The organism is Francisella noatunensis subsp. noatunensis (assembly GCF_009823375.1).
GTDB classification, from domain to species: Bacteria; Pseudomonadota; Gammaproteobacteria; order Francisellales; family Francisellaceae; genus Francisella; species Francisella noatunensis.
Map to the genome: position 1 here is coordinate 1 of NZ_WBSX01000001.1, position 85657 is coordinate 85657.

Here is an 85657-nt window from a genome sequence, read left to right on the forward strand (position 1 = left end):
GTGCTATTGTAACAATGGTCGATAGAGCTAGCAGATTTACTATTTTAGCCAAGTCTATAGATAGAACAGCTAATTCAATCAATAGAATATTGTACAAAGTATCTAATGGTCATAAAATATTAACAGCTACATTTGATAATGGTAAAGAGTTTGCTAAACATAAGAAGCTAACTAGCAAGACTGGCATCAAAGTATTCTTTGCTGATCCATACAGTCCTTGGCAAAGAGGTACTAATGAAAACATGAATAGGTATATCAGACAATTTATACCTAAAGGTACTAACTTTAACAATATATCTCATCAATACATTAGAAGTTACAGATAGACTTGAATAATAGACCTAAGAAATGTTTAAATTACTTGACACCTAATGAAGTACATTTTGGTATCTCTATAAACATTGAGAATACAATCTAGCATTTATAAAAATGTTGACAATATAGCTCCATTTGAGAGAATTAAAACATATTTATGTTGAATCAAATAAATCATTGTATATAGTTGCTTCTTGTTTTTAGCCATATGTTTTTGTGTCTGATGTGTCGAGGGTGCTTATACATGTTTATCGAATAGGATAGTAAGATGATAAAAAGGTATGACGTAGCAGAAATCTCAAAGATTTGGGCAGATGAAAATAAATATGCAAAAATGCTTGAGGTTGAGTTAGCAATTCTTGAAGCTTTAGAGGACAAAATGGTTCCTAAGGGTACGGCAGCTGAGATTCGTGCTAAAGCAGAGATTAGACCTGATAGAGTTGATGAAATCGAGAAAGTTACCAAGCATGATATTATAGCTTTTTGTACTTCAATTGCTGAGCAATTCACTGCTGAAACTGGTAAGTTTTTTCATTTTGGTGTTACATCTTCAGATATTATCGATTCAGCTCTTAGCTTACAGATCCGTGAGTCAATGGAGTATGTTGTTAGAGACTTAGAGTCTTTATGTGATTCATTATTGGCAAAAGCTCAAGAAACAAAAGAAATTATCACAATGGGTAGAAGTCATGGTATGTTTGCAGAACCTATGAGTTTTGGTCAGAAGTTTTTAGGAGCGTATGTTGAATTTAAACGTAGGCTAAAAGATCTTAAAGAATTCCAAAAAGATGGTTTGACAGTACAGTTCTCAGGTGCGGTAGGTAACTACTGTATTTTAACTACAGAAGATGAGAAAAAAGCCGCTGATATTTTAGGTTTACCTGTTGAAGAGGTATCAACACAGGTTATCCCAAGAGATAGAATCGCTAAGTTAATATCTATTCATGGACTTATTGCTTCTGCTATTGAGAGATTAGCAGTAGAGATTAGACATTTACATAGAAGTGATGTTTTTGAAGTTTATGAAGGTTTTTCTAAGGGTCAAAAAGGTTCTTCAACTATGCCGCATAAGAAAAACCCAATTTCTACCGAGAATTTAACTGGTATGGCAAGAATGTTAAGATCTCATGTGTCTATAGCATTAGAAAATTGTGTACTATGGCATGAAAGAGATATTTCTCATTCTTCAGCAGAGCGTTTTTACTTACCAGATAACTTTGGTATTATGGTTTATGCTTTGCGTAGAATGAAAAATACAATCGATAACCTTGTAGTTCAAAAAGATATTATCGAAGATACAGTAAGAAGTACGAGTGCTTATTTATCAAGCTTCTATCTACATTTCTTAGTAGCAAATACACCATTTATGCGTGAGGATTGTTACAAAATTGTTCAGCAAGTTGCTTTTGATCTTAAGCAAGGTGAGTCATTCTCTAAGAACTTACAAAAAGTCATGCAAGATGAGCATAGTATTATTTTAGATGTTCCAGAAATGGATTTTGAGGGTATCAAGAAAACTTATCTAAAAGAAATTGATCATGTTTTTGCAAGGTCAATCAAAGTTTAGAAATGGTTTGTAACCGGTTTCAAATTATCTCTTCACTGTAAATATATATCTTTGCTGGATGTCGATGTAGTATCATTACATAAAATTAATATCCTAGTGTAGACATTATTTAAAACAATATTATACTAAAGTAGTATATTTATTATTGATATTGTCTTCTATTTATTATGCTGTATAAACAAATTAAAACGGTTTTGAAAATTCCTAAGCATACTGTATATACACTTGTTATATAGTTTGTTATTAGGTTTTTTATCACTCACAATTCCTGTTTCAGTTCAGACATTGGTTAATCTGGTCGGCGTTAGTTTGTCTATTAGGCCAGTTATATCGTTGATAACTATTTTGTTTATCCTGCTAACTGCGGCTTTTTTTGTGAGGATTTTTCAACTAAAGCTTGTTGAGGATATCCAAAGGAAAATCTTTGTAGATGAAGTGCTACGAGTAATAACTGCTATCTATCGAGTTGATTTTAATAAATTAGATAAGATAAATGTTCGCGAGAAAATTAACAGGGCTTTTGAACTTAAGTTTTTGCAAAAGTCGGTATCAGTTATTTTTATAATCCTTTTGGATATATTCTTATAGACTCTTTTTTGTGTAATTATTTTAGCGTTTTATCATCCATTATTTTTAGTCTTCGATATTTTATTGATTACTTGTATCATACTGTCAATATTTGTGCCGATGAACGCTGGGTATAAAGCAGGACTTAAAGAGTCGAGTAATATTTATGATATTGTTGACTCTCTTGAAGAGAAAACAGCGGAGTTTTTATCATTTAAACAACGACCTCTAAATAATTCTATGAAAAAGGTCGATACCAAACTATGTAACTATTTAGATGCTAGATCTAATTTCTTCGGTGTTGTCTTTAGACAACATGTTTACATAGGTTTGACATATATATTCATAAATATTCTATTATTAGGTATCGGTAGTTATCTTATCATAAATGGACAATTATCTATCGGACAGTTGATTGCTGCAGAGCTTTTGGTCAATATAGTTTTACTTGGATTACTGAAGTTTAGTCAATACTTATATGACTGTTATGGCTTTCTTGTTGCAGTGCGCAAGATTCTAGATTTATTGGAGATTTCTCAAGAAGATAAAGTGCGTGCAGAGCATAAAGAGGCTAAGCTGACTGATAATGTTGTATCATTGGATGTTGTATTGGCAGATGATGAGCAAAAGTACACTTTTGATTACACTCAAAATCAGTTTTATGAACTTTGTTTATCTATAAATAGCGCACAAAAGCTTCTAGATTCATTCTTTGATGATGATTCTCTTGGAGTAATAAAATTAAATGGAGTTTGTCTGACAAACTACTCGAAGCAAGAAATTAGTGACAAAATCCATATTGCTAGTGGTATAGAGGTCATTGCTGGTACTGTGCTTGATAACTTATGTGAGAGTGATTTTTCTCAAGAGAGACTTGGGTATCTAAGTGAATTATTAGATGTTTTCGGTGTTAATTTTCTTGAAAAGCATTTTGAAAAAGAAATTGACTCACAAACTATCAAATACAATTTAGAGTTTAATACGATGGTAGTATTAAAGATGAATTTGATAAGAGCTATTTTAAAACAACCTAAGCTATTAAAAGCTAGATTGTATTCTCAATGTTTATAGAGATACCAAAATGTACTTCATTAGGTGTCAAGTAATTTAAACATTTTTTAGATTATATTGTATTGAACCATTATATTGTAAATTATCAGAATAGAAGTTTATATCTATAGTTGAGTTATAATCTACAAATTTATCATTGGTATATTGTCCAACATTGGTATACTGATTTGCATCCAATACTTGGCTATTTATAGCTTTTCCAGTACTGTTTCCCGGAGATATACTGAATGATATTGGGACTGAACAGTTATTTATAATAATTTGTGATCTTGCATCAGCGTAACATAATTCAGTTAAGGACGAGCTTAACGTTAAAAAAACAGACTGAGCTTTTTCTTTTTCATGTCTATAAAAAATAAACTAAATAATAGTAATACTTTAGCTTAGTGTTAACTCAGTGACTATATGTATACAGCAATGTCTATAGTGAAAGTATTCATATGCTTGTTGTTGTATAATTTTTGATATGAATACTCTGGACCTATTAAGACATTGTTGTCAAAATATGCACGTTGAGTTGATAAAATTAGCTGGTTTTTGATTCCAGATGGAGATTGACCAAATAGCAGTGGAGATGCTGGTAATGACATCGGTATATTAGCAGAATTATATGTCTGCCCATATGATACACCAAAGTTTGTGTTTCTTCCGCCAAGTTCTAATGAATAGTTTGCTGCAGCATACCAGCCTCCAGCCAAGACATTTTGATTACTACCGTTAAAGTCTTTTCTATTTGTGGTACTTGCCCAACCTGTTCCTAGGTTTAAAAAATCGCCACCTATAGTGTAAGTTAGGTTACCATTAATATTGAAACTACCTATATTGTCACTTGAAGAATTTTGATTCTCCAGAAACTTACTAAAAGAAACATTACCAGCTCCTGCAATATTAAATACATAGCCTGTATTAAAGCCAACTGCCAGTGTCTCAGTCCAACTTTCTGCGTAGAATAATCCAGTTAAAATTTAGATGATTATCATCAGATCCAAAGACAGCTATATTAGCATTTAGAATGTCATTTTTATAGTTTAATGATATGTTGGTTGTTCTACCCGGTGCCAGAAATCCTGTTATACCACCAGTCCATGGTCCACCACCAAAAGCACCTACTGATAGTTTACTTCTTCCAGCAGTTACAAATAATGGTGATGTATCTAGATTACCAAATATAACAAAAGCATTGCCTAAGCCAAAGTTATTAAGCTCACTAGTGCTGATATCAAATTGAGCGGTCACGTAGTGTCCGACATTGGCTAGAAAATATAATGTAGAAGATGTTAGAAAAATATTTTGATAGAGTATAGCCATTTGAGATTCCCTCGCTACCAGACCATACTTGAGCATTGACTTCTATTTTTCCGCCTAAAAATATAGCATAGTCATCAAATTTGTTGCGTTGTCCGATTACCGTAGATGAGAATAAACTGCCTGATATCATTCCTATAGGTATACTATTATTACCTGAGTAGGTTCCTAAAATGTTACTTGTCCTCTGGTTGTAATGGCTGGGGCATTTCCGACATTAATAGCACCATCATGAGTAAAGATACCGCCTGCTAGGGTATTTCTTAAATCTATGATTGAATTATTTGTATTTATACTTGTGCTGATTTCGTAAGCATTTGTACTATTTTCAAATATTAGGCTTATATCATTAGGGTTTTGGTCGGTTATTTTTGAGTCATATGTTGTTAATCGATTGGAGTCTAGTGTGTTTTCTTCCATATCACTAATATCAGCTTGTAATTTACGTATCTGCTGCTGTAGTTCAATGATAGCTTCTTCATTTAAGCTAAGCTCTTGACCATTAGTGTTTGAAAAAGCTGTGCTGTAAGATAATAAAATAACTATACATATAATTATAGGCGCTGTAATTTTAGAACTCATAAGAATGTTATTGTATTAGAAGTAACAAATTAGAACTTATACAACATCATAATGATAATCAATATCATTTGTAGCAGATGAATAAATTAGATTATCTATTCAATAGAATAGGCTTAGTACTCTCGCCAGGGAATAGTTTTTGTAATAATAGTAATGCTATTAAATACCCTGGTATGGAAATAATACCACCTAGTGCGAAAAGCATTGAGTAACCAATATTCGCAGCTAAGAAACCACTAAGTGACATTCCTAGTATATAGATTAGAAGTTCAGCACATACTAAAACTGTAAAGTCAGTGCCTGCTTGATCTTTTGAGCTAAATTTCATGAATATAGTATATAGAACTATCATCTCCATAAGTCGAGAAGCCATATTCAATAATACAATACCAAAGATAAATATTTGATTATCAATGCCATAAAAACTTATAAATTCTAGAGAGAAATAGCAAGAGCCTCTGATTACTGCCAATATTGTCAAAAGAATAGTTTCTTTATAAAAGTTAAAGAGATAACTAATAACAGCTGCACCACAAACACCTATTAATGCACTACCAGTTCCCATAACTATGCCTATCGTTGTTAGCGGAATATGAGAATCTACCAAAAATGATGATTGCATTCTCATAACCAAACCTTCACAGGCTCTGTAGCTCAAACACATAAGTAACAATATTCTGGTTTCTTTTCTACTAAAGAAAGACTTTAGAGATGGTATGTGGTGCCGGTATTCTTCGTTTTGATGATTTTCATTTATAAGAAACATATAGGCACAAATGCATAAACTTATCAAAGTCATATATAGAGTAATTTGATGCCAGCCTAAAATTTTGTATAGCGCAATTAGAGATGCTCCACCAATCATGCTACCTAGAGTAGTGCCAATTACTCTACAAAAGTTGCTCCACTGTAAGCTTTTAGCTTTTGTTTGTTCTATTGAAAATCCATCAATTGCTATATCTTGAGTTGCTGCAATGGAGGATAGCAAAAAGGCAAATAAGAAAATATAGTTGGTATAGTCTTTTGGAGTGTAAATAGAGAATATTAAAAATAGACTTATGGTCAAAAATTGCATTACAATAAACCAGCTTTTTCTTCGGCCTATTTTTTTGATATATAACCTATCTACATAAGGAGCCCATAGGAATTTGATAACCCATGGTAATAGTAAAATACTAAAAAGGCCTATTTTTTCTAAAGAGACTCCTTCAGAACGTAGAATCGTTGGTAGTCCAAAAGTACAGAAATATAGTGATATAGCTTGTGCTAAATAAAGAATAGTTATATCAAGTTGTTTTTTCATATCAAGTTATCTTCTATTAGAATTTGTTGAGCTTTTTCCCATGCTGAGCATGTATTAAACTGCAATACAGCTAAAGGGCATACCCTTAGCCATTGCTGGAGCATTGATCTTTTTGATCATAATAGGATCATTTGTAACACGAATCATACCTAGACACCATTTAGCAAGTTCAGGTTTAGACTCTTTAAACCATTTTGCTTGTTTTAATCGTGCTTTATGCTCAAACTGATATTGTTCAGAAAAAGTACTAATTACTAAGAATTTTTGTTGTTTCTTTAGTATTTGAGAACATTTATCTAACCAGCTAAGTACATCTTTATAGCTTGGGGAGCTACCGAAATGCATTTTAACTATTGGCCATTTTGAAATATCGCAGTCTATCATAATGTTTCACCCTCTATAAAAGAGCTCTTTGAACACTAAATAGATATGCTTGTTTTTCAGGTAAGGCTATCTCACCAAGATTTGAATATCCAATTTTATGAGCTATTTTTTGAAAAGGGATCACTCTAACATCAGGTTCAAAGATAACTTTAGTAGCGTCAAGCATATCAAAGCAGTATTTGCTAAGAGCTTCTACAAGTAATTTAGAATATCCCTTACCTTATAGCTTCTTCAGGGCCAATTAGCAGGTGCCATCCATATTCATTATCATCAGTAGAGAAATAATTGGCGATACGATCAGTCTGTGTGTTATAAATTTCAGCATAGGCGATTTCTGAGTTATCTATCGATAATATAAGTAATTTTTGGTTAGGCTTTGAAAGCATATTGCAAAAATGTTTTTTTAGCTCGGACTTTGATTTATTCAGGCTCCAGAATTTTGCTACGTGAGGTTTATTCATCCATGAGTGAATAGTATCTAAATCATGTTCTAAGTCAAATGCTCTAAAAGACACTCTATTATGCTTGAATAAGTCCTTATCTATATTTTTGGTGCTTTGAGCAAGATAAAGAGGATTATCAAGTTGACCTGTAGATATTACCTTAGGTCTTGCTGAATAATCACTATATCCAACTTCAAAAATTCTTAGCCTATTTAGACATAGTTTTGTAAAAGTTGGTTTATATAGATCAAAACGTTCAAAACGAGATTTTAGCTCAGGATTGCTTGTCTGATATTTTTGTATACATTCATCTAATTTTTGATAGAAGTAAAGTTCGGGGTAGTTTAGTTTGTCTGCTAGTATCGAAGAGATATATCTATAATGAACAACAAATAATCCTGTATGAATAAATTGCAGAAGGTAATCATCTTCAACTTGAGGAATGGCATCTTTTACCTGTTGTGGAAGGGATCTTAGCTCATCAACAGGATTTTTGCATATATTTATATCATCGACAAAATCTTTCATCGCTAGACCAACAGGGAGATTGTCCTCTATGATTAATATACTATTTTCTCCATGAGGAGAGAAAACCATGCCATATTTGTATAAGAAATGTAGTAGAGCAGGGACAGTATTTTCAAAAAACATTTCTAGCCATTTATCAATATCTAAAGATGATTCTTTGATCATTTCACAAATAATACTTTTACCATTAGCATCAACATAAGTTAAAGCGGCCATTGTTATAGCCTGTTCACTACTTTTAAGTCTAGTGTGAATACTTTCTCTCCAGATTGCCCCTAACTGCTCTGTAAAGTAGTATGGTACCTGAGGAACTTCAGACTGATAAGGATGATGGCAGTAGGCACTAGCTAACTCTCCTAGAAGTATGAAATTTTTTTTAGCTAAAAACTCATCTTTTTGGACTATATTCTTAACCCATTGTGTAAGCATTGGAGCATTAATTGTTTGATCTTTAGGTAGGCTTCTATAAACCGCGGTATTTAGTATATTTAGAGGTAGCTTTATACTGTGTTTTTCAGGATGAGAAATATTAGACATAGTTCTTATTGACTGCATAGCTAAGTATTGATCGGTAGACTTACCAAGAAATATAATATCTTTATCAGCTATATATTTCGTGAACTGTTGCATTACAGCATTTTTCCACTGCCACGGATGAACAGGTAAAATGTAAAAATCACTAGGCTTTTTACCATTCATCTTTATAGTTTTATTGAAACTGAGTAAGGTTTCTGAGTTAATTTCTTTATTGGTAATTTGTAGATAATCAGTACTTGCTATAGATGAAAAAGTTAAGAAATTTTTGTTTACGGCAATCCACACTAAATTGATGATTTTTTGCATCTCTGGAGCGTAGTTTGCATAGTCTGATGCATTAAAGCCAATACGACCTTTATTAATCACAAACCAGGGATGACCAGTCATGTTCCCTTCTATGTAGGCATATGGAAGTTTGTAGATGTCTTTTGCTGAGATGTTATCTTTTTGTAAGATAGCTATATCAGCATATATTGTATTATTTAGCTCTTTTATGAGGTGTGCCATTGTGACAGAATCAATATTTGTTATAGGTAGTGTATCAATGATAAGTCTTATAGCATCATCAGCAGGTTTTGTACTATTACTCTCGTGTCTTGTTATGGAGTCCTTTTCAATAGTTAAGTTACCGTATATTCTTTGTATAGCCTTAAATTTGTAGCATAGATCTGAGTTTATCTCTAGGGTATATACTTCTTGATCTATATCTTTTTGTAGTGGCTTAAAAATTCCTTCATAGCTAAATTCTGAAATTATCTTTTCTAATAGTCTTGTGCTAGCTATCTTGTAATAGTTTATTTCATTTTTCATATAAATAGTCTCCTAATATTTTATGCGACTTTAATATTTGCTCTTTGTGTTAAGTATTTTTTTGGAACTCCAAAGGTTGAGAAAATCGTTCGAGAAGATACTTTGTATATCTCCTTGTTAAGAAGAGTATTTACTATCACAGCATTTCTATAACCTCCTAACCCTAAATCAGGAGTACCTACACCATGAGAGTTGATCTCAGTATTTTGGACAAAAATGTTTAAAGACGTATTTTGCGTGATTATTTTATAATCACGAGATATTTTGAGATTATTGCTATCATCTCGTTGAATTAGTGCTTCTATATTTTTGAGGGCATTATTTATATTTGCTTTATATCCGGTTGCTGCAATAACTCTATCTGTTGCGATTGAGAACTCTTGATTTTGCTGACTATGATAAAAAGAGCAGAGAAGTTTATCTTGTGAGTTATCAATATTTAGGCATTCACAGTTTGCAATCAATTCAGCATTGTTTTTATTTTCTATAGATTGTTCATAAAGGACATCATAGATATCTGATATTGTTTCAGCACTAATTCCTTTATAGAGTAAATCTTGTTCACTTAGAAGTTTAGGCTTTTCTAAATTAGGTAGGTTATAAAAATACTCAATATAATCAGGTGAGAAGTGTTCTAGACCAAGTTTAGAGTACTCCATTGGGAAAAAGCCTTTACTTCTAGTTAGCCAGCTAATTTTTGTAGAATCATCTTTTGACTTCATCAAATCTAAAAATATCTCTCCAGCACTTTGACCAGAACCTATCAGCGTTATGTGCTGATCTTTTAGAGCTTGGCTCTTTATATTCAGATATTCACTACTATGGTGAATGTTCGCTTTATTCTGAAGTTTACTTGGCAAATATGCAGATGTGCCTAACCCAAGTACAATGTTCTTTGTTAAGTATTGTTGCTCTAGATTATCTTTATCTTTTAGTGTGATGCACCAAGCCTCGTTCAGAGAGTCTGTTTGATGCTCTATATTTATAACTTCAAAGCCAAATTTACAAGAATTACACTTTTGTGATACCCACAAGCAATAGTCGTTATATTCTTGTCTAGGTATAAAGAAATTTTCTTTGAAGTAAAATTTATACATACGGTTTTTTTGATGTAAGTAATTTAGAAAAGTAAACTCACTAGTTGGATCAGCCATAGTTACTAAATCAGCCAGAAATGGTACTTGTAATGTTGTCCAGTTCATCATCAAACCAGGGTGCCAAGAGAAGTTTTCTTTTTTATCAAAGAAAAGGCAGTTGATAGGTTTATCGTTTAATAATGCTGCTAGTCCAAGATTAAAAGGACCAATTCCTATGCCAATGATGTCATAGATTTTTATATAACCTCCTTAAAAGGATTGTTTGTATTTACATAAATAGATTGATTAGTTAAAGGAGCTTGTAGTTCATCAAGTCCACTAAGTCTTGTGCGTAGATTAGCCTTTAGAGGTAATTGATCTATATTCAGAATCTTTTTGATAAATTTATCGCAGGTTTTATACTTTTCTAGGAAGCCCTCTAAGAAATCTATAGTTATTTTTATTAAATCTTGTTCGCTAATATAGCCAGTATTTGTAACGGCTTCTATTATTGAAAGAAGTTGATTCACAATGAAGTAGTAGCAAAAATGATGATCTATAAAGTCCTCAGATTCTCCACATAGACTACTGATATCTCCAAAATTAGCTTTTTTGAGCTCTGGATGATCTTTTATATAATAATATCCTTGGCTATCACGATAATAGCTTTCAACAGGTAGTCCATGCTCTAGTTTGACTAGCAAGTTTTGTTGATGAGCTTCTAGAGCAATACCATATTTTGAGTACAGCCAAAGTATAGGGGTAATAGCCACTGTTAAGTAAGTCTCAAACCAATAGATAGCAGCTTCGTAAGTAGAGATATTATTGTGTACGCTGAAGTATTGAATTAATGAACTAATACGCGTAGCTTCATTAAATGGGTTGGGTTCAGTTAGACTTGCAATACATGCAATATCATCTTGAGGATTAAAGTTAGCACTGCGTATAATGCAGATACTCGGATCAAAAATTTTATTATTGACTTTTATTGCACAATAAGCAGGATCTGTAATTAGCTTAAAGAATGGGAACTCATTATTTAAGATAATCTGTAAATGATTTGTATATAGTTTATGAACTGTCAAACTTCTGTTACATTCTTTGGCCAAATTCGTTCTTACTGAATTTATTATGGCGATATTTAGCGAGAATTTCAGCATAATGTTGGCTTGTGGAGAGTACACAGTTCTAACAGAGGTTGTTGGATAAAACCAAGGGCCTGTTATGCCAATATCTATTATCTTTTTTTGAGCTTTATACTTTTGGATTTCATTATGTTTTGTCAAGTATTTTGCTTGCCAAGGATGTACAGCAAATAATTGGTAATCTTTATCAGATTTATAGTATATACTCTCATTTTTCAGGAAGTCTGAAAAAATCTCATCTGTATTTTTTTCAAGTAATGATTGTGATTCTAAAATATCTTTACTTATATACATATAATAAAGCTGAAACTTGCCATTTGTTTCTGGAGAATATTGTACGAACTCTTCCTTAGAAAAGCCTTCTCTACTCTTAGGATCTAGTTGTAATCTATGACCTCTTATTAAGTTTTGCTCATTTGTGATAAATGAGTTTTCATATCCAAAGGCATCATCAATTTTGTGTTTTCTGTAATGTAATATCTGAGCAATATTTGTTGCGGAGTTGGTTATCCTCTCTAATAACTCATCGAAGGCGATTGCATTAGAGCTTTCTAACTCCTTGCTAATTAAAAATACAGCCTCAAGAGGGTCGAGCTTTATTTTTTCATCTTGTTTTACTAAATAGCATGGTAACTCCCATATTGGTGATTTTAATATTGGAGAAATTTTTACATTAGTTTCAAAACTAGAATCTATAGATTTCAAAAAGATATTAAACTTATAACCACCATCATTGTTTTGGGATAATTCATAATTGTTAAACTCACGGTAGTAACAATTTAAAAAATTTTTTAGAGTTATTCTATTTGCGTACTTATTCATTGTTGGCTTGCCTCTATTTGATTTTTGACTAAGTTGCCATAGTGTTTTATTTGCTTGAGACAGGCACTTATCAGTTCTGATGTTATCATTGGATTAACTAAGGTGATTTTTAAGTAAATATTCTTATTTATTTTTGTCTGAGCTATAGCAAATTTGCCACTATGAAATATAAGCTTATGAATCTCTCTATTAATTAAATTTAGAGTGTTAGAACTTAAATTTTTATCATAATACCTAAAAACAATTGTATTTAGATGATTGCTTAAATGTTGTTGCTCTTCAAAGGCTAGTTGTAGGCTATTGTCTTCTTCTACGGTTGTTATCGTTATATTTGTAATCTCAATTATATGATCGATCCATTTTGCAAATAACTCAGTACCACTATTTTGCAATGAGATAAATATTTTTAGAGCATCAAACCTACGAGTTGTTTGTATCGATTTATCTACTAAATTTATAGTATCAAAGCCATCTTCATCAGGGTTTAAGTAATCAGCATGGTAGCTCAGAAGCTTGAATGCTTGTTTATCTTTACAGAAAAAAGCCCCACAACTTACAGGCTGAAAAAATAGTTTATGAAAATCAATAGTTACAGAATCAACAAGTTCAAGACCTACTAGTCGATCTTTGTGTTTATTTGAAAGTATTAGAGCTCCGCCAACAGAGACATCTGCATGAACCCATATGTTATGTTTATTTGCTATTTCTGCTATTGACTTGATATTATCAATACAACCAAAGTCAGTATCTCCAATAGTTGTAACTATACATATCGGAATCAAGTCTTGTACTTTCAGAGAGTCTATTCTTGAGGCTAAATCTTTAACATCTAATTTAAGATTCTCATCTGTTTTTATTAGTTTGATTGAGTTTTTACCTAATCCTAATATTGATAGAGATTTGTGCACAGAGAAGTGCGTTTTTTCTGTGCATAAGATACGAAATTTATTAGCAATATTTGGCAAGCCTAAATCTGCTATTTTATGATTTAGAACATTTTCACAATAATGATCTCTTGCTAAAAGTAGTCCCATTAGGTTTGACTGAGTTCCACCACTTGTAAATATACCATCTGAGCATGGATTATCTTTGTAAATTAAAGAGCTAAACCAGTTAATAACAGCTTGTTCAATATATGTGGCAATAGGGCTTTGATCCCATGAATCCATAGATTGATTTAGAGCTGAGATAAATATTTCAGCAACTAATGAGGGTAACATTACAGGGCAATGTAAATGAGCCATAGAAGTTGGAGAATTAACATTCAGCGAATGTTTAAAAAACTCGCTAAGCTGATTCTGGATTATATTCTCTAATTTTTTAGGTTCTTTATCTATCTTATATTGAGCAGTTAATCCTTCTAGTTGCCTTGCCTCTTGCCCACTAAAAATATTAGAGCTCTTTAAGTTGGCTGTGATTATTTCTAAAGTATCTTTTATACTTTGTTTATATGCATTAGTACTTTCTATAGAGTTGTTTAGAAAGTAATTATCAAGATTTAAACTCATATATTCTCCTTAATTGAGTCTTCTAATATTTGAACTACTTCATTGATTTGTTCAATAGTTATTGTTAAAGGAGGTAATAGTCTAATAGTTCCTCCAAAGCGACCGCCTAACTCAACTATCAATCCCATGTCAAAACAAGTTTTTTTGATTGCTAGAGCTTTTTTTCCATCAGCAGGCAAGCTACCGATTGAGTCCGGCTTTGAAGGTATATCAACTATTTCCATACCAATCATCAAGCCCGAACCGCGAACATCACCAATAATGTTATATTTGTTTTTTAGGCTATGGAGTTTGTAGAGTAGATAATTACCTTTTTTACTTACTTGTTTTAGGAAGTCAGTATTGTTTACTCTTTTTAGAACAACGCTTCCTGCAACCATTGCAAGCACGTTACCACGAAATGTTCCTGTATGAGCACCAGGCTTCCAAGTATCTAAATAACTTTTGTATAGTATTACAGATATTGGCAATCCTCCACCAAGTGCTTTAGATAGAACAATTACATCTGGATCAATACCGGCTTTTTCAAAAGCATATAAGTATCCCGTTCTGCCAATACCACACTGAACTTCATCAACAATTAGAGGTATATCTAGCTCTTTAGTTAGCTCTCTTATTGCCTTTAACCATTTTACAGGAGCTGGGATTACACCTCCTTCACCTTGGACGGGTTCCAGTATGATTGCGGCTGGTTTTTTTATACCACTTTCAGGATCTTTTAATAAGCGAGAGATCATTTGAATATTTATGTCTATGCTTTGTTCATCTTTTAGACCAAAAGGGCAACGATATGAATAAGGGTAGGGTAGGAAATGTACATAGGGAGTAAGTCCGGCAATATCTTGTTTTGGTTCTAAATTACCCATAAGAGAAAGTGTTCCATGAGTCATACCATGATAGGCACCATGAAAAGCAATTATATTCTCTCTACCTGTTGCTGTTTTGCACAGTTTAATTGCTGCCTCAACTGCATCAGAACCACTTGGGCTACAAAAATGAATTTTTGTTTTGCCATGATAAGACTGGGGTAGAGTATTTAGTAGCTCTTCCATAAAGCTATGTTTTTCTTCTGTAAGCAAGTATAATGTATGTATCGGAACCCCGTTGTTTAGAGTTTGTGATATGGCATTTGTAATTTCAGGATCATTGTGTCCAAGAGCAATAGTTCCAGCTCCCGCTAAGCAATCTATATATTTTTTATTCTCAATGTCTGTTAAATAAACACCTTGAGCTTTTTTTATAACTAAAGGATTTTTTCTAGGATAGCTTCTAGCATTAGACTCCCAAGTTGCTTGATTTTCTAACATCGTTTGTTGTGATTGTAAATTCATATTTTATCTCTGCTTTTTATTTATTGATAATGATTATCATTTATATTATATTTAAATGCAACATGAATTAGCAAAAAAATTATGAAAAAACAAATCAGTGTAGCAAAATTTGGTGGAACTAGTGTCGCAACTATCGCAGCTATATATAAATGCGTTGACATAGTCAAAAACAATGAAGATATAAAAGTTGTTGTTGTCAGTGCGCAAGCTGGAGTTACTAATTTATTAGAGAGGCTTATAAAAAGCGATATTTATGGCTATAAAAAAATATTTAAAGACCTTCATCCTATCATAGATCCTATTGTTGAATCTGTTCTGCCAGCAGAGAGTTCTAATGTAGAGAGTCTATTTAGTGAGCTCGAGGAGCTTTGTCAGAGACTGTATGTAAGTGAAGAATTAGATTTACGATTACAGTCACAGATCTTATCTTTTGGAGAGAGGGTTTCAGCATATATTTTTAATCAGGTTTTGAAAGTGCAAGGCATAAATTCAGAGTATGTAGATGCTCGAAAAATTATTAAAGCCGATCGTAGCTATATTGAAGCTAAGCCTTTATTAGAAAACATAAAAAATCAGACGAGAAAATATCTTTCTGATCCGGAAAAGATATATGTCATGGGCGGCTTTATTGGTTCAAACTTAGATAATGAAACAATATTGTTAGGTCGAGGAGGGAGTGATTACTCAGCAGCATTGATTGCTGAGGCTATAAATGTAAATATGCTGTATATTTGGACAGATGTTGCAGGTATACATCAAGCTGATCCAAGATTGATACCTAAATCTCAAGTAATAAGGCAGATAAACTTTGAGGAGGCTATTGAATTGATAAGTTTTGGTGCTAAGGTTTTACATCCTGATACACTTTGGCCTGTAATAAGAAGTGGAACAAAAGTATTTGTCGGGCCAACATTTGATCCCAATAAAGGAGGAACTTATATCGTAGATAATCAAGAGTTAGTTAATAGAGATGGAGTGAGAGCTATTACAGAAAAGCATGAACAAATTCTGATGAAAATAAAACTTCAAGATAGAGATATATCAGATGTGGCTCCTGATATTTTTTTCCTGCTAAAAAAATATGGAGTAACGCCAGTTATAGTTAGTTTGAGTGACAAAGAATTCTCATTTGTTATTAATAGACTTGATAAATTTATAGAAAATTCTGTAATTAGTGATTTAACTACCTTACATCTTGATTGTTTTGAATTTGAGCGTAATTTATCTTTAACTGCCTTAATTGGAAGTGGTTTAGATAAGATACCTCAGTTGTTTAAGGACCTTTCAGATAGGCTGGGCATCTCAAGTACTAAGCTGGTTGGTTATGGAGCTAAAGGTAATAGCTTATATTTTCTAACAGAGAGCGATAATACTCTCTTGCAAAGAGTGTATGATGAAATTTTCAAAAATTAGAAGTCACTTTTTTAAGCAAGATTTACATTTAATATATATATTTAGACTGTGGTCAACCATTTCAGCTCCAAGAGATTCAACTATTTTTTTCTGCATGGCTTCGATTTCTTCACTATAAAATTCTTGTATTTTGTTACATGAGACACAGATGATATGATCATGGTGATCTCCTTGATTTAGCTCATACATAACTTGATCAGAGTTTAGCTTGAGTCGGCTTATTATTCCTGCTGATTCAAACTGATTAAGTACTCTATAAACTGTAGCTATGCCTGTACTACTTCCTTGAGATTTGAGCTTAGAAAAAACATCATCAGGACTAAGGTGCCTGTCGGTATTTTCTTCAAAAAGTTTAAGTATTTCAACTCGTGGTTGAGTAATCTTAAAGCCATATTGTTTTAGATCAAAGTTATTTGAGTTCATCTTATGTTGTTTATAAATTATGTATAAAATTCTAATATTAAAGATTATGTGAAAAGCTTGACTAAGTAAAGCCTTTAGAGGCTATAGTGTTTTACGATTTTAGGTTTTTGTAGTTCTAATAATTATTTTATAGTATCTATAAGCTTTTAAATTTCTTATGACTTTGTACTTAAACTCTAATTGTGCTATCATTAACGAACTAATTATTTTTATCAATCTTTTTCTATGAGCGCTAATGTTTATGCAGAATTTGCACCAATATTGATATTCCTTATCATAGCTTTTGGTTTGGGAGCAGCATTTGCAATGATCGGTAAAATTTTATCGATGATTGTTGGAGCTAATAACCCGAATGCAACAAAAGGTGAGACTTTTGAGTGTGGATTTCCAACCTTCGGAGATGCTAGAGAAAAGTTAGATGTCCGTTTTTACTTAATAGCGGTACTGTTTTTGGTATTTGATTTGGAGTTGGCGTTCATTATTCCTTGGGGTATAAATTTAAAGGCTGGTGCTGGAATGCCTGCTATTTCAAATCATGCTTTTTTTGCGATGATTATATTTTTGGTGGTACTATTCTTGGGCTTGATATATGCCTGGAAAAAAGGAGCTTTAGAGTGGGAATAGGTAACGAGAATAAAGGTTTTATAACTGCAAGTGCTGATGCACTTATAAATTGGGTGCGCACTGGTTCATTGTGGCCTGTAACTACAGGTTTGGCTTGTTGTGCGGTTGAGATGATGCATGCTGGTGCTGCTAGGTATGACTTAGATAGATTCGGTATTGTTTTTAGACCATCTCCTAGGCAATCAGATGTTCTTATCGTTGCTGGTACACTTTGTAATAAGATGGCTCCAGCGCTACGTCAAGTCTATGATCAGATGCCAGATCCTAAGTGGGTAATTTCTATGGGTTCGTGTGCAAATGGTGGTGGATACTATCACTACTCTTACTCTGTGGTGAGAGGGTGTGACAGAATTGTTCCTGTGGATATATATGTTCCAGGGTGTCCTCCGACTGCTGAAGCGTTGGTTTATGGGATAATACAGCTGCAGAATAAAATTATTAGAAAAGATACTATAGCGAGGAAGTGATCGTGAATACTAGATTACAAGATCATTTTTATAATGTAGAAAAAATATTAAATGGCTTCGGTGTTGAGTGTTATGTTGCATATGGTGAGATTAATGTTTCTATTAAAGATCAGCGTGACACACATCTTGTGCTAAGAAAGCTTAAAAAAGAGTATCACTTCAAGCAACTTACTGATATCACGGCTGTTGATTACTTGACTTATGGTCAGTCTGATTGGCAAGTGGGTAAGACTGTTTCACAAACAGGTTTTTCAAGAGGGAGACAGCAAGATTTTAAGACTGCTGATGTCAATAATAGGTTTGAGATTATTTATCAGTTGTTAAGTATGGCGAATAATGTTCGAGTTCGTGTTAAATGCAAATTAAAAGATGCCCAGATTATTATGGTTGACTCGGTTGAGGATCTTTGGCCTTCAGCTAATTGGGCTGAGAGAGAGGTTTATGATATGTTTGGGATCTATTTCAACAATCATCCAGACTTACGCAGAGTGCTTACTGATTATGGATTTGTGGGACATCCTCTGAGAAAAGATTTTCCTCAGATTGGTTATGTGGAAATGCGTTATGATGAAAATCTTGGTAAGGTTGTTTATGAGCCTGTAGAGATCGATGATAGGGTCAATGCACCAAGAGTAATTCGCAATCAATAAAATTATGGGTTTGTAACAATGGCAGAGTATAAAAATTATACACTAAATTTTGGTCCAGTTCATCCTGCTGCGCATGGTGTTCTTAGACTTATTTTAGAGCTAGATGGAGAGACGGTTGTTAGGGCTGATCCGCATGTTGGCTTACTTCATAGAGGAACAGAAAAACTTGCTGAGTTTAAACCATATAATCAAGGTATTGGCTATATGGATAGGTTAGATTATGTCTCGATGATGTGTAATGAGCATGCTTACGTGATGGCAATTGAGAAGCTTTTGGAGCTTGAAGTTCCTGAAAGAGCTCAGTATATTCGTGTGATGTTTGTCGAGATGACAAGGATTCTTAATCATTTGCTTTGGGTTGCTGCGTGCGGTATCGACTTGGGTGCTATGACAGTGTTTCTATATGCCTTTAGGGTTAGAGAAGACTTGTTTGATTGTTATGAGGCTGTTTCTGGTGCTCGTATGCATGCTGCATATTTTAGACCAGGAGGTGTAGCTAGAGATTTACCAACACAAATGCCACAATATAAGCAAACTAGATTTACAAGCAAAAGAAAAACTAAAAAAATCAATGCTAACAGACAAGGTAGTATGTTGGACTTTTTAGATTCTTTTGTTGTTGATTTTGATAAATCTCTAGATGAGATAGATACGCTTTTAACAGATAACAGGCTTTGGAAGCAAAGAACTGTGGATATTGGTGTTGTTACAGCAGAAAGAGCGGTTGAGCTTGGTTTCACTGGGCCGATGTTGAGAGGTAGTGGTGTGGCTTGGGATCTCAGAAAATCTCAGCCCTATGAGGTTTATGATAAGCTTGATTTTGATATTCCTGTTGGTGCTAATGGTGATTGTTATGATAGATATCTTGTTAGAATGGCAGAAATGCGCGAATCAAATAAGTTAATTAAACAGTGTGTTGATTGGTTACGAGCTAATCTGGGACCTGTTCTTTCAGATAATCATAAAGTTGCACCTCCAAAAAGAAATACAATGAAAAATAATATGGAAGAGCTTATTCATCATTTTAAGCTTTTTTCTGAAGGTTATTGTACTCCTGAGGGAGAGGTTTATGTTGGCACGGAGCATCCTAAAGGTGAGTTTGGTGTATATATTAAGTCTGATGGAGCAAATAAGCCTTATAGACTTAAGATGAAAGCGCCGGGATTTACTCACATAAGTGCTATGGATGAGTTATTGTCAGGGCATATGTTAGCAGATACTCCAGCGATTATCTCTACAATAGATGTTGTGTTTGGTGATGTAGATAGATAGAGGAAAAAGATGTCTTTAGTAGATTTGATATCGCCACAAGCGAAAGAAGATATAGACAGGGTTTTGAGTAAATTTCCAGCGGATCAGCGTAGATCTGCGATTTTGGAAGGGTTGCATATTTTACAAGATCAAAATGGTGGTTACTTAACGGATGATTTACAAACAGCTCTTGCTGAATATTTACAAGTTAGTAAAGTTGACGTTTATGAGGTCGCTACGTTTTACTGTATGTATGAACTAAAGCCTGTGGGTAGACATAAATTGAATTTATGTACAAATGTTTCGTGCATGTTAAATGGTGCGTATGATATATTGGCGCATATTGAGAAAAAACTAGGAATCAAACCCGGAGAGACTGCGAAAGATGGTCGTATAACTCTAAAAGAAGTTGAGTGCCAGGGAGCTTGTTGTGGCTCGCCTATGCTTGAGGTTGACAAGATTTTTTATGAAAATCTAACTATAGAAAAAGTGAATCAAATAATTGATTCTTTGGAGTAGTTATATATGGCAAATGAAGTTTGTTTTCGTACCCTACACTTAGATAAGCCGTACAGCTTAGAGTCTTACTTATCTGTAGGTGGTTATTCTTATTGGAATAAAATTTTAACAGAGAAGATTCCGCCTGAACAGATTATTGAAGAGCTTAAAATATCAGGGCTTAGAGGTCGTGGTGGGGCTGGTTTCCCTGCGGGTCTTAAGTGGAGTTTTATGCCACGTAATACTCCAGGTCAGAAATATGTGGTTTGTAACTCTGATGAAGGGGAACCAGGTACTTGTAAAGATAGAGAAATAATGCGTAACAATCCGCATCAGTTAATAGAAGGTATGGCTATCGCTGGATATGTGGTTGGTGCTACAGCCGGTTATAACTATACACGAGGAGAGTTTTATGAGCCTATTGCAAGGTTTGAAGATGCCTTGATAGAGGCTTATCAAGCAGGATTGTTAGGATCGAACATTAAATCTTCTGGTATTTCATTTGATTTATATTCTGCAATTGGGGCAGGAGCTTATATTTGTGGTGAAGAGACAGCATTACTTAATTCGTTGGAAGGCAAAAAAGGTCGCCCAAGATTTAAGCCACCATTTCCTGCTTTCAAAGGTCTTTATGGTAGACCAACTAACATAAACAATACTGAGACTTACGCATCAGCACCAGTAATTTTACAGCATGGTGGTCAATGGTTTAAGAATCTTGGAACTGAAAAAAGCGGAGGTACTAAGCTTTTTTGTATCTCGGGCCATGTCAAGCATCAAAAAGTAATGGAAATAGGTTTAGGCACTCCTTTCAAAGATGTTTTAGAAATGTGTGGCGGTGTTCGTAATGGTCATAAATTAAAGGCTGTAATACCTGGAGGGAGTTCTTCTAAGATTCTTACGGGTGAAGAGATGCTTAAGGTTACTATGGACTATGAGTCTATAGCTGAAGCAGGCTCTATGCTAGGATCTGGAGCAGTAGTTGTTTTAGATGAAACAACTTGCATGGTCAAAACACTAGCTAGATTAGCAGATTTCTATTATGAAGAGTCTTGTGGCCAATGTACGCCATGCAGAGAAGGTACTGGTTGGTTAGCTCGTACATTGCATAGAATTGTTGCTGGTGAAGGAAAGCCTGAAGATATCGAAACTTTAGTGAGAGTAGCAACTAATATAGAAGGGAACACTATTTGTGGTCTTGGAGATGCTGCGGCATGGCCAGTCCAAAGTTATATAAATAAATTCAGAGAAGAATTTGTATATATGATTGAAAATGGTGGTAAAAGTATAGTGGATCAATAGTTGATTGAGGTAGTTCAGTGTCAGACAATAAAGAATCCAAAAAAATAAATGTAGAGATTGATGGTAAAAGCTATGAGGCTTTGCCAAATCAGTCAATAATAGAAGTAGCAGATGCCAATGGTATTTATATTCCTAGATTTTGCTATCACAAAAAGCTATCTGTAGCTGCTAATTGTAGGATGTGCTTAGTTGATGTGGAAGGTGCAAGACGTGCTTCCCCTGCATGTGCTACTCCAATTATGGATGGCATGAAGGTCAAAACTCGTTCTGAGAAGGCTTTACAGATGCAAAAAGACGTAATGGAGTTTTTATTGATAAATCATCCATTAGATTGTCCGATCTGTGATCAGGGTGGAGAGTGTGAGCTTCAAGATATTGCTATGGGATATGGTAATACGACTTCTGAGTACCTTGAGACAAAAAAAGCTGTTGAAGATCCTGAGCTAGGATCTTTGGTTGCTACCGATATGACTAGATGTATTTTATGTACACGCTGTGTTCGTTTTGGTGAGGAAGTAGCTGGCGTCAAAGAATTAGGTGTTATGGGTAGAGGAGATCATTCTGCTATCAGCACATATATTTCAGGAGATATGGTCGACTCAGAAATTTCAGGCAATATCATTGATCTTTGTCCTGTCGGTGCTTTGACATCTAAGCCTTTTAGATTCAAAGCAAGAGCATGGGAACTAAAACAGTTCCCTACGGTATCGTCAGGCGATGCTTTGGCTACAGATATTAATGCACATGTCTATCAAAATAAAATTGTCAGAACTGTTCCTAGAGAGAATGAAATAACTGGTACGTGGATAGCTGATAGAGATAGGTTTGAATACTCTGGACTATATAGCCCAGAAAGAATTGAAAAGCCGATGATTAAAAAGTCTGGTGGTTGGGTCGAAGTATCTTGGGAAGAGGCGCTTGATTTTGTTAAGGTAGCAATTGAGAAAACCAAAGAAAAAGACGGTGCTGATGCTATATCAGCTATTGTATCAGAGTCAGCAACATCTGAAGAGATGTATTTAATGAAAAAGCTCTTAGCTAGTGTTGGATCAACTAATATTGATGGTAGAGTAAGACAGTATGCTGATATACCGGGGATAAGTGCTGGTAAAGGCTTTAATTGTTCATTAGATGATATTCGTGAAAGTGATTTTATTTTGGTTTTTGGATCAAATATTAGAAAAGAGTATCCATTAGTTAATATTGCGGTTAAAGATGCTGTAGAAAAAAATAATGCTAAAGTAGTGGCTTGGAATATCTGTGATTATGATTTTAACTATGATGTTAAACAAGTCAAACTAGCTGCTGATAATATTCAATATATTGCATTATCTTTATTAAAAGCGATTTTTGTAAGAGCAAATTTGCCATATGGTGACTTGGATGAAATTTTGAGAAAAGTTGATCCAGCAGCAGAAGTTAGAGAAACTGTAGATAGAATTGTTGCATCAGAGAATCCAAAAATCATTGTTGGCCAAGATATTGTTAACAGTAGTGGCTTTGAAACAGTATTTAGTATTTTGGAAATATTAGAAAAAGTTATTGGTGTAAAAGGTGGTGTGCTGGCTAGTGATGTTAACTCGGTGGCAGCTGAGAGAGTATTTAGCTCTTCTAAATCTAAATTTAGTACATATAAATGTTTGAATCGTCAAACAGCTACTAAGCTTTTATTTACTGCTCATACTGAGTTATCTAAAGATTGTTTATACGGTGAGCAGAAGCTAAGAGAGGCTCTTGATAATATTGATATCGTTGTTAGCTTTACTGCATTTGCAGATAAGTTTACAAAAGATGTCTCAGATATTATTTTGCCTGTAGCTACTCACTATGAAACAAGCGGAAGTTTCGTTGATTTATTTGGCAATACTAAAGAGTTTAAGCAAGTAGTAAAACCATATGCTGATAATAAAGAGCTATGGCGTGTATTAAGAGTTGTTGGGAATCTGTTGGGATTAGAAGGTTTTGAGTATAATTCAATATCAGAAGTTACTAATGATACTTATGCTCATAGGGCTAGAGTTGGTATTAATCATGTAGTGCAGATTCTTAATGCAAATCTATATTATCAAAAAGATATTGCATTTGTTGCATCAAATTCTATGTATAGTACAAATAGTTTACTTAGAAGAGCAGAACCTTTACAGAAAACTCGTGATGCTAAGCGTTTCTCTGGAGTTAGAATTTCACGAGAACTGGCTGATGAAATTGGTCTAAAAGCTGGAGTTGGTGTTGTTAAAATCTATGACATTGATAATGAGATAACGCCAGAAGTAATTGTTGATCCTAGTTTACAGGCTAAAAATATTATGATACCAAGATCATTGTACAAGGTGTTTTTATCAGGTGATAATGTAAGTATTAAGCTTGTGAAGGAGGTTAAATAATATGCTAGCATATATATTATGGACAGTGCTTTATGTGTTGTTAATAGTTATTCCTCTTATACTTGTAGTTGCTTATTATACATATGCTGAGCGTAAAGTTATTGGTTATATGCAAGATAGAATAGGTCCAAATAGAGTAGGATCGTTTGGATTGTTACAGCCGATATTTGATGCTTTAAAACTTTTTCTTAAAGAGATTATTGTCCCAACAAATTCAAATAGGTATTTGTTTTTCATAGCTCCGATATTAGCATTTGCTCCTGCTTATGCTGCTTGGGCAGTTATTCCTTTTTCAAAAGGTGTAGTATTGTCAGATATGAATTTGGGGCTTTTATATATATTAGCAATGACATCTTTCTCAGTATATGGGATTGTAATAGCAGGATGGGCATCTAATAGTAAATATTCTTTGTTTGGTGCTCTTAGAGCAGGTGCGCAGGTTGTATCTTATGAGTTAGCTATGGGATTTGCAATCGTTGGTGTTGTAATTGCAGCAGGATCTATGGGAATAACTGGGATTATTGAATCTCAAACTGGAGGTTTGTGGCATTGGTACTTTATACCTTTGTTCCCATTATTCGTAGTATACTTCATCGCAGGTATTGCTGAGACCAATAGAGCGCCTTTTGATGTGGTTGAAGGTGAGTCAGAAATTATTGCTGGCCACCATATTGAGTATACAGGATCTAGATTTGCACTATTCTTTTTAGCAGAGTATGCAAATATGATTTTAATTAGTATTTTAACTTCAATTATGTTCTTAGGTGGTTGGTGCTCACCGTTTAAGGCGACTCCCTTAGAAGCTGTATTTAGCTTTGTGCCTGGGGTTGTATGGTTGTTTGCTAAAACTGGTATATTTATGTTTATGTTCTTGTGGGTGCGTGCGACATTCCCTAGATATAGATATGATCAAATCATGCGTCTAGGTTGGAAAATATTTATACCTTTAACATTTGTTTGGGTTGTAGTAGTGGCTTGTATGGTTAGGTTTGGTGTAGGACCTTGGTGGTAAAAGGATAATATTATGAGAAATATAACAAGTTTTTTTAAAACCTGTCTACTTTGGGAACTTCTAAAAGGGATGAAGGTCACAGGTAAGCACTTTTTCACACGTAAGGTTACTGTGCAATATCCTGATGAGAAAACTCCTATATCTAATAGATTTAGAGGGTTGCATGCCTTAAGACGTTATGAGAATGGTGAGGAAAGATGTATTGCTTGTAAGCTATGTGAAGTTGTATGTCCAGCATTAGCAATCACAATTAACTCTACTGAAAGAGAAGATGGATCACGTAGAACATCTAGTTATGAAATAGATTTATTTAAGTGTATTTTTTGTGGTTATTGTGAAGAGTCTTGTCCAGTAGACTCTATTGTTGAGACTAATATTCTTGAGTATCATTTTGAAGAGCGTGGTGAAAATATTATGACAAAAGCTAAGCTTTTAGCTATTGGTGATAAATATGAGGCACAGATAGCAGCGGATAGATTACAAGATAAGGATTTTAGGTAGAGAAATGGTAGTAACAGATATTTTATTTTACATATTTGCATCACTGGCTATTATTTCTGCTTTAGTGCTAGTTTTGGCGAATAATCCAGTAAACTCTGTAATAGCAATGATTTTTACATTTGTATTTACAGCAGCCGTGTGGATAATTTTTCAACAAGTATACTTGGCATTGTTGCTTATAGTTGTATATGTTGGTGCAGTTTTAGTAATGTTCTTGTTCGTAGTATTTATGCTGGATCTACATGTTGAGAAACAAGGTAGAGTCGGAAGATTCTTCTATGCTTTTGCAGCTATTATAGTTTGTGCAATATTTGCTACTTTGATTAGCTATGCTGCTACTAAAGTATTCGCAGGAGACTCTATGCAGGGTGGTGTTGGTGGACTTAAAATTATAGGTCTAACAATGTTTGATAATAGTAATCTATATGTGTTTGAATTAGTTGATTTCATTTTGTTAGCAGCAATGACAGCAGCAATTACACTAACATTAAGATCTAAACGTAAAGGTAACAAGTCTGTAAATCCTGCACAACAGGTCAAAGTTAGAGCAAAAGATCGTCTAACTATGGTTAAGATACCAAGTAATAGAGAGGGCGCTAGAGATGAATAGTATTTCAGTTTCAGTTACGAATGGTTTAATTTTTAGTACATTGATATTTGTAATAAGTGTTGCAGGCATAATTATAAACAGAAGAAATATTCTTATACTTTTAATGTCGATAGAATTGATGCTTCTAGCAGTTAACACTAATTTTCTGATATTTGCTAATATGCACCATCAAGCGATGGGCGGCGTTTTTGTTTTCTTTATAATGGCTGTGGCAGCAGCAGAAACAGCAATTGGTTTAGCTATTGTTGTTGCAATATTTAGAAAACGTAAAACTATTGATTTAAGTAAACTCAATACACTAAGAGGTTAAGAGCAAGCTATGATAATAAATACTCAAGTAGCAGCTATACTAATAGCGGTCATAGTGTTATCACCATTGCTTGGTGCTCTGATTGCTGGATTTGGCGGCAAGTCTGTAAAGAATGCAGGTGTTAACTTTTTTACAATTTCTTTGTGTGGTCTTTCTTTTGTCCTTAGTGTAATTTTGGCCTATGGTGTTTTTGCTGGATCAGAAGTTTATTCTGTAAGTTATTACCAGTGGGCTCCGATTTCAGATAAGTTTACATTTGATGTTAGTTTTACTGTTAATAAAATAACTGTATACATGATGTTGATAGTAACTTTTGTATCAACATTAGTACATGTTTACTCTATTGGTTACATGAAAGGTGAAGAAGGCTATGCAAGATTTTTTGCATATATTTCAGGATTTACCTTTGCAATGCTATGCCTAGTTATGGGTAATAACTTCTTATTACTATTTTTTGGATGGGAAGGTGTTGGTTTATTTTCATACTTATTAATTGGCTTTTATTTTAATAGAGATAAGGCTAACGTTGCTAGCTTGAGAGCATTCATTGTAAATAGAATTGGAGACTTAGGCTTTTTGTTAGGTATTGGAGCGGTTATTTTATACACTGGATCTGTTGATTATACAACGGTATTTGCAGCTTTATCAAATATTGATAACACTCAAACTATTCACTTCTTAGGTTTGAGCTTCAGCCCTGTTACACTGATGTGTTCGCTATTATTTATTGGTGCGATGGGTAAATCTGCACAGTTTCCTTTACACTCATGGCTAGAAGGATCGATGGAAGGTCCGACACCTATTTCGGCACTAATCCATGCTGCAACAATGGTTACAGCGGGTGTATTTATGGTTGCTAGACTTTCTCCAATGTTTATACTATCACCTGCAGCACTAAGTTTTGTACTTATTATTGGTGCGATTACATGTTTGTTTATGGGCTTGATTGCGATAGTACAGACAGATATAAAAAGAGTAATTGCATATTGTACACTTTCTCAGCTTGGGTATATGATGGTAGCTCAAGGTGCTGGAGCATTTTCTATTGGGATGTTCCATCTGATGACGCACGCTATGTTTAAAGCATTGTTATTCTTAGTGGCTGGTTCTGTAATAGTTGCGATGCATCACGAGCAAGATATTCGTAGAATGGGTGGCTTAAGAAAGTATATGCCTGTTACATATTTATGTATGCTTATAGGTGCTTGGGCACTTGCAGCATTACCTCCATTCTCAGGTTTCTTTTCAAAGGATTTGATTATTGAAGCGGCGCAGTCTACGACTGTATATGGTCACCAGTTTGCATACTACATGGTATTAGCATGTGCATTTGTGACATCTTTCTATATTTTTAGAATGTTTTTCTTGGTATTCCATGGTAAAGAGAGAATGTCAGAAGAAGAGAAGTCTCATATCAAAGAGTCGCCGTTTAGTGTACTAATTCCATTGGTATTATTGGCTATACCTTCAGTATTTGTTGGAGAGTATTTCTTCACAAGTATTTTATCGCAAAATCATGGTTTATTTGGTGATACTATAACTTCATATATTCAGGCAGGACTAGGTGGAGAATCTGTTACAGCTCATCTTGCTAGTGAACCTGCTACAGTTAGCTCTATAGCATTTATAAAACATTCAATATCAACAGTACCATTCTGGTTAGCTTTCAGTGCTTTAGTTTTGGCTTATATTTTGTATATATGGTTGCCAGTTATACCAAGAGTGCTTGCAAATGCTAAGTCTGGGTTTGGTATTGTTTATCATATTTTAGTTAAGAAATACTTTATTGATACTCTTTATGATGTTGTATTTGTTAATATCTTCTTGGCTATTAGTACTTTCCTATGGAAAGCAGTAGATATCTTTATCATAGATAAAACGATTGTACATGGCACATCTAGTCTGATCTATCATACTGGTGATAGTTTTAGAAAAATTCAACGTGGATATCTGTTTGACTATGCTTTTGTAATGATGGTCGGTGTGTTGTTATTTATGATTTTGCTAATATCAGTATAGGTAGAGGGTAAACTAGTATTATGAATTTAGGTAATTACTTATTAAGTTTAATAATTTGGCTTCCAATAGTTGGTGGCTTTGTTGTATTAGCGACAAGAACAAAAGAGTTGCATGGTGATGCTGCACGTTGGGTAGCTTTGGTATTTAGCTCTTTAACTTTAGCTTTATGCATACCTTTGGTAGCATCTTTTGATTATAGTAGTTCTGCACTGCAGTTCCAAGAATCAGCAAAATGGTTCAAAGTATTTGGCATGCATGATATTTATTATGGTCTAGGTGTTGATGGGTTTTCAGTTTTATTTATTGTTTTAACAAGTTTTGCTACTTTAGTTATTGTTCTAGCAGCTTGGACTTCTATCAAAACAAAAGTTAGACAGTACATGGCGATATTTTTGATTACTTGCGGTCTGACAAATGGTGTTTTCTGTGCAACAGACTCTATACTCTACTATGTTTTTTGGGAAGCATTATTAATTCCAACTTGTTTGGGTATTGGTATTTGGGGTGGTAAGAACAAAGCGTATGCTGCTGTTAAATATTTTATGTATACTTTCTTTGGTTCGGTGTTCTTACTAGCTGCGATTTTATATATTCAAACAAGAGTGGCAGCATCTCCAGCTGATGTACTAGTAAGTGCCGATACATATTCAATCCAAAACTTTATCGCATGGGCTGCTCAGTCAAATGGATTAGCAGATTCTGTTAAGTTTACACTTACTGCTCAATGGTTAATATTTGGTGCTTTCTTCTTAGCTTTTGCAGTTAAAATTCCGATGTGGCCATTCCATTCATGGTTGCCAGATGCTCACTCAGAGGCTCCAGCTGGAGGTTCTGTTATACTTGCAGCACTTATGCTTAAACTAGGTGCTTATGGTTTCTTAAGATTTGCAATACCGATGCTACCTGAAGTTACAGCATCATTAGAGTACGTACTGATAATTATGTCTTTGATAGCTATTGTCTATGTTGGTGTGGTTGCAGTTGCTCAGACTGATGTCAAAAGACTGATAGCATATTCATCAATTTCGCATATGGGTCTTGTTACATTAGGTTTGTTCTCTATATTCATACTTAAGAGTGCTGATCATGTGCTTGGTACAACTAATGCGCAATTAGCACTACAGGGTGCTGTATTTCAGATGATTGCTCACGCATTTTCTTCTGGTGGTATGTTTATTGGTATTGGTTATCTATACTTAAGAATGCATACAAGAGAAATATCAGACTTCTCAGGTGTAGCTAAGACTATGCCAATATTTGCAATGTTTTTCTTACTTTTCTGTATGGCTAATGTAGGTTTACCAGGCACTAGTGGCTTTGTCGGTGAGTTTATGATTTTATTGGCTGTATTCCAGTACTCTCCATTAATAGCATTAATTGCGGGTTTAACTTTGGTTATAGCACCAATTTATACTCTATGGATGTATAAGAGAGTGTTTTTTGGAGAAGTGGTATCTACACAAGTAGCGAACCTGACTGATTTGAATAAGATGGAGCTGTTTGTATTTATATTGTTAGCGGTACCAACTTTATTGTTTGGTTTTTATCCAGAGCCGATACTGCATCTTTCAGAAGCTGCTTCGGCTAATATTGTTGGTTTATCTCTATAGGGTGGTGTTTTGATTATGAGTTTATCAATTCTTTATATATTACCAGAAATACTATTAGCACTAGGTGTGATAGTTGTAATGTTTTCTGGACTTTTTTTACACGGTAAAATTAGGAATATTAACTACATATTCTTTCAAGTATTTACACTACTTGCTCTTGTTGCTACTTTTGCCAAAGAATACTTAATCCAAAATAGTAGCTTTGTTTTTGAAGGACAAGTTGTATTTAGTGGTTTTGCTTATACGCTACAGTTAGTGATACTTGTATTGGCAGTATTCGTGGCACTATATTCAAGAGAGTATGTGAAAGATAGAAAAATATCAGACGGTGATTTTTATACACTTTTGATGTTGTGTGTGTTAGGTGCGATGGTTCTTACAGCTGCACATAGTTTAGTTACAATCTATATCGGTTTAGAGTTATTGTCATTACCAATGTATGCACTAATAGCAATCTATAGAGATTCTAGTATAGGCCTTGAAGCTGCTATTAAATATTTCGTATTAGGAGCTATTGCTTCAGCTTTGTTGTTATTTGGTATGTCATTTGTATATGGTATGACAGGTCAACTTGATATCACTGATATTGCAACTGCACTTTCACAAGGAAATTTCACAGGTTTAGAGCAGCAGTTCTTACTTGTATGTTTAGTTATGATGATAGCAACTTTCTTATTCAAACTAGGAGCTTTCCCATTTCATATGTGGTTGCCAGATGTTTATCAGGGGGCGCCAAATGCCGTTGCGAACATTGTTGCCACTATTCCAAAAGTAGCAGCATTCGCTATGCTTGTTAATATTCTATTCGTAGGCTTTCCATCGCTTAAAGATTCTTGGATATACTTATTTAGAGTTATAGGTATATTGTCGATATTCTTCGGTAGTTTAGTGGCTTTATCGCAAACAAACGTTAAGAGACTTTTGGGTTATTCTACAGTATCGCAAATAGGTTTTGTTTTATTAGCTACTACACTTAATCTGCAAGGTTATGCCTTAACAGCAGCTAGCTTCTATGTAATAGTTTATGTTTTTACTACTCTAGCAGCGTTTGGGGTATTAACTACAATCTCTGTTGGCGGTTATGAAGTTCAAGATCTTAAAGATCTAAAAGGTTTCAATACAAAAAACTCTTGGTTAGCATTTATACTGCTGATAGTTTTGTTCTCTATGGCAGGGATTCCTCCATTCGGTGGTTTCATAGCAAAATTATTTGTCATCATGGGATTAATTAATGATGGCAGTTATGTATTAGCATGTTTTGTACTATTTATGGCTGTTATTGCATCTTTCTATTATGTAAGAGTTATTAGAACTATGTACTTTGATAAGCCAGGGAATAATGAGACAGTTAAGCCTCCAATGACATCTCTTATAGCGCTAAGCATTAACGGCTTGGTTCTTTTATTCTTAGGTATTGTGCCAATGCTTCTTCTTGGAGTTCTTTCTCAAGTTACTAACGTTATTTAAGAAGGGGCTGTGAGAAAATGTTAGAGTTTCTGTTAGTTGTTACAGTGGTTTTGAGTATATATTTTTATATATCTAATACTAAAAATATTCAAAATGTACAAAATGTACAAAAGTACAAAATTCATAAGGTCATAAGGCTTACGATACTAGTAATGTCGATATGTGTTGTGTACTTCTCAATTTCACATGTTCGTCATGAACTAAGTTTAGTTAACGATTCACCTTTTTCATTTTTCTTGTCTAAGAATGAAATAAAGGCTGCACATGATGCTGCTTATTTCGAATCTTTTAGATATGCTGTGTATGGTGTAATAGCTATTGTATGTTTAGCTTTCACATTAATGAAAAGGGTTAAAAAGCAGTAGATTAGTTCACAATTATAAATCGTATCTATTTCCTATTTGAATGACTGTATATTTCTATGCTTATTAAGTATGTATATCAAATCTTTATTTGCTAATTTCTTATATAATTTTTATACTTTCTAGTAGTAGTCAAAAACGATCTTATAATACGATGAAAGAAATTTTAGGTCCAATTAATGATGTAATCAAAAACTCGAAAGATAATATTATTAATAAAAGTTTAAAAAAACTTGATGTGGTGAGTAGAGAAGAGTTTGAAATACAGAAAAAAATTCTTCTGAAAACACGTCAAAAATTAGAGCAGATCGAAGCTAAGTTGGATAAATTAATAGCTGAGAAAGAGTGAGATGTCTTTAGCAATTCTAAAAAGTCGAGCTCAATTGGGTATTGAAGCACCGCTTGTCTCGATAGAAGTTCATTTGTCAAATGGTCTGCCTGGCTTATCAATAGTAGGCTTACCAGAGGCAGCTGTCAAAGAGAGCAAAGATCGTGTTAGAAGTGCTATCATAAACTCGGGATTTAATTTTCCAAATAAACGTATCACAATTAATCTTGCTCCTGCAGATTTACCTAAGAGTAGTGGAAGATTTGATTTGCCTATAGCATTAGGTATTTTATATGCATCAGGCCAAATAAATATTGTTAGAAATGTTGAAGATTTCGAGTTTGCTGGAGAGTTGTCTCTAGGTGGTGAGCTTAGGAAAATTTCTAGTGCGATACCGATGGCTATTAAGTGTGTTGTGAATAACAAAAAACTTGTGATACCTATTCATAATGAAAAAGAGATTGCTTTAGTTGAAGATGTTTGTGCTTATTCTTTTGAGACTCTAAAAGAAATCGTAGATTTTTTATCTGGTGACGATAAAGTTTCGGTAGAACAATTACAAGAAATTGACTTTGAGAGACTGTATTATGATTTAGAAGATGTAAAGGGACAATATCAGGCTAGATGCGCTTTGGAAATTGCAGCAGCAGGTGGTCATAATATTCTTTTAGTTGGTCCACCTGGTACTGGTAAGACCATGCTTGCTAGTAGGCTTAATTCTATTTTGCCACCATTAGACAAGAAAGAAGCCCTTTCATCGGCGATGATTGCTTCAATTGAAGGTGAATTAGGGATAGCGGAAAGTTTTTATAAAAGACCATTTCGTCATCCTCACCATATTTCTTCAGGTGTTTCTTTGGTCGGAGATGGTAGCAACCCTATGCCTGGTGAAATATCTTTAGCTCATAATGGTGTGTTATTCCTTGATGAGTTACCAGAGTTTGACCGTAAGGTTCTAGAAGTTTTAAGAGAACCTCTTGAGACGGGAGTTGTAAATATTTCTAGAGCAAAGTGTCAGGTAGAGTATCCAGCTAACTTTCAATTGATAGCTGCTATGAATCCTTGTCCGTGTGGGTATTTAGGATCGCAGTATAAAGAGTGCTCAGATTCAATTCAATCAATTAAAAGGTATCAAAGTAAGCTTTCAGGACCTCTTTTAGACAGAATTGATTTACAAGTTGAGGTTCTTGAGCTAGCAAAAGAGGATCTAACAAATCAAGAATTAAGAGGTGAAAAAAAGTAGTATAATTAGGGAGCGAGTTAAAAAAGCGAGAGATATCCAGATCACTAGGCAAGGTAAAATAAATTCAATGCTAACAAGTAAAGAGTTAGACGAGGTTTGTGACCTTGATGAAGAAAGTAAAAAAATACTAACACTAGCTATAGAAAAGCTTGGACTATCTGCCAGAGGGTACTATAAAATACTCAAAGTAGCTCGAACAATAGCAGATTTAAGAGGATGCAAGAAAATTGAAAAACTAGCAATCCAAGAAGCTATAGGTTACAGAAAAATAGACAAGTTTTTTAAATAGTCCTTCACAATAAATTTAAAGGTACATTTTAAGTATGAGAGAGTTGTTTTTGGATGCTTTTAAGCATGAGAAATTAGAAAAACCACCGATATGGATAATGCGTCAAGCTGGTAGATATTTACCAGAATATCGTGCAGTAAGATCAAAGTTTGAGAACTTTATGGATATGTGTCGCAATACAGATGCTTGTTGTGAGGTGGCACTGCATCCGCTAGAAAGATATGATCTTGATGCTGCAATTGTATTTTCAGATATTTTAACTATTCCTGAAGCAATGGGTATGGATCTAAAATTTATCAAGGGAGTTGGCCCTGTATTTTCTGATCCTATTGAGTCAGAAAAGGATTTAAATAGGTTAAAGTCAGCAGAAGATAGTGTTGGCGATTTGGAGTATGTTTATGATGCGGTTAGGACTACGAAGGCTGCTATAAATGTACCCCTTATAGGCTTTACTGGAAGTCCATGGACACTCGCGGCATATATGGTTGAAGGATCTGGCTCAAAACAATTCAGTAAACTAAGAAAAATGATGTATGCAAATCTTCAATTGATGCACGCACTTCTTCAAAGGTTAGCTGACATAACAGTGATTTATCTACTTGAGCAAGTCAAAGCTGGTGCTAGTTCTTTAATGATTTTCGATACTTGGGGAGGAATTTTACCTTTAGAACAGTATAAAGAATTCTCATTAAAGTATATGGAATATATTGCTAAAAATGTGAAGAAGAGATCTAATGTTCCTGTGGTTTTCTTCACAAAGGGAGGCTCAAACTTTTTTGAGGAGTTGAAAGATAAATCATGTGATGGTGTTGGTGTGGATTGGAATGTAACTCTAGATCAAGCTCGTCATAGAATAGGTGTGGGTAAGGTTCTGCAAGGTAATTTTGATCCAGCATTTTTGTATGGCACATCTGATAGTATTAGAAACACGGTTAAGAAAAACATCGAATTTATTCAGTCTGATAAGCTAAATAACTACATTGTTAATTTAGGTCATGGCATTTACCCAGATATTAATCCTGATAATGTTAAAATTATGGTAGATGCAATAAGAGAATTCAGTGTTTAAAAAAACAAACTGTCATAAAGCTTGACATCTGTTAAAATGTTGTTATTATATATTGTCATAGACGCGGGGTGGAGCAGCTTGGTAGCTCGTTGGGCTCATAACCCGAAGGTCGTAGGTTCAAATCCTGCCCCCGCTACCAAAAGTTTTTATTTTATAAAGGCCCTTCAAGGGCTTTTTTGCTATCTAGAGGGTATGCAAAATCTAAGGGGTGAAAATGTTACTAGATGATTTGTATGAAATAGTAGAACCCATCACAGCTGATTTAGGCTATATTTTATGGGGAATAGAGGTCGTGGGTGCTGGCAAGCTTACTATACGTATTTTTATTGACCATGAGAACGGTGTTTCGGTTGATGATTGTCAGGTTGTAAGTAAAGAGGTGAGTGCAATTTTTGATGTGGAAGATCCTATCTCAGATAAGTATGTTCTAGAAGTGTCTTCTCCAGGGATGAATCGCCAAATTTTTAATATTGTTCAGGCGCAAGCTTTGGTAGGATTTAATGTTAAGGCAGTTACCATAACTCCAGTTGAGTCTCAAACAAAATTTAAAGGTGTGCTTGAGAGAGTTGAAGGCAATAACGTTATTCTAAAGCTTGATGATGGCAGAGAAGTCAGTTTTGATTTTGATGAGCTTAAGAAATTTAGAGTTTCGCCAGATTTTAGTTAGATAGAGGGATTAGGTATGAGCAAAGAATTATTGTTAGTATTAGAAACTGTAGCAAACGAGAAAGATATTTCAAAAGACCTTTTGTTCGAAGCTATGGAAGAGGCGTTAGCTATTATAACTAAAAAAGAGCTTGACGAGCATATGAATATCGAAGTTAAAATCGATAGGGTTACAGGTGACTTTAAAGCAGATAGAGTTTGGTATATTGTGTCAGAAGATGAGGATTTGATTGATTATTCTAAAGAACTCTATGAGGATGTCGCGCAAGAAAAGGGCTACAATGTCAAAGCTGGCGATGTGATCCGTGAATCTGTAGAAGTCAAAGAGTATGGGCGTATCGCTGCTACTATGGCAAAACAGATCTTAATGAAAAAGATTAAAAATTTCGAAAGAGAAAAGACGGCTAGATTTTATCAAAGTAAGATTGGAGATATTGTTTACGGAGAGGTAAAAAGAGCAAATTACGAGATTTTGGTTATTGATCTTGGTAATAATGCTGAAGGTATCCTACCAAAGAAAGATTTGATTTCTAGAGAGAGATTTCGCGTTGGTGATAAGATTAGATCATGTGTTGAGAGTGTTGAGGTTGATGAGTTTGGTAAACCAAGCATAGTCATGCTTAGTCGCGCTAGTAATATGATGCTTAAAGCTTTATTTAAATTAGAAGTTCCTGAGGTTGAAGAGGAGCTTATAAATGTTGTAAATGTTGTTCGTGAACCTGGTTTTAGATCAAAAGTTACTGTTAAGAGCAATGATCAGCGGATAGATCCATGCGGTGCTTGTGTGGGTGTTAGAGGATCAAGAATACACTCTATTATGAACGAGCTAAATGGTGAGAAAGTCGATGTTATTCTATGGGATGAAGATATGGTTCAATATGCGATCAACTCTTTATCACCAGTTGATTCTGAAGATATCTTAGAAGTAAATGTTGATGAAGAAACTAATTCAATGGATATAGTTGTTAAACAAGAAAGTTTATCAAAAGCTATTGGTAAGAATGGAGTTAATGTCAGATTAGCTAGTGCTTTAATCGGTTGGAAGATAAATGTTTTATCTGATACTGAGCAAGAAGAAAAGCAGATGTCTATAGTTGAGAAATTTGTTGAAGCATTAGATATCGATCATGATTTTGCTTTGGTGCTAATAGAAGAGGGTATTGAAACGTTAGAGGATTTAGCATATTTAGATAGAGATGAGCTTTTGGAAATTGAAGGCTTTGATGAAGAGATTGTAGATGAGCTTCAAGAAAGAGCAAAGGCCGTGATTTTATCTCAAGCATTAGGTGGTAAAAAGCCGGCTGAAGATTTACTTAATATGCAAGGTATGAATCAGGAGTTAGCGGATAAGCTTGCTCAAAATAATATAGTGACAATGGAAAATCTGGCGGAATTATCTGTGGATGAGTTGCTTGACATTGTTGCTATTGATGAAAAACAAGCAACAGATTTGATAATGCAAGCAAGAGCCCCTTGGTTTGAATAGAAAGTACGAATCAAAATAGTACAAAGGAGAGGGAAATGGCAGAGATTACGGTTGGCCAACTGGCACAACAAACAAATAAAGAAGTAAGCACATTACTAAAGCAACTTAAATCTTTTGGTATAGAAAAAAGTAGCGAAAAAGATACTTTAACTCCGGAAGAAATGAAAACTCTTTTAGATAAGATTAATAGTGCTAAAAATACTGTTACTAGAAAAAAAGTAACTTTTCTTAAGCTTGATGGTAAGCATAAGATAAATGTTTCGGTCAAGAAAAAAAGACGAGTTGCAAAAAAAGTAGAAGAACAATCTCCAGCTAAAGTAGAAGAATCTATAGTTGAAAGGCCACAAGCAGCAGTTGATGTTAAAGATAATAAAGCTGTTGAAAGTGTAGAGAGAGATTCTGTTAATCTTGTACAACCTCAGCAAGAAAAGCCTGTTACTAAACCAGTTGTAAAAGGTAATGGTTTTAAGATAACTGCTATGCCTGAAGTCAAAATTAAAGAGAATAATTCTCAGGATGAAGAAAAGTCATCTGAAGATAAATCTACAGAATCTAAAAATAATAAGAAAAAGTCTCCGAAGAAAGTCTTCACTGAAAGTGGTAACAACACTAATACTAAATATAAAAGAGAAGAAGAGAAGAAGTCCAAAGCTAAAAAGGCTAGTGGTAAAGGCTTCAAAAAAGCTAATCCAAGACAATTGTCACAACTTGCGGGTGATTTGGAATCATTTGATGAGTTTGGTAGTAAGAAAGGTAAGTTAAAAGCACCTAAGGTTAAAAAACAAGAGTTTACAATGCCTGTCGAAAGTGCTATTAAAACAATTGAAATACGTGAAGGTATTACAGTTAGTGATTTGGCTAATAGAATGGCAGTCAAAGGCGCTGAGATTGTTAAAGTATTATTTAATATGGGTGTAATGGCTACAATTAACCAATCATTAGATCAAGACACAGCGGTTTTGATTGTTGAGGAAATGGGGCATAAATATACATTACATAATGAAAATGCTCTTGAAGAAGCTGTGACTACTGTTGATAGAAGTTTACATAAGAAAATATCTCGTGCGCCTGTTGTAACTATTATGGGTCACGTAGATCATGGTAAGACCTCTCTATTAGACTATATACGTAAAGCAAGGGTTGTAGCAGGAGAGGCTGGTGGTATAACACAGCATATCGGTGCATACTCTGTTAAAACAAGTAAAGGAGCTATTACTTTTCTAGATACTCCTGGTCATGAAGCTTTTACATCAATGCGTGCTCGTGGTGCTAAGAGTACAGATATCGTAATACTTGTGGTTGCAGCAGATGACGGGGTTATGCCTCAGACTGAGGAAGCTATTCAGCATGCTAAAGCAGCGGGTGTTCCAATCGTTGTAGCTGTCAACAAAATTGATAAGCCAGATGCCGATCCTGATAAGGTTGTCGGTGAGTTAGCTCAACGTAATGTTATTCCAGAATCTTGGGGTGGGGATGTTATGTTTGCTAATGTTTCTGCTAAAACTGGTGAAGGCGTTGCAGAGTTATTAGATGCTGTGTTATTACAATCTGAAGTTCTAGAGCTAGAAGCATTTGCTGAAGGTTTAGCTGAAGGTGTTGTTATTGAATCTCGTCTAGAAAAAGGACGTGGTCCAGTTGCAACAGTACTAGTTCAGAATGGTAGTCTTAAACAGGGTGATAATATCTTGTGTGGTACTGAGTATGGTAGAGTCAGAGCAATGCATGATGATCTAGGTAAACAGATTAAAGTAGCAGGGCCAGCAACTCCAGTTGAAATACTAGGTTTATCAGGTGTTCTAGCAGCTGGTGATGATATGGTTGTTATTGAGAATGAGAAAAAAGCTAAAGAGCTAGCTGCTCAAAGATCTCAAAGACAAAAAGAAGCTAAGATAGCACAAGAACAGTCTCTTAAACTTTCTAATATGTTTAGCAACATGGGCAAAGAAGGTGAGCAACAAACTCTTAAAATCATTCTTAAGGGTGATGTACAAGGTTCAGTTGAAGCAATTAGAGAGTCATTACTTAAGCTTTCCACTGATGAGGTGAAGGTTGATATAATTGCAAGTGGTATCGGAGCTATTACTTCTTCTGATGTAACCTTAGCGGTTGCTTCGACAGCAGTAATTATTGGTTTTAATGTTAGGGCAGATAGTGCAGCTAAGAAACTTGCGGAAGTTGATGGTGTGGAGCTTCGCTACTATAATATTATTTACGATCTGATAGATGATGTTAAGAAAGCAATGACTGGTCTATTATCTCCTGATATGAAAGAGCAAATTATCGGTATAGCTGAAGTTAGGGAAGTCTACAGATCTTCTAAGTTCGGTTCGATCGCAGGCTGTATGGTTGTTGAAGGAGCTGTAAAGCGTACAAATCCTATTCGTGTATTACGTGATAACGTTGTGATATATGAAGGCACACTTGAGTCCTTAAAGAGATTTAAAGATGATGCAAGTGAAGTCAAAAAAGGTATGGAGTGTGGTATAGGTGTCAAAAACTATAATGATGTGCGTGAAGGTGACCAAATAGAAGTGTTTGAAGTTATTGAAGTTGCTAAGGAGCTATAATTATGGCAGCAGAAGGTAGAGTGCAACGAGTAGCAAGTGAGCTTCAAAAGGTGATATCTTTGCTGCTACGTACAAAAATAAAAGATAGTAAGCTTGCTACTGCAACTATTACTGAGGTTGAGCTTTCTAAAGATCTATCTTATGCAAAAGTATATTACACATGCTTAGATATTCAAGAAGCTCAATATATCTCTAAAGCCTTTGAAAAATCAAAGGGTTTTTTTAGATCATCTATAGCTAAATCATTAAATCTTAGAATAGTTCCAAATCTTAAGTTTATTTATGATAAGTCTCTTGATTATGGGATGGAAATGGAAGGAAAAATCCAGCAGGCTCTAGAAGCTGATTCTAAAATAATCAAGCAAGATGATAATTCGTTACAAGAAAACTATAAAGATAGTGATAAAGAAACTAAAGTTGAAAAATTAAGGTAGGTAGCTTATGAGCAAACTTACTATTATTCGTGGTTTTAATGATATTCTTCCTCAAGAGAGCTGTAAGTGGCAGTTTTTAGAGTCAAAAATAAAATCAATTCTAGATAAGTATAATTATGATGAAGTAAGGCTACCCGTCTTAGAAAAGAGTGAACTATTTCATAGAAGCGTAGGAGAAACATCGGATATGGTTTCTAAAGAAACTTATGATTTTGTAGATAGAAGTGGAGAAAGTTTAACGCTCAGACCTGAAGGAACGGCTGGCTGTGTGCGTATGGTAATCGAAAATAGTTTGGCTAATAGAGGACAAACACAAAAGCTTTGGTATTCTGGTCCTATGTTTCGCTATGAGAGACCTCAAAAAGGTAGGTATAGACAATTTTATCAACTTGGTGTTGAAGCTTATGGTTATGATAATATTGCAATAGACCTAGAAATTCTTACTATTAGCTGGAACTTATTTAGAGAACTAGGTATTTCTGAATGTGTAAAATTAGAGTTAAATAGTCTTGGATCGAGTTCTAACAGACAAGAATACACGAAGGCATTGTTAGAGTATCTAAAACCATATCATGCTCAGCTTGATGAAGATTCAATCAAAAGATTAGACAAAAACCCTCTGAGAATACTTGACTCTAAGAATGAGCAAACTCAGCAGGTATTAGCCAATGCACCTAAACTTATTGATTTTATTGATGAAGATTCATTGGCGAGATTTGAGCAGACATGTGAGTATCTTGATAACTTAGGGGTTAACTATCGAGTTAATCAAAAGTTAGTTAGAGGTTTGGATTATTATAGTGGATTAGTCTTTGAGTGGGTCACAGATCGGTTAGGAGCTCAAGCAGCAGTATGTGCTGGCGGTCGTTATGATAATTTAATAGAAAGCTTAGGTGGGCAAAAAGCGGGTGCTATTGGTTTTGCTATTGGCTTAGAGCGTCTATTACTTTTGCTTGAGAGTGAGGGTAAGCTTCCAATTGAAGATAATAAAAGTGATGTTTTTTTCATATTAGATAATAGTCAGCTACATAGATCGTTACTATTAGTTGAAAATGTTCGTCAAGAATTGCCGGCATTAAAAATAGATATGGATTTGAAATTTGGCAGCTTTAAATCACAGTTTAAAAAGGCAGATAAATCAGATGCTAAAATAGCTGTAATAATTGGTCAAGATGAATTATTGCGACAGACTGTTGGTGTAAAATATTTACAACAAGATAAGCAACAAGAACAAATTCCTTTGAATAAATTAATAAATTTTCTAGAAAAAATAGCTATATGAAGTTACATAATATAAAAGGTTATGCTTGGATAGTTGTAGGTCTGAGCTCATTTTTACTGATTGATAAATATATAATGAATGTTTCTCCTAGTCTGATAGCAAATGAGTTGATGACTAGTTTTTCGATAAACGCTACTGAAATGAGCGCTATGGTATCATTATTTTTATGGTCAGTAGTGTTTTGTCAGTTTTTTGTAGCTGGGCCAATTATAGATAAGCTGGGATTTAGAAAGGTCAGTTTTTTTTCACTAATTCTTTCTGCAATTGGGCTAATACTATTTGTTCTTTCCGCTGACATTCATAGCTTTGCGCTCGGTTGTATTTCTCGATTGATGATTGGAGTTGGTGCTTCATTTGCTACGGTTGGTTATATTAAAGCTGCTGCAGTTTGGTTTGATCCACGTAAATTTGCTTTTGTTTGTAGTTTTTTAATGACTGCTGCAATGCTGGGGGCTTTGCTTGGACAAGTTCCACTTGTATATCTTATTGAAATTACAGGGTCATGGCATAGAGCATTAATTGGCTATGCTTGTTTTAGTATCGTTATGGCCTTATTATATTTGGCTTTAGTGAGGGATTATAATCCTGAGGCATCATTTGCAAATGGTTCAAAAGGAAATACCGGTACTCTTGCAGGTATAAAAAAGGTACTCATGAATAAGAACAATTGGTATCTTACTTTATATACAGGACTAACCTTTACAACGATAGATGTTTTTGGCGGTATTTGGGGTAATAACTACTTTAGAGAGTTGTATGGTATTCCAGCAAAAGAAGCTTCATTTATTGTATCAATGATGTTTCTTGGACTTGCCATAGGCTCTCCAGTAATAGGTAAGCTGTCTGAAAAATTTGATAATAGAGTTAAAATTATGATAATTTTTCATATAATTGCTACAATTTGTTTGGCTTTGGTTTTACAATTTAAGCTTACGCCTGGAGTTTCAGGAGCACTATTGTTTATATTTGGGTTTTGTTTAGGAGTATATATGCTTGCTTTTGCGATAGGTAATCGTATAAATCCAATAGTTGTAGCTGCTACTGTAGCTGCGCTGATTAATACTGGTGAACCGTTACTTGGGGCATTATTTGATCCTTTAATAGGGCATTTGCTTGATCTAACATGGACTGGTCAATATATGGATGTTCATAATCAGATTACGAATGTAGCCGCAGAAGGAGCTCATAGATATTTTCACATAAGTGCTTATCATAATGCTTTCTTAATTTTAGTATTTAGTATGATTGTATCTTTTTTTCTACTAGTTTTAGTTAAAGATAAAGAAGTTGAATAATGAATTTAGATGATATTTATCTCCAAAAGGTTCGCGAGCTCGATTTGAAGGTTGATTCTTTGCAGCTTGAAGCCATCAGAGGTTTGCAAGAAATAATAGATCAGATATTAGTAAATAAAAAAACAAAATTTGGCTTTCTTAAAAGGTCACTATATCCATCTGTAAAGGGATTGTATATGTGGGGAGGTGTCGGTAGAGGGAAGACTTTTATTATGGATATTTTCTATAATAATCTACCGATAGAGCAGAAAAGAAGACAGCATTTTTCACACTTCATGAAAGGTATTCATTCTGAATTAAGGAAGTACCAAGGTTATAAGAATCCTATATCAAGAGTGGCCTATGATATGGCAAAAGATATGCGAGTTATTTGTTTTGATGAGTTTTTTGTCGAAGATATAGCTGATGCTATGATTTTGGGGAATGTTTTTACGGAATTGTTTAAGCTTGGTGTGACACTGGTTGCAACTTCAAATATTGAGCTAGAAAATTTGTATAAGAGAGGCTTGCAGAGAGAGTTGTTTTTACCAGCTATTGATGTTTTGATTAAAAACGTAAATGTTTTAAATTTAGATTCTGGGGTTGATTATAGATTTCGTTTGCCAAATGAGTATTTAAATTATATCTATCCATATAACGAGCAGAACCGTAAAAATTTTTTTGATAAATTTTTCCTTAGAAATCATCACTTTGATAAAGATATTAATATAGAAGTTTTGGGCAGAGAGATTTTTGCTATGCTTGTAAGCCATAAAGATATATGTTTTGATTTTAGAGTCATTTGTGGTAATGGGCGTAGTTCTTATGACTATATTTATATTTGTAGTAAGTATGAACAAATTTTTATATATAATCTGACAGGATTTGATCAATGTAATGAAGATATGGCAAGAAGGTTTATTGCTTTGATTGATGAGTTTTATGATCAAAATAAGAAAGTTGTAATTTTGGCTAATAATGATTTTACAGAGTTGTATGAAGGTGAGCGCTTGAAATTTGAATTTCAGCGAACAATAAGCCGACTTAATGATATGCAGAATTCTAGTTTTGGTGTTTTAAATGAATAAAGTTCAATTGATTGAAGTTACTGATGATGTTATAGAGCAAAGAATCGATAACTTCTTGATAAGTAAGTTTTCACGACTACCAAAATCATTAATTTACCGTTGGATTCGTAAAGGTGAACTACGAGTTAATAAAAAAAGGGTTAAGCAAACAACTCGCGTAAGTGCGGGAGATATTGTTAGAGTGCCACCATTTAGTCTAGAAGAAAATTTAGAGATAATAAAAGTATCGAAATCTCATTTGGACTTTTTGGAACAACGAATTTTATACGAGACCGATGATTATATCGTTGTTGATAAACCATCAGGTATGGCTGTCCATGGTGGTTCCGGAGTTAATTCAGGTCTGGTGGAGCGTTTAAGACAACTACGTCCTAAGGTAAGGCGTTTAGATTTGGTGCATAGACTTGATAAAGAAACATCAGGCTGTGTGCTGCTAGCCAAAAAGCATAGCTCATTAGTATATTTTTTTGATATTTTTAAAGAGCGTAAAGTAAATAAGATTTATTACGCTTTAGTTCACGGTCATTGGGATGAAAAGGTAGATGCGATTGACTTACCATTAAGTCGTACAGAAACTAAAGATGGCCAACGAATAGTTAAAGTTGACAAACGAGAAGGAAAAAGAGCTCTTACAAGAATATTGGCAGTGCAAAAAATAGGCGATTATAGCTTATTAGAAATCAAGTTAGAAACTGGTAGAACACATCAGATTAGAGTTCATACAAGAGCAATGGGGCATCCGATTGTTGCTGATAAGAAATATGGCTATATGATTGATGATAAAAAACTACTTGCTAAAGGAGTTGATAAATTATTACTTCATGCTGGTAAATTAGAGTTTTATGATGAGAAGCAGCAGAAGCTGATATCTATTGAAGCAAAATTAGATTCAAGGTTTGATGAGTTCGTTAAAACAGAATAGTTTTATTTTAATCTTTACTGTCTTTTATCATTAATAACACTATCAGTGATGCTACCATGCTTATTACAAGGGTCGTAAATGCAAAATGGTAAGAACTTAAATCAAAATATTTAATATCGTTAGGACTTGTGTGTTGTGAAATAATTTCTCCGGCTTTATTTAGGTATTTTCCAGTCCACGACCAATCTAAGAAATAGCCGATTAAAGGATCGAATATCGCTCCTAATATAGGCTCTCCGGTATTAATAAATGCCGCTACTGTTGCAGTTATGACTATAGGATTTATACGATTTCCTATGGCAAATGAGAGCATATATATTCCAAGACATAATCCAAAAATGAAAAGTAGAATTGCTGAGAGTGTTGCACTTGTTTTAGTAAGTAAAACAAAGCTCAAAGCAATAGAACCTATTATGTGAAAGAAAATCATTACTCCTTTTCGACTATCAAGGATTTCTGATAGTTTTCCTATGATTGGTGAGCTTATTGCCATGCCAATAAATATCATTGATATAATACTGGCAGCTTCTTCACGTGATAGGTGATAGGCTTCTCTAAAGTAAGCATTACCCCAGAATCCAGCAAAGGCATCTACTGCTGTAAAACTTAAACCAACATAGAAAGTCAAAAGCCAGTTATTTTTATTTTTGACGACCTCTTTAAGTGCTTCTAGAGTTTTTAGCTGATTGCTTGGTGAGCTAGCTTCCGGTTGTTTTGGATTGAAGTCGCGTACAACTATATAATAAAGTACACCAATCAATAAGCTAGCTACCGCAAACAAGAGCATAGCCATTTTCCAATCACCACATAAAGTTATCAAATATGCTAATGGAGCTTGTGCACAAAGTGCTCCTATCATAGCAGCAGTTGCTAAAAAACTAGCAGCAAAAGCAAATTTACGAGGCTCAAACCAAACTGAAACGGCCTTAAGATAAGAAATAGTAGCGAAAGAGACACCCATGCCTGTAATAATTCTAGCTATATAAGTCATACTCAAACTACCGAGATTACAGGCAACAACAAATAGAATAACTCCCATCGCAGAAATAGTTATGGATATAGGACTAATTAGTCTAAAACCAAATTTATCTATAATAGGGCCAGCAAGAAATAGCTGACAAATAATTATTGACCAGAAAAATGCCGAGCCTAAAGCTCCTGTTTGGGTAGCATTAGTGTGGAAGCTAGACATCATATCATCGGTAATCAGGCTAGGGAATACTTGCATAATATACTTATCAAAAAGCAAGAAAGAACTGAGAATAATAATTATCCATGCATATCCGCGAATGTTGTGAATTTTTTGTTCCATACGGCGTTTATTTTGTTATAGCTTAAGAGTATAATTTTAAGTTTCTGAAATATATAAATCAAGCCCAAAGCTTTTCTTTGTTTAATATAAGCATTTTTGATATTATAGGCTCAACAAATTTACTTATATTAATATTAGATATGTTGGCGAATATTAGAATTGATGAAAAGAAGTTTATATTGATGCAATTTCTTTTAGGCTTTGTAGGTTATGTTATTGTGCTCATGGTCTATGGATATACTTATGCTAATTCATTTGCACTTGGTGCATTAACAATATTTTTAGCTAACTTTGTATTTTTTTTTAGATTGTTTATCGAAAAACAGTTTAGTCCAGGGGTTGAGATAGTTATTTTTTATTTGAGCGAACTCCTGAAATTAAGCATTGTTGCATTGATTACAATACTGCTGGCAGTTTATGTCAAACCAAAATTATTTTCTTACATTTTCGGATTACTTTTGTTACAATTAGTCATGTGTTTTGTGCCTATTTTGTTTAAAAGGGTAAGATAGGTGTATTTTAGGGTTGTAAATTACTAATTTATTTAAATTATTGGTGGAATAAGTAATGGCAAATACAGAGGCGGGTTCTCAAGTAGCTACAGAATACGTTCAGCATCACTTACATCATTGGCAAATAAGCCTAGGTGAGGGTTCTTTTTGGCAGCTAAATGTAGATTCACTGTTGGTCAGTGGGGTTTTAGGTATAGTATTTATCTTGGCTATGTTTATGGCTGCAAGACGAGCTAATGCAGGAGTTCCTGGCAAGTTTCAAAATATGATCGAAGCAGCGTGGGAGTGGATGGATGGTATGGTTGCAGAAAATTACCATCATAAAAGAGACTTTGTTACACCGCTAGCTTTGACAATCTTTGTTTGGGTTGTGCTTATGAATTTGATGGATTTACTCCCTGTAGATCTTTTTGGCTGGATAATTAGTTTCTTTACTAATAGTCATGAAGTGTATTTTAGAGTTGTGCCTACAGCAGATCCAAATGTTACTTTTGCGATGTCTATTGCAGTGTTTTTCTTGGTGATTTTTTATAATCTCAAGGCTAAAGGTTTTGGTTTGCTGAAAGAAATTTTAAGCTCTCCTTTTGGGATATGGTTATTCCCTTTAAATATATTCTTTAGGCTTGTGGATGAGATAGTTAAACCGGTTTCATTGTCGCTACGTTTGTTTGGTAATATTTTTGCAGGAGAGCTTATATTTATTCTGATAGCATTATTACCATGGTGGTTCCAGTGGACACTTGGTGGTATATGGGCAATATTCCACATACTTATAGTTTTAATACAAGCTTTTGTATTTATGATGCTAACTGTAGTTTATCTAAATATGGCTCAGGAAGCTCACTAAGTTTTAAATCAACCTAAATAAAAATAAATAAAACAGGAGAAATAAAGAATGGATATGTCTTTACAAGTTTTGGGTAACTTAAATGGTTTAACAGCAATAGCAGTTGCTTTACTGATATCACTACCTGCTTTAGGTACGGCTATAGGTTTTGGTGTGTTGGGCGGCAAGTACTTGGAAGGTGTAGCACGTCAGCCAGAATTAGGCGGTATGTTATTAGGTCGTATGTTTATCGTGGCTGCTTTCGTAGATGCGTTTGCTGCTATTTCAATTGCTATTGGTTTCTTAGTATTGTACGCGAATCCTCTAGCTATTCCAGGTCTAGCGGATGCTGCTCAGAAAGTTATTGGTGCATAATAAAGTAATATAAAATCATAATTTTATTATCTAAAGGATAAGTAGATGGATATTAATATAACTCTAATTGGGCAGATGATAACATTTGCAATCTTTGTTGGATTTACAATGAAGTTTGTATGGCCTCCACTGCGCAAAGCTTTAGACGAGCGTAGAGAAAAGATTGCTGAAGGTTTGGCGTCTGCTGATAGGGCATCTCGAGAGTTAGAAGTTGCAAAAAGACAGTCTGCAGAAATCTTGCGTGAAGCTAAGGCAAAAGCTACTGAGATAGTTGAGAATGCTTATGTTAGGGCTCATAAGGTTGATGAGCAAGCAAAAGAAGAGGCTATCGCTGCGGCTGATAAGATTAAGAGTATGGCTATGGCTGATATTGAGCAAGAAAAAGTGAAAGCAAAAGAAGAGCTTAAGCATGAAGTTGTTAGTTTGGCGATGGCGGCAGCTAGTAAGATAATATCAGCAAATGTTGATGAGCAGTCTAGCAAGAAAATTTTGAAAGACTTTGTAGAGAAAGTGTAAATTTGGATAAGAAGGTAGGTAAGTGACAAATCTAAGTGTGATTGCTAAACCGTATGCCAAAGCTGCATTTGAGTTTGCAAATGAATATAATCTACTTCAAGAATGGTCTAAGCAACTAAAATCGTTTGCCGAGTTGGTTCAAGATGACTCTATCGCTGCTATTATTTCTAGTCCTGAAATCTCTCAAACAGAGATTATAAATACAGTGAAAGATCAGCTTGATGAGAAGTTTTTCAACTTTGTTGCACTAGTAGCGGAAAATAAAAAGTTATCTATACTGCCTGAAATTTCATTCCAGTTTGAAAATATAAGAAACGTCCATAATAATATAAAAGTGGCAAATGTTACATTAGCTTATGCTATTGACAAAAACATATTGGCTAATTTGAAGACTAAGTTAGAAGAAAAATTCAGTTGTTCAATAGATATGAATGTGATTATTGATCCTGTTATACTAGGTGGAGCGGTAATTAAGGTTGGTGATACAGTAATAGATGATTCTGTATCTGGTCGTATAGAGACATTAAAAAGTATTTTGTTATCATAAATTATAGGAAGTGAGCTTATGCAATTAAGTCCATCAGAAATAAGTGGTTTAATAAAGAAAAGAATTGAAAAGTTCGATAATTCAGTTGAACTTAAATCAGAGGGTACTATCGTTAGCGTTACTGATGGTATTGTTACTATATATGGTTTAGATGATGTAACTGCTGGTGAGATGATCAAGTTGCCAGGAGATGTATATGGTCTAGCGTTAAACTTAAATACTGACTCTGTTGGAGCAGTTGTTTTAGGTGATTACGAGCATATTAAAGAAGGCGATAAAGCATATTGTACAGGCAGGATTTTAGAAGTTCCTGTCGGCGAAGCTTTACTAGGTAGAGTTGTTGATGCTTTAGGTAATCCAATTGATGGAAAGGGTGAGATCGAAACAGCTCATTCTTCACCAATAGAAAAGATAGCTCCAGGTGTAATTTGGAGAAAATCAGTAGATCAAGCTTTACAAACTGGGATTAAGTCAATTGATTCGATGGTTCCAATTGGTAGAGGTCAAAGAGAGTTAATTATTGGTGATAGACAAATTGGTAAGACAGCCATAGCTATTGATGCAATTATCAATCAAAAAGGTACTGGAGTTAAATGTATCTATGTTGCTATTGGTCAAAAGGCATCATCAATTGCAAATATTGTGAGACAACTTGAAGAGCATGGTGCTATGGAGCACACAATTATTGTTGCAGCTACAGCTTCTGATTCTGCAGCTTTGCAATATATTGCACCTTATGCCGGTTGTTCTATGGGTGAATATTTTAGAGATCGTGGTGAAGATGCAGTAATTGTGTACGATGACTTAACTAAACAAGCATGGGCATATAGACAGATTTCTTTATTATTAAGAAGACCTCCAGGGCGTGAAGCTTATCCTGGTGATGTATTCTATCTTCACTCAAGACTTCTTGAAAGAGCTGCAAGAGTAAATGAAGAGTATGTAGAGAGATTTACTAATGGTGAAGTCAAAGGTAAGACAGGTTCTTTGACCGCTCTGCCTATTATTGAGACGCAGGCTGGCGATATTTCTGCATTTGTACCAACAAACGTAATTTCAATTACTGATGGTCAGATATTTTTAGAGACAGATTTATTTAACTCGGGTCTAAGACCAGCTATTAACCCTGGTAACTCAGTATCACGTGTTGGTGGAGCTGCGCAGACTAAGATTATCAAGAAATTAGGCGGTGGTATCCGTTTGGCACTAGCGCAGTTTAGAGAGTTAGAAGCATTCTCGCAGTTTGCGTCGGATTTAGATGAAGCTACCAGGTCACAGCTAAATAGAGGTCAAAGAGTTACAGAACTTCTAAAACAAAAGCAGTTCTCGACATTGTCAATTGCTTTGATGGCATTATCATTGTATGCAGCAGATAATGGCTATCTAGATAGCTTAGAAGTTTCAGAAGTTATTCCTTTTGAATCAGCATTACATGCACTTGCAGAAAATAAATATGCAGAAGTTGTTGCTGAGATTAATGAAACTGGCAAGTATGATGCTGAGATTGCAGAGAAGTTAAAAACAATTGTTGAAGATTGTAAAGCAAATCAAGCTTGGTAATAGGAGTATAGACTATGTCTAATGCTAGAGAGATACGTTCTAAAGTACAGAGTGTTAAGAACACCCAAAAAATCACTGGTGCTATGGAATTAGTTGCAGCTAGTAAGATGAGGGGTGCGATAGTCAAAATGAATAATGTACGCCCTTATGTTGAAAGTGCAAATACTATTATCAAAAATGTTACAATGGCAAGTATTGATTATCCAAATCCATATCTTTTCGATAGAGAAGTTAAAAGGGTTGGGTATATAGTCACATCTACAGATAGAGGCCTTTGTGGAGGTCTTAATATCAACTTATTTAAGCACGTTCTTAAAGATATCAAAAAGAATCTTGATGATAGAGTTGAGGTAGATGTCTGCGTAATTGGCTCTAAAGCTGCAACATTTTTTGCAAAACTTAAAGATGTTAACGTAGTTGCTACAGCACATTACAATGATAAAGATAATGAAGGTAGTATTAGAGCTATTCGTGGTGCACTTAAAGTTATGTTAGATAGGTTTACAAATGGTGAGATTGATAGACTTTATATGAGTAGCAATCAATTTGTTAGTACAATCAAACAAAAACCAAAATTGCAAACATTGTTACCTATCCAAGACATTTTTTCAAAAGAAGAGCTTAAAACTAACAAAGAGCAGGCTTCTAAGGGTCATTGGGACTATATTTATGAAAGAGATATTGAAGAAGTTTTAAATGCTTTATGTATTAGATATATTGAAGCTCAGGTAAGAGGGGCAATATTAGAGAATGCAGCATGTGAGCAAGCTGCTCGTATGATGGCGATGAAAAATGCAACTGATAATGCAAGTGATATAATTGATCAGTTGAAACTAGATTACAACAAAGTCAGACAAGCTATGATTACACAAGAGCTTGCAGAAATTTGTTCAGGTGCGGCAGCAGTTTAGGAGAAATAAATGAGTACAGGTAAAATTATTCAAGTAATTGGTGCTGTTATTGATCTAGAGTTTTCTAGAGATAACACTCCAAAAGTATATGATGCATTAAATGTAAAAGAAGCAAATTTAGTATTAGAAGTACAGCAACAAATCGGCGATGGTGTTGTAAGAACTATTGCTATGGGTTCTAGTGATGGTCTAAGACGAGGAATGGTTGTGGAGAATACAAACGCACCAATTTCCGTACCAGTAGGGCATGGTACTTTGGGTCGTATTATGAATGTACTAGGTGAACCTATTGATGAGGCGGGGCTTATTCAGTATACAGAAACTAGGTCTATTCATCAGGCACCTCCTGCATATGATGAGTTAGCATTAAGTACAGAAATATTAGAGACAGGTATCAAAGTAGTTGATCTTATTTGTCCATTTGCGAAAGGTGGTAAAGTAGGTCTATTTGGTGGTGCTGGTGTTGGTAAGACTGTAACAATGATGGAGCTTATTAACAACATTGCAAAAGAACACAGTGGATACTCAGTATTTGCAGGTGTTGGTGAAAGAACTCGTGAAGGAAATGATTTCTATTATGAGATGAAAGATTCAAATGTACTAGATAAAGTGGCTCTAGTATATGGCCAAATGAATGAGCCACCAGGAAACAGATTAAGAGTAGCACTTAGTGGTTTAACGATAGCAGAAGGCTTCCGTGATGAAAAGCGTGATGTATTGATGTTTATTGATAATATTTATCGTTATACATTGGCCGGTACAGAAGTTTCAGCATTACTAGGTCGTATGCCATCAGCAGTAGGTTATCAGCCAACACTAGCTGCAGAGATGGGTGCTTTACAAGAGCGTATTACATCTACTAAAACTGGTTCTATTACTTCAGTTCAGGCTGTTTATGTACCAGCAGATGATTTGACGGATCCATCACCAGCGACTACATTCTCTCACTTAGATGCAACGATTGTATTATCTCGTCAAATTGCTGAGTTGGGTATTTATCCTGCGGTTGATCCATTAGATTCTACATCTAGACAGTTAGATCCATTAGTTGTTGGACATGATCACTATGAGACAGCTCGTGCTGTTCAGAAGGTGCTTCAAAGATATAAAGAGTTGAAAGATATTATTGCTATTCTTGGTATGGATGAACTCTCTGATGAAGATAAAAGAACAGTTGATAGAGCTCGTAAGATTCAAAGATTCTTATCTCAGCCATTTCATGTTGCAGAAGTGTTTACTGGCAATCCTGGTAAGTTTGTGTCGCTTAAAGACACTGTAGCTAGCTTCAAAGCAATAGTTAATGGTGAGTATGATCATTTACCAGAGCAAGCTTTTTACATGGTTGGTTCAATACAAGAAGCAATCGAGAAGGCAAAAACTCTATAATTGGGTGTAGATATGACAAAAAAATACCTAAAAGTTGATGTGGTTAGTCCCCTAGGTTCAGTTTTTAAAGGCGAGGCTGATATTGTAAGTCTACGTGGATCTGCTGGAGAAATGGGTATAGCATATGGACATACAGAGCTTCTATCCACTCTACCAGCTGGTGTGGTCAATGTTAGAAAAGATGAACATACTGATGTACTATACGTCTCAGGTGGTATTGTAGAAGTTACTCCTACTCGTGTTACAATTATGGTAGATGATATGGAGAGAGCAGAAAACTTAAATCAAGCAGAGGCTGAAAAAGCTAGAGTTAGAGCTCAGGAAGCTCTTAAGAATCCAGATGCTTCCAAACTTGATATGGAAGCTGCGAGCAAAAGACTTAGTGAGGCTGATGCTCGTCTTAAAGCTCTTAATTCTTCTAAAGGCTTGTATTACTCAAAACAAGACTAGCAACTCTATTAATTTTCAAAAAGTTTAAATCCGATTTACATTTGCTTATAAATTTATTGTAATGATTTATGAAAAAATGACTATTTATAACATATTTACATAGAATTATTTATAATTATAATACTAGTATTTGTGTTGTTTAATAATGAAAAAAGTTTTTACTTTAATTGTACTTTGTTTGTCGATAATACCCACATATATAATCGCCCAATCATCCAACGATGTTGAAGTTCAAAAAAAGCAGCTCTGTAGAGCATCTGCTTCCTAAGAGAATTATATCTGGATTCTTAGATGTTAGAACTCCTGGTTCAACATCTAGAGTTGATATTGAGCAGGCGAAGAATGATGGATATAATGTTATTGTTATAGCTTATGGTGAGGTTTATAATACAGATATTGGACTTTATATTTCTAGTCCTACATCTATACAAACTATCATTGATAAAGTGAGACAAGCTAAAAAAATGGTATGAAAGTCTTGCTAGCTGTTGGTGGCATTCCAAATACATTTCATCCTGGACTAAATAAGACAGATGTATCTCCAAAAGTTTTTGGCAAAGATATGTCAGATGCACAGATCTATTCCTTAGCAAACAATATAGTCAATTTTTTGCGTAAAAATAGTATTGATGGAATTGTTTATAGTTTTAGGAAATTCACATCAGCAGATTTTATTAATCAACTTTCTTTGGATATCAAAAAAATTGACCCAAATATTGTCATAGTTGCAGAGCCTCAGGTAAATGATTATAAATTAGTAACAACGGGTAAGAGTAATGACTATGATAAAGTAATTCAAAATGGGTATATAGATTATTTATTTATCCAAGAGTATGATACATACCCAGAATATGAGCCTGGTTTTATAGCAGATAGTTATTCAAAAATTGTCAATGATTTGAATATTCCTGTTCATACTAAGGTTTTGATTGGTGAACCAACAAATGCAATTTCAGGAGGTACAAATACAGTATATCATCCTGAGGGCAATGCAACTTTATCATTAACGACTGAACAGGCAGTAGAGCTTATGTTACCTCAGTTTGAGAAACTTAAGTTTAAACCGAGATTTGCGGGAGTAACAGGCTGGTCTTTAAATACCGATTATGCCGCTGACTTATATGGGGATTCATCTCATAGTTCCGGTTCCTTTGCTAAAAATCTTAGAGCATGTATTTATGATAACGTATGTGTTCAAGTTGATAATAGAATAAAAGGCCCTGTCATTGCGGGATTTTTGCCTTTATGGGGAAAGAGTAGCTCTTGTAATATTTCAGGTAGGCAGATAAATACAACTCCAGTTGATATATCAATGCCGGGGAATAAAGAATATTGTGATAAAAATCCTGATGTATGCAAATACAATGTAATAATAGCAGTATATGCTAGGTATACCAATAGTAAAGGATTTGAGTTGTCATTTAATGATGAGAATGGTAGCTCGAATAAGTTATATGATCCTGATGAGCTTAAAGAATTTATTGGATATATGAAGTCAAAAGGAAAACATGTTTTAATCTCTTTTGGAGGAAAGTCATCGCATATCGATTGGCAAACTGTAAACTTTGATAGTTTAATTCATATTGTAAAAGATTTTGGTTTCAATGGTATAAATTTTGATTTGCCAAAAACAGCAGTGCCAAAGGATGAGAAGCAAGCTCAAATTGCCGCTCTAAAAATAAATAGATTGATAATGACTCTTAGACACAGCGATAAGAATTTTTGGTTAACACTTTCTCCTGAGTGGGATTATATTGTAGCCCCTTTAGCTAAGAATAATAAGGACAATATGTACGTTAGTCATGGCTATGTTGAGTTATTAGATAATATTGGTATGAGTAAGATAAATTATATTTTTCTTAATACTTTTTCTGAAAGACCAGCTGATGCAATTTTAGGGTTATATAAGGATCAAAAGGGTGAATTTATGAAAATATCTCCTTTAGATGGCTATGATAAATTTTTGGCTTCGCTTGCGTGGGCTCTGACAACACCTCAAGGATTTGAAGCAAATCATCCGAAGTATGAAGTTGATAGACCTATTAAAATTCCAGCTAATAAACTTGTATTTGTTGTTCCAACAACTAAGGGCGCGGTTCATGGAGGAGATACTTATGTTTTATCAAGTTCGGAGATAAAGCAAATACTTTCATTAATGAAAGAAAATAAAGCATCCTTTGCTGGATTTGCTCTTTGGAGTATGGATTTTGATGCTACAAATATTGAGTCGGGAGATTTAAGTGATGGTTATCAGCATTTACCTTGGAGCTCTACTAATAATATAGCAAATATCGAACTACCTCCAGTAGCTTCAATTGTGAATGATAGTGATAGATACCTGAAAAAAGTAAATGATTCTCATAAACCGCAAAAATATATTATGGATACAGGAATTGTTAGATATCCATATCAGATAGGCACTTATGGATCAGATACTGTTGTAAGTTTTGCAGGTAAGATGTATAAATGTAAGTCTATGCTATAGGTCAAGCTGTGTAATGATGAAGCATATATTCCAAATGGCTTATACGGGGATCTTGCATGGGAAGAGATTAAGCCACAAAGCCCCAAAAAATATTCTGAAAGTAAGAAAAAATTTAAATTGAAAGAAGGTGAGGTAGCTACTTATCCAAAAGGTATAGGGAGCTATAAGGTGGGTCAAATTGTGCTTGCCGATGGAAGAGAGTTCGAGTGTCAGAAAGAAGAGTATTGTAATAAATCTTCTTACAGCCCTATTAAAGAAAAAGGTTTTGTGGCATGGAGTAATATTACAAATGATATTTCTCACTTTGTGAACAAAGAGCAAGATGTTAAACCTAGAGGCGCTGATTATATCTACCCTTATGGTATAGAGGATTATAAAGGGGCACGGTTGTGGCTGTTGATAAGGAATTATATAGATGTAATATCGGCCCTGAGTCAAGCTTGTGTACCATGAGTGCATATAAGCCAACGGGTAAATATGGTACAGATGCTTGGACAAAAATGAATAATAAATAATTTTTAGTGAGTAGTTTTTATTTGACCGAGTCTATAAGTTCCTTAAGTTCGCCCGACTCATTCATCTCCATGATTATATCGCAACCGCCTATTAGTTCACCTTTTACCCATAGTTGAGGAAAAGTAGGCCAATCAGCATATTTAGGTAAAATAGCACGAATATCTGGATTTTTTAGAATATTAACGAACGCAAAGGAGGGCTTTCCACATGTTCTAATTGCAGAAGCTGCATGAGCTGAGAACCCACACTGAGGCAAATTTGGAGAGCCTTTCATGTATAGGATAATATCATTTTCCTTTAGTTGCTTTTCTATTCTATCAACAACTTTTTGTTCTTCTTGTGTATACATATTTATTTCCTTTTTATTTGATTAAACAACTAAGTTTAGAAATTTTATCTAAAAAATGATAGCATATTATACTAAACGGTTATAGTACCGAGATGCTATAATAATTAATTCAACTAGTTCAGGGAGAATAATGAGATGAAATTTGAATTACCAAAACTACCTTATGCATTTGATGCATTAGAGCCTACTATTTCAAAAGAAACGATTGAGTATCATTATGGTAAGCACCATCAAGCTTATGTAACTAATCTAAACAATCTGATTGAAGGTACAGAGCATGCTGGTAAAAATTTAGAAGAAATAATAAAAACTTCTTCAGGCGGTATATTTAATAATGCTGCTCAAGTATATAATCACACATTTTATTTGAATTGCCTATCACCAGTTAAAACTGAACCATCAAGCGAGTTAAAAGCAGCTATTATTGAAACTTTTGGTTCAATAGATAACTTTAAGGATCAATTCTCGAAAGCGGCTGTAGCTACGTTTGGATCTGGTTGGGCTTGGCTGGTAAAAAATACCGAAGGCAAACTTGAGATTGTTACTACTAGTAATGCAGGCTGCCCTTTGACGGATAACAAAAAACCTTTACTTACATTTGATGTTTGGGAGCATGCTTATTATATTGATTATCGTAATGCAAGACCTAAATATGTTGAGTCTTTATGGGATATAGTAAATTGGAAATTTGTTTCTGAGCAGTTTAAGAAATAGGTTGTATCAAGTGAATAAAAATAAAGTACCACTATATTCTTTTACTGTTGGAGTATTGGCTATAGTATTTGTTTTAGTGGTGATTATACTATTTCCAAGTCTTCAAATAACTGTTGTTACAAAAAATATTGTACTAGCAGTTCTTTTGTTTCCGTGGATAATTTTTATTATTTCTCAATTATTTGTTAGAAAAAAATAAATAAATCTTTGAGTATTTATTGGATATTTGTCATTAGTTTAATTCTTTGTCTAAAAATGTAGATGATAGTAGATATAAGTATTCCTATTATAAAGCTTACTATGAAAAGTCCTTCCCATTTATAGTGGCTTTGTACATATCCAGCAAATGGTCCTACAAAGACTCTTCCTAGCGAATCGATTGAACTAAGGACAGCAAATTGTGTTGCTGAAAATTTTATATTTACAAGACTCATAATCATCGCTACAAGTATTGCTGTACCCATTGCTCCACAAAAATACTCAACGGCAACAGAGCTTACCATTAGATAGTAGTTTTTACCAACAAACGCTAGTAATACGTACATTAGATTTGCTAATGCCATAATAATACTAAAGAAGAGAAAACTTCTGTAAATACCTATTTTTCTTGCGATTAGTCCACCTACGATAAGACCTATTAAAGTTGCTGCTAATGAAAAAGCTTTGTATGAAACTGCTATTGTGGTTTTATCAAATCCTAAGTCGGCAAAAAAGACTGTATTAAGTGAAAATGCGATCGCATCTGCAAGTTTATATCCAGTTATTATCAATAATATTATAATTGCAGTTTTAATTCCTTGCCGTTTAAAAAACTCAATAAACGGCTGCGTAAAGGCTTCTTTGAAACTTTTTGGTACTGTGGTTGATGAAGACTCTTTTAAAAATAAGCAATAGAGTGGACAGATTATGAAAAATGCAAGAATTGTTATTAGTGCTAGGCTCCAACTGCTAGATATAAGTTTTTGAGTAGAAACTATATCAATATTAGTAAATAAGACATTGCTACCATAGTATTCAGTAAGTTTAGGTGTAGATATCTGTATAGGTTCAGCACCACCACTATAATAATCAGCAAATATTAGTACTAACGATCCTGTTACAAGCATTGCAATACGATAGCCAATAACTGCTATAGCATTACCAAGAGCTTTCTCTCTCTCGTTAAGAATTTCAGTTTGATATGCATTTATAGCGATGTCTTGTGTTGCAGATGTAAAGCATATTAAAAAGCCGATAAAAGCAATCATAAATGGTTGAGCTGCGGGAGATAATTGACTCATAAGAGCTATTAGAATTATTAAGATTATCTGTGTTGTAAGTATCCAACCTTTGCGTCTACCAATCCCTAAGATATTAACTTTATCAAGGAATGGAGCCCATAGGTATTTAAATGTATATGGTATTGCAATAAGTGTTAAAAAACTTATATTTTGAATGTTGATGCCACTATCTCTATACCAAAGCAGTAATGATGATGCTGTAAGCATTAGGGGTAATCCAGAGGCGTAACCTAGAATTAGCATAGTAAACATTTTGGGCTGTTTAAATGGTGCAACCAATTTGTCACTAAATGTTGGAGAGTTATTCATTATCTATAGAATAGAAATTTTTTGATAAAAGAATCGTAGCTTAATTAAGGAGAAAAGTAAATAAAATAAGAAAGCAGTTTTGATTAAATTATAAATCTCTGCTTGTTGCGCCAGTATATAACTGTCTCGGACGACCAATTTTTTGTGCTGGATCATTAACCATTTCGATCCATTGAGATATCCAACCAGAAGTTCTAGCAAGAGCAAATATTGCTGTGAACATGCTCTCTGGAATGTCCATAGCTTTTAAGATGATTCCAGAGTAAAAATCCACATTAGGGAAAAGCTTTCTATCAATGAAGTAACTATCTTGTAAAGCAATCTCTTCTAGTTTTTTAGCTATAGCAAGAAGAGGATTGTCACTATGACCAAGCTTAGCAAGAATTTCTTCACAATTTTTCTTCATTGCAGTTGCTCTTGGATCGGTGTTTTTATAAACTCTATGGCCGAATCCCATTAGTCTAAATGGATCATCTTTATCTTTAGCTTTCTCTATAAACTTATCGATATTATCAACACTACCAATTTTTGATAGCATTTTTAATACAGCTTCGTTAGCGCCACCATGAGCAGGACCCCAAAGTGCTGTAATACCTGCAATGATAGCTGCATAAGGAGAGTTACCTGTTGAGCCAGAAAGTCTAACTGTAGATGTTGAGGCATTTTGCTCGTGATCAGCATGAAGCATGAAAATAGTATCCATAGCTTTAACGTGTAGCTCATCAGGCTTAAAGCTTTCATCCTCTGCAAACATCATGTATATAAAGTTTTCAGCATAACCATACTCTTTTTTAGGTTCTAGGAATTTTTTACCTTGGTTATGTCTGTAAGCCATAGCTGCAATAGTTGCAATCTTAGCAACTATATTTTTAGCAACTTCATCTTGTGTTTCAGTTTGACCCTTGTGAATATGTTCAGCAGCCAAAACATTGACACCGGCAATTAATCCAGACATTGGATGAGTGTGTTGTGGCATAGCAGAAATAGCTGCTTTAACATGCTCACATACTGGCATCTTAGCTACAATCTCTTCTCTAAAATCTTTGATCTGAGAATCTGTTCCTAATTCACCATAAATCAAAGCATAGCAAAGATTTCTGTAATTTGATTTCTGCGTCCATTGTTCGATTGGATAGCCTCTATGTAAAAGAATACCTTTGCCACCGTCGATATACGTGATTTTAGATTCACATGCAGCTGTCGACATAAAGCCAGGGTCATAAGTAAAGACACCATGCTTTACTAGAGATGATACATCTATGCAGTCATTACCTAGACTAGGAGAGTAGATTGGTAATTCTATTTCAATATTTTTATCTGCATACTTAAGAGTTGCATATTTACTCATTAATAGGCCTCCAAGTGAGTTGATCAAAAAATACAATGCAAAAGGTTTGCAATAAAAAGATACCTTTTCTAAAAACATATTTATATAGGTATCATTATAGCGGAATAATAAGCTAAAGATTTCTGTTTTGCAAATAAAAAAGTCATAATATATCAATGATGTGAATATTGTTTATTTTGCTTAATAGTTTGTTGCATTTAATTATCTAGTAAAATATGAATCAAAAATTTGTTTAAGTATTTGAATTTGTTTTACTAAAAATATATTATTTAAGAGTTGTTGTATAACATTGGTTTACATCCGATTTACTGATATACATAAATTGCTTCGGAGGAATGTCGAGCATGAAAAAAATTACTAATGTTGATTTGATGTCAATTAAATCTTATAAGTTTCCTATTACTGCTATTAGCTCTATACTGCATCGTATATCTGGTGTGGTATTGATTTTTGCAATACCTTTGGCGGTTGTTGGTATGAATTATACACTTGCAGGTCCGGATGGCTATCAGCAAACTGTTGCTGTTTTGACTAGAGGTTGGTGCAGTATATTCTTTTGGCTGTTTTTATCATCTATAACTTATCATGTTTTTGCAGGTGTTAGACATATGATTATGGATATGGGTTTTGGTGAAAGTATGAAAGTAGCTAAGATTACTTCGTTGCTTGTTATTATTTTAGGTGTTTTATCTGCTATTTTATGGGGGTGCTACTTATGGCTGTAATTTTATTAACTTCTTCTGGAATCAAAGACTTCTTCGTTCAAAGAGTGACAGCTGTGATTATTGCTGTTTACTTTGGTTATCTGATTTTGGAAACTTTGTGTTTATCTCATGCTGGAACACTTAATTATGACAGCTGGAGAGGATTGTTCACGGATGGTATGTTTTTTAGGGTTGCTACACTGATGGCTTATTTAGCTATGTTTTTCCATGCTTGGGTTGGTATTTGGATTATTTGTGGTGACTATATTAAGTATGCTTGGGCATCAGCTCTTGTTATGCTGAGCTTTGTGCTGATTTATGTGTTCTGCTTTTTTTGGTTATTCGCAGTTTTATTTTTCTACTAAGAGGTTATTTTTATGAGTATAGCTACGCAAGAGTTTGATGCTATTGTAATTGGTGCTGGAGGTGCTGGTCTGAGAGCATCTTTTCAGTTGTCGCAATCAGGTTTCAAAACAGCTGTTGTGTCTAAAGTTTTTCCTACTAGATCGCATACGGTTGCAGCCCAAGGGGGTATTGCAGCTGCTCTAGGAAATATTGAATTTAATGATGGATTGCCATCAGATGACTGGAAATGGCATATGTACGATACGGTTAAAGGTTCTGATTATATTGGTGATCAGGATGCGATTGAATACATGTGTGAGCATGCGCCGCAGTCAATTATTGAGTTAGAGCATATGGGCATGCCTTTCTCAAGACTAAAAAACGGTAAGATATATCAGCGAGCATTTGGTGGTATGTCTAGAAATTATGATCCTGCTAATCAGGCAGAAAGAACTTGTGCTGCGGCTGATAGAACTGGGCATGCGCTTTTACACACCTTATATCAGGGCAATCTTTCTCATAAGACTGATTTTTATACAGAATGGTTTGCTGTTGACTTGGTCAAAGCTGATGATGGAAGTATAGCCGGTGTAATAGCTCTTAGTATAGAAACGGGAGAAACTGTTTTCTTGAAAGCAAAAATTACTATATTGGCTACTGGTGGAGCAGGTCGTATATACGAATCTAGTACTAATGCCTATATCAACACAGGTGATGGTATGGGTCTTGCTTTAAGAGCAGGTTTGCCACTTCAGGACATGGAGTTTTGGCAATTTCACCCTACTGGTATTGCTGGAGCTGGGGTTTTGGTTACTGAGGGATGTCGAGGTGAAGGTGGGGTGTTACGTAACAAAGATGGCGAGAGATTTATGGAGAGGTATGCTCCTAATGCAAAAGATCTTGCTTGTCGTGATGTTGTGTCGCGTGCATCGCAACAAGAAATTATGGAAGGTCGTGGTGATACTTTCTCTGGGACAAGCTGTGTATGGCTAGATTTGACTCACCTTGGTGAAGAAGTTATTGATGAAAGATTGCCTACAGTTAGAGAGTTAGGTAGAACTTTTGCTGGTATAGATCCTGTTGAGAAGCCTATACCAGTTGTGCCTACATGTCATTACCAAATGGGTGGAATACCAACTAACAAGCATGGTCAGGTAATCACTCTGGTGAATGGTGAAGATAAGGTTGTTGGTGGCTTATATGCCGTTGGTGAATGCGCTTCTGTATCAGTACATGGTGCAAATAGACTTGGTAGTAACTCTTTATTAGATTTGGTTGTATTTGGTAGAGCTGCAGGTATGCATGCTGAGCAGAGTTTGAAAGAAGGTATGCCTTCGAAAGAAGTTTCGCAAGAGAATATTGAAAAAGCAACTGCTAGAATCACTAAGTGGGATACTTCTGAGCAAAGAGGTTGTCAAGAAAAAATAGCGGTGCTTAGAAAGGAGCTTCAGCAGACTATGCAACAATACTTCTCAGTATTTAGGCAAGAAAGTACAATGAAAGAAGGTCTTGATAAGTTATTCAAAATTAGAGAAAGACTTGATAATGCTGTTTTGGAAGATAATTCTAGAATTTTCAATATGATGAGAATAGAGGCTTTGGAACTAGATAATCTTGTATTGACTGCGATAGCTACGGCAAAGTTAGCACTTGAGAGAAAAGAGTCTAGAGGTGCGCATTCGAGAGTGGATTATCCTGAAAGAGATGATAAGAATTGGATGAAGCATACGTTGTATTTCTTAGATGGTGATAAAACATCACAACGTGATGTAAATATGTCTCCTACTAAGGTTAAAGCTTTCCAACCAGCAGAACGTAAGTATTAATACGAGGATTTGATAAATGGATGTAAGATTTAAGATTTATAGATATAATCGAGAAGTAGATAAAAAGCCATATTATGATGAGTATACTGTCACAGTAGAAAATGAGGGGGTTAAAGTCTTGACTGCTTTGGAACTTATCAAAGAACAGGACCCTACATTGGCTATGAGAAGATCTTGTAGAGAAGGTGTCTGCGGTTCTGATGGTATGAATATTAATGGTAAAAACCGTTTGGCATGTATTACCTCAATTGGAGAGTTAAAGCAACCAATCAAAGTTAATCCTCTACCGGGCTTACCAGTTGTTAGAGACTTGATTGTAGATATGAAGCAGTTTTATAAAAACTATGAAAAGGTTAAACCATATCTCATAAATGATGAAGAGCCTCCTGTTAAGGAAAGGTTACAGTCTCCTGAAGATAGAGCTAAATTGGATGGTCTTTATGAGTGTATTTTATGTGCGTGTTGTACAACATCATGTCCATCTTTTTGGTGGAATCCAGATAAGTTCATAGGGCCTTCAGGTTTGTTACAGGCATATAGATTTATTGCGGATTCAAGAGATACTGCTACGGAACAAAGACTTGAAGATTTAAAAGACCCGTTTAGTCTATTTAGATGTAGAACTATTATGAACTGTGTTTCTGTGTGTCCTAAAGGTCTTAATCCTACAGAAGCTATCGGTAAGATCAGATCTGCACTATTAAAGAAAAATGTGTAAAATTTAAAACCTGACATTTAGGTATTTATATGAAAAAAAAACAACCGGATTTTAGTCAGTGGTTGGAAACAACCCAGCTCTTCGGAGGTAATTTAGAATATCTTGAATCAATATATGATGATTATATTATGGGCAACTATGAGGATATTGATCCAAAATGGTTGTCCTTTTTTGATTCTATAGCTAGTTCAACAGATACTGTGCATCGCGACTTGGTTGATGAGTTCAAATTTTTGGCTAAAAATAGATCTACTGCTACAACAGTTATCAGTAGTGAAGGTAATGTGAGCTTGAAGGCAAAGGCTCTAGTAAAAGCTTATCGATCTCATGGATATAAATCAGCAAATATTGATCCATTAGGGCTGATGAAGTATCAAAGAGACTCTGATCTAGAATTGTCTGCACATGGTCTATCTGAAAAAGATTTGTCTGAGAAAGTTAATCTTGGTGAATTTACTGATAATAAAGCTATTACTCTGAAAGAAATAATAGATAAAGCTAAGGCAATTTATGAATCTAGTGTAGGTTATGAGTATAGGTATATTGGTAATAAAGAAGAGAAGTTATGGCTTCAAGATAAGATAGAAAAAAATCTATCCACACGGCAGTCAGATAAGAAATGGATTTTACAGCAGTTGGTTGCAGTTGAGGGGTTAGAAAAGTATTTAGCTTTGAGATATGTGGGCCAGAAGAGGTTTGGTCTTGAAGGTGGTGAATCTTTAATTCCTTCTCTTCAACACGTTATAGAAAAAGCAGTATCTAGACATTCAACAAGATTTATTCAATTAGGTATGGCCCATAGAGGTCGCTTAAATGTTCTTGTGAACGTTATGGGTAAAAATCCTAAGGATCTATTTGAAGAATTTGAAGGTAAGAGAAGCGAAAAGAGCTTGTCTGGTGACGTCAAATACCATATGGGATATTCAAATTATAGATGTATTGATGGTAAAGAAGCAAAAATCGCACTAGCGTTTAACCCATCGCATCTCGAAACAGTAGATCCAGTTGTCGAAGGTGCAGCTAAAGCTATACAAGATAAATTAGATGGTAATGTTTATAATAAAGTACTACCTATATTAATACATGGTGACTCAGCTTTTTGTGGACAAGGTATCGTAATGGAAACTTTTGGCTTTTCCCTTACAGAAGCTTATGGAACAGGTGGAACAGTTCATCTTGTGGTAAATAACCAAGTTGGTTTTACTACTAGCAGTACATTTGGGGTCAATAGAAGTAGCAACTACTCAACTGATATTGCAAAAATGGTAGATGCACCAATCTTTCATGTAAATTGCGATGATCCTGAGGCTGTACTTAAGGTTGCTGATATAGCCCTTGAATACCGCATGAAGTTTAACAAGGATGTAGTTATTGATTTGGTTTGTTACCGTAGAAATGGACATAATGAAACTGATGAACCATCTGGAACTCAACCACAGATGTATGAAGTGATTAAAAAGCTTCCTTCAACACTAAAATTATATAGTGAAAAACTTATTAGAGAAGGTGTTGTCGATAGTAACCTTGTTGCACAATTAAATGCTAATTATCGTAGTAAACTAGATAATGGTCAAGTCACGATAGATATTCTTGATAGAAAGGCTGTAAAAGACAAACTTAATGTTTGTGACTGGCTGCCTTATATTGGTAAGCAAGAGACTAAATATACTTATCATGCAATACCTGAAAATAAACTCAAAGATTTGGCTTTGAAAATGAGTGAAGTACCGGAAGAGGTTAATGCTCAGATGCAGGTCAAAAAAGCGATAACAGATAGAGTCAAGATGGCGAATGGAGAGCTTCCATTAAATTGGGGGTTTGCCGAATCTCTTGCTTATGCAACATTGCTTGATGAAGGTTATTCGGTAAGGCTATCTGGAGAAGATAGTGGTAGAGGAACATTCTCTCATCGTCATGCTGTTGTTAAAAATATGGATACTAGCTCGCAGTTAAAAGAGTATGTACCACTTCAGCATATTAATGAAAAAGCTCAATTTGATGTGATCGATTCTACGCTATCTGAATACGGTGTTTTAGGATTCGAATATGGTTATAGTTGTTATAGTCCGGATTCTCTAGTAATTTGGGAAGCTCAATTTGGTGACTTTGTAAATACGGCTCAAGTAGTTATTGATCAGTTTTTGGTAGCTGCTGAAGAAAAGTGGGGTATTTTGTCAGGGTTGACACTATTTTTGCCTCATGGTCAAGAAGGCGCTGGTGCTGAGCATTCTTCAGCACGCTTAGAGAGGTTCTTGCAATCATGTGCAAATAAAAATATGCAAGTTTGTACACCTACTACTCCAGCACAAATCTATCACTTGCTAAGACGTCAAGTTATTAGACCGCTTAGAAAGCCATTGATTGTAATGACACCTAAGAGTTTATTAAGAAACCCTATGGCTGTGTCTACATTAGAAGAGCTCTCTAAAGGTAAGTTTGAATCTATTATAGATGATGCAAGTGCTAATAAAGAGAAAGTCAAAAGACTTATACTTTGTAATGGTAAGGTTTATTATGATCTAATTGCTAAAAAGCAAGATACTCATGAGGATATCGCTGTAGTTAGACTTGAAGAGTTGTATCCGTTCCCACAAGACGAACTTGCAGATATTTTTGCTAAGTATAAGCATGCCGATAAGGTAGTATGGCTACAAGAAGAGCCTCAAAATAAGGGGGCTTGGTATAATATTAGACACTTCATAGAAAAACTAGTATTAAAAAACCAAGAGTTGCTGTGTGTTGCAAGAGAGAGATCATCAACTCCTGCAGTAGGGTATCATGCACTATATGTTAAACAGCAAGAAGAAATTATTAATAGAGCTTTAGAAATATAAAATTTAAGTTATTACTAGGAGTAAGAAATGGTTGAATTAAAAGTACCTATGTTTCCAGAGTCTGTTGCAGATGGCACTCTAGTTCAGTGGAATAAAAGTGAAGGCGATTTTGTTGAAGAAGGTGATATAATCGCTGAAATAGAAACTGATAAAGTAGTTATGGAAGTTCCAGCTACTGCAAGTGGTGTTCTTAAAGGAATTGAAAAGCAAGAAGGTGATATAGTTTTATCTGAAGAATTTTTAGCAAATATTGATACTAATGCTTCAACTTCTGAGCCAAAACAAGAGGTCGTTGTAGAAGCTTCTTCACAAGCTTTGGGTAAAGAAATAGATGTTAAAGCACCTGTTTTCCCTGAGTCTGTTGCAGATGGTACGATTTCTGAGTGGCATAAACAAGAAGGCGATGCTGTAGCAGAGGGTGATGTCTTAGCTGAGATTGAAACAGATAAGGTTGTTATGGAAGTCCCTGCAACATCCAACGGTGTTTTATCAAAAATATTAAAGCCCGCAGGTGAAACAGTTCTTTCATCAGAGTTAATAGCAAAAGTTATAGAGGGTGCAGTGGCATCTGCAGCACCTAAGTCAGATGCAAAAATACAGACTGAAGATAAAGGCAATGATCCTCATCTAGTTCCTTCTGCACGTAAAGCTTTTAATGCAAGTGGATTAGATTCTGCTGCAAGTATTGAAGGTACTGGTAAGAAAGGACGTATAACTTCTGAAGATGTTAAAAAGGCGGTATCTAGTAGCAAGCCACAACAGCATGCTATAGTCGCTAACCAAGGTCCAAGATACGAAAAAAGAGTTAAGATGACTCGTTTACGTCAGACTATTGCAAATAGATTAGTTGAGGTTCAGCATACTAATGCTATCTTGACGACGTTTAACGAGGTTGATATGAGTGCAGTTATGGCCCTTAGAAATAAATATAAAGATATATTCCTTAAAGAGCATGATACAAAGCTTGGTTTTATGTCTTTCTTTATTAAAGCAGCAACTGAAGCACTTAAAAAGTTCCCAGATGTTAATGCTTCTATTGATGGTGATGAGATTGTTTATCATAACTACTTTGATATTGGTATAGCTGTTGGTACAGATAGAGGCTTAGTGGTACCTGTTTTAAGAGATACAGATGGTAAATCTTTAGCAGAGCTTGAAGCAGATGTGCTTGATAAAGCAATCAAAGGTCGCGATGGTAAATTAAGTCTAGAAGATATGCAAGGTGGTACGTTTACAATTACTAATGGTGGTACTTATGGATCTATGCTATCCACACCGATTATTAATTCACCACAAAGTGCGATCTTGGGTATGCATAATATTGTTGAAAGACCTGTAGTAGTAAACGGCGAGATCAAAATCCGTCCAATAATGTATTTGGCATTATCTTATGATCATAGAATTATCGATGGTGGTACATCAGTAAGATTCTTGAAGATGATTAAAGAATTGTTAGAAGATCCAAATAGAATCCTTCTACAAGTATAATTATTTTTCTTTCACTTTATTCTAAAGGTTTATTTCGATGAATTTAGATTTTATAAAAGACAGAATTGTGGCTGTGCCAGACTTTCCGAAGCCTGGTGTAGTGTTTAGAGATATCACTCCATTATTAGCGGATCCTCTAGGTTTGAAAATGACTGCAAAGGCTATGGCTGAAGAATTGAAATCGAAAGGTATAAAGCCGACAATTATTGCTGGTACTGAAAGTAGAGGGTTTATTTTTGGGGTAGCACTTGCAGAAGCTTTAGGCTTAGGATTTGTTCCTGTAAGAAAACCTGGCAAGCTCCCTAGAGAAATATATAAAGTGAGCTATCAGTTAGAGTATGGTAGTGATAGCTTAGAGATTCACAAAGATGCTTTTAAGCTTACAGATAAAGTACTAGTTGTCGATGATTTGTTAGCAACTGGTGGCACAGCAAAAGCAACTGTTCAGCTTATTGAAAAAACTCAAGCAAGTGTCGTAGGTCTTATATTTGTAATAGAGCTTGAAGATCTGAATGGTAGAAAAGTTCTTGAAGGACATAATGTTTCAGCATTAGTAAAATATTAGGAGATGATTGTGGCTAAGTATTTTGGTACAGATGGTATTCGTGGTGAAGTAGGTAAATCTGTTATAAAAGCTGAATTTATGCAAAAGCTTGGAAATGCGGTTGGAGCATTAATAAATGAAAGGGATTATCCGAAGTTTGTTATTGTCGGACAAGATACGCGTAGTTCTGGTAATTTTTTAAAATTTGCTTTAGTTTCAGGTCTAAATGCAGCTGGTATAGATGTGATTGATCTAGGTGTAATCCCTACACCTATTGTGGCTTTTATGACTGTTAAATACAAAGCAGCTGTTGGATTCGTTATCACAGCATCTCATAATAAGTTTACTGATAATGGTGTTAAGCTTTTTTCATCAAGTGGGTTTAAATTAGATGATGCTCTAGAAGAAGAAGTTGAAGCTAAAATTGACTCTGATTTTATTTATCAGACAGAGTGTAAGTTTGGTAATTATAAGATTGCTGAAAACTTTATAGATGGGTATATTGAAAACTTATTTGAAAGTTTTGGCTCTTTGGTTAATTATAAAGGTAAAGTTGTCATAGATTGTGCTCATGGAGCTGCTTCGAATCATTTTGAAGCATTGCTTGATAGATTTGGTATTGACTATATTTCTATAGCATCTAATCCAGATGGTTTAAATATAAATGTTGATTGTGGGGCGACTTGTACCTCAAATATTAAAAAAGCAGTTATAGAGCATAATGCTGATCTAGGGATTTCTCTAGATGGGGATGCAGATAGAATTATTATTGTTGATGAGAATGCTCAAGAAATTGATGGTGATGGAATATTAAATATTATTGCTCAATATAGTAATATTTGTGGTGGTACTATTGGTATTGTAGGTACACAGATGACAAATATGAGTTACGAAAATTATTATAAAGCAAATAACATACCATTTATTCGCTCTAAAGTTGGTGATAGATATGTTCTAGAAGATTTGGTTAAGCATGGCTATAAAATAGGTGGAGAGTCATCAGGGCATGTTATCAACCTAAATTTTGGAACTACAGGTGATGGTTTATCGACAGCTATTCAATTGTTAGCGATTTTCTCGCAAAGTGATAAACCAGCATCAGCGTTTAAATTACCTGGTGAATTAATGCAACAGACTATGATCAATGTTCCACTTAATTTTAAAGTAACATCTGATGATTTAGCTAAGCTCGCTAGTGATGTTGCTAAAGCTGAAGAGCGATTAGGTAGTCGTGGACGTGTACTGTTGAGACCTTCAGGAACTGAGCCAGTTCTGAGAGTTATGGTCGAAGCAGATACTAAAGATTTAGCTACAAAAGAAGCAGAGCATTTGGTTGAAAAGGTAAAACAAAAATTGGTGTAGATATGCAAAAATTAATAATGGGAAATTGGAAAATGAATGGTAGCTCTGCAAGTATTAAAGAGCTTTGCAAGGGTATTTCAGAAGTCGATTACAATAGTGAAAAAGTCGCTGTTGCTGTTTTTCCTTCAAGTGTATATGTTAAAGAGGTACTTGCGCAGCTTCCTAAAGAAATTGGGGTAGGTCTGCAAAATATTACTTTTTATGATAATGGTGCATATACTGGAGAGTTATCTGCAGAGATGTTACATGATGTTGGTTGTAATTATCTACTTATAGGACATTCTGAGAGAAGATCTTTGTTTGGTGAAACTGATCAAGATGTTTTCAAAAAACTTAATAAAATTATAGATACATCAGTTGTGCCAGTTGTATGTATAGGAGAGTCTCTAGAAGATAGACAAGGTGGAAGGTTAGAAAAAGTACTAACAACACAATTAAGTCTAATATTAGAAAATTTATCTATTGAGCAACTTGCTAAGGTTGTAATAGCTTACGAACCTGTTTGGGCTATAGGTACAGGAGTGGTGGCATCTTTAGAGCAAGTGCAAGAAACGCATCAATTTATTCGTTCGCTTGTAGCTAAAGTTGATGAAAATCTTGCTAAAAATATGAAAATAGTGTATGGCGGTAGCCTAAAAGCTGAAAATGCTAAAGATATCTTAAGTTTACCAGATGTTGATGGTGGCTTGATTGGTGGAGCATCTTTGAAAGCTTCTGAGTTTAACGAAATAATAAATCAAGCAAATAAAATATGTACGGAATAATTTTAACTATAGATATTATCGCAGTTATCGCTATTGTAGCTCTAGTTTTGCTACAACAAGGTAAAGGCGCTAATATGAGTGTTTCTTTTGGTGCAGGTGCTTCTAATACTGTTTTTGGTAGTAAGGGAGCAGCTTCATTTTTATTTAAAATGACGGTATTCTTTACGGCAGTATTTTTTGTATGTTGCCTTACTTTAGGATATTTAGGTAAAAGTCAAAATACAACCGCTAGCGTAAGTTCAGTTAGTATTGATAACTCTATAGCTAGTCAATATGATCAATATCGAAAAGAGATTGATCAAAGTTCTACTAGTACGAAAAAATAAAGTACTCATTTAGCACCGGTGGTGGAATTGGTAGACACGCCATCTTGAGGGGGTGGTGTCTGTAGGACATGCGAGTTCGAGTCTCGCCCGGTGCACCAAAATCTAGAATTCTTTAAAATACAATTTTCTGATAATATAAAAAATACATATTGTTTTTTAATTTTTTGTATACGAGTCAAACCTTTGAAAAAGTTGTTGATAAGAATGTAATAGAAGGGACAAGATACTTCATATCTTTAGTTGATTTGGGGTCATACACAGCAGTAAAAAATTATTACTCGGTCGAAATTAGTACAGTTCGAAATAAATTAGAGCTTCTTGAAAGTTATTTAGGAGTTAAACTAACTCGGCCAAGTCGTAATAAAATAGATGTAACAGATTATGGTAAAAAATATTATTTATCGTGTAATAAGTTATATATAGACCTGCAAAATACTATACTATCTAGTAAGTATAGGGATATAGATAAACTAAAATATATTCATCTCTTTGGGACAAGAGCTTTTGTAGAGTATATTTTGCCTAAAATTCATCAAATAGATGATAATGCTGCTATAGCTTTGCTCATATTAATTGCTAGATTGTATTCTCAATGTTTATAGAGATACCAAAATGGTGTTTATGAGGTTGAATGTGTAGATAGTTCTAATAAAGAAGTTAAAGTATATGTTGATGCTATTAGTGGTAAGATATCTCAAATTGAATATGATGATTAAATAAATGTATTTATACAGTCATTTAAGAATAAGTAGCCCTTATCTGTAGGCTTGACGTTATCTTTATTTACTTTGAGTAGACCCCTGTCTATTGCTACCTGTAAATTGTTTTGTATAGTATCTTTGGATAAAAAAGTTTGCCTTTCAAATAGATCAAAGCTGAAACCATCTCGTAAGCGAAGGGTGTTGAGCATAAACTCATAGATTAAATCATCCTGACTAACAACATTTGAATCTTTTATAAAGTTATTTGCCTGTGAATATATTTTGGGATGTTTGTGTTTCCAAGTTCTTTTAATCTCTTTGGTTTGAAGATTTGTAATCTTGCTATGAGCTCCAGCACCAATACCAATGTAGTCACCGAAGTTCCAATAGTTTGAGTTATGAATAGATCTTAAATTATCTTTTGCATAAGCTGAGATCTCATATTGATAATATCCAGCTTGTTGGAGTAATTTTTTACCAGTGATTTCAATTTGCTCTAAAGTTTCTTCATCTGGTAGTTTTGGAGGCTTTGCTGCAAAGAGGGTGTTTGGTTCTATGGTTAGCTGATACCAAGATATATGTGTCGGTTGCATTGCTATAGCTTGAGAAATGTCAAAAATACCATCCTCAAAGCTTTGATTGGGAAGCCCGTGCATTATATCAATATTGAAATTTGAGATTCTTGAATTCTTAATCTCTTCGATCGTTGTGTAAACATTGTCACAATTATGAATTCTACCTAGTAACTGTAGCTTTTCATTTTGAAAGCTTTGTACACCAACTGAGATACGGTTTATACCAATATTTGCATAGTCTGAAATAGAGCCACGTTCGACAGTACCAGGATTCATTTCAAGAGTTATTTCGCAATTGGGATTAAGCTTTGAATTATCTTTTATGTGTTGTAAAACTCTACCAAGATAATCCGCTTTGAAAAGTGAAGGTGTCCCACCCCCTATGAAAATACTTATAACTTCTCTATCTTGTAGATCAGTTAGATGAGTATCAAAGTCGGCAATTAGTTTTTTGTAATAATCTTGTGAAAGATATGTATCATCTTTGATTGCATGGGAGTTAAAATCACAGTAAGGGCACTTACGTACACACCAAGGAAAGTGTATGTATATTCCTATTTGTTTGTTTATATTAAACATCTTATGCCTTAAAGATGAGAAATTTACTAACAACAAAAGTATATACTGCGACTAATCCCATCGTTATAAATAGTGCAAGTAAATATTGTATATGTAGAAGATAAAGCAACACATAATATATGCCTTCATTGAGAGCTAAACCTATCATGACATTAATGAAAAATTGTGTGGCAGCCTTTTTATGTGATTGAGTTGTTGTTGAGAATGTCAAAAATCTATGTCCAAAATAGCTGACATTAAATGCAATAAGGAATGCAAAAAAATTTGCTACCATAGGCTTGAAAATATCAAGTTCAACAAGTAACCATACAATAACAAAGTTAGTTATTGATGCTAATATACCTATAATTATGAAATAAGATAGTTGTTTTTTTAACATTAGTTTGTGGAGTTTTATAGTAGTTGTTTATATTATAACTATTAAAGAGAATTTTATAAGGGAAAGTTAGATGGAAATAATTAAATATCAATTGGGAATTGTTGAAGGCTTACCATCATCTGCTTTATATATGATGTTTAGTATCAATAAAGATAATGATGTTAGGTTTGGATTAAAAGTATTACAGAAATTTGTCGATGGTAAGAGTGTGGTTGCTGGTTTTGGTAACGATCTTTTGCAAATGTTTAATCTTCCTAGTGAAGATAATTTCAAAAGAGCTAAGTTCAATAATGAAAGAATGCCAGATAATGATGGTTATGACTTGGTGCTTTGGCTAAGAGGAGATGATCGAGGAGAGCTATTTCATAATGCATTAAATATTAGAAAAGCATTACAGGATTTCTTTACTGTAGAAAAAATAGTGTCTAGCTATACCTATCATGGCAAGTATGATTTATCAGGATTTGAAGATGGTATTGAGAATCCTAAGGGTGAAGAGATTGTTCCAGCATCAGTAATACCAGAAGGCAAGTTAGAGGGGTCGAGTTTTTGGGTTCTTCAGCAATGGTTACATGACTTTGATTGGTTAAATAATGCAAGTCAATCAGCGAAAGAAGAGTGTATTGGTAGGTCTTTGGATGATTCTCATCAATTTAAGGATTTGAAAGACTTCGCTCATGTTAAGAGATCTGCCAAAGAAAACTTTGATCCAGAAGCAGAGTTACTAAGAAGATCAATGCCTTGGTCAGATGATAATCTAAATGGAGGCTTCATGTTCTCTGCGTTTGCATTATCATTTAGATCATTCAATTTACAGATGGGTAATATGCTCGGTGGTAGTGATGGTATTGTTGACGGAGTCTTTAAATTTTCTAAGATTATTGAGACAAGCTATTTGTGGTGTCCACCTTTCAAAAAAGGTAGGCTTGATATTTCATTATTAAAGTGATGCAAAATAGCTGAAAGATTATATTTTATATACAAATACTCATTAACAGGTTAAAATATACGCGTGTTATGCAAAAATTAATTAGTATCTACGGAGGTTAAAGCATGTCTGATATTAAAAATATCACTAAGCTACAGATAGAGGAAAAAGGAAAGAAATACTCTCTGTATAGCTTAAAGAAACTTTCTCAAGAGCTTGGTAAAGATGTAACTCGTCTTCCTTACTCTATCAGAGTATTACTTGAAAACCAACTAAGAAATATAGATGGATATAAAGTAAAAGAAGATGATATGCATAAGGTTTTAGATTGGGATGCTAAAGCTAGCTCAAGACCTGAAATTCCACATATGCCAGCTAGAGTAGTGATGCAAGACTTCACAGGTGTGCCAGCTGTAGTTGATTTGGCAGCGATGAGAAAAGCTATCAAAGATGCTGGTGGCGATGCTGACAAGATTAATCCTCTTGTAGATACAGCTATGGTAATTGACCATTCTGTACAAGTTGATTACTATGGAACAAAAACAGCTTTAGCACAAAACGTTGCTAAAGAGTTCGAAAGAAATGGTGAAAGATATAGTTTACTTAAGTGGGCTCAGAAAGCATTTGATGATTTCATAGTTGTACCACCAGGAATGGGTATTATTCACCAAGTAAACCTTGAGTATTTTGCAAAGGGCGCATTAGTAAAAAATATTGATGGTGAAGATGTTATTTACCCAGATACATTAGTGGGTACAGACTCACATACTACTATGATCAACGGTGTTGGTGTAGTAGGTTGGGGTGTAGGCGGTATTGAAGCTGAAGCTGTTATGCTTGGTCAACCATATTACATGGTTTTACCAGATGTGGTAGGTGTTAAGCTTACTGGTAAACTAAAAACTGGTGTTACAGCAACAGATTTAGTACTTAAGATTACTGAAGTACTTAGAAAGCACGGTGTTGTTGGTAAATTCGTTGAGTACTATGGAGAAGGACTAGAGGGTTTATCTCTACCAGATAGAGCAACTATCGCAAACATGGCTCCAGAATATGGTGCTACGATAGGTTTCTTCCCTGTTGATGAAGTTACGTTAGACTTCTTTAACAATACAAACCGTAGCGAACTTGTTGATGCTGCGTGTGATATGTATAAAGAGCAATTATTATTTAGAGAAAATCCAACAGAAGAACCTGAGTACTCTAGTATTGTAGAAATTAATTTATCAAACGTTGAATCTAACCTTGCTGGTCCTAAGCGTCCACAAGATAGAGTTGCTTTCCATGATATGAAAAAGGCTTTCAAAGAAGCTTTAGTTCATGAGCAAGGTTTACATGGTTTTGGTTTAACTGATGAGCAATTACAAAAGTCAGCTGAAGTAAAAGGTCTTAGTGAGAAAATCACTCATGGCTCACTTGCTATTGCTGCAATTACTTCATGTACAAATACATCTAACCCTTCATTACTGTTAGGTGCTGGATTACTAGCTAAGAAAGCAAATGAGAAAGGTCTGAAAGTTAAACCTTTTGTTAAAACATCATTAGCTCCAGGATCTCAGGTTGTTACTCAATATCTTGAAAAGGCAAACCTATTGCCAGAGCTTGAGAATTTAGGATTTAACCTTGTTGGGTATGGTTGTACTACTTGTATTGGTAACTCTGGTCCTCTAGATGAGCCTGTAGTAGAAGCTATTAATGAAGCTGATCTTGTAGTAGCTTCTGTAAGTTCTGGTAACCGTAACTTTGAAGGTCGTATCAATCCTCATGTTAAAGCGAACTATTTAGCTTCTCCTATTCATGTTGTTGCTTATGCTTTAGCTGGTACAGTTGACTTTGATCCAGTTGAAGATGCTATTGGAACAGATGCTGAAGGTAATAGTGTTTACTTAGCAGATATTTGGCCAACTACAGAAGAGATTGTTGCAATTCAGTCTGATGTAATCAACTCAGCAATGTTTGAAAAAGCTTATGCTACTGTACTTGATGGAACAGAAGATTGGCAAAAACTTGATGCTTCTGAAGGTAAGCTTTATGAGTTTGATAGTTCTTCGACTTATATCCAATGTCCAAACTTCTTTGAGAAGTTTGCAGAGGGTAATGATGACTTAGATATCAAAGGTGCAAGAACTCTACTTATGTTAGGTGATTCTGTAACTACAGACCATATTTCGCCTGCTGGTGCAATTCCAGAAGAGTATCCTGCTGGACAATATCTAAAATCTTATGGTGTTGAGAAAAAAGACTTTAACTCTTATGGTTCACGTCGTGGAAACCATGAAGTTATGATGAGAGGTACTTTTGCAAATATTCGTATTCGTAATTTACTTCTTGATGGTGTAGAAGGTGGATATACTAAGTATCATCTTGATGGCTCTCAACAGTATGTATTTGACGCAGCTATGAAATATAAGGAAAAAGATATTCCTTTAGTAATTTTGGCTGGTAAAGAGTATGGTACTGGCTCATCACGTGACTGGGCTGCTAAAGGTACATTCTTGTTAGGTGTTAAGGCTGTTATAGCTGAGAGCTATGAAAGAATTCATAGATCTAACCTTGTGGGTATGGGTGTATTACCTCTTGAGTACGTCGATGGTCAAAATGCTAAAACTCTTGGTTTGGATGGTTCAGAAATGTTTAATATTAATAATTTAAACAATATCAAGCCTCGCCAAAGAGTAGTTGTAGAAGCAGTACATCCAAAAACAGCGCATACTACAACATTTGAAGCATTGGCTCGTCTAGATGCAGATGTTGATGTTGATTACTTGAAGAATGGTGGTATTTTACAAACAGTTCTTAAAGATATCATGAAACAAAAAAAAATCTAGTTCAGTAAATACTGATACTAATACTTGTTCTGGAGATTCTTCAGAGTCTTCTTGCCCATTTTCAAAGATGGCTAATTTCTTTAAAAAACTATTCAAATAATTAATCTCTGAAAATTATTTAGTTCTCTATTTTTTTATTCTTTAATAGTGATAAAGTTTCATTATCACTATTAATTTTATTTGTATTATATGATAAGAAAACTACTAACTCTTTGTGTGCAAAAAAAAGCATCAGATTTGCACCTATCATCTGGGTGTAAAGCCAAGTATAGAATCGATGGCGACTTGATTGATATAGAAACATCTCCTGTATTAAATGATAAGATGATTTCACAAATGCTCTTGGAGATTATGACAGATGATCAAAAAGATGAGCTTATAGAAACTTATGAATGTGATTTTTCGATCGATGATAAAGATAATGATGCAAGATTCAGGGTTAATGCTTTTTTTCATAATCGTGGCTATGGTGCGGTATTTCGTCGTTTAGAAAATACGATCCCTACTCTAGATCAGTTTGGGGCACCGCGTATACTTAAAGACGTACAAGCTAAGCAGGGGAGGATTAATTCTTGTTACAGGACCTACAGGTTCGGGTAAAAGTAGTACCTTGGCTGCATTGGTTAATGAGATAAATCAAAAAGAAGACTCTCATATTTTGACTATTGAAGATCCTGTTGAGTTTGTGCATACAAGTCAAAGAGCTCTAGTTAATCAGCGTGAAGTCAAAAGAGATACTAGAAGCTTTAATGCTGCTTTGAAATCAGCACTAAGGGAAGATCCCGATTGTATCCTTGTTGGAGAGATGCGTGATTTAGAAACTATACGTTTGGCTCTTGAGGCAGCTGAAACTGGTCACTTGGTACTAGGAACATTACATACAATGTCAGCAATCAAAACAGTGGATAGGGGGTAATATCGGTATTTCCACCAGCTGAGCAGGAATTAGTCCGTAATATGTTAGCGGAATCATTGCAAATAGTTATATCTCAGCGTCTGCTTAAGCGAAAAGGTGGCGGTCGTGTTGCTGCATATGAGGTTCTTATATCTAATACAGGTATCAGAAATATGATAAAAGAAAATAAGCTTTCTCAAATCTACACAGCACTACAAACTGGAACAGCAAAAGGTATGGCTACTATGGAGCAAAGTATTGAGAATCTTCTTAAAGCCGGAACAATAACTCCTGAAGAAGCAGCTAAATATATAGTAGTAAGATAAAATATTCTTTTGCATAGGATTTATACCAATCCCAACACAAACTCATACATTCTCGCTTTGTATTTCACATCTATTTTATAGCTTTCAATATTTGCTAATAGCCTAGATTATCTACACATTGGAAACTTAAATTAGGCATAAACTATCTTGCGATATTAATATGAATTTATATTGGAATTGGTACTAGAGATTTGTTTAATTTGATTTGCTAGTATATGGGCACTAGTAAATGCTGATTCAACACGCCCCTTTATACACCAGTCACCACATGCGGATATATTTTGGTTTGTATCAATAAAGTAACCAGCTGTATTTTGTTTACCTATATTTGCATAACGCCAAGCATGCAGTGTTCTATAGTCTGGCTTATTTAGATCTATAGCTAATACTTCTTTGGCTCTATCAAAAATTGTTTCTAGGATTTGTTCTCGATCGTAATCAATATATTGATTAGCCCATTTATTTGCAGAGTGTATAACTAAGCAGCTAGGAGTATTGCGATCAGGTTTTGAGCTGTTGAGAGATATCCAACTAATTATCTCGTCATGTACTAGAGGCAGCATCAAAATTCAGATTAATCTCTTTATCATAGCCAAGCATTAGTGAAAAGCAGCTATCCATTTTTATTGAGCTAATTTGGTTATAGAAAGAAGTATTTTGAGGTAGTAAATCTTTAAGTTGGTCTGATGGTGTGGCAAAAATAATCCAGTCAAAACATCCTAGAAATTGGTTGTTATCATCTTTAACAATCCAGAGTCTATCTTCTTTAGTGATTGAGCCAACCCGTGTGTTTAGATATATATCTAGACCTTGAGCTAAGTATTGCGCTACAGCATTCATTCTAGGAGAGCCAACATAATGTTTATATTCATTATCCCAAGATTTTTGATTTATTATTTCAGAGTTTTTGATTTCAACAAAATTAGCCAGCCAATTTTTTATTATACCTTGATCTATCATTGGCTTAAGGAACTCTTTAAATTCAGTCGATTTAGCAGTGAAATATTGAGCTTTATGATCAAAGTAGTAAGGATCAGCATATCTTGTTGACATTCTGCCACTAACTCCACGAGATTTCTCAAAAATAGTTATTTCTACCGAATCTTTTAGATTATTTGCAGCGGTCAATCCAGCAAGACCTGCACCGATTATTGCTATCTTCATATAAGAATCCAAGAAATTGTTAGTGAAACAACAACACATAGTGTTATTGGTAGTCTTATATATTTGAAATATTTTGTACTAATAAGATTTAATTTTAAGAAGTAGTAATCGACTTTAAGTAATACTAGAAATTCTGCTATAAGTAATAATATAAAATCTTTGGGATCTAAGTTTAGATATCCAAACCAAATAATTATTACATTTAAATTGCTAGTAAGCTGTATAAATATTTTTGTAGAGCTGGGTTCTAAATTAATTTGTCTGCCCCAGTGGGTTCCAGCCATAAATGATGCAATAACCACTCCATATAGTGAGATAGCTTTGATTATATTGTCAAATATTAAAAAGTCGCTATAACCAAGTATTAGACAGAGTGAGAAGAAAACAAAAGGTATTAAGCTAAAATATGCGAGATAAATATCTAGATTTTTATAGCTTTTCAAATTAGTTCTCCTAGTAGCTTAATTTTTCTTTGGTCTTTCCTCTGAAGATATAATAAGCATAGCTGGTGTATAACAACAGTAATGGAATCATAATTACAGCTGGAATTAGCGTAAACAGTAGTGTGGTATCACTAGCTTGTGCTTGACTATATGTGATGTGGTAAGGAATGATGTATGGGAATATTAGTGCTAGCATACTTGCATAAGTGAAGACGAATATTGCCACAGCTGACCAATATGGTAAAGCATGATTTTTAGAGTCTATTATTTTGATAAGAACTAAGAAACTAATAATGGTAAGTATAAAAAGAGCACCAAGGACTATCATTTTATAGAAGCTATCTAAAGGTAGTTTAGTATATACAGGAGTAATTGCTCCAATAATTAACATTAATATCACAAGTACTATACTACATGATTTAGCTAGTTTTTTAGCTTTATCAAAAAGCTCTCCCTCAGTCTTAAGTATAAGACGAGTTGCGCCAAGTAAACTATAACCAAATACCAAAGCAATACCAGTAAGTATAGAAAAGCCAACACCATAAAAAGTACTATGCGGGAAACCTACTATCAATTCTCCAACAATGTAGCCTTGCAGAAAAGTTGCCGTCAATGAAGATATAAAGAAAAGCTTATCCCAGTTTTTGATACCTTTATGAGATTTTAGTCTAAACTCAAAGCAAATACCTCTGAAGAGTATCATAACTACCAAAAGTATCGCAGATAAGTAAATCTTAGGGAATATGTAAGCAAATGCGATAGGAAACATCCCATAAAAGCACGCTAAAGCAAAAACTAGCCATGTTTGGTTACCATCCCAAGTCGGTAGTAATATACTCACTGCGATATCTTTTTGATGATCATCAAAAAATTGAAATAGTGACCCCATGCCTAGAGCAAATCCATCTAATACAATATACAGTAGTAGAGCAAAAGCAATTATAAATAACCAAATTAATCCTAAGTCCATAATTATTCCTCCTCGCCTGTAGTCTTCTCAACTGATTGGAAGTATGAGTAAGGCATTCTTTCTTCACCACCAGTACTTGGACCACCATTTATAATTCTAAATAAGTATCTAAAATAGAAGAATCCAAATATAACGAAGTAAACAATGATTATTGCCGCTAATGAGCTAAACACTTGCCAGAAGTTAATGTCACTGACAGAATATTCAGTCCTTAATATGTTATATACAGTCCAAGGTTGTCTACCGAATTCTGCTGTGAACCATCCTGTGATGATAGCAACAAAACCTAGTGGTGTAGTTAGTGTACAAAGTCTTAGGAACCATTTTGAAGTCTGTAGTTTTTTTCTAGCTAAGAGTACAGTTCCTACCACACCCATCAGTATCATCAGTGTACCAATACCCACCATGATTCTAAAGCTGTAGAATACCACGGCAACTACAGGTCTATCTTTTTCTGGAACAGATTTTAGACCTATTAGCTCGCCATTTAACTCATGAGTATTTATCAACGAAGCAAGTTTAGGAATCTCTATAGAGAATAAGTTCTTTTCTTGTGATTCGCTTGGATATGCAAAGACTACAAAAGGAGCACCTTTCTGCGTATCCCAAACTCCTTCTATAGCTGCTGTTTTGAGTGGTTGATGTTCATGTACTTCTCTACCTACATCGTCTCCTACGGCAAGTTGACCTACGCTAAGGATTAAAATCGAAACTATTGAAAATTTAATGCATGTCTTAGCAAAGCTGTGATGTTTATCCTTGATAATGTAGTATGCACTAACACCTAGAATAACCATTAGGGTGCTCAAGTATGCGGCCATAAGCATATGAATATATCTTGGAATCACACAAGGATTAAAGATTACATGATACCAACTATAAACCTCAAACTTACCATTGATATAGTTAACGCCATCAGGAGTTTGCATCCAAGAATTAGCTGATAATATCCAAAAAGCTGATAACGTCACACCAGCAAATATCGTGAAATTAGCTAGAAAATGAACATATTTATTAATTCTACCCCAACCAAAAATCATAATACCTAGTGCTCCAGCCTCTATGAAGAAAGCTGTAAGGACTTCGTAGGTGAAGAGTGATCCAAGCACAGGACCTACTTTTTCGGCGAATCCAGCCCAGTTGGCACCGAACTGGAATTCCATGACAATTCCTGATACAACGCCCATACCAAATGTGAGGGCAAATACTTTGGTCCAAAATTTAACAATAGATAAGTATTTATCATTTTTGGTAATTAGCCATAGCGCTTCAAAGATCATCAAGAATGTTGATAATCCAATACTGAAGGCTGGAAACAAAATATGAAAGCTCACTGTAAAGGCGAACTGTATTCTTGATAGTATTTCGACCCAGTACATAGAAGAACCTCTGTGTTTTTATTGTTGTCAAAACTAGCTAGATTATATCTTGCTAGTAGCTTTTATTATGATTTTTAGCTGCAAGGCTAATATACTTAGAATCTCATAATAGTTTCATATTCTCAAGTAATTATAATCTAGATTAAGAAATTATAATGTTACTTAGCAAAGTTTTATAAATATAATACTAAGTATGAATTGAGACATTAGGAGCTCTTATGAAAATATTAGTAGCAGGTGGATCTGGGTTTGTAGGTAGAGAGCTGTCAAAACAATTAAGTTCTAAATATAGATTAACTCTACTTACTAGATCACAAAAGTCTAAGATTGGATATTATGATGATTTAGTAACTTGGTCTGAGCTTGATGAGATCAAGATATCTGAATTTGATATTGTTATAAACTTGTGTGGGTATAATATTGGTCAGAAGCGTTGGAGTAACTCAGTCAAAAATAAAATTGTATCCAGTCGTATAGAGCCAACTACTAAGTTAGTTAAATTAATCGGTAATAAAAATATTTGGCTAATTAATGCTAGTGCGATTGGATATTATAATTTTTCCGATATACCTCAAGATGAAGATAAGCATGATAGAAAGTTTGATAACTTAACTTTTGGTCAATATGTCGTTGATAGTTGGGGGAAATGCTTGATAGATTCTCAGTTAGCTAGATATACAATCATGCGCTTTGGAGTGGTTATTGGTAATGGTGGTGTCCTCGAAAAAATGATTATGCCTGCTAAATTTGGTTTTTTGACAATGTTTGGTAAAGGACATAATTATATGACTTGGATAAGTGTCCATGATTTATCAAGAGCCGTTGAGTTTATTATAGACAATAAGTTAGATAAAAAAGAAGTCTATAATCTGACATCGCCTGAAGCTTGCCAGCATAGACAGTTGATAGAGCTTCTAGGTAAGTATCTAGCTAAAAAACGTATAATTAAGATTCCAAGCGCAATGGTTAAGCTAATGTTTGGTCAGATGGGTGACGAGCTTTTATTATCTAGCCAAAATATAAAACCAACAAAGTTACAAAGCAAAGGTTTTGAGTTTAATGACCCTGAGATCTCAAAGGCTCTAGAAAGATATATTTAATCCTCTTGTTTATGTTCAATAGGGATTTTCACTGTAACAGTTATACCTTTACCATCAGTATTATTCTGTGCAAATATCTTACCATCATGGAGTCTTACGATTTCAGAAACTATTGCTAATCCAAGTCCACTTCCTTCTTCACCTGTACCTGTTTCTCGATAGAATCTATCAAAAATACGTTCGATATTTTCAGGAGGTACACCTATACCATTATCTTTAATTTCAACAACGATATTATCATCCTTTTGGAAAGAGTGTATCTCAACGAGTCCACCATCTGGGGTATATTTAATAGCATTAGATATCAAGTTTTTGAACATTATTCCTAATAGATATTCATTACTATAACAATATAACTGCTCTTGTGAAGGGTAGAAGGCAATCTCTATATTTTTTTCGATGGCTTTAATGGCATTGTCAGCAATAAATGTCTCAAGAACAGTATTTATCATAAGTTTTTTACCAAATGTAATTTGTTCATTTGGCTGGATTCTACTTAATGTTAATAATTGATCAATAATATGAGAGTATCTATTTGTTGAGCTTTTGATTCTCTCTAGCTTTTGTTTGATTTCATTTATATCATCAGACGCAAGTGCTATTTCTACCAAGGTTTTGACTCCAGCAATTGGAGTTTTAAGTTCATGCGCAGCATCCCCTGAAAATCGTTTTTCTCTTTCTAAAGTTGCATGGAATTTTTCTATTAAGGAGTTGATTTGTTCAACGATAGATTTTATCTCAAAAGGTATGATATCTTCATTAAGCTTTTCATTTTTGCGAGGATTAATCTTTGCTACACGTTTGTTTATCCTTTCTAATGGGTCGAGAGCTGTTTTTAATATATAGTAAATAAATCCAATAAGAATTATATAAATCGATGCTAGAAGTATTGCAAATTTAAAGATAATTTGACGAGAGAGTTTATCTTTATCTGCATTATTTACAAACACTGTTATTACATCACCATTGTCAGTTCTTAGCGTATAAGTATACCAATGTTTTTGAGCGCCATCGTTATCAGTATAAATCCACTCAAACCCTGTTGTAGATGTAATACCATCATAGTTTTTATGAAATGATGGTAAATTTGACGTTTTTAAAAGTAATTTTTTATGTTTTCTATCATATACGATAAAGCCAACGCTTTCATTATAGTTTTTAATATTTAAAAATGACGATGATATTTTATTAACGATCATATCTGTAGTATTTTCATCATCTTCTAAAGGATATATCTTTAGGACAGTTTCAATAACTTGAGCAGCTGTCTTAAGTTGATAGTTAAAAAGAGAGTTATTCTGATGCTTAACTTGATAGAAACTAAAAATAGATATAACAAGCATAAAAATAGCAAAGAAACTTGCGAAAGAAACTACAAGAAAACTTAAAATAGAGCTTTCTTTTTTATTCTTAAAAAACATGCTAAATAGAAATTTAAACATTTAGTAAAATAATTATAATCAATTTTGAATTTTATTATTAGTTTTATAATTGTTATAATCAAATATTATCATAAATAATATTGATGTAGTTTTGTTGGATAGCATGAATAAAGTAGTTGAGCCTTTTTATACAAAGTATTATGAAGCAGCTACTCTATATTTCTATACTCTAGAGGATTTGAAGTTTGACTTAGTTATCACATGTCTCACGCAGAGTTAGGTAAAGATTTTATAGCTAGATTGTATTCTCAATGTTTATAGAGATACCAAAATGTACTTCATTAGGTGTCAAGTAATTTAAACATTTCTTAGGTCTATTATTCAAGTCTATCTGTAACTTTCTAATGTATTGATGAGATATATTGTTAAAGTTAGTACCTTTAGGTATAAATTGTCTGATATACCTATTCATGTTTTCATTAGTACCTCTTTGCCAAGGACTGTATGGATCAGCAAAGAATACTTTGATGCCAGTCTTGCTAGTTAGCTTCTTATGTTTAGCAAACTCTTTACCATTATCAAATGTAGCTGTTAATATTTTATGACCATTAGATACTTTGTACAATATTCTATTGATTGAATTAGCTGTTCTATCTATAGACTTGGCTAAAATAGTAAATCTGCTAGCTCTATCGACCATTGTTACAATAGCACTTTTATGGTCTTTACCAACAATAGTGTCACCTTCAAAGTGATAAAGATTTTTTCTATTAGCACTGCTAGGTCTTTCAGAAATACTCGCTCTATCCTTTATCTTAACTTGTTTAGAGTCACCTTCTTTTTTGTATTTATATTG

The 85657-nt window shown here is 34.4% G+C and carries 72 protein-coding genes, 2 tRNA genes and 8 pseudogenes; 59 read left to right on the plus strand and 23 right to left on the minus strand.

Annotation, left to right across the window (positions count from 1 at the left end):
• The 3 genes and pseudogenes from F8C69_RS00005 to F8C69_RS10295 form a co-directional block, all read left to right on the plus strand.
• Positions 1-418, plus strand: a pseudogene (locus F8C69_RS00005) (IS30 family transposase); the annotation flags it as partial.
• A gap of 165 nt (positions 419-583) precedes the next feature.
• A complete protein-coding gene (gene purB / locus F8C69_RS00010; RefSeq protein ID WP_159183700.1) occupies positions 584-1882 on the plus strand; it encodes an adenylosuccinate lyase in 1299 nt (432 codons plus the stop codon).
• A 167-nt stretch (positions 1883-2049) separates the two neighbouring features.
• A pseudogene (locus F8C69_RS10295) lies at positions 2050-3490 on the plus strand (ATP-binding cassette domain-containing protein); the annotation flags it as partial.
• 431 nt (positions 3491-3921) lie between these two features.
• Here the strand turns inward: F8C69_RS10295 and fslE are convergent.
• The 9 genes and pseudogenes from fslE to F8C69_RS00060 form a co-directional block, all read right to left on the minus strand.
• Positions 3922-5407: pseudogene (gene fslE / locus F8C69_RS11125) on the minus strand (rhizoferrin import outer membrane protein FslE).
• A gap of 91 nt (positions 5408-5498) precedes the next feature.
• Complete coding sequence (locus F8C69_RS00030; protein WP_159183701.1) at positions 5499-6710, minus strand: MFS transporter; 1212 nt, start codon at positions 6708-6710, stop codon at positions 5499-5501.
• Between the two features lie 54 nt (positions 6711-6764).
• Positions 6765-7094 (minus strand): hypothetical protein, encoded by a 330-nt coding sequence (locus F8C69_RS00035; RefSeq protein WP_234384214.1) that lies wholly within the window; start codon positions 7092-7094, stop codon positions 6765-6767.
• A gap of 13 nt (positions 7095-7107) precedes the next feature.
• The gene (locus F8C69_RS10320) at positions 7108-7260 is read right to left on the minus strand and encodes a hypothetical protein (RefSeq protein ID WP_234384213.1); all 153 of its coding nucleotides are present in this window, start codon (positions 7258-7260) and stop codon (positions 7108-7110) included.
• 49 nt (positions 7261-7309) lie between these two features.
• Positions 7310-9412: a GNAT family N-acetyltransferase gene (locus F8C69_RS00040; RefSeq protein WP_234384212.1), complete on the minus strand. Its 2103-nt coding sequence runs from the start codon at positions 9410-9412 to the stop codon at positions 7310-7312.
• A 20-nt stretch (positions 9413-9432) separates the two neighbouring features.
• Positions 9433-10749 (minus strand): lysine N(6)-hydroxylase/L-ornithine N(5)-oxygenase family protein, encoded by a 1317-nt coding sequence (locus F8C69_RS00045; protein ID WP_159183762.1) that lies wholly within the window; start codon positions 10747-10749, stop codon positions 9433-9435.
• Positions 10746-12455 carry an IucA/IucC family protein gene (locus F8C69_RS00050; protein WP_159183702.1) on the minus strand — a complete coding sequence of 570 codons (1710 nt, stop codon included), beginning with the start codon at positions 12453-12455 and terminating at the stop codon, positions 10746-10748. The genes F8C69_RS00045 and F8C69_RS00050 overlap by 4 nt, the downstream gene beginning before the upstream one ends.
• The gene (locus F8C69_RS00055; protein ID WP_159183703.1) at positions 12452-13963 is read right to left on the minus strand and encodes a pyridoxal phosphate-dependent decarboxylase family protein; all 1512 of its coding nucleotides are present in this window, start codon (positions 13961-13963) and stop codon (positions 12452-12454) included. Before F8C69_RS00055 ends, F8C69_RS00050 begins: the two co-directional genes overlap by 4 nt.
• Positions 13960-15294 (minus strand): diaminobutyrate--2-oxoglutarate transaminase family protein, encoded by a 1335-nt coding sequence (locus F8C69_RS00060; protein WP_159183704.1) that lies wholly within the window; start codon positions 15292-15294, stop codon positions 13960-13962. The genes F8C69_RS00055 and F8C69_RS00060 overlap by 4 nt, the downstream gene beginning before the upstream one ends.
• A gap of 81 nt (positions 15295-15375) precedes the next feature.
• Here F8C69_RS00060 and F8C69_RS00065 point away from each other — a divergent pair, with 81 nt between their 5' ends.
• Positions 15376-16707: an aspartate kinase gene (locus F8C69_RS00065; protein WP_159183705.1), complete on the plus strand. Its 1332-nt coding sequence runs from the start codon at positions 15376-15378 to the stop codon at positions 16705-16707.
• A gap of 3 nt (positions 16708-16710) precedes the next feature.
• On the opposite strand, the gene F8C69_RS00070 is transcribed toward F8C69_RS00065, so the two are convergent.
• Entirely contained in the window at positions 16711-17130 is a 420-nt protein-coding gene (locus F8C69_RS00070) for a Fur family transcriptional regulator (protein ID WP_159183706.1), read from the minus strand.
• Positions 17131-17355: 225 nt separating this feature from the next.
• Between F8C69_RS00070 and ndhC the strand changes: the two genes are divergently transcribed.
• The 27 genes and pseudogenes from ndhC to F8C69_RS00205 all read left to right on the plus strand — a co-directional run bounded on the left by ndhC (position 17356) and on the right by F8C69_RS00205 (position 44845).
• Positions 17356-17754, plus strand: coding sequence for an NADH-quinone oxidoreductase subunit A (gene ndhC / locus F8C69_RS00075; protein ID WP_159183707.1), 399 nt, complete (start codon positions 17356-17358; stop codon positions 17752-17754).
• Positions 17745-18221 carry a NuoB/complex I 20 kDa subunit family protein gene (locus F8C69_RS00080; protein WP_003017394.1) on the plus strand — a complete coding sequence of 159 codons (477 nt, stop codon included), beginning with the start codon at positions 17745-17747 and terminating at the stop codon, positions 18219-18221. The genes ndhC and F8C69_RS00080 overlap by 10 nt, the downstream gene beginning before the upstream one ends.
• A 2-nt stretch (positions 18222-18223) precedes the next feature.
• A complete protein-coding gene (locus F8C69_RS00085) occupies positions 18224-18871 on the plus strand; it encodes an NADH-quinone oxidoreductase subunit C (protein WP_192189639.1) in 648 nt (215 codons plus the stop codon).
• Between the two features lie 18 nt (positions 18872-18889).
• The gene (locus tag F8C69_RS00090) at positions 18890-20143 is read left to right on the plus strand and encodes an NADH-quinone oxidoreductase subunit D (protein WP_159183709.1); all 1254 of its coding nucleotides are present in this window, start codon (positions 18890-18892) and stop codon (positions 20141-20143) included.
• Positions 20144-20152: 9 nt separating this feature from the next.
• The gene (locus F8C69_RS00095) at positions 20153-20641 is read left to right on the plus strand and encodes an NADH-quinone oxidoreductase subunit NuoE family protein (protein ID WP_159183710.1); all 489 of its coding nucleotides are present in this window, start codon (positions 20153-20155) and stop codon (positions 20639-20641) included.
• Positions 20642-20647: 6 nt separating this feature from the next.
• Positions 20648-21922, plus strand: coding sequence for an NADH-quinone oxidoreductase subunit NuoF (gene nuoF, locus F8C69_RS00100; RefSeq protein WP_159183711.1), 1275 nt, complete (start codon positions 20648-20650; stop codon positions 21920-21922).
• Between the two features lie 17 nt (positions 21923-21939).
• A complete protein-coding gene (nuoG, locus tag F8C69_RS00105; RefSeq protein ID WP_159183712.1) occupies positions 21940-24306 on the plus strand; it encodes an NADH-quinone oxidoreductase subunit NuoG in 2367 nt (788 codons plus the stop codon).
• Between the two features lies 1 nt (position 24307).
• Positions 24308-25318 (plus strand): NADH-quinone oxidoreductase subunit NuoH, encoded by a 1011-nt coding sequence (gene nuoH, locus F8C69_RS00110; RefSeq protein WP_159183713.1) that lies wholly within the window; start codon positions 24308-24310, stop codon positions 25316-25318.
• A gap of 12 nt (positions 25319-25330) precedes the next feature.
• On the plus strand, positions 25331-25819 hold the full coding sequence (gene nuoI / locus F8C69_RS00115; protein WP_159183714.1) for an NADH-quinone oxidoreductase subunit NuoI: 489 nt from the start codon (positions 25331-25333) through the stop codon (positions 25817-25819).
• A gap of 4 nt (positions 25820-25823) precedes the next feature.
• Positions 25824-26429 (plus strand): NADH-quinone oxidoreductase subunit J, encoded by a 606-nt coding sequence (locus F8C69_RS00120; protein WP_035737067.1) that lies wholly within the window; start codon positions 25824-25826, stop codon positions 26427-26429.
• Positions 26422-26739 (plus strand): NADH-quinone oxidoreductase subunit NuoK, encoded by a 318-nt coding sequence (nuoK, locus tag F8C69_RS00125; protein WP_159183715.1) that lies wholly within the window; start codon positions 26422-26424, stop codon positions 26737-26739. The genes F8C69_RS00120 and nuoK overlap by 8 nt, the downstream gene beginning before the upstream one ends.
• A 9-nt stretch (positions 26740-26748) precedes the next feature.
• Positions 26749-28758 (plus strand): NADH-quinone oxidoreductase subunit L, encoded by a 2010-nt coding sequence (nuoL, locus tag F8C69_RS00130; RefSeq protein WP_159183716.1) that lies wholly within the window; start codon positions 26749-26751, stop codon positions 28756-28758.
• Positions 28759-28778: 20 nt separating this feature from the next.
• Positions 28779-30368: a complex I subunit 4 family protein gene (locus F8C69_RS00135; RefSeq protein WP_159183717.1), complete on the plus strand. Its 1590-nt coding sequence runs from the start codon at positions 28779-28781 to the stop codon at positions 30366-30368.
• A gap of 15 nt (positions 30369-30383) precedes the next feature.
• Positions 30384-31835 carry an NADH-quinone oxidoreductase subunit N gene (locus tag F8C69_RS00140; RefSeq protein WP_159183718.1) on the plus strand — a complete coding sequence of 484 codons (1452 nt, stop codon included), beginning with the start codon at positions 30384-30386 and terminating at the stop codon, positions 31833-31835.
• A gap of 17 nt (positions 31836-31852) precedes the next feature.
• Positions 31853-32200: a hypothetical protein gene (locus F8C69_RS00145; protein ID WP_159183719.1), complete on the plus strand. Its 348-nt coding sequence runs from the start codon at positions 31853-31855 to the stop codon at positions 32198-32200.
• Positions 32201-32351: 151 nt separating this feature from the next.
• Entirely contained in the window at positions 32352-32546 is a 195-nt protein-coding gene (locus tag F8C69_RS00150; protein ID WP_012280351.1) for an accessory factor UbiK family protein, read from the plus strand.
• A 1-nt stretch (position 32547) separates the two neighbouring features.
• A pseudogene (locus tag F8C69_RS00155) lies at positions 32548-34057 on the plus strand (YifB family Mg chelatase-like AAA ATPase).
• 34 nt (positions 34058-34091) lie between these two features.
• Positions 34092-35126, plus strand: coding sequence for a uroporphyrinogen decarboxylase (hemE, locus tag F8C69_RS00160; RefSeq protein ID WP_159183720.1), 1035 nt, complete (start codon positions 34092-34094; stop codon positions 35124-35126).
• Positions 35127-35188: 62 nt separating this feature from the next.
• A tRNA-Met gene (locus F8C69_RS00165) sits at positions 35189-35265 on the plus strand.
• A gap of 75 nt (positions 35266-35340) precedes the next feature.
• On the plus strand, positions 35341-35793 hold the full coding sequence (rimP, locus tag F8C69_RS00170) for a ribosome maturation factor RimP (RefSeq protein ID WP_159183721.1): 453 nt from the start codon (positions 35341-35343) through the stop codon (positions 35791-35793).
• A gap of 15 nt (positions 35794-35808) precedes the next feature.
• Complete coding sequence (gene nusA, locus F8C69_RS00175) at positions 35809-37278, plus strand: transcription termination factor NusA (protein WP_159183722.1); 1470 nt, start codon at positions 35809-35811, stop codon at positions 37276-37278.
• Between the two features lie 35 nt (positions 37279-37313).
• A complete protein-coding gene (infB, locus tag F8C69_RS00180) occupies positions 37314-39845 on the plus strand; it encodes a translation initiation factor IF-2 (protein WP_159183723.1) in 2532 nt (843 codons plus the stop codon).
• A gap of 2 nt (positions 39846-39847) precedes the next feature.
• The gene (rbfA, locus tag F8C69_RS00185; RefSeq protein WP_004286971.1) at positions 39848-40279 is read left to right on the plus strand and encodes a 30S ribosome-binding factor RbfA; all 432 of its coding nucleotides are present in this window, start codon (positions 39848-39850) and stop codon (positions 40277-40279) included.
• A 7-nt stretch (positions 40280-40286) separates the two neighbouring features.
• Complete coding sequence (hisS, locus tag F8C69_RS00190) at positions 40287-41561, plus strand: histidine--tRNA ligase (RefSeq protein ID WP_159183724.1); 1275 nt, start codon at positions 40287-40289, stop codon at positions 41559-41561.
• Complete coding sequence (locus F8C69_RS00195) at positions 41558-42856, plus strand: MFS transporter (RefSeq protein ID WP_159183725.1); 1299 nt, start codon at positions 41558-41560, stop codon at positions 42854-42856. The genes hisS and F8C69_RS00195 overlap by 4 nt, the downstream gene beginning before the upstream one ends.
• The gene (zapE, locus tag F8C69_RS00200; RefSeq protein ID WP_159183726.1) at positions 42856-43923 is read left to right on the plus strand and encodes a cell division protein ZapE; all 1068 of its coding nucleotides are present in this window, start codon (positions 42856-42858) and stop codon (positions 43921-43923) included. Before F8C69_RS00195 ends, zapE begins: the two co-directional genes overlap by 1 nt.
• A complete protein-coding gene (locus F8C69_RS00205; RefSeq protein ID WP_159183727.1) occupies positions 43916-44845 on the plus strand; it encodes an RluA family pseudouridine synthase in 930 nt (309 codons plus the stop codon). The genes zapE and F8C69_RS00205 overlap by 8 nt, the downstream gene beginning before the upstream one ends.
• Positions 44846-44852: 7 nt before the next feature.
• Here the strand turns inward: F8C69_RS00205 and F8C69_RS00210 are convergent, their stop codons facing one another.
• On the minus strand, positions 44853-46157 hold the full coding sequence (locus F8C69_RS00210; RefSeq protein ID WP_159183728.1) for an MFS transporter: 1305 nt from the start codon (positions 46155-46157) through the stop codon (positions 44853-44855).
• A 140-nt stretch (positions 46158-46297) separates the two neighbouring features.
• Between F8C69_RS00210 and F8C69_RS00215 the strand changes: the two genes are divergently transcribed.
• From F8C69_RS00215 to F8C69_RS00260, 10 genes and pseudogenes are all read left to right on the plus strand, one after another.
• Positions 46298-46669 (plus strand): ATP synthase subunit I, encoded by a 372-nt coding sequence (locus tag F8C69_RS00215; protein WP_159183729.1) that lies wholly within the window; start codon positions 46298-46300, stop codon positions 46667-46669.
• Between the two features lie 55 nt (positions 46670-46724).
• Positions 46725-47516, plus strand: a complete 792-nt coding sequence (atpB, locus tag F8C69_RS00220) for a F0F1 ATP synthase subunit A (protein ID WP_159183730.1) — start codon at positions 46725-46727, stop codon at positions 47514-47516.
• A 48-nt stretch (positions 47517-47564) separates the two neighbouring features.
• Positions 47565-47870: a F0F1 ATP synthase subunit B gene (locus F8C69_RS00225; RefSeq protein WP_004286979.1), complete on the plus strand. Its 306-nt coding sequence runs from the start codon at positions 47565-47567 to the stop codon at positions 47868-47870.
• 45 nt (positions 47871-47915) lie between these two features.
• On the plus strand, positions 47916-48386 hold the full coding sequence (locus tag F8C69_RS00230; protein WP_159183731.1) for a F0F1 ATP synthase subunit B: 471 nt from the start codon (positions 47916-47918) through the stop codon (positions 48384-48386).
• Positions 48387-48408: 22 nt separating this feature from the next.
• Positions 48409-48933 (plus strand): F0F1 ATP synthase subunit delta, encoded by a 525-nt coding sequence (locus F8C69_RS00235; RefSeq protein ID WP_159183732.1) that lies wholly within the window; start codon positions 48409-48411, stop codon positions 48931-48933.
• Positions 48934-48951: 18 nt separating this feature from the next.
• The gene (gene atpA, locus F8C69_RS00240; protein ID WP_159183733.1) at positions 48952-50493 is read left to right on the plus strand and encodes a F0F1 ATP synthase subunit alpha; all 1542 of its coding nucleotides are present in this window, start codon (positions 48952-48954) and stop codon (positions 50491-50493) included.
• Between the two features lie 14 nt (positions 50494-50507).
• The gene (locus F8C69_RS00245) at positions 50508-51404 is read left to right on the plus strand and encodes a F0F1 ATP synthase subunit gamma (protein WP_159183734.1); all 897 of its coding nucleotides are present in this window, start codon (positions 50508-50510) and stop codon (positions 51402-51404) included.
• Between the two features lie 9 nt (positions 51405-51413).
• Positions 51414-52790: a F0F1 ATP synthase subunit beta gene (gene atpD, locus F8C69_RS00250; RefSeq protein WP_159183735.1), complete on the plus strand. Its 1377-nt coding sequence runs from the start codon at positions 51414-51416 to the stop codon at positions 52788-52790.
• A 12-nt stretch (positions 52791-52802) separates the two neighbouring features.
• Positions 52803-53240, plus strand: coding sequence for a F0F1 ATP synthase subunit epsilon (locus tag F8C69_RS00255; protein WP_159183736.1), 438 nt, complete (start codon positions 52803-52805; stop codon positions 53238-53240).
• A gap of 145 nt (positions 53241-53385) precedes the next feature.
• Positions 53386-56240, plus strand: a pseudogene (locus F8C69_RS00260) (glycosyl hydrolase family 18 protein).
• A gap of 17 nt (positions 56241-56257) precedes the next feature.
• On the opposite strand, the gene grxD reads toward F8C69_RS00260, so the two are convergent.
• The gene (grxD, locus tag F8C69_RS00265; RefSeq protein WP_159183737.1) at positions 56258-56590 is read right to left on the minus strand and encodes a Grx4 family monothiol glutaredoxin; all 333 of its coding nucleotides are present in this window, start codon (positions 56588-56590) and stop codon (positions 56258-56260) included.
• 135 nt (positions 56591-56725) lie between these two features.
• Between grxD and F8C69_RS00270 the strand changes: the two genes are divergently transcribed.
• Entirely contained in the window at positions 56726-57304 is a 579-nt protein-coding gene (locus F8C69_RS00270; RefSeq protein ID WP_159183738.1) for a superoxide dismutase, read from the plus strand.
• 215 nt (positions 57305-57519) lie between these two features.
• On the opposite strand, the gene F8C69_RS00275 is transcribed toward F8C69_RS00270, so the two are convergent.
• Positions 57520-58893 carry an AmpG family muropeptide MFS transporter gene (locus F8C69_RS00275; RefSeq protein WP_159183739.1) on the minus strand — a complete coding sequence of 458 codons (1374 nt, stop codon included), beginning with the start codon at positions 58891-58893 and terminating at the stop codon, positions 57520-57522.
• 88 nt (positions 58894-58981) lie between these two features.
• The gene (locus tag F8C69_RS00280; RefSeq protein WP_159183740.1) at positions 58982-60241 is read right to left on the minus strand and encodes a citrate synthase; all 1260 of its coding nucleotides are present in this window, start codon (positions 60239-60241) and stop codon (positions 58982-58984) included.
• Between the two features lie 344 nt (positions 60242-60585).
• Between F8C69_RS00280 and sdhC the strand changes: the two genes are divergently transcribed.
• The 13 genes and pseudogenes from sdhC to F8C69_RS11130 form a co-directional block, all read left to right on the plus strand.
• Entirely contained in the window at positions 60586-60966 is a 381-nt protein-coding gene (sdhC, locus tag F8C69_RS00285; protein ID WP_159183741.1) for a succinate dehydrogenase, cytochrome b556 subunit, read from the plus strand.
• Positions 60942-61310 (plus strand): succinate dehydrogenase, hydrophobic membrane anchor protein, encoded by a 369-nt coding sequence (gene sdhD, locus F8C69_RS00290; protein WP_159183742.1) that lies wholly within the window; start codon positions 60942-60944, stop codon positions 61308-61310. The genes sdhC and sdhD overlap by 25 nt, the downstream gene beginning before the upstream one ends.
• 12 nt (positions 61311-61322) lie before the next feature.
• Positions 61323-63116, plus strand: a complete 1794-nt coding sequence (sdhA, locus tag F8C69_RS00295) for a succinate dehydrogenase flavoprotein subunit (RefSeq protein ID WP_159183743.1) — start codon at positions 61323-61325, stop codon at positions 63114-63116.
• Between the two features lie 16 nt (positions 63117-63132).
• Positions 63133-63834: a succinate dehydrogenase iron-sulfur subunit gene (locus tag F8C69_RS00300; protein ID WP_159183744.1), complete on the plus strand. Its 702-nt coding sequence runs from the start codon at positions 63133-63135 to the stop codon at positions 63832-63834.
• 29 nt (positions 63835-63863) lie between these two features.
• Positions 63864-66668 (plus strand): 2-oxoglutarate dehydrogenase E1 component, encoded by a 2805-nt coding sequence (locus F8C69_RS00305; RefSeq protein WP_159183745.1) that lies wholly within the window; start codon positions 63864-63866, stop codon positions 66666-66668.
• A 27-nt stretch (positions 66669-66695) separates the two neighbouring features.
• A complete protein-coding gene (gene odhB / locus F8C69_RS00310; RefSeq protein ID WP_159183746.1) occupies positions 66696-68156 on the plus strand; it encodes a 2-oxoglutarate dehydrogenase complex dihydrolipoyllysine-residue succinyltransferase in 1461 nt (486 codons plus the stop codon).
• A 37-nt stretch (positions 68157-68193) separates the two neighbouring features.
• Complete coding sequence (locus F8C69_RS00315; protein WP_159183747.1) at positions 68194-68721, plus strand: adenine phosphoribosyltransferase; 528 nt, start codon at positions 68194-68196, stop codon at positions 68719-68721.
• Between the two features lie 9 nt (positions 68722-68730).
• The gene (gene glmM / locus F8C69_RS00320) at positions 68731-70062 is read left to right on the plus strand and encodes a phosphoglucosamine mutase (protein ID WP_159183748.1); all 1332 of its coding nucleotides are present in this window, start codon (positions 68731-68733) and stop codon (positions 70060-70062) included.
• A gap of 2 nt (positions 70063-70064) precedes the next feature.
• Positions 70065-70826 carry a triose-phosphate isomerase gene (gene tpiA, locus F8C69_RS00325; RefSeq protein WP_159183749.1) on the plus strand — a complete coding sequence of 254 codons (762 nt, stop codon included), beginning with the start codon at positions 70065-70067 and terminating at the stop codon, positions 70824-70826.
• Complete coding sequence (gene secG / locus F8C69_RS00330; protein WP_159183750.1) at positions 70814-71152, plus strand: preprotein translocase subunit SecG; 339 nt, start codon at positions 70814-70816, stop codon at positions 71150-71152. Before tpiA ends, secG begins: the two co-directional genes overlap by 13 nt.
• A gap of 12 nt (positions 71153-71164) precedes the next feature.
• Positions 71165-71250: transfer RNA gene (locus F8C69_RS00335), tRNA-Leu, on the plus strand.
• A gap of 66 nt (positions 71251-71316) precedes the next feature.
• Positions 71317-71754 carry a hypothetical protein gene (locus F8C69_RS00340; RefSeq protein ID WP_234384208.1) on the plus strand — a complete coding sequence of 146 codons (438 nt, stop codon included), beginning with the start codon at positions 71317-71319 and terminating at the stop codon, positions 71752-71754.
• A 3-nt stretch (positions 71755-71757) separates the two neighbouring features.
• Positions 71758-71868: pseudogene (locus tag F8C69_RS11130) on the plus strand (PepSY domain-containing protein); the annotation flags it as partial.
• Here F8C69_RS11130 and hemW read toward each other — a convergent pair.
• Together hemW and F8C69_RS00355 are read right to left on the minus strand one after the other, a co-directional pair.
• Positions 71865-73007, minus strand: coding sequence for a radical SAM family heme chaperone HemW (gene hemW / locus F8C69_RS00350; RefSeq protein ID WP_159183751.1), 1143 nt, complete (start codon positions 73005-73007; stop codon positions 71865-71867). The pseudogene F8C69_RS11130 and the gene hemW overlap by 4 nt on opposite strands.
• A 1-nt stretch (position 73008) precedes the next feature.
• Positions 73009-73386, minus strand: a complete 378-nt coding sequence (locus F8C69_RS00355) for a GtrA family protein (RefSeq protein WP_159183752.1) — start codon at positions 73384-73386, stop codon at positions 73009-73011.
• Between the two features lie 70 nt (positions 73387-73456).
• Between F8C69_RS00355 and F8C69_RS00360 the strand changes: the two genes are divergently transcribed.
• From F8C69_RS00360 to F8C69_RS00370, 3 genes and pseudogenes are all read left to right on the plus strand, one after another.
• Complete coding sequence (locus F8C69_RS00360; protein ID WP_159183753.1) at positions 73457-74335, plus strand: Dyp-type peroxidase; 879 nt, start codon at positions 73457-73459, stop codon at positions 74333-74335.
• Between the two features lie 104 nt (positions 74336-74439).
• Positions 74440-77242 (plus strand): annotated as a pseudogene (gene acnA / locus F8C69_RS00365) (aconitate hydratase AcnA).
• Between the two features lie 89 nt (positions 77243-77331).
• Positions 77332-78363, plus strand: a pseudogene (locus tag F8C69_RS00370) (type IV pilus twitching motility protein PilT).
• Between the two features lie 155 nt (positions 78364-78518).
• Here the strand turns inward: F8C69_RS00370 and F8C69_RS10335 are convergent.
• From F8C69_RS10335 to F8C69_RS00390, 5 genes are read right to left on the minus strand one after another with little or no spacing between them, the layout of a single operon-like run.
• The gene (locus tag F8C69_RS10335; protein ID WP_234384207.1) at positions 78519-78926 is read right to left on the minus strand and encodes an NAD(P)/FAD-dependent oxidoreductase; all 408 of its coding nucleotides are present in this window, start codon (positions 78924-78926) and stop codon (positions 78519-78521) included.
• Complete coding sequence (locus F8C69_RS10340; RefSeq protein WP_234384206.1) at positions 78907-79527, minus strand: NAD(P)/FAD-dependent oxidoreductase; 621 nt, start codon at positions 79525-79527, stop codon at positions 78907-78909. The genes F8C69_RS10335 and F8C69_RS10340 overlap by 20 nt, the downstream gene beginning before the upstream one ends.
• Complete coding sequence (locus tag F8C69_RS00380; protein ID WP_159183755.1) at positions 79524-79970, minus strand: DUF3429 domain-containing protein; 447 nt, start codon at positions 79968-79970, stop codon at positions 79524-79526. The genes F8C69_RS10340 and F8C69_RS00380 overlap by 4 nt, the downstream gene beginning before the upstream one ends.
• A gap of 10 nt (positions 79971-79980) precedes the next feature.
• On the minus strand, positions 79981-80940 hold the full coding sequence (locus F8C69_RS00385; protein ID WP_159183756.1) for a cytochrome d ubiquinol oxidase subunit II: 960 nt from the start codon (positions 80938-80940) through the stop codon (positions 79981-79983).
• Positions 80941-80942: 2 nt separating this feature from the next.
• Positions 80943-82319 carry a cytochrome ubiquinol oxidase subunit I gene (locus F8C69_RS00390; RefSeq protein WP_159183757.1) on the minus strand — a complete coding sequence of 459 codons (1377 nt, stop codon included), beginning with the start codon at positions 82317-82319 and terminating at the stop codon, positions 80943-80945.
• Between the two features lie 218 nt (positions 82320-82537).
• On the opposite strand from F8C69_RS00390, the gene F8C69_RS00395 reads away from it, so the two are divergent.
• Positions 82538-83419, plus strand: a complete 882-nt coding sequence (locus tag F8C69_RS00395) for a TIGR01777 family oxidoreductase (protein WP_159183758.1) — start codon at positions 82538-82540, stop codon at positions 83417-83419.
• Here the strand turns inward: F8C69_RS00395 and F8C69_RS00400 are convergent.
• Positions 83416-84840 carry a sensor histidine kinase gene (locus F8C69_RS00400; RefSeq protein ID WP_004287016.1) on the minus strand — a complete coding sequence of 475 codons (1425 nt, stop codon included), beginning with the start codon at positions 84838-84840 and terminating at the stop codon, positions 83416-83418. The two genes, F8C69_RS00395 and F8C69_RS00400, sit on opposite strands and share 4 nt — an antisense overlap.
• A 256-nt stretch (positions 84841-85096) precedes the next feature.
• Positions 85097-85657: IS30 family transposase (locus F8C69_RS00405; RefSeq protein WP_159183759.1), on the minus strand; the 561-nt coding region annotated here is incomplete at its 5' end.

Excerpts from the sequence above, each read along its gene's own strand:
- purB (WP_159183700.1), top strand. The coding sequence starts at position 584 with ATGATAAAAAGGTATGACGTAGCAGAAATCTCAAAGATTTGGGCAGAT.
- F8C69_RS00030 (WP_159183701.1), bottom strand. The coding sequence starts at position 6,710 with ATGAAAAAACAACTTGATATAACTATTCTTTATTTAGCACAAGCTATA.
- F8C69_RS00035 (WP_234384214.1), bottom strand. The coding sequence starts at position 7,094 with ATGATAGACTGCGATATTTCAAAATGGCCAATAGTTAAAATGCATTTC.
- F8C69_RS10320 (WP_234384213.1), bottom strand. The coding sequence starts at position 7,260 with ATGCTTGACGCTACTAAAGTTATCTTTGAACCTGATGTTAGAGTGATC.
- F8C69_RS00040 (WP_234384212.1), bottom strand. The coding sequence starts at position 9,412 with ATGAAAAATGAAATAAACTATTACAAGATAGCTAGCACAAGACTATTA.
- F8C69_RS00050 (WP_159183702.1), bottom strand. The coding sequence starts at position 12,455 with ATGAATAAGTACGCAAATAGAATAACTCTAAAAAATTTTTTAAATTGT.
- F8C69_RS00055 (WP_159183703.1), bottom strand. The coding sequence starts at position 13,963 with ATGAGTTTAAATCTTGATAATTACTTTCTAAACAACTCTATAGAAAGT.
- F8C69_RS00060 (WP_159183704.1), bottom strand. The coding sequence starts at position 15,294 with ATGAATTTACAATCACAACAAACGATGTTAGAAAATCAAGCAACTTGG.
- F8C69_RS00065 (WP_159183705.1), top strand. The coding sequence starts at position 15,376 with ATGAAAAAACAAATCAGTGTAGCAAAATTTGGTGGAACTAGTGTCGCA.
- F8C69_RS00070 (WP_159183706.1), bottom strand. The coding sequence starts at position 17,130 with ATGAACTCAAATAACTTTGATCTAAAACAATATGGCTTTAAGATTACT.
- ndhC (WP_159183707.1), top strand. The coding sequence starts at position 17,356 with ATGAGCGCTAATGTTTATGCAGAATTTGCACCAATATTGATATTCCTT.
- F8C69_RS00090 (WP_159183709.1), top strand. The coding sequence starts at position 18,890 with ATGGCAGAGTATAAAAATTATACACTAAATTTTGGTCCAGTTCATCCT.
- F8C69_RS00095 (WP_159183710.1), top strand. The coding sequence starts at position 20,153 with ATGTCTTTAGTAGATTTGATATCGCCACAAGCGAAAGAAGATATAGAC.
- nuoF (WP_159183711.1), top strand. The coding sequence starts at position 20,648 with ATGGCAAATGAAGTTTGTTTTCGTACCCTACACTTAGATAAGCCGTAC.
- nuoH (WP_159183713.1), top strand. The coding sequence starts at position 24,308 with ATGCTAGCATATATATTATGGACAGTGCTTTATGTGTTGTTAATAGTT.
- nuoI (WP_159183714.1), top strand. The coding sequence starts at position 25,331 with ATGAGAAATATAACAAGTTTTTTTAAAACCTGTCTACTTTGGGAACTT.
- F8C69_RS00120 (WP_035737067.1), top strand. The coding sequence starts at position 25,824 with ATGGTAGTAACAGATATTTTATTTTACATATTTGCATCACTGGCTATT.
- nuoK (WP_159183715.1), top strand. The coding sequence starts at position 26,422 with ATGAATAGTATTTCAGTTTCAGTTACGAATGGTTTAATTTTTAGTACA.
- nuoL (WP_159183716.1), top strand. The coding sequence starts at position 26,749 with ATGATAATAAATACTCAAGTAGCAGCTATACTAATAGCGGTCATAGTG.
- F8C69_RS00135 (WP_159183717.1), top strand. The coding sequence starts at position 28,779 with ATGAATTTAGGTAATTACTTATTAAGTTTAATAATTTGGCTTCCAATA.
- F8C69_RS00140 (WP_159183718.1), top strand. The coding sequence starts at position 30,384 with ATGAGTTTATCAATTCTTTATATATTACCAGAAATACTATTAGCACTA.
- F8C69_RS00145 (WP_159183719.1), top strand. The coding sequence starts at position 31,853 with ATGTTAGAGTTTCTGTTAGTTGTTACAGTGGTTTTGAGTATATATTTT.
- F8C69_RS00150 (WP_012280351.1), top strand. The coding sequence starts at position 32,352 with ATGAAAGAAATTTTAGGTCCAATTAATGATGTAATCAAAAACTCGAAA.
- hemE (WP_159183720.1), top strand. The coding sequence starts at position 34,092 with ATGAGAGAGTTGTTTTTGGATGCTTTTAAGCATGAGAAATTAGAAAAA.
- rimP (WP_159183721.1), top strand. The coding sequence starts at position 35,341 with ATGTTACTAGATGATTTGTATGAAATAGTAGAACCCATCACAGCTGAT.
- nusA (WP_159183722.1), top strand. The coding sequence starts at position 35,809 with ATGAGCAAAGAATTATTGTTAGTATTAGAAACTGTAGCAAACGAGAAA.
- infB (WP_159183723.1), top strand. The coding sequence starts at position 37,314 with ATGGCAGAGATTACGGTTGGCCAACTGGCACAACAAACAAATAAAGAA.
- rbfA (WP_004286971.1), top strand. The coding sequence starts at position 39,848 with ATGGCAGCAGAAGGTAGAGTGCAACGAGTAGCAAGTGAGCTTCAAAAG.
- hisS (WP_159183724.1), top strand. The coding sequence starts at position 40,287 with ATGAGCAAACTTACTATTATTCGTGGTTTTAATGATATTCTTCCTCAA.
- F8C69_RS00195 (WP_159183725.1), top strand. The coding sequence starts at position 41,558 with ATGAAGTTACATAATATAAAAGGTTATGCTTGGATAGTTGTAGGTCTG.
- zapE (WP_159183726.1), top strand. The coding sequence starts at position 42,856 with ATGAATTTAGATGATATTTATCTCCAAAAGGTTCGCGAGCTCGATTTG.
- F8C69_RS00205 (WP_159183727.1), top strand. The coding sequence starts at position 43,916 with ATGAATAAAGTTCAATTGATTGAAGTTACTGATGATGTTATAGAGCAA.
- F8C69_RS00210 (WP_159183728.1), bottom strand. The coding sequence starts at position 46,157 with ATGGAACAAAAAATTCACAACATTCGCGGATATGCATGGATAATTATT.
- F8C69_RS00215 (WP_159183729.1), top strand. The coding sequence starts at position 46,298 with ATGTTGGCGAATATTAGAATTGATGAAAAGAAGTTTATATTGATGCAA.
- atpB (WP_159183730.1), top strand. The coding sequence starts at position 46,725 with ATGGCAAATACAGAGGCGGGTTCTCAAGTAGCTACAGAATACGTTCAG.
- F8C69_RS00225 (WP_004286979.1), top strand. The coding sequence starts at position 47,565 with ATGGATATGTCTTTACAAGTTTTGGGTAACTTAAATGGTTTAACAGCA.
- F8C69_RS00230 (WP_159183731.1), top strand. The coding sequence starts at position 47,916 with ATGGATATTAATATAACTCTAATTGGGCAGATGATAACATTTGCAATC.
- atpA (WP_159183733.1), top strand. The coding sequence starts at position 48,952 with ATGCAATTAAGTCCATCAGAAATAAGTGGTTTAATAAAGAAAAGAATT.
- F8C69_RS00245 (WP_159183734.1), top strand. The coding sequence starts at position 50,508 with ATGTCTAATGCTAGAGAGATACGTTCTAAAGTACAGAGTGTTAAGAAC.
- atpD (WP_159183735.1), top strand. The coding sequence starts at position 51,414 with ATGAGTACAGGTAAAATTATTCAAGTAATTGGTGCTGTTATTGATCTA.
- F8C69_RS00255 (WP_159183736.1), top strand. The coding sequence starts at position 52,803 with ATGACAAAAAAATACCTAAAAGTTGATGTGGTTAGTCCCCTAGGTTCA.
- grxD (WP_159183737.1), bottom strand. The coding sequence starts at position 56,590 with ATGTATACACAAGAAGAACAAAAAGTTGTTGATAGAATAGAAAAGCAA.
- F8C69_RS00270 (WP_159183738.1), top strand. The coding sequence starts at position 56,726 with ATGAAATTTGAATTACCAAAACTACCTTATGCATTTGATGCATTAGAG.
- F8C69_RS00275 (WP_159183739.1), bottom strand. The coding sequence starts at position 58,893 with ATGAATAACTCTCCAACATTTAGTGACAAATTGGTTGCACCATTTAAA.
- F8C69_RS00280 (WP_159183740.1), bottom strand. The coding sequence starts at position 60,241 with ATGAGTAAATATGCAACTCTTAAGTATGCAGATAAAAATATTGAAATA.
- sdhC (WP_159183741.1), top strand. The coding sequence starts at position 60,586 with ATGAAAAAAATTACTAATGTTGATTTGATGTCAATTAAATCTTATAAG.
- sdhD (WP_159183742.1), top strand. The coding sequence starts at position 60,942 with ATGGGGGTGCTACTTATGGCTGTAATTTTATTAACTTCTTCTGGAATC.
- sdhA (WP_159183743.1), top strand. The coding sequence starts at position 61,323 with ATGAGTATAGCTACGCAAGAGTTTGATGCTATTGTAATTGGTGCTGGA.
- F8C69_RS00300 (WP_159183744.1), top strand. The coding sequence starts at position 63,133 with ATGGATGTAAGATTTAAGATTTATAGATATAATCGAGAAGTAGATAAA.
- F8C69_RS00305 (WP_159183745.1), top strand. The coding sequence starts at position 63,864 with ATGAAAAAAAAACAACCGGATTTTAGTCAGTGGTTGGAAACAACCCAG.
- odhB (WP_159183746.1), top strand. The coding sequence starts at position 66,696 with ATGGTTGAATTAAAAGTACCTATGTTTCCAGAGTCTGTTGCAGATGGC.
- F8C69_RS00315 (WP_159183747.1), top strand. The coding sequence starts at position 68,194 with ATGAATTTAGATTTTATAAAAGACAGAATTGTGGCTGTGCCAGACTTT.
- tpiA (WP_159183749.1), top strand. The coding sequence starts at position 70,065 with ATGCAAAAATTAATAATGGGAAATTGGAAAATGAATGGTAGCTCTGCA.
- secG (WP_159183750.1), top strand. The coding sequence starts at position 70,814 with ATGTACGGAATAATTTTAACTATAGATATTATCGCAGTTATCGCTATT.
- hemW (WP_159183751.1), bottom strand. The coding sequence starts at position 73,007 with ATGTTTAATATAAACAAACAAATAGGAATATACATACACTTTCCTTGG.
- F8C69_RS00355 (WP_159183752.1), bottom strand. The coding sequence starts at position 73,386 with ATGTTAAAAAAACAACTATCTTATTTCATAATTATAGGTATATTAGCA.
- F8C69_RS00360 (WP_159183753.1), top strand. The coding sequence starts at position 73,457 with ATGGAAATAATTAAATATCAATTGGGAATTGTTGAAGGCTTACCATCA.
- F8C69_RS10335 (WP_234384207.1), bottom strand. The coding sequence starts at position 78,926 with ATGCTGCCTCTAGTACATGACGAGATAATTAGTTGGATATCTCTCAAC.
- F8C69_RS10340 (WP_234384206.1), bottom strand. The coding sequence starts at position 79,527 with ATGAAGATAGCAATAATCGGTGCAGGTCTTGCTGGATTGACCGCTGCA.
- F8C69_RS00385 (WP_159183756.1), bottom strand. The coding sequence starts at position 80,940 with ATGGACTTAGGATTAATTTGGTTATTTATAATTGCTTTTGCTCTACTA.
- F8C69_RS00390 (WP_159183757.1), bottom strand. The coding sequence starts at position 82,319 with ATGTACTGGGTCGAAATACTATCAAGAATACAGTTCGCCTTTACAGTG.
- F8C69_RS00395 (WP_159183758.1), top strand. The coding sequence starts at position 82,538 with ATGAAAATATTAGTAGCAGGTGGATCTGGGTTTGTAGGTAGAGAGCTG.
- F8C69_RS00400 (WP_004287016.1), bottom strand. The coding sequence starts at position 84,840 with ATGTTTTTTAAGAATAAAAAAGAAAGCTCTATTTTAAGTTTTCTTGTA.